This is a genomic window from Flavobacterium arabinosi, from assembly GCF_048158725.1.
In the GTDB taxonomy this organism is placed as follows: Bacteria; Bacteroidota; Bacteroidia; order Flavobacteriales; family Flavobacteriaceae; genus Flavobacterium; species Flavobacterium arabinosi.
This window is the reverse complement of the sequence record NZ_JBLNKX010000006.1, coordinates 1-115,343: the sequence shown is the minus strand read 5'-3', so window position 1 is coordinate 115,343 and position 115,343 is coordinate 1. Positions and strand designations below refer to the sequence as shown.

The 115,343-nt window shown below is 34.8% G+C and carries 98 protein-coding genes and 1 pseudogene (1 of these 99 running past the window's edge); 49 read left to right on the top strand and 50 right to left on the bottom strand.

The window, feature by feature from the left end; genetic code table 11:
* The 7 genes from ACM55K_RS13115 to ACM55K_RS13080 form a co-directional block, all read right to left on the bottom strand.
* Nucleotides 1–1,238: the 5' portion of an efflux MFS transporter permease gene (locus ACM55K_RS13115; RefSeq protein WP_416850727.1), read on the bottom strand. Its footprint begins 274 nt before the window's first position; only the first 1,238 of its 1,512 coding nucleotides appear in the window; the start codon lies at nt 1,236–1,238; its stop codon lies off the left edge, out of view.
* A 23-nt stretch (nt 1,239–1,261) separates the two neighbouring features.
* The gene (locus ACM55K_RS13110; RefSeq protein WP_416850726.1) at nt 1,262–2,329 is read right to left on the bottom strand and encodes an HlyD family secretion protein; all 1,068 of its coding nucleotides are present in this window, start codon (nt 2,327–2,329) and stop codon (nt 1,262–1,264) included.
* Between the two features lie 13 nt (nt 2,330–2,342).
* Nucleotides 2,343–3,659: a TolC family protein gene (locus ACM55K_RS13105; protein ID WP_416850725.1), complete on the bottom strand. Its 1,317-nt coding sequence runs from the start codon at nt 3,657–3,659 to the stop codon at nt 2,343–2,345.
* Between the two features lie 724 nt (nt 3,660–4,383).
* Nucleotides 4,384–4,812 carry a PaaI family thioesterase gene (locus tag ACM55K_RS13095; protein ID WP_416850723.1) on the bottom strand — a complete coding sequence of 143 codons (429 nt, stop codon included), beginning with the start codon at nt 4,810–4,812 and terminating at the stop codon, nt 4,384–4,386.
* Nucleotides 4,813–4,823: 11 nt separating this feature from the next.
* Nucleotides 4,824–5,561 (bottom strand): SDR family oxidoreductase, encoded by a 738-nt coding sequence (locus ACM55K_RS13090; RefSeq protein WP_416850722.1) that lies wholly within the window; start codon nt 5,559–5,561, stop codon nt 4,824–4,826.
* 32 nt (nt 5,562–5,593) lie between these two features.
* Entirely contained in the window at nt 5,594–6,766 is a 1,173-nt protein-coding gene (locus ACM55K_RS13085) for an acetyl-CoA C-acyltransferase (protein WP_416850721.1), read from the bottom strand.
* 43 nt (nt 6,767–6,809) lie between these two features.
* On the bottom strand, nt 6,810–7,409 hold the full coding sequence (locus tag ACM55K_RS13080) for a TetR/AcrR family transcriptional regulator (protein WP_416850720.1): 600 nt from the start codon (nt 7,407–7,409) through the stop codon (nt 6,810–6,812).
* A 679-nt stretch (nt 7,410–8,088) separates the two neighbouring features.
* Between ACM55K_RS13080 and ACM55K_RS13075 the strand changes: the two genes are divergently transcribed.
* From ACM55K_RS13075 to ppk1, 5 genes are all read left to right on the top strand, one after another.
* Nucleotides 8,089–10,335 carry a GAF domain-containing protein gene (locus ACM55K_RS13075; protein ID WP_416850719.1) on the top strand — a complete coding sequence of 749 codons (2,247 nt, stop codon included), beginning with the start codon at nt 8,089–8,091 and terminating at the stop codon, nt 10,333–10,335.
* A 44-nt stretch (nt 10,336–10,379) separates the two neighbouring features.
* Nucleotides 10,380–10,991: an HD domain-containing protein gene (locus tag ACM55K_RS13070; protein ID WP_416850718.1), complete on the top strand. Its 612-nt coding sequence runs from the start codon at nt 10,380–10,382 to the stop codon at nt 10,989–10,991.
* Between the two features lie 4 nt (nt 10,992–10,995).
* On the top strand, nt 10,996–11,622 hold the full coding sequence (locus ACM55K_RS13065) for a Pycsar system effector family protein (RefSeq protein WP_416850717.1): 627 nt from the start codon (nt 10,996–10,998) through the stop codon (nt 11,620–11,622).
* 12 nt (nt 11,623–11,634) lie between these two features.
* Nucleotides 11,635–15,303, top strand: a complete 3,669-nt coding sequence (locus ACM55K_RS13060; protein WP_416850716.1) for a bifunctional metallophosphoesterase/BamA family protein — start codon at nt 11,635–11,637, stop codon at nt 15,301–15,303.
* 112 nt (nt 15,304–15,415) lie between these two features.
* Nucleotides 15,416–17,437, top strand: coding sequence for a polyphosphate kinase 1 (gene ppk1, locus ACM55K_RS13055; protein WP_416850715.1), 2,022 nt, complete (start codon nt 15,416–15,418; stop codon nt 17,435–17,437).
* 267 nt (nt 17,438–17,704) lie between these two features.
* Here the strand turns inward: ppk1 and ACM55K_RS13050 are convergent, their stop codons facing one another.
* The 9 genes and pseudogenes from ACM55K_RS13050 to dinB all read right to left on the bottom strand — a co-directional run bounded on the left by ACM55K_RS13050 (nt 17,705) and on the right by dinB (nt 27,454).
* A complete protein-coding gene (locus ACM55K_RS13050) occupies nt 17,705–18,106 on the bottom strand; it encodes a hypothetical protein (protein WP_416850714.1) in 402 nt (133 codons plus the stop codon).
* A gap of 598 nt (nt 18,107–18,704) precedes the next feature.
* Nucleotides 18,705–19,766: pseudogene (locus tag ACM55K_RS13045) on the bottom strand (DUF932 domain-containing protein).
* A gap of 36 nt (nt 19,767–19,802) precedes the next feature.
* The gene (locus ACM55K_RS13040) at nt 19,803–20,201 is read right to left on the bottom strand and encodes a single-stranded DNA-binding protein (protein WP_416850713.1); all 399 of its coding nucleotides are present in this window, start codon (nt 20,199–20,201) and stop codon (nt 19,803–19,805) included.
* 393 nt (nt 20,202–20,594) lie between these two features.
* Nucleotides 20,595–21,029 carry a DUF1810 domain-containing protein gene (locus tag ACM55K_RS13035; RefSeq protein WP_416850712.1) on the bottom strand — a complete coding sequence of 145 codons (435 nt, stop codon included), beginning with the start codon at nt 21,027–21,029 and terminating at the stop codon, nt 20,595–20,597.
* A gap of 86 nt (nt 21,030–21,115) precedes the next feature.
* On the bottom strand, nt 21,116–21,412 hold the full coding sequence (locus tag ACM55K_RS13030) for an alpha-ketoglutarate-dependent dioxygenase AlkB family protein (protein ID WP_416850711.1): 297 nt from the start codon (nt 21,410–21,412) through the stop codon (nt 21,116–21,118).
* Nucleotides 21,406–21,738: an alpha-ketoglutarate-dependent dioxygenase AlkB family protein gene (locus tag ACM55K_RS13025; protein ID WP_416850710.1), complete on the bottom strand. Its 333-nt coding sequence runs from the start codon at nt 21,736–21,738 to the stop codon at nt 21,406–21,408. Before ACM55K_RS13025 ends, ACM55K_RS13030 begins: the two co-directional genes overlap by 7 nt.
* On the bottom strand, nt 21,735–23,114 hold the full coding sequence (locus ACM55K_RS13020) for an exonuclease domain-containing protein (protein WP_416850709.1): 1,380 nt from the start codon (nt 23,112–23,114) through the stop codon (nt 21,735–21,737). The genes ACM55K_RS13025 and ACM55K_RS13020 overlap by 4 nt, the downstream gene beginning before the upstream one ends.
* A gap of 76 nt (nt 23,115–23,190) precedes the next feature.
* Entirely contained in the window at nt 23,191–26,268 is a 3,078-nt protein-coding gene (locus ACM55K_RS13015) for a DNA polymerase III subunit alpha (protein ID WP_416850708.1), read from the bottom strand.
* Between the two features lie 4 nt (nt 26,269–26,272).
* Nucleotides 26,273–27,454 carry a DNA polymerase IV gene (gene dinB / locus ACM55K_RS13010; RefSeq protein ID WP_416850707.1) on the bottom strand — a complete coding sequence of 394 codons (1,182 nt, stop codon included), beginning with the start codon at nt 27,452–27,454 and terminating at the stop codon, nt 26,273–26,275.
* 89 nt (nt 27,455–27,543) lie between these two features.
* Between dinB and ACM55K_RS13005 the strand changes: the two genes are divergently transcribed.
* Complete coding sequence (locus ACM55K_RS13005; protein WP_416850706.1) at nt 27,544–28,308, top strand: XRE family transcriptional regulator; 765 nt, start codon at nt 27,544–27,546, stop codon at nt 28,306–28,308.
* A gap of 38 nt (nt 28,309–28,346) precedes the next feature.
* On the opposite strand, the gene ACM55K_RS13000 is transcribed toward ACM55K_RS13005, so the two are convergent.
* The 12 genes from ACM55K_RS13000 to ACM55K_RS12945 all read right to left on the bottom strand — a co-directional run bounded on the left by ACM55K_RS13000 (nt 28,347) and on the right by ACM55K_RS12945 (nt 46,399).
* Nucleotides 28,347–29,072, bottom strand: coding sequence for a hypothetical protein (locus ACM55K_RS13000; RefSeq protein WP_416850705.1), 726 nt, complete (start codon nt 29,070–29,072; stop codon nt 28,347–28,349).
* Between the two features lie 21 nt (nt 29,073–29,093).
* On the bottom strand, nt 29,094–30,341 hold the full coding sequence (locus ACM55K_RS12995; protein ID WP_416850704.1) for an McrC family protein: 1,248 nt from the start codon (nt 30,339–30,341) through the stop codon (nt 29,094–29,096).
* Nucleotides 30,328–32,736 (bottom strand): McrB family protein, encoded by a 2,409-nt coding sequence (locus tag ACM55K_RS12990; RefSeq protein WP_416850703.1) that lies wholly within the window; start codon nt 32,734–32,736, stop codon nt 30,328–30,330. The genes ACM55K_RS12995 and ACM55K_RS12990 overlap by 14 nt, the downstream gene beginning before the upstream one ends.
* Before the next feature lie 49 nt (nt 32,737–32,785).
* Nucleotides 32,786–34,783 carry a hypothetical protein gene (locus ACM55K_RS12985; RefSeq protein ID WP_416850702.1) on the bottom strand — a complete coding sequence of 666 codons (1,998 nt, stop codon included), beginning with the start codon at nt 34,781–34,783 and terminating at the stop codon, nt 32,786–32,788.
* Nucleotides 34,780–34,983: a hypothetical protein gene (locus tag ACM55K_RS12980; RefSeq protein ID WP_416850701.1), complete on the bottom strand. Its 204-nt coding sequence runs from the start codon at nt 34,981–34,983 to the stop codon at nt 34,780–34,782. Before ACM55K_RS12980 ends, ACM55K_RS12985 begins: the two co-directional genes overlap by 4 nt.
* A gap of 83 nt (nt 34,984–35,066) precedes the next feature.
* A complete protein-coding gene (locus tag ACM55K_RS12975; RefSeq protein WP_416850700.1) occupies nt 35,067–36,521 on the bottom strand; it encodes a restriction endonuclease subunit S in 1,455 nt (484 codons plus the stop codon).
* The gene (locus ACM55K_RS12970; RefSeq protein ID WP_416850699.1) at nt 36,521–37,981 is read right to left on the bottom strand and encodes a class I SAM-dependent DNA methyltransferase; all 1,461 of its coding nucleotides are present in this window, start codon (nt 37,979–37,981) and stop codon (nt 36,521–36,523) included. Before ACM55K_RS12970 ends, ACM55K_RS12975 begins: the two co-directional genes overlap by 1 nt.
* 46 nt (nt 37,982–38,027) lie before the next feature.
* Nucleotides 38,028–39,008 (bottom strand): RhuM family protein, encoded by a 981-nt coding sequence (gene rhuM / locus ACM55K_RS12965; protein ID WP_416850698.1) that lies wholly within the window; start codon nt 39,006–39,008, stop codon nt 38,028–38,030.
* 198 nt (nt 39,009–39,206) lie between these two features.
* Nucleotides 39,207–42,434, bottom strand: a complete 3,228-nt coding sequence (hsdR, locus tag ACM55K_RS12960) for a type I restriction-modification system endonuclease (RefSeq protein ID WP_416850697.1) — start codon at nt 42,432–42,434, stop codon at nt 39,207–39,209.
* Nucleotides 42,435–42,708: 274 nt separating this feature from the next.
* A complete protein-coding gene (mobC, locus tag ACM55K_RS12955) occupies nt 42,709–44,694 on the bottom strand; it encodes a conjugal transfer protein MobC (protein WP_416850696.1) in 1,986 nt (661 codons plus the stop codon).
* Nucleotides 44,695–44,711: 17 nt separating this feature from the next.
* On the bottom strand, nt 44,712–46,022 hold the full coding sequence (locus ACM55K_RS12950) for a relaxase/mobilization nuclease domain-containing protein (protein ID WP_416850695.1): 1,311 nt from the start codon (nt 46,020–46,022) through the stop codon (nt 44,712–44,714).
* Nucleotides 46,007–46,399 carry a plasmid mobilization protein gene (locus tag ACM55K_RS12945; protein ID WP_416850694.1) on the bottom strand — a complete coding sequence of 131 codons (393 nt, stop codon included), beginning with the start codon at nt 46,397–46,399 and terminating at the stop codon, nt 46,007–46,009. Before ACM55K_RS12945 ends, ACM55K_RS12950 begins: the two co-directional genes overlap by 16 nt.
* Before the next feature lie 667 nt (nt 46,400–47,066).
* Here ACM55K_RS12945 and ACM55K_RS12940 point away from each other — a divergent pair.
* Nucleotides 47,067–47,357 (top strand): hypothetical protein, encoded by a 291-nt coding sequence (locus tag ACM55K_RS12940; RefSeq protein WP_416850693.1) that lies wholly within the window; start codon nt 47,067–47,069, stop codon nt 47,355–47,357.
* 179 nt (nt 47,358–47,536) lie between these two features.
* On the opposite strand, the gene ACM55K_RS12935 is transcribed toward ACM55K_RS12940, so the two are convergent.
* On the bottom strand, nt 47,537–49,960 hold the full coding sequence (locus ACM55K_RS12935) for an aminotransferase class I/II-fold pyridoxal phosphate-dependent enzyme (protein ID WP_416850691.1): 2,424 nt from the start codon (nt 49,958–49,960) through the stop codon (nt 47,537–47,539).
* A gap of 165 nt (nt 49,961–50,125) precedes the next feature.
* Here ACM55K_RS12935 and ACM55K_RS12930 point away from each other — a divergent pair, with 165 nt between their 5' ends.
* From ACM55K_RS12930 to ACM55K_RS12915, 4 genes are all read left to right on the top strand, one after another.
* Complete coding sequence (locus ACM55K_RS12930; protein ID WP_416850689.1) at nt 50,126–50,590, top strand: DUF7793 family protein; 465 nt, start codon at nt 50,126–50,128, stop codon at nt 50,588–50,590.
* A 36-nt stretch (nt 50,591–50,626) separates the two neighbouring features.
* On the top strand, nt 50,627–51,544 hold the full coding sequence (locus tag ACM55K_RS12925; RefSeq protein ID WP_416850687.1) for a helix-turn-helix domain-containing protein: 918 nt from the start codon (nt 50,627–50,629) through the stop codon (nt 51,542–51,544).
* 161 nt (nt 51,545–51,705) lie between these two features.
* Entirely contained in the window at nt 51,706–53,217 is a 1,512-nt protein-coding gene (locus ACM55K_RS12920; RefSeq protein ID WP_416850686.1) for a MauE/DoxX family redox-associated membrane protein, read from the top strand.
* A gap of 100 nt (nt 53,218–53,317) precedes the next feature.
* Nucleotides 53,318–53,593 (top strand): DUF6520 family protein, encoded by a 276-nt coding sequence (locus tag ACM55K_RS12915; protein WP_416850684.1) that lies wholly within the window; start codon nt 53,318–53,320, stop codon nt 53,591–53,593.
* Between the two features lie 104 nt (nt 53,594–53,697).
* On the opposite strand, the gene ACM55K_RS12910 is transcribed toward ACM55K_RS12915, so the two are convergent.
* From ACM55K_RS12910 to ACM55K_RS12900, 3 genes are read right to left on the bottom strand one after another with little or no spacing between them, the layout of a single operon-like run.
* Nucleotides 53,698–56,331 (bottom strand): alpha/beta hydrolase family protein, encoded by a 2,634-nt coding sequence (locus ACM55K_RS12910; protein WP_416850683.1) that lies wholly within the window; start codon nt 56,329–56,331, stop codon nt 53,698–53,700.
* An 11-nt stretch (nt 56,332–56,342) separates the two neighbouring features.
* Entirely contained in the window at nt 56,343–57,770 is a 1,428-nt protein-coding gene (locus ACM55K_RS12905; protein WP_416850682.1) for a RagB/SusD family nutrient uptake outer membrane protein, read from the bottom strand.
* Between the two features lie 16 nt (nt 57,771–57,786).
* Nucleotides 57,787–60,819, bottom strand: a complete 3,033-nt coding sequence (locus ACM55K_RS12900) for a SusC/RagA family TonB-linked outer membrane protein (RefSeq protein ID WP_416850681.1) — start codon at nt 60,817–60,819, stop codon at nt 57,787–57,789.
* Between the two features lie 1,331 nt (nt 60,820–62,150).
* Between ACM55K_RS12900 and ACM55K_RS12895 the strand changes: the two genes are divergently transcribed.
* The 12 genes from ACM55K_RS12895 (at nt 62,151) to ACM55K_RS12840 (ending at nt 72,933) form a co-directional block, all read left to right on the top strand.
* Nucleotides 62,151–62,573: a helix-turn-helix domain-containing protein gene (locus ACM55K_RS12895; protein WP_416850679.1), complete on the top strand. Its 423-nt coding sequence runs from the start codon at nt 62,151–62,153 to the stop codon at nt 62,571–62,573.
* 531 nt (nt 62,574–63,104) lie between these two features.
* Nucleotides 63,105–63,533: a TIR domain-containing protein gene (locus ACM55K_RS12890; protein WP_416850678.1), complete on the top strand. Its 429-nt coding sequence runs from the start codon at nt 63,105–63,107 to the stop codon at nt 63,531–63,533.
* Between the two features lie 2 nt (nt 63,534–63,535).
* A complete protein-coding gene (locus ACM55K_RS12885; RefSeq protein ID WP_416850677.1) occupies nt 63,536–63,946 on the top strand; it encodes a TIR domain-containing protein in 411 nt (136 codons plus the stop codon).
* A 2-nt stretch (nt 63,947–63,948) separates the two neighbouring features.
* Complete coding sequence (locus ACM55K_RS12880; RefSeq protein WP_416850675.1) at nt 63,949–64,914, top strand: caspase family protein; 966 nt, start codon at nt 63,949–63,951, stop codon at nt 64,912–64,914.
* 12 nt (nt 64,915–64,926) lie between these two features.
* A complete protein-coding gene (locus ACM55K_RS12875) occupies nt 64,927–65,886 on the top strand; it encodes a DNA/RNA non-specific endonuclease (protein ID WP_416850674.1) in 960 nt (319 codons plus the stop codon).
* 6 nt (nt 65,887–65,892) lie between these two features.
* Complete coding sequence (locus ACM55K_RS12870) at nt 65,893–66,396, top strand: hypothetical protein (protein WP_416850672.1); 504 nt, start codon at nt 65,893–65,895, stop codon at nt 66,394–66,396.
* 144 nt (nt 66,397–66,540) lie between these two features.
* On the top strand, nt 66,541–66,798 hold the full coding sequence (locus tag ACM55K_RS12865) for a hypothetical protein (protein ID WP_416850670.1): 258 nt from the start codon (nt 66,541–66,543) through the stop codon (nt 66,796–66,798).
* A 232-nt stretch (nt 66,799–67,030) separates the two neighbouring features.
* On the top strand, nt 67,031–68,023 hold the full coding sequence (locus ACM55K_RS12860; RefSeq protein WP_416850669.1) for a kinase: 993 nt from the start codon (nt 67,031–67,033) through the stop codon (nt 68,021–68,023).
* 233 nt (nt 68,024–68,256) lie between these two features.
* Nucleotides 68,257–69,084, top strand: a complete 828-nt coding sequence (locus ACM55K_RS12855) for a hypothetical protein (protein ID WP_416850667.1) — start codon at nt 68,257–68,259, stop codon at nt 69,082–69,084.
* Nucleotides 69,085–69,237: 153 nt separating this feature from the next.
* Nucleotides 69,238–70,194, top strand: a complete 957-nt coding sequence (locus ACM55K_RS12850) for a DUF4238 domain-containing protein (RefSeq protein ID WP_416850666.1) — start codon at nt 69,238–69,240, stop codon at nt 70,192–70,194.
* Between the two features lie 324 nt (nt 70,195–70,518).
* Complete coding sequence (locus ACM55K_RS12845) at nt 70,519–70,947, top strand: hypothetical protein (RefSeq protein ID WP_416850665.1); 429 nt, start codon at nt 70,519–70,521, stop codon at nt 70,945–70,947.
* Nucleotides 70,948–72,078: 1,131 nt separating this feature from the next.
* Nucleotides 72,079–72,933, top strand: a complete 855-nt coding sequence (locus ACM55K_RS12840; protein ID WP_416850664.1) for a hypothetical protein — start codon at nt 72,079–72,081, stop codon at nt 72,931–72,933.
* A gap of 517 nt (nt 72,934–73,450) precedes the next feature.
* Here the strand turns inward: ACM55K_RS12840 and ACM55K_RS12835 are convergent.
* The 3 genes from ACM55K_RS12835 to ACM55K_RS12825 form a co-directional block, all read right to left on the bottom strand.
* Nucleotides 73,451–74,308 (bottom strand): hypothetical protein, encoded by an 858-nt coding sequence (locus tag ACM55K_RS12835; protein WP_416850663.1) that lies wholly within the window; start codon nt 74,306–74,308, stop codon nt 73,451–73,453.
* Complete coding sequence (locus tag ACM55K_RS12830) at nt 74,283–75,281, bottom strand: type IV toxin-antitoxin system AbiEi family antitoxin (protein ID WP_416850662.1); 999 nt, start codon at nt 75,279–75,281, stop codon at nt 74,283–74,285. The genes ACM55K_RS12835 and ACM55K_RS12830 overlap by 26 nt, the downstream gene beginning before the upstream one ends.
* 316 nt (nt 75,282–75,597) lie before the next feature.
* Nucleotides 75,598–77,271 carry an AraC family transcriptional regulator gene (locus tag ACM55K_RS12825; RefSeq protein WP_416850661.1) on the bottom strand — a complete coding sequence of 558 codons (1,674 nt, stop codon included), beginning with the start codon at nt 77,269–77,271 and terminating at the stop codon, nt 75,598–75,600.
* Between the two features lie 353 nt (nt 77,272–77,624).
* Here ACM55K_RS12825 and ACM55K_RS12820 point away from each other — a divergent pair, with 353 nt between their 5' ends.
* The 18 genes from ACM55K_RS12820 (at nt 77,625) to ACM55K_RS12735 (ending at nt 93,056) form a co-directional block, all read left to right on the top strand.
* Nucleotides 77,625–78,380 (top strand): hypothetical protein, encoded by a 756-nt coding sequence (locus tag ACM55K_RS12820; protein ID WP_416850660.1) that lies wholly within the window; start codon nt 77,625–77,627, stop codon nt 78,378–78,380.
* A 325-nt stretch (nt 78,381–78,705) separates the two neighbouring features.
* The gene (locus ACM55K_RS12815; RefSeq protein ID WP_416850659.1) at nt 78,706–79,566 is read left to right on the top strand and encodes a helix-turn-helix domain-containing protein; all 861 of its coding nucleotides are present in this window, start codon (nt 78,706–78,708) and stop codon (nt 79,564–79,566) included.
* Nucleotides 79,567–79,676: 110 nt separating this feature from the next.
* Nucleotides 79,677–80,882, top strand: coding sequence for a hypothetical protein (locus ACM55K_RS12810; RefSeq protein WP_416850658.1), 1,206 nt, complete (start codon nt 79,677–79,679; stop codon nt 80,880–80,882).
* A gap of 309 nt (nt 80,883–81,191) precedes the next feature.
* A complete protein-coding gene (locus tag ACM55K_RS12805; RefSeq protein ID WP_416850657.1) occupies nt 81,192–81,677 on the top strand; it encodes a hypothetical protein in 486 nt (161 codons plus the stop codon).
* Between the two features lie 131 nt (nt 81,678–81,808).
* Nucleotides 81,809–82,147, top strand: a complete 339-nt coding sequence (locus ACM55K_RS12800) for a DUF4134 domain-containing protein (RefSeq protein ID WP_465245427.1) — start codon at nt 81,809–81,811, stop codon at nt 82,145–82,147.
* A 32-nt stretch (nt 82,148–82,179) separates the two neighbouring features.
* Nucleotides 82,180–82,497, top strand: a complete 318-nt coding sequence (locus ACM55K_RS12795) for a DUF4133 domain-containing protein (RefSeq protein WP_416850655.1) — start codon at nt 82,180–82,182, stop codon at nt 82,495–82,497.
* A gap of 40 nt (nt 82,498–82,537) precedes the next feature.
* Entirely contained in the window at nt 82,538–85,006 is a 2,469-nt protein-coding gene (locus ACM55K_RS12790; protein ID WP_416850654.1) for a TraG family conjugative transposon ATPase, read from the top strand.
* Between the two features lie 51 nt (nt 85,007–85,057).
* Complete coding sequence (locus ACM55K_RS12785) at nt 85,058–85,750, top strand: conjugal transfer protein TraI (RefSeq protein WP_416850653.1); 693 nt, start codon at nt 85,058–85,060, stop codon at nt 85,748–85,750.
* A gap of 12 nt (nt 85,751–85,762) precedes the next feature.
* The gene (locus ACM55K_RS12780) at nt 85,763–86,392 is read left to right on the top strand and encodes a hypothetical protein (protein ID WP_416850652.1); all 630 of its coding nucleotides are present in this window, start codon (nt 85,763–85,765) and stop codon (nt 86,390–86,392) included.
* Complete coding sequence (locus ACM55K_RS12775; RefSeq protein WP_416850651.1) at nt 86,389–87,024, top strand: TerB family tellurite resistance protein; 636 nt, start codon at nt 86,389–86,391, stop codon at nt 87,022–87,024. The genes ACM55K_RS12780 and ACM55K_RS12775 overlap by 4 nt, the downstream gene beginning before the upstream one ends.
* Nucleotides 87,025–87,036: 12 nt before the next feature.
* Nucleotides 87,037–88,233, top strand: a complete 1,197-nt coding sequence (gene traJ / locus ACM55K_RS12770) for a conjugative transposon protein TraJ (RefSeq protein ID WP_416850650.1) — start codon at nt 87,037–87,039, stop codon at nt 88,231–88,233.
* A gap of 18 nt (nt 88,234–88,251) precedes the next feature.
* Nucleotides 88,252–88,872 (top strand): conjugative transposon protein TraK, encoded by a 621-nt coding sequence (gene traK / locus ACM55K_RS12765; RefSeq protein ID WP_416850649.1) that lies wholly within the window; start codon nt 88,252–88,254, stop codon nt 88,870–88,872.
* A 15-nt stretch (nt 88,873–88,887) separates the two neighbouring features.
* Nucleotides 88,888–89,382, top strand: coding sequence for a hypothetical protein (locus ACM55K_RS12760; protein WP_416850648.1), 495 nt, complete (start codon nt 88,888–88,890; stop codon nt 89,380–89,382).
* A gap of 4 nt (nt 89,383–89,386) precedes the next feature.
* On the top strand, nt 89,387–90,688 hold the full coding sequence (traM, locus tag ACM55K_RS12755; RefSeq protein ID WP_416850647.1) for a conjugative transposon protein TraM: 1,302 nt from the start codon (nt 89,387–89,389) through the stop codon (nt 90,686–90,688).
* A gap of 19 nt (nt 90,689–90,707) precedes the next feature.
* Nucleotides 90,708–91,553, top strand: a complete 846-nt coding sequence (gene traN / locus ACM55K_RS12750) for a conjugative transposon protein TraN (protein ID WP_416850646.1) — start codon at nt 90,708–90,710, stop codon at nt 91,551–91,553.
* A 26-nt stretch (nt 91,554–91,579) separates the two neighbouring features.
* Nucleotides 91,580–92,383 (top strand): hypothetical protein, encoded by an 804-nt coding sequence (locus tag ACM55K_RS12745; RefSeq protein WP_416850645.1) that lies wholly within the window; start codon nt 91,580–91,582, stop codon nt 92,381–92,383.
* A 6-nt stretch (nt 92,384–92,389) separates the two neighbouring features.
* Entirely contained in the window at nt 92,390–92,677 is a 288-nt protein-coding gene (locus ACM55K_RS12740; protein WP_416850644.1) for a hypothetical protein, read from the top strand.
* Nucleotides 92,678–92,717: 40 nt separating this feature from the next.
* A complete protein-coding gene (locus ACM55K_RS12735; RefSeq protein WP_416850642.1) occupies nt 92,718–93,056 on the top strand; it encodes a helix-turn-helix domain-containing protein in 339 nt (112 codons plus the stop codon).
* Between the two features lie 14 nt (nt 93,057–93,070).
* On the opposite strand, the gene ACM55K_RS12730 is transcribed toward ACM55K_RS12735, so the two are convergent.
* From ACM55K_RS12730 to mnmE, 3 genes are all read right to left on the bottom strand, one after another.
* Nucleotides 93,071–94,222, bottom strand: a complete 1,152-nt coding sequence (locus tag ACM55K_RS12730) for a tyrosine-type recombinase/integrase (RefSeq protein WP_416850641.1) — start codon at nt 94,220–94,222, stop codon at nt 93,071–93,073.
* Nucleotides 94,209–94,781 (bottom strand): helix-turn-helix domain-containing protein, encoded by a 573-nt coding sequence (locus ACM55K_RS12725; RefSeq protein ID WP_416850639.1) that lies wholly within the window; start codon nt 94,779–94,781, stop codon nt 94,209–94,211. The genes ACM55K_RS12730 and ACM55K_RS12725 overlap by 14 nt, the downstream gene beginning before the upstream one ends.
* Nucleotides 94,782–95,011: 230 nt before the next feature.
* Nucleotides 95,012–96,400 carry a tRNA uridine-5-carboxymethylaminomethyl(34) synthesis GTPase MnmE gene (gene mnmE / locus ACM55K_RS12720; protein ID WP_416850638.1) on the bottom strand — a complete coding sequence of 463 codons (1,389 nt, stop codon included), beginning with the start codon at nt 96,398–96,400 and terminating at the stop codon, nt 95,012–95,014.
* Nucleotides 96,401–96,579: 179 nt separating this feature from the next.
* Here mnmE and ACM55K_RS12715 point away from each other — a divergent pair, with 179 nt between their 5' ends.
* The 3 genes from ACM55K_RS12715 (at nt 96,580) to ACM55K_RS12705 (ending at nt 100,294) form a co-directional block, all read left to right on the top strand.
* Nucleotides 96,580–97,410 (top strand): universal stress protein, encoded by an 831-nt coding sequence (locus tag ACM55K_RS12715; RefSeq protein WP_416850636.1) that lies wholly within the window; start codon nt 96,580–96,582, stop codon nt 97,408–97,410.
* A 149-nt stretch (nt 97,411–97,559) separates the two neighbouring features.
* Nucleotides 97,560–98,393 carry a universal stress protein gene (locus ACM55K_RS12710; RefSeq protein WP_416850635.1) on the top strand — a complete coding sequence of 278 codons (834 nt, stop codon included), beginning with the start codon at nt 97,560–97,562 and terminating at the stop codon, nt 98,391–98,393.
* 128 nt (nt 98,394–98,521) lie between these two features.
* Nucleotides 98,522–100,294, top strand: a complete 1,773-nt coding sequence (locus tag ACM55K_RS12705) for a MutS-related protein (protein WP_416850634.1) — start codon at nt 98,522–98,524, stop codon at nt 100,292–100,294.
* Between the two features lie 169 nt (nt 100,295–100,463).
* On the opposite strand, the gene dnaN is transcribed toward ACM55K_RS12705, so the two are convergent.
* The 6 genes from dnaN to ACM55K_RS12675 all read right to left on the bottom strand — a co-directional run bounded on the left by dnaN (nt 100,464) and on the right by ACM55K_RS12675 (nt 105,861).
* Entirely contained in the window at nt 100,464–101,582 is a 1,119-nt protein-coding gene (dnaN, locus tag ACM55K_RS12700; RefSeq protein WP_416850633.1) for a DNA polymerase III subunit beta, read from the bottom strand.
* A gap of 103 nt (nt 101,583–101,685) precedes the next feature.
* On the bottom strand, nt 101,686–103,371 hold the full coding sequence (gene gldG / locus ACM55K_RS12695; RefSeq protein ID WP_416850632.1) for a gliding motility-associated ABC transporter substrate-binding protein GldG: 1,686 nt from the start codon (nt 103,369–103,371) through the stop codon (nt 101,686–101,688).
* On the bottom strand, nt 103,371–104,096 hold the full coding sequence (gene gldF / locus ACM55K_RS12690; RefSeq protein ID WP_416850631.1) for a gliding motility-associated ABC transporter permease subunit GldF: 726 nt from the start codon (nt 104,094–104,096) through the stop codon (nt 103,371–103,373). The genes gldG and gldF overlap by 1 nt, the downstream gene beginning before the upstream one ends.
* Nucleotides 104,097–104,163: 67 nt before the next feature.
* Nucleotides 104,164–104,460, bottom strand: a complete 297-nt coding sequence (locus ACM55K_RS12685; RefSeq protein WP_126459184.1) for a putative quinol monooxygenase — start codon at nt 104,458–104,460, stop codon at nt 104,164–104,166.
* A 29-nt stretch (nt 104,461–104,489) separates the two neighbouring features.
* Nucleotides 104,490–104,972 (bottom strand): hypothetical protein, encoded by a 483-nt coding sequence (locus ACM55K_RS12680; RefSeq protein WP_416850630.1) that lies wholly within the window; start codon nt 104,970–104,972, stop codon nt 104,490–104,492.
* A gap of 61 nt (nt 104,973–105,033) precedes the next feature.
* A complete protein-coding gene (locus ACM55K_RS12675) occupies nt 105,034–105,861 on the bottom strand; it encodes an SAM hydrolase/SAM-dependent halogenase family protein (RefSeq protein WP_416850629.1) in 828 nt (275 codons plus the stop codon).
* A gap of 183 nt (nt 105,862–106,044) precedes the next feature.
* Here ACM55K_RS12675 and ACM55K_RS12670 point away from each other — a divergent pair, with 183 nt between their 5' ends.
* Complete coding sequence (locus ACM55K_RS12670) at nt 106,045–106,995, top strand: PhoH family protein (RefSeq protein ID WP_416850628.1); 951 nt, start codon at nt 106,045–106,047, stop codon at nt 106,993–106,995.
* Between the two features lie 74 nt (nt 106,996–107,069).
* Here ACM55K_RS12670 and ACM55K_RS12665 read toward each other — a convergent pair whose 3' ends face one another.
* The gene (locus tag ACM55K_RS12665) at nt 107,070–107,489 is read right to left on the bottom strand and encodes an Rrf2 family transcriptional regulator (protein ID WP_416850627.1); all 420 of its coding nucleotides are present in this window, start codon (nt 107,487–107,489) and stop codon (nt 107,070–107,072) included.
* 11 nt (nt 107,490–107,500) lie between these two features.
* Entirely contained in the window at nt 107,501–108,703 is a 1,203-nt protein-coding gene (gene hmpA, locus ACM55K_RS12660; protein ID WP_416850625.1) for an NO-inducible flavohemoprotein, read from the bottom strand.
* Between the two features lie 194 nt (nt 108,704–108,897).
* Here hmpA and ACM55K_RS12655 point away from each other — a divergent pair, with 194 nt between their 5' ends.
* The gene (locus tag ACM55K_RS12655; RefSeq protein ID WP_416850624.1) at nt 108,898–109,728 is read left to right on the top strand and encodes a Cof-type HAD-IIB family hydrolase; all 831 of its coding nucleotides are present in this window, start codon (nt 108,898–108,900) and stop codon (nt 109,726–109,728) included.
* A gap of 153 nt (nt 109,729–109,881) precedes the next feature.
* Nucleotides 109,882–110,835: a phosphoribosylaminoimidazolesuccinocarboxamide synthase gene (locus ACM55K_RS12650; RefSeq protein WP_416850623.1), complete on the top strand. Its 954-nt coding sequence runs from the start codon at nt 109,882–109,884 to the stop codon at nt 110,833–110,835.
* 66 nt (nt 110,836–110,901) lie between these two features.
* On the opposite strand, the gene ACM55K_RS12645 is transcribed toward ACM55K_RS12650, so the two are convergent.
* Together ACM55K_RS12645 and ACM55K_RS12640 are read right to left on the bottom strand one after the other, a co-directional pair.
* Complete coding sequence (locus ACM55K_RS12645) at nt 110,902–111,441, bottom strand: SRPBCC family protein (RefSeq protein ID WP_416850622.1); 540 nt, start codon at nt 111,439–111,441, stop codon at nt 110,902–110,904.
* A gap of 24 nt (nt 111,442–111,465) precedes the next feature.
* Entirely contained in the window at nt 111,466–111,927 is a 462-nt protein-coding gene (locus ACM55K_RS12640) for a DUF1801 domain-containing protein (protein ID WP_416850621.1), read from the bottom strand.
* Between the two features lie 326 nt (nt 111,928–112,253).
* On the opposite strand from ACM55K_RS12640, the gene ACM55K_RS12635 reads away from it, so the two are divergent.
* Nucleotides 112,254–112,658, top strand: coding sequence for an ankyrin repeat domain-containing protein (locus ACM55K_RS12635; RefSeq protein WP_416850620.1), 405 nt, complete (start codon nt 112,254–112,256; stop codon nt 112,656–112,658).
* A 74-nt stretch (nt 112,659–112,732) separates the two neighbouring features.
* Here the strand turns inward: ACM55K_RS12635 and ACM55K_RS12630 are convergent, their stop codons facing one another.
* Nucleotides 112,733–113,821, bottom strand: coding sequence for a M42 family metallopeptidase (locus ACM55K_RS12630; protein WP_416850619.1), 1,089 nt, complete (start codon nt 113,819–113,821; stop codon nt 112,733–112,735).
* 83 nt (nt 113,822–113,904) lie between these two features.
* On the opposite strand from ACM55K_RS12630, the gene ACM55K_RS12625 reads away from it, so the two are divergent.
* Nucleotides 113,905–114,582, top strand: a complete 678-nt coding sequence (locus tag ACM55K_RS12625) for a DUF4294 domain-containing protein (RefSeq protein ID WP_416850618.1) — start codon at nt 113,905–113,907, stop codon at nt 114,580–114,582.
* Between the two features lie 547 nt (nt 114,583–115,129).
* On the opposite strand, the gene ACM55K_RS12620 is transcribed toward ACM55K_RS12625, so the two are convergent.
* A partial coding sequence (locus tag ACM55K_RS12620; protein ID WP_416850617.1) for a hypothetical protein occupies nt 115,130–115,343 on the bottom strand: 214 nt, incomplete at its 5' end.

The window sequence follows — 115,343 nt, the reverse complement described above, 5'->3', positions numbered from 1 at the left end:
CCTAAAAAGGATCGAATTAAAATCATCATACCACCGGCACTTAGTGTAACACCAATTCCTAACTTACTTGTTGCATACAAACCGATCGCTATATAAAGTGTTGCCATGGCAAATCCTTTAATAAATAAAGGAAGTATAAAATCCTTACTGTTAAAATCAACTGAAAAACTGTTATACAGTATGCCATGATAGATAACAAAGGCAAGAAAGCCTGTGAATATTAATAGTTCAGCATCGTATTTTTTCCAATACCAAAAATAACAGAGTACAGAACCTACTATAATTCCAGGTATCATATAAAGATTTAGTGCTGTATTTAGGATAATTTCATAATGAAGAATGCTAATAGAAAAGGCTGATTGGAAGGTGGAGGGAACGAATATTCCAAGCAATAAAAAATAAAATAGGCCATGACGAAAACTATTGATTTTAAAAAGGTTTAAATCAAAAAGCGGACGTTTTATTGACAATTCTAATTTGACAAAAAGTAAAAGTGTTATTGCTGTTGCAAACAAAGCGCCAATTATTTTTATGGAGTCAAACCAGTTTTCCACTTTTCCATATACTAAGGCATAATCATAAAGCATCAGGCTACTGGTGAGTAATAGCAATCCGATCCAGTCCACTTGATATAAAGGGATTTTCTTTTTTAATTTATGATTTTCTACTAACACCAGCGAGACCAATAAGCAAATCAAAATCAGAACTAAAATCCATATATAGGCATACCGCCAATTATAGTTATAAGCAAGTCTGGTTGTAAACCAAGTTATAAAAAACAAACCGCAAAGTGCTGTACAATAAACAAATGGATAAAATCGACTACTGTCCAGTTTTTTACTCCAGATATACAACCAAATTACATACACTTCTACTAGTGCCGCCATTTTTGAAAATCCAAGAAATAGGCAGGCAAAGACTGTCAAGGAAGGGTTGTCGGTTGTGGCACAAATAATATTCATCAGAAGCATCATGGACAGGCCATAAAGGAGTAACTCTTTATTAGAAAAGCGTTGTTTGAGTCTCATTTCAAACATTAGTCCCAATCCCATTCCAATGTAAAGTGCGTTGGATGCCTGTATATAGGGCTCCGGATACTCCCCTAGACTACTGAACATATCAGTGGTATTGCCTAAAAAAACGCCGTTGGCCACTAAAATGACAAAAAGCAATAAGAATAGCATCGGCAATCTTATATAGACCGGTACCCATTTATAAAATAAATCATTTAATTCCATATAAAAGAGTTTTTAGAATATTTTTAATGAGCAATCCGAACTTCAACATTCATTCCCGCTCTCAATTGTTCTACATCTATTTTAGTGTTTTTACTAGTTATAAATTCAATTTTAACGGGGATTCGTTGTTGCACTTTTATAAAATTGCCAGTTGAATTATCTATAGGAACTGCTGAATATTTTGCCCCGGTAGCTTGAGATATTGCAGTAATTTTGCCTAAAATTTCCTTTTGCTTCAAACCGTCTACTTTTAATTTCATTTTTTGTCCAATATATAATTTTGCTATTTGTGTTTCTTTGTAATTAGCGACGACCCATTTATTGTCGTTTCGTACAAAAGACAATAGGGTTTGTCCCCCTTGTACCAGTTGTCCTTCCTGAATAGTTCTTCTGCCGGTGACACCATCATAGGGAGCAGTAATGACGGTATAGGACTGGTTAAGTTTAGCCATTGAAAGAGCGGCATTTGCGCGCTTAATTTCTGCTTCATTGATATAAACTTTTTTAGAAGTTTCCTCGGTTGAAAGGATAGTGGTCTGTCTTTGTTGTATCAATGCTCTAGTCTGGGATGCTAAAGAATTGTATTCTGATTTAATTTGATCAAATTGCTGTTGTGTTGCCGCTCCCTCTTTTAGGAGGTTTTCATATCGATGGTAATTTTGTTTCGCATTCCACATTTTGGCCTCCGCAGCTTTAATAGTAGCATCGACAACACTTAAATTGCTTTTTACCGTATTTATTGCAGAAGCTGTTACATTTTTCGATGCTTTTGCCGATAGATAATTAGCTTCAGCCTGCTCTATTTGTATTTTGTATTCGGCGTCATCAATCAGGATAAGTGTATCATCTTTTTTGACATGTTGGTGTTCTTTGAACCGAACTTCTTTAATATAACCTGGAATTCGAGTATTGACTGGATTGATATATTCTTCTATCTGTGCATCGTTTGTGTAGAGATCATTGTCTAAATCAAAATAGGTAGAAATACCCCAGACAATTGCAGATACACCGCAAATAACAAGCAGAATATTAATTATAATAATACTTAATTTTTTGCTTAATTTCCTTTTTTCAGAATTGATGGTACCCATAATAGTTAGTGGTTTAAAAGAGTATACCTGCTGATTTTAACAACTGATAATAAGTGTATACTACATTTATTTCAGCATTTGCTACTTTTATTTCCGATTCTAATTTAATATTGGTTGCATCGGTCATGTCAGTTACTAAAGCCAGCTGGTTAAAATATTTTTTTTCGACAATGCGGTAATTTTCTTCAGCCGATTTTAAATCCTTTTTTAAAGTTGCCAATTCATCTTTGGCTTCCTCATACTTAATAAAATAGTTGTTTATTGAAAGTTCCATATTTTGCGTTGTTAGAATTTCTTTTTGTTTTGAAAGCTCCCACTGCATTTTTCCTGCTGCTATTTTTGTTGTAGATTGATAAATAGATGAAATATTGTAACGAATACTGATACCCGCCTGCCACACGTTTGTATAAATATCTATGGCAGGAACGGCACTTAAAAAAGGCCGCTGCAAGTAATTTTTTGCAAACAGGCTAATTTCGGGAAACCTATCCGTGCCAAGTAGCTTTATATTTGTTACAGCTATCGTATTCTCGACTGCGGCAATTTTTAGTTCATGATTTTCTTGATAGCTTTTTTCTCTGAAATAATCAATACCCTCGATTGATTTTATAGATTTTAATAAAGTACTATCGGGCATAAGTCGTTTTGAATCTGGAAATCCAATCACCATATTAAGCTGTTGATTCAGTATGATTATTGAGTTGTCTGTTTTCCTTGTGGCTAACTCTAAATCAGAAATAATAAGTTCAGTTCGGAGCACATCATTTTGGGTCAGCATACCTTGTTTTTGCATTGTTAGAATATTCTTCAGACGCTGTTGTGCGAGTTTAGTATTGTTGAGGTATACCTGTTTTAAATTTATAAGCCTGAAGATGTCAAGGTATTTTGCTGCAACGAGAAATTTTATATCCTGAACATTCTTTTCCTGACTTAAAATAGCGACCTGTTCTTCTAATTTTGTCTTCTGAATATTGGTATTTATTTCACCTCCTTTAAAAACCACTTCAGCAGCAGTTAGAGATAATTCTGTAAACTGGTGCGGTAATTCTCTTGTCACATGTTGAGAGAAAGAGGGATTCCAAACTTCAGAATTACTCAAATAACCATAATTTAATCCTGTTGAAATACTTGGTAGCTGGTATAATTTATTTATTTGGATTTTTTGATGTGCGAGTTCTGTATATTGTGAAGCAATTTTAAGTTGCACACTGTTTTTTACCGCGAGATCAAAAGCTTTTTGCAAGGTCAAAACTTCAGCAGAAGAATGATTCTGTGAATAAAGTGCTGAAGTGAAAAAAGCAATTAATACCGTTGTAAATAGATTTTTCATTTTATAAAGGCAAAAATATTGAACAATGAAAAAATGGTTAAGTCAGTTTTAAAACAATTATTGATTCGTAATTTTATCGATTGAAACTAAATTCATGCCTAATGTTTAATGTATTGATTTTCAGTTAATTATGTATTTTTTTGAATTTGTTAATAGCGATATGTCAAAATTTAACCCTAATTAAATAACGATATAAAGTAAATTTTAATGCTAAAATAGAGGTAAGTTGAAAATTGGAAGGGAGCGATTTTTTTGCGTCTGAGAACAGAGTGATAATAATAAAATCATTCTTTTTTCGAAGAAACCTCATTCACGAATATAAAGAAGTTAGCTCACTGTTTAAAAAATGCGGTGGAAAAGGATCTATGTTGCTGCAGCAGGTTTAGTTATTGCCACGGAAGAAAAGTATCATGCTTGTTAGTTATTTTTAAATAGATTAAATCCGCAAGGAGTTAATCTATTTAAAAATGATTGTAAAATAATAGACTGAAATGTTATACCCTTCGGGCTGGACGTTTTTTAATAAATTAGAAATATTTATCTAGCATTTTTTTAACTTGCGGAGCAATTAGTAATAAGAAAGGTATGGCAAGAGCATAAGACAATAGCCAGGCATTGAACCCCGAGTTCAGAAAAATAATGAGTATAAAACATAATACAAAGGCGCTTATAATAGCAATTATGACTGCAAAAAAAATTATTTTTTTCATATTTGATAACTTTACTATTCTTTTTTAAGTAAACTGGTATATCCTTTTGCTAAAAGTTTTGATTTATCAGCATTCCAGATTTCACATTGGGCATTTGTAATTAGATTCCCTTTCTTTATAATTGAAGTCTCTGCAATAATGCTATCATTTTCTTTTGCACTGCTTAAATAATCGATAGCCAAATTAAGAGTTATGTAAAAGAAGGGCTCTCCGAATGTAATTAAAGAGGCGCCAATTACATCATCGATAATGGCCGCGATTACTCCGCCATGAAGGGTGCCAAAAGGATTTGTCATTTCCTTGCGCACTTTGTATTGAAAGATTAATTTACCTTTCTCTGCTAAAAGTACAGTTGGCATTAACCAATCCATGAATGGGGACGGCGAATTTGTAACCACCTTATTTTTATGATGAATAAGAAAATTCAAGGTTTGAGAATCCATGTTTTTATTTATTACGAATTTAAAACGTCTAAAGCGTCGTTTGGTGAAGAAAGAAATAATTGGTAAAGATTAATAGTGTCGCCTACGTGTATTTCAAATTTATTATCATATAATCCATATAGCAGATCATTGGCTACTACTTCAGGAGGTATTCCTTTTTCCCCTCCAATTTCTTTTGAAAAAGCGGTATCTACTAATGGAGGCATAATTTCAAATACTTTTATTGTAGTATCTTTTAAATGATTTCTCAGTGAGAGCGTGTAGGAATGCAATGCGGCCTTACTTGCGGAATAAGTCGGCAATGTATAACTTGGTATATACGATACTACCGATGAAACATTAACGATTGCGGATTCAGGCTTGTTTTTTAAAACAGGTAATAATTTTTCAGTTAGTCTTATAACAGAAAGATAATTCGTCGCAATTTCTTCAGATGCTTTATCAAAAGCGTTATCATTTTCAGTTGTGAAATTGTGCACGATTGCTCTGCCGGCATTATTTACTAGTAAATTCAGATCCGGATATTCTTCTTTTATTTTTTCAACTAGTACGTTGGTATCGGATTCATTAGTGATGTCAGCAACTAGGTAAGAGGTGTTGTTCAACTCGGACACTGCTTGTTTCAGACGCTCTTCATTACGTCCTGTTATAATTACTTTGTTGTGATTTTTTGAAAATAATTTGGCCATTTCAAATCCAATTCCCGATCCTCCTCCGGTAATAAGTACTGTGTTTTTTGTTGTTTTCATTGGGTTTAATTTTTATTGTTATTTAAAATTATTTAGATATTTTCGATTACAACCGCTGAAGCACCGCCACCCCCGTTACAAATAGCTGCCACCCCATATTTTCCAACCTCTTGTTTCAAAACAGATATAAGTGTAGTTATTATTCGTGAACCAGATGAACCTATAGGATGTCCTAAAGCAACGGCACCACCATAAACGTTAATCTTATTTGGGTCTAATCCTAATAATTTCTGATTAGCAAGAATAACGGCTGAATAGGCTTCATTAATCTCAAAATAGTCAATTGCATCAAGTGTTAGTTTAGCGTGTTCTAAAGCTTTTGGAATAGCTATCGATGGGGAAGTGGTGAACCAATCTGGTGCTTGTGCAGCATCTGCATACCCAACTATTCGTGCTAAAGGATTTAGTTGGTATTTCTCAACTATTTCATCCGATACTAACAAAAGGGCACTGGCACCATCATTGAGATTACTGGCATTGGCAGCGGTAATAGTTCCGTTTTTATCAAAGGAAGGAGCTAGCTTTTCGATTTTTTCGGGTATTATTTTATAAATATCCTCATCATCGTTCAAAATAGTGGTCCCGTTTTTAGTCTTTATTTCTATAGGTATTATTTCATTCAAAAATTTACCGGATTGTGTTGCGTTCATTGCTTTTTTATACGAAGAAAGCGCAAAAGCATCTTGCTCTTCTCTGGAAATGTTATACTCTTTTACGCAAATTTCTGCAGCATTCCCCATGTGAAAACCATTGTAAACATCAGTCAAACCATCCTTTAAAAGACCATCTATTAGTGTGGCGTGACCTAATTTATTACCTTTTCGCTGTAGCGAATAATGAGGAACATTACTCATACTTTCCATTCCACCGGCAATAACTATTTGATCAATTCCCAACTGAATCTGTTGGGCACCTAACATTACGGCTTTCATTCCTGAAGCACAGACTTTGTTTACAGTTGTGGCATCGGTTTCATTTGAAATTCCTGCGAATAGGGCAGCTTGTCTCGCGGGTGATTGTCCAAGATTTGCAGATAGAACATTGCCCATATAAACAGCGTCTATTTCTGTTGGTCTAATTGGAGTGTTTTCCAAAATATTTTGAATGGCTATTTTGCCTAATTCAGTAGCACTTAAATGAGAAAGACTACCAAGAAAGCTTCCTGTGGGAGTTCTTTTTGCTAAAATGATATTTACATTTTTCATAAAATATTTTATACCAATCGGTATATTTTTAATTAAAAAAAAATTAGAATTCTTCTATTTGTAATTTTAAATTGGCCATCAATGTTTTTAGGTGATTAGTATTGCCGGTAAGTTTAGTCAGCATTACTGTTCCCTCAATCAATGCTATGATCATTAAAGCTTTTTCATCTGCCATTGTTGTTGCTTTAAATTCATTTTGTTCTTTTCCTTTATTGATCAGGTAAATTAAATTTTCGTTCCACGATAAAATAGCTTTTTTAGCAATTTCTTTTAACTGAGGATGGGTGTCATCAGCTTCAATAGCAGTATTCATAATGGGGCATCCACCAACTGGAAATTTTTCACCTAAAAAATTTAAATACAATTCGGGGAAGCATAGTAGTTTTTCTTTGAATGTTTTTTTTTGGGATTGTTCATTTGCAATTAATAACAGCAGTTTATTTAAATTGAACTTAAAAGCCGAAACAGCTACCTCGTCTTTATTCTTAAAATTTCCATATACGCTTCCTTTTGTTAATCCGGTTGCAGCCGTAATATCACTGAGGGATGTCCCTGCATATCCTTTGGTATTAAAAATAGGAGCAGTTTTCTCGATGATAAACTGTCGTGTGCGTTCTGATTTATTTAGGACTTTAGTTTTCATAACACAAAATTATACCAATCGGTATGATAATAATAATAAAAAGTGTTAAACTTTGTTAAATATTTTAGTGTTACTGATTTGGTCAACAGTGGTCAGAAAAATTAAATCGATCCTTTCAGAGATCAATTGGATCTTCCATTCTCAACGATTTTCATTTTTGATTTGTAATAATTTTAGGTTTTTTCCTTAAAGCTTAAATATTTGGGACATTTTTTATCTAACGAGATTAAAACAAGAAAAAGTAGGATTGAATATCAAATCATAAGAACAAAATGACAGTAGTCAAAGTTAATCAAACAATAAAAAAATAGTGTAGCAGCTCGCTTTAATCAGGATTGGTATCCTTTAAAATTACTATTTACTTTATATCGTTGGAATCATTGCCTAACCTTCGACATTTCGCTAATCCATAACAAATTAAAAAGTTTAAATCATTGATTTTAAGTAAGTTATGGTAAAGGCATAATCATTGGTTAAATATTTAAAGAAGATGTTGCCCGACTATGCGAACTATTAACCCTAAGGATGGACCGGTATTGCTTGTCGGACATTCTTATGGTATTGCTCTCATTACCGAAGCAGGCAATTCAGACAAATAGTCGAACTGATTTATATTGCAGCTTTTCTATTGACGAAGGAGAAAACACAGATAACAGAAACTAAAAAAAATCTAATTAGTGTGGTTAAGAATTATAAATATTTAAGTCCTTTTAAAGCCTTGATTTCTTTTCATAAATTAATTAGAGGACTGGAAGAAATAGCACTATCAGATATTGGCTATAGATCTAATTATGCCAAAGATTTATTAAATCAAATAAAATACAAACCCGAATTTATTGATGGTATTGATAATCTTGATATAATTGAGAATAATCAAGATTTAATCAAGAATTTATTGGCTGATTTATTTCCTTCGGCATTAACCTCTAATGAAATAAAAGCAGTAACGCTACCTTTTCACGATTTTACATTTAATTTTTCGGAGCGATTTAAAAAAATTTTAGAAGATGTAGGAATGTCATTTGATATCAGCAGTATAGATATGGATGAACATCAGTTTTACATAATGAATTGTACGCTCATATTAAATGGGTATTATAATCAAAATCTTGATTATGGAAAACCATTATTCTATGAAATTCCAGACAAAAATGGTATTCTTAAACATTATAGAATACTATATAATGCTGACTTTTTAGAAATATATCCGACAGAAAATACCAAATTTTTAACCCAAACTGCTATTGAAGAATTAATCGATAATTGTGACAATATAGATTTGTGGAAAAAAGCATTTCCTCAAAATTCTTGGTTTTTAAAAGGATTTGCGATACTATCATTAGTAGATGTAACTGTTGAAAGTGCCATTTCAAATCTGAAATCAAACTTATTAAAGCCTGATGTAGAAAAATCAAAACTTGCCAATAGCTATGAATCAATTTTTAGATCGGTATTTAAGATTCCTGATTTAAAAATAGGTTTAACTTTTTATGACGAAGAAGAAGAATTATTTGTAACGCCACCTTTTAATGAGGCAAAATTACAAAGTTTTATACTGTTAAATACAAAAGAAGCGGATTGTAAAAATGCACTTTGTGGATGCTCGTTTGAGAGTTTAGTCGAAAATAATAAACCGTTTATTATTTCTGATGTTTTAGAATTTGCTAAAACTAACGAAAATTACACATTTGGAGAACATTTATTGAGTCAAGACATTCAAAGTTTTTTGTTGGCACCCGTTATTAAAGACAATAAGTTTTTGGGATTAATTGAGTTGGCCTCTTCAACAATTAGGGCTTTAAATTCGCTCAATGCTAATAAGTTGGAGTTGGTTTTGCCTTATATAGCCGATACTATTGAAAAGACTAATATTGACATGATAAATCAATTGGAAGCAATTATTCAAAAGGAATACACTGCAATTCATCCCAGCGTGTATTGGAAATTCAAAAAAGAAGCCAAAAATTATTTTCATTCAAACCTTTCGATTAAAGACTATACTTTCAAAGAAATTGTATTTAAAGATGTCTATCCTTTATATGGACAAATAGACATTAAGGGATCATCGGAAAATAGAAATCGCGCTATTATAAATGATTTAAAAGAACAAATCAATCAAATTATTGCAATAATTGAAATCTTGAATTTTGACAAAAAAATTGAAATTATCCAGCAAAAAAAGTTTGAATTAGAAAGCTTTTTACTAGAGTTAGACCAACCATTTAAAAATAATTTTGAACAAATCATTCACCACTACATAGAAACCGAAATTCATTCCATTTTAAAAAATGCTGCATTCAATAAAAAAACAGAAAATATAATAAATGACTATTTCAATAAGCTAGACCTAAAAACGGGAATGTTTTATCAGACTCGAAGAGATTTTGACGATACCATAATGAGTATTAACAAAAGACTTTCTTTCATTTTAGATAATAAACAAGCTCAAGCTCAAGAAATTTTCCCTCACTACTATGAGCGTTTTAAAACGGATGGTGTGGAGCACAATTTATATATCGGGGCTTCAATTGAACCGAACAAAGTGTATAATTCAATGTATTTACACAACCTGCGGTTATGGCAATTGGAAACACTTTGCGAAATGGAATTAGAGCACCATAAATTAAAAACGACTTTACCCTACACGCTAGATGTTACTTCATTAATATTGGCGTTCAGTTCTCCTATTTCTATTCGTTTCAGAATGGATGAAAAACGGTTTGATGTTGATGGTTCGTATAATGCACGTTACGAGGTTGTTAAAAAAAGAATTGACAAAGCATTTGTAAAAAATTCTGATGAACGAATTACTCAAAAAGAAAAAATAACAATCGTGTATTCCAATTCAACCGAAGAAAAAGAATACATTAAATACATCAAATACCTGCAGCACAAAGATTTATTAGAAGCGGAGATAGAAAATTAGAAGTAGAAGACTTACAAGGTGTTTCGGGTTTGAAAGCACTACGAGTGAAAGTAAAACATAATGACAATAGTTTATTAATAGAAGTTGCAGCATTTATTGCAACACTTTTTAAAGAAAGATTGGATTCAAAATATTCATTTCATAATTTAGAACATACAAAAAGTGTTGTTATGGGTATTGAAACCATATGTATTGCTGAAAAAATAGATCAAGAAAAAACGGATATACTTCTTATAGTAGCTTGGTTTCATGATGCTGGTTATATAGGCGGATGCGAAAATCACGAAAAAAGAAGTGCTAAAATTGCTTTAGAATTTCTGCAGGATAGAAATATTTCAGCTAACATTCGGCAAAAAATAAGTGATTTAATTTTGGCAACCCGATTTAATTACATCCCTAAAAATCAATTAGAAAAAATAATAAAAGATGCCGATAATGCTCATTTAGCAAATGAAAATTATCTGGATTCATTAGAACAATTAAGGAAGGAATGGGGAAACTCGATAAACAAAAAATATAGCAATACCGATTGGTTCATTCTTAATATTGAGTTTCTTAAAAAACATCAATATTATACAAAATTTGCTCAAAAAGAATGGCAAAATTTAAAAGAAAAAAACATGGAATTAATTGAAAAAAAACTTCAAAACATATAGTATTATGGAAGATAATATCCCTAAAAACGAAAAATTAGAAAAATCATTTCTAACAGAGAACGATAAAAAAAAGAAAGAAAAGAAAGACTCGAAGTCCGGAAAACCAGACAAAGCTGTTGATACAATGCTTAAAATTACGCTTAACAACCACAGCAATTTAAGTGGAATGGTAGATAATAAAGCTAACATTTTATTATCTGTGAATGCCATAATCATTTCAGTTTCCCTTACTACTATTATTCCTAAACTGGATAATTTGGCCAATGCCCATTTAATTATACCAACATTAATTTTAATTGTATCTAGCGTAACGTCAATAATATGTGCTATTCTAGCAACTAGACCCAATGTTACAAAAGGTAGTTTTACGAGAAATGAAGTAGAGGATAAAAAGGTGAATCTTTTGTTTTTTGGCAATTTTTATAAAATGCCTTACGAAGATTATAATTGGGCAATGAATGAATTAATGAAAGACAAAGGCTATTTATACAACTCAATAATCAAAGATTTGTATAAGCTTGGTCTTGTTTTAGAAAAGAAATACAAATTATTAAGAATCACTTATACTATTTTTATGTTTGGAATTATTATATCAGTAATAGCTTTTCTAATCGCTTTTAAATTTAGATAACAAGAAATTATTATGAAAACACGCAACCTCCAATATCTTTTAATAGTAGCAGTTGTACTACAATCTTGCGCTACTTTCAAAGGACAATATAGTTCCGACTTTAAACAAGAAATCTATCCAAATAAGAAAGTAGTACATACTTTTTTTCTTCTTGGTGATGCTGGTAATGGAGTACTAATGGACAGTACAAACAATTCAAGTTCAGTGACAAATTCCCTAAATAAGGCCGATAAAAATAGTACATTACTTTTTTTAGGAGACAATATTTATCCTGCCGGAATGCCAAAGGCGGGTGACACTCAACAATCTTATGCCGAAAAAAAACTGCAAAGCCAAATAGCTGTTGCGAGTTCATTTAAAGGAAATACTATTTTTATTCCTGGCGATCACGATTGGTATAGTGATGGAGTTGAAGGACTAAAAAGAGAGCAGGAATTTGTAGAAAAACAGTTAGGCAACAAGTCTTTTTTGCCTAAAAATGGGTGTGCAATAGAAACAGTAAATATTAGTAATGATATTGTACTTATTATTGTTGACTCGCAATGGTACATAACCAATTGGGGTAATGAACCAACCATTAATGAGGGTTGTGACATAAAAACAAGAAGTGATTTTTTAGACGAATTTAGAAGTGAAATTAAGAAAGCCAGAGGCAAGACTACTCTTGTCGCCATGCATCATCCGATGTTTAGTAATGGCCAACACGGTGGGCAATATTCCTTTAAAAGTTATTTAAAACCGACACCTGTTTTAGGTAGTTTAAAAAACTTAATTCGAGAAACCAGTGGCATCTCGAATGCCGATATGCAAAATGAAAAATACAACGAATTAAAGAAAAATCTTGTTGCAGCAGCCCAACAAAACGATAAAGTAATTTTTATTTCAGGCCACGAACACAGTTTACAATATATTGTTGAAGGCAATTTACACCAAATAATTAGTGGATCGGCTTCAAAAACATCAGAAACCCGAAACACCAAAGGAGGCAAATTTTCTTATGGGATAACCGGCTATGCAATTGTCGCTGTTTTTGATGATGGATCTTCATTTGTTCGCTTTATAAATAGTAATGACAACCAAGTAGTGTACCAGTCAACTGTGTTGTTGCCAGATACTAAAAGACAAAATATTGATTTCAAGAATAATTTTCCTTCCGAAATAAAGAGTACTATTTATGATATAAAGGCAACTAGTAAATCCCATTATTATAATTTTTTATGGGGGAAAAGATATAGAGATACGTACAGTACTCCAGTAACGGTGAAGACCGTAAATCTGGACACCCTATATGGCGGATTAACTCCGGTTAGAAAAGGCGGTGGAAATCAATCAAAAGCATTGCGATTAAAAACCAAGGACGGAAAGCAATATGTTATAAGAGCAATGAAAAAAAATGCCAGCCAATACATCCAATCCGTCGTTTTTAAAGATCAGTATGTTGAAGGTAAGTTTAACAATACTGCTTCCGAAAGCCTTTTAATGGATGTCTTTACGGGTTCTTTTCCTTATGCTCCATTTGTAATACCTGCTCTTTCGGATGCCATAGGCGTTTATCATCTCAATCCAAAACTCTATTATATACCTAAACAAAAGGCATTAGGAGATTTTAATGATGAATTTGGAGACGAACTATATCTTTTTGAAGAACAGGCTTCAGAGGGTAATGTTGAACTTGCTAATCAAAATTTTACAGGTACTATAATCAGTACTGAAGATCTTATACAAGAATTACATTCAGACGAAAGTAAAACAGTAGATGAAGCAGCTTATATTAAAGCCAGATTATTTGATATGCTGATCAATGATTGGGACAGGCACCAAGACCAATGGCGATGGTTGGAGTTTAAAGAAAACGGAAAAACTGTTTTCAAACCATTGCCACGAGACAGAGACCAGGCTTTTTCTAAAATGTCTGATGGATTTATTCTAGGAGCTGCTGTAAAATTAATACCCCCTGCAAGATTATTACGAAAATATAGTGATGATCTGAAAGATGTTAAGGGTTTTAACATAGAACCTTATCCGCTTGATATGGCGTTTATAAAAACTGCAAACAAGGCAGTCTGGGATGAACAGGTACGTTTGATACAAACTAATTTGACAAATGAAGTAATCGAAAATGCGTTTCAAAATATCCCAAAAGAAGTAAATGATGAAACTGTTGCATCCATCAAAGAAACGCTTAACGCAAGAAAAAATAATTTACAACAAATTTCCGACAGCTATTTCAAATTAATCAATAAATATGCTGTTATAACGGCTACCAACAAGGACGATTTTATTAAAATTGAATGCAACGAAAACGGAAGTGTAGCAGTATCATTATTTAGAAAAAAGAAAAGCAATACCAATAAATTATTTATGCACAAAATATACGACCCAAAATTGACTAAAGAACTTTGGATTTATGGGCTCGATGACAAAGATAATTTTGAAGCTACAGGGATCAGTAAAAAAATAAAAATTCGTCTCATAGGAGGTCAAAACAATGACCAATACAAGGTTCAAAATGGTAAAAATATATACATCTACGATTATAAAACCAAGAAGAATACTATTGAAAACATCGATAATGCAACCGTAAAATTCAGGGATGATTACGATCTAAATACTTTTGATTACAAAAAATTAAAAACAAATACCAGCCAAATTATTCCAATTCTTGGAGCCAATCCGGATGATGGTTTAAAAATTGGAGTAAACACTATTTATACGTTGTATGGTTTTGAAAGAAACCCTTTTACAGCAAGGCACCAGTTAAAAGCAGCATATTTTTTTGCAACCAATGGCTATGAACTAAATTACACAGGAGAATTTGCCAACGTAATTGGAAAATTAAACCTGTTAGTGCAATCCAATTTTCAAAGCGCCAACTTCAGTCAAAACTTTTTCGGATATGGAAATGAGACTAAAAACAATGATGCCATTTTTGGATTAGACTACAACCGAGTAAAAGTAAGAGAATTTGGCTTTGCGCCATCGCTTGTTTGGAAAGGAAATGGTGGCGGTACTCTATCATTTGGACTATCCTATAAAGCAATAGAAGTCGAAGAAACCCCAGGTAGATTTGTTGAAAATAACAGCGAATTACCGCCAACTATTTTTGAGAGCAACCAATTTATGGGAGTACATGCAAAATATCAATTCGAGAACTATGACAATAAAGCCTATCCAACTATCGGAATGAAAACGGCTTTAGAAGTAGGATTTACAGCAAGTCTGGAAGATAATAAAAGGAATTTCGTCTACATGATTCCAGAAATTAGTTTCAATCACAAACTAGTTGCGTCGGGAAAATTGGTTTTGGCAACCCAAATAAAAAGCCATATTATTTTCAATAACAACTACGAGTTTTATCAGGCAGCATCAATTGGTGGGAATGATGGTTTAAGAGGATTTAGAAACCAACGTTTTACAGGGCAACAATCTTTATTTCAAAACACGGATATAAGATATACATTCAACAGTTTGAAAACCTTTATTATTCCTCTGAGATTAGGTGTTTACGGAGGTTTTGATTATGGAAGAATTTGGATTAACAATGATCATTCTAACAAATGGAACAACTCTTATGGGGGTGGTTTTTTTATTAACGGAGCTGAATTATTAACTGCAAATCTTGGATTATTCAATTCTATTGATGGTTTAAGACTTGCTTTTTCACTAGGATTTCAATTTTAAATACTATTCAAAATATGAAAAAAACAGTATTAAAATTCTTCTTTTTTGTCTAACTAATTAGCTGTAAAAAAATAAAATTATGATTTTAATTTCATCGCTAACATAATAAAATATGATGCAAAATATCACAATTCCTTCCGAGCTTTCTTGGCTTTCTTTCAACAGTTGCATTTTAGATGAAGCCAATGACAATACTAATCCATTATATGAACGGATTAAATTTTTAGCTATTCATTCTTCTAATTTAGATGAATTTTTTCGAGTAAAAATCAATAAATTATTAGTAAGAAATTCAGAAAAAAACACCGTTTTATTAAATCAAATTTTAGCTGAAGTACAACTCCAACAAAATAAGTTTGGAATAATTTGGAAAGATAATATTGTACCTGAATTAGCGGACAATAAGATTATATATTATGAAAATCAAGAAATTATAAAAGAACATGTGAACGAAATAGAATATTATTTCAAGAGTATTATACTTTCCTATATTCAGGTAGTTTACATTTCGGAAAACAATCCAAAATCCTATTTTTTGAATAATCGAGGATTATATTTACTAGTAAAACTAAAAGATGCCACAGGAATTTTTAGCTATGCTTACCTAAATATTCCTTCGGACAAACTGGATCGGTACAAACGATTACAAAGTCAAGAAGATACTAACTATATTATTTCTATTGACACCATTATCAAAAAATGTCTATCCTTTATATTTCCTTTAGATCAAGTCATTTCTTGCCATGCTATAAAATTAAATCGAGATGAAAACTATAAAATTGTTGATGAAACTTCGGGAGATTTAATAGCGAAGATAGAAGCTAAAATTGAGGAACGAAAATCGGGTTCATCAACACGTTTTTTGTATGATTTTAATATGGAATCTGAAACTGTTTTGGTTTGCAAAAAAGCATTTCGATTGCACGATAACGAAATGATTGAAGGCGGAAGTCATCATAATCTTTTTGATTTATTCAAGTTTCCAAATCCATTAAAACCAAAACTTCAAGGCCAAAATTATCCTGCACTAAAGCATTTACCTTTTGAAAATAACACCTCTATTTTTGAAATTATTGATAACCAAAATCAATTAATTCATTTTCCATACCAATCCTATCATTATGTTTTGCAATTTTTCAATCAGGCGGCAATTCATAAAAAGGTTACTGAAATAAAAATTACTTTATACCGTATCTCATCGCAATCACTCATCGCTAATGCTTTGATAAGTGCAGCAAAAAATGGAAAAAAAGTAACCGTTTTTGTAGAAGTCAAAGCTAGATTTGATGAGGACAATAATTTGTTTTGGTCCAAAGAAATGAAAAAAGCAGGTATCAAAATTATTTACAGTATGCCTAATTTAAAAGTTCACGCCAAAGTTGCTCTCGTTACGATGAAAAATGAAGCAGGCAAAAACAAATTTTATAGTTACTTATCTACGGGAAATTTTAACGAAAGTACCGCCAGCATTTATTCTGATTTTGGCTTTTTTACTTCAGAAAAAAAATATACAACCGATTTAAAAAAAGTATTTGCGTTTTTAAAAACTAAAGAGAGAACAGCAACCATAAAAAACCTTTTAGTTGCCGGTTTTAATATGAAGGACCAATTAATCGAATTGATAGACAAAGAAATAACGAACAAAAAAGCAGGGAAAGAAGCTGCTATTTTTCTAAAAGTAAATGGTGTTGATGAAAAAGAGATCATTAACAAACTTATTGAAGCAAGTCAAGTAGGTGTAGAGGTAACGCTTTTGGTTCGAGGAATTTGTACTTTACTACCAGGGATTAAAAATGTTACCGAAAATTTAAAAATCTATCGCATTGTAGATCTATTTTTAGAACACGCCAGAATTTATAAATTTTCAAATGATGGTAAAGAAAAAATCTACTTATCCTCTGCCGATATATTAAGTAGAAACTTAAACCGAAGAATTGAAGTTGCTTTCCCAATAAAAGATGAAAATCATATAGCTGAAATCAATACAATAATTCGATTACAATTGGAGGATAACACAAAAAAAAGAACTATAAATACTATAGGATTCAATAATCCAATTAATAAAAATACCAATAGTCCAAGACGCGCTCAAACAGAAATTTATAATTGGATTGCACAGAATAATAAAGTATAAATAGAATATGAAATATTAAAAAAAAAAATGATTAAAATAATTCAATTGACGGTATTACTAGATGTAAATAATATGATATATGATTATAATTTTAGATCATCAGGTACTCCTAATACTTATTTTGTTGCGGTTGATATTCAATGATTTTACCAAAGGTTTATGCTTCCTACTTATTTAGAGGATAATAATCAAATAATTGTAAGTTGTTAATAAAACAAAACACCAGCCAATTTGACTGGTGTTTTTCCAACTAACTAAAAAAAAACATTAATTTATAATGATAGTATGTGTTGTAAACTCAGTAGCTGTTTTCTTGAACTTCAGGTTGTAAGTTCCAACAGCTGTAGATTTAAACTTGTATACAGCAGTTTTACTTGCCGGAGTCGTTCCACAATTTGACCCTTCATACTTTGATTCCACTTCAATTGTTTTTGTGTTCGCAGCAGTAGTTTCAACAAATTGGTTGTAAGAACCACAATTGTTATCCACCGAAAAAGTAACGGTTACCGGAACTTCAACATTAATATGAGCGGTAGTAGCACCTTCTACTTTTGTCACCAATGAACTTTTTGTAACTACGTTTGGTGTGTTGTCATCAAGACTGCATGATGTGAAAGCTGTTGCAACTAACATTAAAACGATTGCAGCTTGTAATCTGTAATTTTTCATAATTATTAAATTGATTTTGTTGCTCTAAAGATGTTCTAAATGATAAAAGGTTGCGTTTTGGATTTTGCTAAAAAATGGTTTTGTCATTATTAAGGTGTTTATAAGACTTAAAATAAGGGAACTAAAGCTGTTATTTTTTTTGAATTATTTTTTATGTGCTTCACTATTTTGAATACTTTACGAGTTTTTCGGCTTCCAGTCTATAAACCTGAAAATAATAAAGGGCGGAAGATATGATACGGCTTCATACAGTAAAACGGAGCCTGCGAAGTGTAACGGAATGAAGCGGTATTGTAGATGCAGTAGCCCTGACGAACGCAGGGTAGAGAAAGTGTGGAAATGAGGAACGGAATAGTGTAAAAAAACAGTTGCTTATTTTTAAGCTGCTGTTTCTTTGAGCTGTATAGTGTCAATGAAACGGAGGGAGGAACGACCAACTAGAGCAGCCGAACGGAACAAAGAGAACGACAGGAGAGAGACCGCTTAGTACGCCCCGCAATTGTCCTGACGCAGAAAGTCCAATTGCGGGGCGGCGGGGGTATCAGCCCGCTGTTTAATAAAAAAGGGGACAGACATAGGAATAGCCTGTCCCGATTTATTAATTAAGAATTAGCGCATCCGCACCTTTGCCTGCAAAATCGGAACAAAGGTTAAAAGCGGATTGCGCGCGTAGCTGTCCTGTACCACCCATCAAAAGAGAGGTAAGTTTTGCTTCGTCGTCCTTGTATGAACGTACGTTTTGAAAATAGCCTGTTACCGCATTGTACGCACCGAATACCGTTCCTTTTGTAGTATCCATCAATTGTGTCGGGTCGCTCATTGCGTAGTCAAAAGCACTATCTACCATATTAGTAAAGCAGGTTGAGAGTTCACTCTCGTTACCCTCCTGTATGGTTTTTAATACCTCTTTGCTCGGAACGAGTGCAGACTGAATCAATTTTTTTAGTTCCCTGTCGGTAATACGTACTTTTGTCCAATCATTGAAAATGGATTCCATTTGTACCGATAGCCTATCGGATATTCCCATCACTTTGTGCGCTTGTTCCAAACGCTGTTTGGCGTTGGAGGTGTGGCGAATGCGGACGGTATTGGTTTTACTGTGCATTGCTGCATTTAGCGTATTGGCACAAACGATTCGGATAGGGGTAAAGGCGGCCGTTATGCTTCCGCTTCCATCGTGGGAGGTGGTTAGAAACAAGTACTTTTCGATTAGGTCATTTTTGCCTACCCGAATATAGTCAGGCAGTTTGGCGGTTATGAATATGCGTTCTCCTTTGCCGAGAGCCCCTGCGGTTTCGTATAGGATACCCTTACCACCAACAATGCTGTCGAAAAAAGAAAAGGCGTCCCTGTTTTGCACGATTTGGTAATCTTTACCTACAACACCTAATACAGTATCGTTGTCTGTGCGTATGGTACTGAAGTAATTAGGGACTTCAATTTTATTGTAAATAGTTTCTCCTTCAATGCTTATTTCGTCGGAACATGGAGTAAACAATTTTCGTTTTTCTACTTCATAATCGAGTCCTGCCTGTTTGATAGCTTCAGCGCTAGTTGGCTAATCTTGAATAATTTCTCCCAAATTGTGCCATGCTTTTTCTTTTACGCTGAAAAAACTGTGTTTCTCTGTCTGTATGTTGTAATTTATATCGTGTGCCATGATGTTGTGATTTAAAGGATTGTTATATTTTGCTATTTAAAAAGGCAGGTCGTCTGCTGCCTGTGGTTGTTCTCCTTGTTTTGCTGAGAGAGATGCTCCACTATTTTCTGTTTGTTCTGCTCTTTTAGCAAAAGCTAAAATTTTAAGACTATTAATGTGAAACGTAAGGCTACCCATAGCTTTGGCTTCGATGTTGCTGTATACATTTAAGCCGATGCGTCCAGACAATTGTACGATTGCACCTTTCTTAAGCCACTGTGCTGTTTTTGAATTGAGCCAATACGAACAATTGATGTAGGTTACAACTTCTATTGCTTCGGTACTTCCTTTAAGCTTATAGCTATCATTGATAGCGATGCTAAAATTTACTACTTCTTTGTCGCTGTTCACTTTGTGAACTACTGCGTCTGCTGTTACTCTTCCTGTGATTTCCATAACTTGATTTTTTATAATTACAATTATTTTCCTTGCTTTCTCTGAAACCGTCAACCTCACAAAATGTTTTCAAAAGGAAAAACGGAGAAAAAGAAAGCAAGAAATAAGTGGCTTAAGAATGTGGAGAGCTATAAGTCCCGAAGGGTGACCAGTGCAGCGCAGCCATTATGCGCTTGCAACATTCTTAAGTCACTATCTTAGCTGTCTTTTAATCCGTTTCGAGTGAAAACTTCATTAAAATCTCCTAATTTTTTAGACAAAAAAAATCTGATATTAAAAATATCAGATTGGGGTACATGTTTCTGGAATGTTGGAATGAGTAATCTATTATTGACCAGCTATCTAAAAGCGCTACCAGTAGAATATATTTTTCAGATTATACTATTGCTTGGATTATGATTTTATTCTGTTTAGTAATTCTAGTGTAAGCTGATCTGGTAATCCATTAAAATATTTCTCCAAAACCTTCTGAAATACCGGATCGGCATTTTTCACGTTCGCAAATAATGTCATGCAGGAGCGTAATTTCATATCGTCAGGTGTTCCGAATATCTCAGATGCGGTTTTTCCGTTAAGATTCGATACTTCCTCAGAAATTTCAATCAGATGTTTGCCCAGAATGGGATGTTGTAAATAGGCAGTGGCCTCATTCAAATCTTTGATTCCATAATACTGTGCCGTTTCACTGGAACCCAGTCCTTTAATTTGGGGAAAGATATACCACATCCAGTGGGTGTCCTTTTTGCCATTTTTTATTTCTGCAAGTGCTTTTAGGTACACTTGGTTTTGTGCGTCTAAAAATCGGAGTAATTCGTTGGTATCAGTCATTTGTTTATTTTGGTTGCCATCGGAAAACCTGATTACTAAATTAATAATTTATTTATAATTCATCCCAGATGTAGATTACTAATTTGTTATAACTGACGATGTATCTGTCTAAAAGTAAGATTGATGCGCGGCAGGATGTCTTTTGCTGTTTTTGGTACCTGATGCTGCCAAAAGCTTTGCGTTGTTCCTGCCATCAATAAGAGCGAACCGTGATGCAAGGGGATTTCCACCTGAGGAATGTCTTTGTTGAACTTATTGCGCAAGCGAAACATACGGGTTTCGCCGAAACTAACCGATGCAATAATTGCATCTTTACCAAAATTCTGTTCGCGGTCACTGTGCCATGATACACCATCCTTGCCGTTGCGGTAAAGGTTTAACAAAACGCAGTTAAATTTAACCTGTGTTTCTTTTTCCACTCTATGGATAGTAATTCGGGTGTCCAGTCCGGTTTGGTCAAATCGGCACCTGGATTGTTTCTGTCTTCGTACCACGAAATCATTCTTGGGACAGTAACTGTTTTATTATACATTTCCATAGCAGATTCCCGCCATGGCGTGTTGTTAAGTAGGGTAGTGTAATAGTGGTCGGATTCTTCTTTGGTGAAAAAATTGTCGTACAGCATGAGTTCCGTATCGGGAAGGTCAAAAACTTTTTTTCCGCCACTGCCTGAGGTAAATATTTCGGTGTCATTAAAGAGTGTCATCATTCTTTATGGTTTTGTTTAAAAAGAACCTTACCCGGATATTTCTCTGCATACGCAAGAATTAAATGCATACTATATTGATTGCTTCTGCAGGGAGTGACATACTCCTTTATCTCAGAGGGATCGGTAAAACCAATATCCGCTGCTATATACCCCATGCCATAAAAGTGACCCTTTTCAACCCAAATGCAACTGCGTTCTTCTGCAGACCTGCCTTTGTCTATAATGGCAAAGCTTGGTCTGTTTTTTACTAAAAAATCAATGGCGTTTTCGACTTGCTGATTGTGTTGTTCGACTTCAGGTAAATTGGTCCGGTCCGGTTTTGGGATAAATTCTCCGTGGTCGTCCATGCCGTAGTTACAAAATCGGTTATCAATACCAAATTGTTCGGCTAGACTACGCAATATGTTGATGCCTTTATACAAACTATTGAAAGACTCTATACACGCCTGAAATTTCCCTAACTTTCCTATTGCCAGATATCGGTATCCGCTACGGGCTTCATACTCATAAAGTCCATATTTAGGGTCAAAGCGTTTTAGTGCCCTGTTATAGGTTGGCCATAGCTTTTTGATTTCGGTACATTCCAATAAAAGCGCCATTAATTCTGTAGCACAAACTTCAAAGGAAATACCGTGTATGTCCCGCATGAAATTTTGCCTTTGTGGAGTGACATTATGACCACTGAAATGGGAAGCCACACGCTTTTTTAAATTGATTGCCTTTCCTATGTAAATTACTTTCCTTGTCTGATCATAAAAATAATATACTCCTGCTTTTTCAGGCAATTGCTCAAAGTCATTCGGCGGCAGATTGGGAGGTAAGCGCTGGTCTTGTGAAGTCTTTTTTATCATTTTTTCGATTTCCCCTTCGAGGTCCCATTGCAGCAAACGGGAAAACAATATGGCTGTGGCATCCGCATCACCGCCTGCACGGTGTTGGTTTATCAAAGGAATGTCTAGCGAATGGCAAAGTCTACCCAAACTATACGAACCCAATCCCGACTTAATCTTTCTTGTGGCACGAACGGTACACAGTTTTCTTGCTGTCCACTTAAATCCGCTTGCTTCGAGTTGGTGGCGAACAAACGAATAATCAAAGTTGACATTATGTGCAACGAAGATGCGGTCGGTAAGCATCTCTAAAACTTTTTCAGCAATATCGTCGAAAATAGGGGCATCACGTACCATTTCATTGTTAATGCCTGTAAGCGAAAAAATGGCTAACGGTATTTCCTTTTCTGGGTTCACAAGCGTTTCCCAACGGTCGATCACCATTGTTCCGTTATGGATAATAATGGCAATTTCTGTAATGCGACTGCCACCGGCATTACCGCCTGTTGTCTCAATATCTACTATTGCGTATTCCTGTTTTTTCATTTGGTATGTAACGTGAATTGTATTGATAATCTTGTGTAAGAGGTTATTAAAGCACTCCTGTCTCCTCCTAAAAGAGTCAAACTGACTCTTTTTTTGCGCCCAACTCCATTTTATGCCTTGGCAGGTTAATTTCGTGCCCCTGTGGATACGGTGCCCGATGGGTCATGCTGACGTCTTCCCGAATCTGTTCGTGTACTTTATATTGCCTGTCACTGGTGTTGGAATATCTTGGATCAGGAATGAACGGCATTTTCGCCATTTTGGTAACGGTAATTGTAGGAAAATGATAGTCCACTTCAACAGTTCCCAGAAGCAGGTAACAGCCACCGCCTTGGAACGGATATTTCTCCAGACTTTTTGTAAAATGTGCTGTATCAAAATACTCTCCCTCATGATCGATCCAGGTTCCAAAATACATGGCTCCCATTTTGGTGGGTACATGTTTTCTGGAAATAAGATACGCCAGCATCTTTACCGTTTTTTTATGGTAACTCAATAAATCTTTTGCCATTACGTGTCCCCTATATTTTGTCTGTAATAAATCGAATGGGGTGCAGGATACCGGAAAACTCAGCAGCTCGATTTCATCAAACGCATCTTCAAAAGGGGAGCGTTCGAGTATTGGTAACGTATATTCTTTGATTGGTTCCTGAAGCAGCATCAGATTTCTATTTTCGGGTTTGAAGTTGACCAGAATGAGTCTGGCAATCACCAGCAATTGGTTTTTTGTTTTTCCCGTAAAACGGAATGCTCCGATAAAAATCAAAATCTGTATGCCTTCAATACCTATTGGAATGCGGTTGATGAAATCCTCTAAAGATTTGAATTCCCCATTTTTCTCCCGCTCCTTGACTATACCCTGCGCTACTTTACTTTCCAACCCTTCCAGATGCATCAAACCGAGATACACGTCGATGCCGTATACCGTAGTCTCATAGTCGCTCTTGTTTAGGCAGGGATTCTGAATAGTTGCACCCGACATTTTGGCTTCATGAACGTAGACTTCGGTACGGTAAAAACCACCCTGATTATTGATGACCGCTACCATAAATTCAATAGGATAGTAGACCTTGAGGTACAGACTCTGGTAACTTTCCACAGCATAAGAAGCCGAGTGCGCCTTACAAAACGAATAGCCAGCGAAAGATTCGATTTGTCGGTATATTTCTTCACTCAACTTAAGCGGATGTCCTTTTTGGGCGCAGCAGGCAAAATAATTGTCTTTCACTTTTTGCAAAGCTGCTTTAGAACGGCCTTTACCACTCATCGCTCTACGCAGAATATCTCCATCGGCTGCGGGAAGCCCTGCATAATGTAACGCAATCTTAATTACATCTTCCTGATAGACCATCACCCCATAGGTTTCGCCGAGCTGTTCTTTGAATACCTCATGAAAATACTCGAACTTGTCGGGATGGTTGTGCCTGAAAATGTATTCTTTCATCATACCGGATTGGGCTACACCCGGACGTATTATCGAGGAAGCCGCAACCAGTGTTTTGTAGTTATCGCATTTGAGACGGCGCAATAATCCTCTCATGGCTGGGCTTTCAATATAAAAGCAGCCAATGGTTTTTCCGCGTTCTAAAAACGTATTGGCTTTGGCCTCATTTTTTGACAATGATGTATCTCGGATATCGACTTTAATCTCTCTATTTTTCTCGATTAGTTTTACACTGTCATCGATATGACCAATACCCCGCTGGCTCAGGATGTCAAACTTTTCAAAACCGATGTCTTCAGCAATGTGCATGTCGAACAAAACGATTGGAAACCCTTTCGGGGGCATTTCCAAAGGGGTATAATTGGTAATGGGTTCTTCTGAGATCAAAATGCCACAGGAATGCATGCTTCGTTGATTGGGGTATTTTTCGAGCAACATCCCGTATTCCTGTACTAAATTTACAATTTTATTGTTATCATGCAACTGCATTGGGTTTTTAGCCAATAGATCCAATTCCTCTTTTGGAAGCCCAAACACTTTACCTACTTCCCGGAATATCGAACGGTATTTAAATTCTACATTGGTTCCACAGAAAGCAACATGATCCGCGCCATAAGTATCAAAAATATATCGGAGAATGGTATCGCGTTCTTTCCAGGACCAGTCAATGTCAAAATCAGGGGGACTCTTGCGGTTTACATTCAGGAACCGTTCAAAATACAAATCGAGTTCAATAGGGCATATGTCCGTGATACCCAGACAATAACTCACGATGCTGTTGGCACCACTACCCCGACCGATGTGTAAAAAGCCCTGACTCATGCTATACTGAATGATGTCCCACGTGATTAGGAAATAGCCACTGAATTCCAATTGATCAATCACCTTTAATTCTTTTTCCACTCTTGCTTTCGCTTGTGAATTATCGATACCGTACTTTTTGAATAAACCTTCCTGAGCCAACTTAGTCAAAAGCCGCATATCACTTTCCTGACTCCCGGAATAGAATTTTTTGTTTTTGGGTGTTTTGAAGTCGAATTCAAAATGGCACTGATCCATCAGTTTTTGTGTGTTTGCAATGATTTGCGGATACTCCCCAAATTTCGAAAGTAGTTCCTCCAAAGGAATCATTACTTCAGACGTTTTGCAATAATCATCCACAGTCAGTTTGGACAAGATCACATTGGTATCAATAGCTCTCAGGATTTTATGCAGATTGAATTCTCTTTTGGTCCGAAAGGTGACGGATTGTAAAATCACCATTTTGTGAAGCAAAGTTTTCCATTGGGGAAGAAATAATTTTGGAAGTTGATCGGGAGTAATGCCTATATATTCATGATCTTTTAATTCCGGTGGCTTATTTTCGAAAGGATAAATAATGTATACATCAATAAATGAAGGTGCTGCCAATGGCAAAGGACTATTTTCGAAATTATGTTTGGTAAGAAAACGGTTCATTTCGGCGAGCCCAGCGGCATTTTTAGCCAAACCGATATAACGCAGTTGATGGTTGCAGCGAAATTCTATGCCCACTAATGGTTTTATCCCAAGCTCGTTACATGCTTTTATAAAATCATAAATACCGGTAACGGTATTAATATCGGTCAGCGCCATTGTTTTTACTCCGCAACTGACAGCCTGTTGTACAAGTTCCAACAACGGAATGGTGCCGTAACGCAGGGAATGAAAAGAATGACAGTTGATGTACATAAGATTATAATTTGCGTTTCAAAATTTCTGCTTTGTTGTTGGGCTTGAATGTTGCCCCGGCACATCGCATTACGGCATCAAAGCCATACCGGCTTTTCATTTTATCCATGGCTTGATACAAGGACAACATTTCTTCGGTGTCCTCAAATAAATTGATTTGATAGGTGCCTCTAACGAGTCCGCTAAAACGAATCCCTATTAAACGGAGTCGCATGCGACGCTGGTATACTTTATCAAATAAGTCGGTAACGGTTTTTGTCAATATATGATCTGCTGAGGTATATTGTACTTTGCATTGTTTGGTTTCGGTGTCGAAATTAGAATAGCGTATTTTGATGACTACCGTTGAAGTAAGCCATTCTTCTGAGCGTAGTTGGAAGGCTAGTTTTTCTACCATTCCGATAAGTATTGATTTCAATTTTGGAATGTCAATGGTATCCTGACTAAAAGTATGTTCCGTTGAAATGGATTTCCTTTCCGTATAGGGTTCCACCGGATTGTTATCAATTCCATTGGCTTTCTTCCATATTTCAATGCCGTTTTTACCGATCATCCGTTGCAATACTTCTGCAGGCATCTCTGAAAGGGTCTGAATCGTACGGATTCCAATTCGGGATAATAGTTGAAAAGTTACATCGCCCACCATGGGTATTTTTTGGATCGAAAGTGGATTTAAGAAAGACCGTACTTTATGCTCCGGTATTTCCAGATTTCCTTTTGGTTTGGCTTCGCCGGTACCAATTTTGGAAACGGTTTTATTTATCGATAGCGCAAAACTGATGGGCAATCCCGTTTCTTTGGTAACGGATTGTGCCAGCTCGTTGGTCCATTTGTAGCCTCCATAAAATTTATCCATACCGGTAATATCGAGGTAAAATTCATCGATGCTGGCCTTTTCTACAATTGGTGCTTTTTCTTGGATCACTTCGGTTACGTCATGCGATAATTTGGAGTACAGTTCCATATCGCCTTTCATCACTTTTGCCTGGGGGCAGAGGCGGAGTGCCATTTTAATAGGCATTGCCGAACGTACTCCGAAGGTTCGGGCCTCATAGGAACAAGAAGCCACGACGCCTCGATCCCCACCACCAATAATCAAAGGAATTCCCTCCAGTTTTGAATTCCCCAGTCTTTCACAAGACACAAAAAACGTATCCAAATCCATGTGTACAATTGCTCTTTCCATGTTCCTCTCCTTTTTTATACTTTACAAAATTAGTATAGATTGTAACAAATTTTGTTATATTTGTTGTTACAAATTATAACAAAATAGCTATGTCTTTATTTTCCGACAACATCAGGAACCTTAGGGTAAAACAGAAAATTTCGCAGGAAAAGCTGGCGGAGTCCTTAGCGATAACCAGAGGTAGGTACGTCAAATATGAAGACGGAACCTCAGAAGCTCCGTATGAAATACTAAAGAAAATAGCGCATTATTACCACATCAGTATTGACCTGTTGCTTTCTGTGGATGTGCGAAAAATCCCTATAGATGATCTGCTGAAACTGGAAAATAACAGACTTGTATTGCCGATCACTGTAGATAGGGAGGGTGATAATTTAATTGAAGTCGTTACACAAAAAGTAAAAGCAGGGTATTTGAATGGTTATGCCGATCCGGAATATATTGAAAGTCTTCAGCAAATTTCATTGCCGTTTTTGGGACCGGGAAAGCACAGAGGATTTCCAGTGGAAGGAGATTCCATGCCACCACATGAGGATGGTTCCATCATTGTGGGGCGTTATGTAGAAAGGCTAGGAGATGTGAAGGATGGCAGGACTTATATACTGATTACCAAAAGTGAGGGTATGGTTTATAAACGCTTGAATAAAAACAAAAAAAATATACTGTTTGTGGAATCAGACAATAGTTTTTATCCCGTTTATGAAGTTAAGGTTTCTGACATTCTTGAGATTTGGGAATTCGTGTGCAACATTGGACTCACAGATAAAAAGCAGGAATTGACTGAAACTGCAAGTATAAAAGACCTGTTTTTGGAGTTGAAAAGGGATATTAATGATTTGAAAATTAATTATTAATACTTCAGGGCTATAAAAAGTAGCTTTCTATTTAGGAATTAATCCGGTATATTTTCATTTACCATCATTTTTTTAAACATTGGCATTAGGAAATCATTAAATAGTTCGGCAATCTCTTCTTTGTCGATTTCAGTTCTGTTACTGTGTTTTACTATTTCGATCACTTCTTCATAGGTCTTATTATCTATTTTAAGTGCTGTTTGGTAAATAATGTCATCAAAACTATCTATGAACTTTTTTTCCATTTCAGGTATAATCACTTTAGTGAATTCCGGTGCTTCGTTATGTACATCTATTGCTCTAATACTATTGTTGATTTTTAACGATTTCTCATCAATATTGTAAAAATGATTTAAGTCTAAAGCAAACAACGGATTTGTTTCTGAAAGTTCGTTTATGAGAATGGCTGTATTTTCCTTTATCTTATTAAATTCTATATCATCTCTTTCCATAAGATTATCTTTTAATGCTTCAATTAGATTTTCTTGTTCTTGAACTGTAAATTGTTCGTATACTTGTTCCTGAGATAAACCAATATCATTTACTAAATACTCTTTCATTTTAGTCATGACTGAATTCATCGTCTCATAGAAACCATTGAGTTTATTCACTTCCTTTTTCAATAAGAGTAAATGAAACAATAACTTATTTAATTTTTTCTTATCATTTTGCTTGTTCTTGAATTCAATTGCTTTTTGACCAAACCAAAAAACTAAAGCACTAGAAAAAGTACTTATTAAAATCGTTTTAAAAATATCTCCCATTATTTATAATTATTGTGCTTATTAACTTGTAAACCAATTTATAATTTCATTCCCAATTTTGTCACTTAAGGTGATTCCATCTGATTTGAAAATTGAAATTTTGCCTAGGCCACATTCATGATGTGCTATTTCTGTTATTTTATTGAAACTAATAAAGTCAACATCATTAAAGAGTGTTGTGTTAGATGGATACAATAGCATGGCTTTAGTTGATTTCCAATAATCATTATACACATACATTTGACGCAAATCATCCGTAGAAGGTTTACTACCGTTTATATTTTTCCATTTTGTGTCTATAATGAAAGTTTCATTTCCTTTTTTAATTACAATATCAGGACGAATATTGATTCCATTCCAAAAAGGTTTTGATCTTTGTCCATGTACCTCAACATTGAATACTACATTTTCTGCTGCTTGTTTCAAACGGACTAAAACATATTCTTCCCACAACGAATTCATATCAAAAAGCAAGGCTAACATGTTTTCTTTACCAGTCGACACATTGGGTGCAAAATTTAAAATAATCAATCGTGCAATCTCTAAAGCTGTTTTATAAGGAGCTGTTTTTCTTGATTTTGGTATTTTGGAAAAAGTAGCTTCATTGGCCTTAATGGCTTTTACTTCAGGAAAATCAAGTTGAATACTTTTACATGTACTGTATAAATAATTCCCTTTCGAAAACTGTTCGACTATACCTAAAGCCTGAGCTAGAACCTGATGTACCAAATGGTCTTTGTCATACACTTGATGTGTGGTATAAAAACGCTCTTTATGCACTAAGTTTTTTTGGATATGACCTGCAAATTCCAGTTTGCCTTTCAATGCTTTTACATTGCCGGTTTCTTTATAGTATTGCTTGATTAATCCTTGATGGATTAGCAATTGTACTTCGCTAAGAAACCATTCAAAATAAATATCAAGTAAGTGAATGTTTTGTTTATTGACATGAGCATGCCCCACTTTTTGAACTTTCAGCCTTTTGGTCACTTTGAGCATTTCTATTAAAACACCCTGCCAAACATTTTCATCTTCATTACTGTTATCAATTTTAGGTAAAATCTCAATTGTTAAACCATCGACTTGAATAACACCAACAAATTGTTTGAATTTGATCCCATTATGGCGAATATCAAAATATTTGTCATTATGCAAAATATTTAATTTCGATAATGATACATAATGACGTTTTTCAAACTTCACGTCCTTATACACTTCATCAACATAAAGCGTCTGATGCTCGCAAACCTGTATACTATTGGATTTCAACTGCTGCTGCTTTTGACTCCGGTATTTTATTACCAAGTAAATTTTTCAATGCATATACAATATCGATCTTATCCAAATCAGCTAGATGGTATTGAATAGCATAGTCAGGTTTAGACTGGCCAAAGAACGAAGGAAATAATTCGTTTTGACTCCCTGTAGATTTTACGAAAAAACTTTCACCAAGTACCCAACCTATTTTTTCATAATCACCATAAAAATATTCCTGTAGCAAGGGAATAATGCAATTTTTAAAAACAGCATTAAGTTGCGAGGTAGTTTTGACTTGTAAAAAATAAGAATGACCAATAGTATGATCCCTGTCCAATAAAGCTTCAATTCTTTTATTTATTTTATCTAATACTTGGCCCAGATTAAAATCATCAAAAATAATTTTATTTAATAAGTCACTTTTTGGTGTCATTTCCTTAAAAGAAAATCGTCTTCTCAAAGCTGAGTCAAGTGCTTCAACACTTCTGTCCGCTGTGTTCATGGTGCCAATAATGTACAAATTAGGCGGTACCCCAAATTTCTCTTTACTATAAGGCAGGATAACTTCTAAAGCTTCGTCTTTTCCTAATCGTTTGTCTTCTTCGATTAAAGTGATTAATTCTCCGAAGATTTGAGAAACGTTACCACGATTAATTTCGTCAATGATTAGAACATAGTTTTCTAATTTGACATTACTAGTGTCAGTTTTATATGTTTTTAATTTTTCAACTAAAGGATAATAGTAAACAGCTAAACCACTTTCCATGACTCTATTACCAAGATAAATATCTTTCAGTGTTGAAATCACCAAATCATGTCCAGTGCCTCCACTTGATTTTCTAAAATCTATATTTTTTTCTCGAATATCTATAATGTCAAAATAGGATGATTTCATTGAAATTCTTAACTCACTACTGTCATTTTCTTGCCATTCTTTTTTCAAAAGTTCAAATAACTGCTCAAAATTATTATTTGAATTTTTAGATTGAAGCCAATTTACTCTAGCTTGATCTGCTATTTTTTTAAAAATACCATCTTCAATTTCATAAATTACATCTGTTCCTTTGGTTTTTGGTTTGATTCCTTCAATAAAGTCCTCATAACTCATACTTTGATGAAAAGTAGAAAAATGAATCCTGTCCTTTTTTAGAAGTTTATCAAATCGTTCTTTTATAACACTTCTTAATTCTTCTTTTAAAGTAGATTCATCAGTATTTTCAATTATTGATAATGCTTTTGTGATGGATGAAAATGTTTTGCCAGTTCCTGGAGGTCCATATAGAATTTGATTTTTAGGAAAATTAAAATCATTTGATGAATCATCATCTTTTCTTTCACTATTTTCAGGAGGTGTTTGACCATTTTCATACCATATAGATTGTATATGAGCTTTATTCGAAACCTCTTTTATAGTGTCCTTACGGTATGAACCAATAGGAACTTCAAATGGTACAAAATCTTCTTCCCATTCGATTTCGAGAGTATGTCCATCTTGAAGATTTTTTTGAACGATACCTCTAGCTTTAATCATCATTACTGATGTAGTTTTGGCTCTTACATAGGAAGCTTTTATAGCTATATGGCAACCTTCGGGTACTTTATTTACATCATCAACCAACTCTGTTTCAAAACCATTTTTCCATACACTTTCTTTAATAAAAGTACTAGACATATCTTCTGGATCATGTCCTTTCCAAAAAGCTCCAACTATATAGTATTTGTCATTCTCTTTATATTCACAAAAAAAAGTATCATAGAAACGTCTTAAGCCTATTTGATTATGAGTGAAAGTTGTGGGTAAGTCATTAATAGCATTAGAAAAGTATTCTAATACATTATCTTTCATTATAGCTCCTTTACCTTTTTTATCTAGGTTATCTACAAACTCTTTTTTTATTGAACTTTCAATGAAATTATTATCAACAAGTTGAAGTCTATTGTTCTCATAAATTAATTGAATGTCTTCCGATTTTTCAATTACATCTTCTTTTTTAGTAACTCTAATGGTTCTGTATAAATCAGCATTTTTATAGAATTGATTGTTAGATAAATCTATAAGAGGTATATTTTGTATCAATTCTAATTTAAAAAAAGCTTTATTTCTTGCAGACCTTGAAGTCAGCACTGCCAATGCTTTTGTTATATATAAAAATTTCAACGCAATTAATTGAGAAACTTTCATACCCAAATCAGCATTAAGAATATCAAAATACATACAATCTTTACCATTTTTAACTCCCCATTCTCTAGCTTGCCAAAACTGTATTTTGTCTCCACCAATCATATAGACATAATCACCTATTTGCAACTCTCCAAACCACGAAGACCCTCTTGGTGCTGAATAATAACCTTCTATTAATTGAACGGTATCAAACTTTTGGGATATTTTGCCGAAAAATATATTCATATTGTAATATTTGAATTGGGGGTTTTATTTTACTGGACTAAAAATCAATCTATTTACTTTCTACTGTCTCTTTTACTTTCTCAAATAATTGAGGCTCATTCTTGAATTTTTCGCTCAATTTTTCAATATCTTTTTTGTTGAAACGTTCTTTAGGCGAGATATTAGTTAATATTTTCAACTCATCTTTATAAGCCATAAAAGGTTCATACAATTTATGGAAGGCTCTCCCAACTGCTCCTTGAAACATTAATAGTTTTGGATTATGTTTTTCATCGATACCATTTTTCAGGATGTGCTTTGTAGCAATGCCAGGATATGGGTCAATAAAGAATATTTTCTTTATTCCCAATTGATATGCTTTTTTAGAACATAATTCACAAGGGCTAGCTGTTGTGAATAAATTTCCGCCTTTAAGGCCATTACCTCCATTTTTGGTAATTTGCATCATAGCATTTTCTTCTGCATGAAGTGACCTTGTATGAACTTGATTTTTTTCTTTTTCATAAGAGTTTTGAACAGTTTTGAAACAAAATGGGCAATTTTTGCCCTCAAGATTTGCTATCTCTGTATCTATATTCTTATAGTCTTCCGCCAATAATTCTTTGAAAGTATGCGTATTATCATTTATATCTTTAAATTCACCACCTGATTTTTCATATTCGCTGAATAATTTTGATGGAGTAGCAGAAAGTAAATCTTGAACACTTCTTAAGTTACATGGCATTTGATGTTGCGCTACATCATTCCAACCAATAGATTTCACAGCAAAATTTTTATCCGTAACTACTGCACCGACCTGCCTTGATATACAGCCCGAATTAAATTTTGCATTATAAGCTACTTGCATGCATCTTTCAACACCTGTTGGAGTTATAATACCTGGTTGGTGGATTAATGAAATTAACTTGACTAATTGCCTGTCTATACTTAAAAAGTTATAGTTGCTTTTTGAAGATGAGTCTTCAATTATTCCTTTCTCAACGTTAGAAAAATAAATATGATAATCACTTTTTTGAATACAGTTTTCTGTATCCGGCACAGAAAACTCTCCTTGGTTTACCGCGCCACCCTTATATTCGCTTCCGTCTAAAAATAAAATTTGATTTGTATGCTTTTGAATATCCTCTTCTTCTAAGTGTTTGTATTTATTTCGTATTTGATCTTCCACATAGTTTCTTCTTTCTATTTCACTTTTATTTGTAGCAATCATATAGAAAGCGGAATATTTCTCTTTAAAATACATTAATTCCAAAGAGTTTTTAAGTGCATCAATGACGATTTTTGTGTCATCACTATTTGCTTTCCAAACTTTAATTAATTTGTTGATTGTTTCTGCAACAGTATATATATTATCTAAAGTTTTATCTGCTTTTTTTACTACATTTTCAAGGTTTCTAACACAACCATATTCGCGCAAATTGTTTGCAAAATCATGAACTAATCTTGTTCTTTTAGTAATATCATACTTATTCAAAATTTCATAAAACTCTTTTGAGAATTTTTCAAAGAAATTAAAATAAAAATTAAAGAAATCTGGGTTTTCCCTTTTTTCCTTCAAACAGACATTTAATTCATCACATCCCAGTATACGTAATTTTTCATACCATTCCTTGTTACTGTTCAAAAAATTAACGATTTGATTTCTTAAATCATCATCGGTCATATAATCAAAACGATTTGTAAATCTTTTGAATTCTCCATTTTCACCATTTTGGAAAATGATTTCAATAATTTTTCCAATCGAATTTTCAATGCTGTTATTTCCTTCAACAATTCCCTGATGGAATAAATGCAATAGCAAAACATCTTTATAGTGAATTATTTGAAACGGTTTCCAGTTATTAGAATGACTTAAATAATCACAACAAATTTTAAATTTGATTTCTTCTGCTTCAATCGAATTCTTTTTGACTGATTTCAAAATATTGTTATCAAAATTTTCTGATGAAAGCCATTTAGCAATCTCTGAACACCCCGAACCAACTCTACCTGTCAGTCCAATTATTGTAAAGTCCTTTCTTAAAGAATATAGTTTTTTTAACTTCATATTATTTGATTTCTTAGTCGTATTGCTGCTAACATCAAGTCTTCGTTGTCTTCATGATGTGTAACGTTGTCTATTGTAATTGATAGTCTTGTAAATGTTCCATCTGGAACTGTAACTAAACTTGTTAAAACTGCTCCTAATTGAGTTAATTCAAACATGGCTATTCTGTAATCCTGAAATAATATTAAGTCTTTTTCCATAATTTTTGATTTTTATAATTTGTTATTTCTTCAATTATAATTACAATTTTAGGATAAGTCAATAGTATTCAGAAAAAATATTTTTATTTGTCTTCCGCAACCATAACCAAAACACCTTCGCTCTGCGGATAGTTTTTCATTTTCTTATTAAATTCTTTTAATTTCTCAAGTTTTGTGTTTTTAATTACTTTTCCAGTTGTCGTTTTTAATTTTTGTATTTTCTCCAGCAAATCCCTTGCATCTCCATCACTTTCTAACTGCGGCGCCAGCTGGCCCTTGAATGCTTTATTCAGCAATGCTTGCGGTAGAGTATCTATACTTGTTTTAAGAGCTTTGTATTGTTGTTCTATTACCTCCGCTTTTGCAAAGAGACTTTCTACTCGATGGACGATTTCTTGTTGTTCCTTTGGTGATGGAACTGGAATTGAAAAATTTCTACATTGAGAGAGAGAGATATTAACTTGTCCCACAACTCCCTTTGTTTCATTAATTAAACTATTCACAGAACTCCCTTCACAAAAGAAATAATATAAAAACTTATTCAATAAATATTCTTTAGTTCTAAATAATGTTATTGCCTGGTTTAAATTCCATTCTGGATAATCGTTAGGAATAATAGCAATTTTATTTAATGGTGGACCAACTATATTCATTACGACATCACTAGGAAAAGTAATTGACTTTTTTATTTGAGAATTTTGCATTGACTCAGATACATATTGAGGATTATACTCAAAATCAATTTTGTTATTTACAATATTATAAACTTTTAAAAATGGAATTCCTGAAGTATCAAAATTACTTCCTTTAGGTGTACCACCGCTTTGAACTTTTTCACAACAATCTTGGGCTAATTCATATCTCCATTCTTCCAACTCTTTCCCTTTCCTCCATTCCTCAGTCAATTTCCCAGTAACGGCTTTCGTAAGCACTTGCTGACGGAAATTCTTTAGCAATAAAGGAATGTTTGCCATACTGGTTTTTATGTTTTCAAGTTGGGCAAAAAGCGTGTCTAACTTTGTGACAATTCGGTTTTGTTCGAGTAATGGTGGTAGAGGAACAGGAAAGTTTTTAATGTCAATAATATTAAAACCAGGTTGTGCAGTTCTATGGCTATGACTCCACATTAGTTTAAAAAAATCAGGAGACAGAAAATAATACAATATCCATTTACTGGAAGTTAAATCTTTATTTATTGAAACTTTACCAACCGATGAAGTTGTATTTGCTTTCTTAATATGGTTTGGAACAATGCAACACTTTCCTATTGTTGCTCCGGTTTTAGCTATAAGAATGTCTCCCGGTAATAATTCACTTTTAAGATTTTTATTATGAACTTCTTCAGAAATATAAACTAATTTATCTTCTTTAAAAAATCCCCAATCTAAATCCCCAACTCTAATATATGGAATTCCTAAATTTCTATAGTCAGATGGCCTAATTTGCCCGTGATCACCATCTCCAATAGCATAATACTTATCTTCTCCAAGTTTTTCTAATGGAACAATAGTCCATTTTTTTGGCAATTGCTCTCCCATTAATTTAATTCTTTAATCATTGCATTCAACTGCTCGGTAATGCTTTGCAATTCTTTCAAAGCTTGTTTGGCTATGTCAATCGGTTCGCCTAAATCGTCGCTGTTGGTTAATGTACTATCCGCAATTAATCCCAAATCCAAACTGTCGTTCTTTTTGTTAATTTCTTCACGAGAAATACACGTCCATCGCTCGTCTTGTATCGTTTTTCGTTTTTCATCGCTTATCAAACCATTATAATCTGCTTCAACGGCATCAAAAGGAATTCCACCTGTGTAGGCCAAAACAAAATCTTCAAAGGCTTTTTCGGTAAATGGCGTACGCTTACCATAGTTGGGCGTGTTGGTACGCATGTCATAAAACCAAACGTTCTTGGTATTGTTGACTTCAGTTTTGCCACGGGTAAAAAACAGTACGTTGGTTTTTACACCTGCGGCATAGAAAATTCCTGTTGGTAAACGTAATACGGTGTGCAAGTTGCATTTGTCCATCAAGTCACGGCGTATTTTTTGTCCATCGCCATCTTCAAAGAGTACATTATCAGGTAGGACTACTGCTGCACGGGCTTTGCCATCTTTCTTTAAACTACGATAAATGTGTTGCAAAAAGTTTAATTGCTTGTTGGCTGTCGGGAACGTAAAATCATCCCGCGTGGGGCGTTCGCCACCTTGCTTGGTGCCAAATGGAGGATTGGCCAAAACGCCATCAAAATCTTTTAAGGTTTTACCAAATTCGGTCAAAGTATCATTCAGGTAAATACGGCTTTCCATGCCGTGTAAACGGGCATTCATCAACGCCAGTCTGTGCGCATCGCCTACAAGTTCTACCCCAGAAAAGGCTTCTTCTTCTTGGAACTTGCGATCTTTATCGTTTAGATTGTAATAATTATCATTTTTAGCACGCAAATAATGGTCTGCCGAAATCATGAACCCAAAAGTTCCTGCGGCAGGATCATTCCAGCGTTCACCAATTTTGGGAGCCACCAAATCGATCATGATGTTAATGAGTGGGCGAGGGGTAAAATATTGTCCAGCGCCACTTTTTTTCTCACCGGCATTTTTCTCCAGTAAACTCTCGTAAATATCACCCATGACATCGCGGTCGTTTTCTTCGTACCAATCGAGTTTGTCAATGGCTTGCACCAGTGTATTAAAGTTTACGGGTTTACGTAAACTCGTGGAAGCATCGGTGTATATTTCCTTTATACTGTCGCTGGTGGTCATTGAACTCACCTCAGCCAAGAATTTACGGTAACGCAAAAAGGCTTCGGCATTGTCGTGTTCTTTTACAAAACGTTGCCAACGGTATTCCTCAGGAATGTGCTCCTCGAACTCTTTTACTTCAGATAATTTTAGGAATAATATATAAGTTAACTCATTAAGGTATTGATGATAGGTAACTCCGTCATCACGTAATACGTTACAAAGGTTCCATAGTTTATTGGCAATTTCTTCTGCGCTCATTCTATTTTTTTTATTTAAAGTTTAAGGTTTAATATTGTTAAACCGTTTAGTTTTTGTTATTTATTAAATTAACCACCAATTTGATCATCATGTCTTTTTCGTCTGATTTACTTTCGGCAATCATGATCGTTATGGCTACTAAGGCATTATTGCCAATTCTTTTGTTTCCTAAATCATTTAGCAATCTGTTATTTAAGTCTAAAAAATAGATAAAAAGTCCTGCGGCAATTCGTTTATTTCCATCGGAAAAAGAATGGTTTTTTACAATAAAATATAGCAAATTGGCTGCTTTTTCCTCGATAGTTGGGTACAAATCTACACTATCGAAAGTTTGATAAATAGTTTCCAGCGAACTTTTAAACGATTGATCTTTTTCGTTGCCAAATAAATGACCCGCTTTTTGAAAATCTCTCCAGATTATTATTTCTTTTATTGCCTTTTCATAAGTGAGTTTTTGAATTTTCTCTTCCTCAAAAGGAATATCTATGGTAAGCTTTTGGTGATCGTATTTGTCTAAGGTTTCTAAAGCGTAAGCATATTGTTCTAAAACGCCCAGAATGCCTTTTGCCTCAACGGAGGATAGGGTTTCTATATTCCCTGCTTGTACAGCCAATTTTATAGCACGTTGCAAATCATCAAATTTGCCGGTTGCTTCTTGCAATCGTTTTTCGTTTAAGGCATATCCTTGAACCAAATAATCCTTTAATCGTTGGGTTGCCCATTGACGAAATTGCGTGCCTTGTTTGGAATTAACTCGGTAACCCACCGATATGATTACATCGAGGTTGAAATAGTCAACTTCGTATGTTTTTCCGTCAGTGGCAGTTGTTGCATTTTTTGCAACAACTGAAACTCTATTTAACTCTTTGCTTTCGAAAATGTTTTTTAAATGCCTGGAAATTACTGATTTATCTCTTCCGAAAAGAGTTGAAATCTGATTAAGTGACAACCAAACAGTTTCATTATCAAAAGTTACCTCGATTTGAGTTAGATTTTCTGCGGAATTATATATTATTATTTCACTCATTAAGAAGCAATATTAAAGTATACTAAAAATTTCATTGTTTTTCCCTTTTGGTTCATCATGAAGAGTGCAATGTGCAGATATTACATTTTATAAATTCTATTTTTTGAACTGTTGCAAATTTTCCACAAGTTGAACTGTATTTGAATTCTTCCATTAACCTTTTTTAACCTGTGTCTTTTAGTTGCACTCTAATTTGCTTTATGCTGTATATAAATTATCATTCAAGAACACTAAAATATTTTCCAACTCATTATCGAAAATCTTATTCAAACGGGTAAAACCGCCATCATCGCTAAAAGGTTTGGCATCCAAATCTTCTTTGGTCAAAACCGTTTCTTTTAGCAATTGCGCCTCAAAACGTTCGATCCATTTTTGTTGGATTTTATTCCAAGGTTTTAGCATTTTTACTTTGTTAATGGCATTTTCTATGCGCTGTTCGTGGCTTATCAAATCAGTATCCAAAGCCATTGTTCTTATATACGAAATAATGTCGGCTGCAATATCTTCGTTTTTGGTCGTTTTCCAAGCTGTGTGTAACGTCATGGCGTTGTATCCTTCTTGGTCTAACATCATTTTTAATTCTTTCAATGATTTCCTGTCCAATTCAGAAGGTTTGGTGCATACTACATTCAGTGCTATGATTTTATTACGGTTCTCTTCGATAAATTTTTTGAAGCCTTCTATATAATCTTCGGGTTTATTAGCTTTGCCATATCCACGATCAATACCAATAATTTCATCGTGATGCTCTGAAACCAATTGGATTTTGGGTTGGTATATTTTTTCGTCTAGAAATTGCCATAAACTGGAATATTCGGCCAGTACTGCTTTGGCATTCTCGCCATCAATAGTTTTCAATAATTCTATAAAATCCTCCGGATTATCGCCTTTGGCAATATACATGAACTGATCTAGTTGTTCATTTTTTATCGATTTCTTCTTGCGTTGCAATTTGGCGATAATCTGTTCCAATTGTTTTTTAGCACGTTCGGGAGTATCAATAAAATCTAATTCTTCGATCAATTTAGTAAAAGAAATAGAAGGATTGGAAACCGTTTTCATTTGCGTGTATGGCTCTAAAGCTTCATAAACCCGGACGGCATCGTAAATCCTAAAAAATTGTTTGTCAATTTCCGGACATAAACGAGTGGCACGACCAATCATTTGCTCGAATAAAATACGGGAACGTACCCTACGAATAAAAACCAAATTGGTAATTTGGGGCACGTCTATTCCGGTGGTCAATAAATCGACCGTAACCACAATGTTTGGAAACTTTTCATTTTTGAATCGTTTTACCAAACTATCTACGTCATGAGCCTTACCCGTAATTTTTTCTATAACACCTGGTGCTACATCCAGACCGATAGCAGCAAATTCTTCATATAACAATTCCACAATCAAATCGGCATGACTATCTCGAACGGCAAAAATTAATGTTTTTTCGTCACTTTCAGGATCTAATTCCTGGACCAATTGTTTAATAATGGTTCTATTAAAAGGCTCGGTAATCACCATTTTATTGAATTGCTCAATCTCAAGATGCAATTCGTCTTCGAGCTCGGCTAATTCTTCGATTGTATTGGTTTCGGCAATAAAGACTTTTGGTTTCTCCCCTTTTTTCCATAAAATACCTTCTTCACTCAACTTGGTTTTCAAAATAAACGGCGGTTCGTGATCGGTAAGAAAACCATCAACAACTGCTTCACGATACGAGTAATTATGAACCGCGTTTCCGAAAATTTGAGTTGTATGTAATGCTGGAGTAGCCGTTAATCCAATAATGTAAGCGTTGAAATATTCAATGACTCTTTTGTATTGCCCTACGTAATCATTTTCATCTTTGAAATACAAGTCTCCTTCGTCCATTTCTTTATCCAAATTATACCCTCGATGCGCTTCATCGATAATGATGCAATCATATGTATCAATGGGTAATATGTCATTTTCGGAATAAAAAAGACGTTTGACTAAACTTTGTACGGTTGCAAAATGCAAACGGGTCTCTGAATCAGGAACAATCGTTTTCAATTCTTCTATGTTGTAAACGTTCCCAAAAGTATTTAAATCATGAACTTTGTTATCCATAAAATTCCCTAATGCTTGGGTGGCGAGCAATCGTCTGTCGGTAAGAAACAATATTCTTTTGAAACGATCCGATTTTATAAAACGATAGGCTAGGCCTATAACCGTTCTGGTCTTTCCGGTTCCGGTAGCCATAACCAGCAAAGAACGTTTGTCTTGGGGTTGGTTTATTATCTTATCCTCAACCGCTTTTATGGCATCAATTTGATAATAGCGTAAACCCAATCCGCTTTGTTTCTGCAAATAGTCATAATCACTTTCCTGTAAACGGGTATTGGCAACTACTATATCTCTTTCATATAAATCGACCAATCCTTCTGGAGAGAACCAACCTCGCAATGCTTCAGCACGATTGTGTTCTTTGCGAATATCAAGAAACCAAATCCCGCTTTTAGTTTTAATTTGCTCTAAATAGTTCCGTCCATTTGTCGAAAATAGAAAAGGGATTTTATAGGAACTCTGATCCCAAAGCGTTGGGACTAAAAACTGAAAAGATTCCTGATGATGTACATGCTCAGCATACATTTTGGATTGATTTAAATTTGTTGAAATATCAGTAGCAAATTTTTTAGCTTCAACAATTCCATATAGTTTTGTGCCAATAAATAAAGCATAATCAGCCCATTTGCCGTTGCAAGCCCACTCTGCAATCGCTTTATTTTTTCCTTTTTCCGGTAATGATTTTTTTATTTTATAATTGATGATTTCCGTATCACATTCCCATCCTGCTTCCCGCAATTGTTCATCGATAATGGCGCGCGTTTCTGCCTCGGTTTTACCGATATTGTTGGCATTAGTTATAGCGCGTTGTTGTCGTTCAGTAACTAATTCAGGTGTAGCATTAATGGCAGCAATTTTTGCCTGATAATTGATTACTTGATTTGATAATCTTTCTAACTCTGCATTAAGTTTGTCTAAACTAACTTTTTGATCATCCTTTGGGAGTTGGTATTCGGTAGTTTCAATATATTCATTTTCGTAGGTTTCATAAAACCATTGAGCCAATTGAAAGCTTTTTTTCAAAATAAACAATGCTTCCGATTGAGAACCACTTCCATCATGACTAGCTTTATTTCCTGACTTTCTAATAGCATGAAAAATATCTTTAATCACATCAGGAATACAGTTTTTGTAGTATAATTGATTGATACGTTCTACTTGAACTCCATCAAAAGAGCCTAAATCCTCAAATTGCCATATTAAAACAGCCAATTTCTCCGAAAATAATCGGGATTTTGATACTGATGAACTGGGGTCAATATGTATTAATTTTTCAGATAACTCACTAATTGTGAATAATTCAGGATAATTTATTTGTAGAAATGAGAATTTTGAAATCATCTTTTTAATTTAAAAAATCAGAATCTAATTAAAGAGTTAATAGTTGCTAAGGTATTGAAAATAATTTCGTGCAGAATACGTAAAACAGTAAAGGGAGTATCTTTTTTTTAAATTAAATAAATTAGTAGACTTAACATTTTTGTTTTTCAATATTTATGAATTAGGAATATCAATATAGCTTTGCAAATCATGCGACTTTTTTTGATATGGATTGTTTTACTAATTGAATAGTATCAGTGATTGTTCTTGAATCATTATTTTTATATTTAAATTTTTATTTTTTATTTTTCTTTATTATCAAATAAGCTAGTTTGGGGTGGTCTATTAGTCGTTCCATTTCAGAATGAATTATATCCTGAATATCTTGTTTTATCTGCAAGTAATTGCGTTGTATCATTGTGTTGTCAAGTTTGCGTACAGGAGGTATTTCTTTATAATTATCGTCCTCCTTTTTAAGCGCTTCATGATCGTTTACAATTTCACAATGAAAGGTCTTCAATTCAATTTTGCAATCGGGATCATCAGCTACCATACCTACGAACTCACCTGAGCTCAAAGCCGAAATTTTAGAAGGTGGTACTGCGGACTCCAGCTGTTTTGAACGGGTAATTGAGGTATCACCACTATTGATCGAAAGGCTTTCGCGATCCTGCATAATCTTCCCAAAACGCTCCGATAATTGCTTGGATGTATCGCCGGTGACTTGTCCACTGATAATGTTTCCAGTGATATTCATAATCACATCAGCTTGTTCACGTCCATAGTCTTTACGTAGCTGACTAAAGTCTTGTATGCCCAGACAGGTGGCCACTTTATTGCTTCGTGCAGTTGCAATTAGACTGTCCATATTATTGAGGTATATTGTTGGGAATTCGTCAAAGATGAGACTGGATTTCATCTTGCCTTTTTTGTTGACAAGCTTTACAAGCCTGTTCACATATAGTGATAGAACGGCACCATAAATTTGTATTTTCTGCGGATTATTACCCATGCATATAATCTTAGGTTCATCAGGATTATTAATATCTAAAGTGAAGTCATTTCCCGATAATACATAATAGAGTTGGGGAGAGGAAAGTCTTGCCATTGCAACTTTTGCCGAAGCAATTTGCCCTTCCAATTGTTCCATCACATCGTTAAGATAGGCATTCACGAATGGGTTGATGAGTACCTCAATTTCTTTTTCAGTCCTAAGCAATGTAAACAAGCTATCGTAATCGACCTGCATTAATTCAATTACATGAGGTAGGGTACAAAATTCCCCATCTTTATACCGTTTCAAATACCATATAATAGCTGATAAAAAGTTGATAGGAGATTCTACAAAAAAATCTCCCTGACGCTTGATCCATTCCCGATTAAGCCCCATTAAAATGGTTCGTGCGGACTCGGAAGCATCTGTAATATCTTCCATGCTTTGGGGGTCTAGTGGGTTACAACGGTGCATGATTTTATCGAAATTTATAAAGTAGCACTTGGGAGTTATTTTATAAACGTGTTTGTATTTTTCAAAGGTATTATAGACAATTTTAGATAGGTCGTGATATTTAAAATCGTAAACAAACATGCTGAACCCTTTTTTAATATGTTGGGTAATCACATGCCGAATTACAAAGTACGATTTTCCGGAACCAGGAGTACCCAGAACCAACAATCCCCGAAAAGGATTAATGATGTTTATCCAACTGTCTCTTACTTTATCCTTTAAATGATATCTGGCTGGCAGGTTGATGGAATACTCATTTTCCAATAGTCTTTCTTCCTGTGGAAAAGTTTCATTTTCCGTATTAAAAATATCTTTGTCGTTAAGGCTGTTTTTTATAATACGCGATAGTAATGTACCACCCGAAAGCACAAGAAGACAACCAACAGAAGTAATAAACATATATATTATTGCTGCCTGTACTATTTCTATTTTCAGGAATAATGTAAGGTAGCTGATAAAGTAAATGAGGATGCCCGTAATAATATAAGCAAAGGCTGTTTTATGATTCAGTTTTTCGTCCTTACGACCTTTCGCACCAATTAAGGAAATTATTAAAAATCCCAATGCAAAGAGTTTGGATTTATGAAAATTGCTGAACAATCCAGTGTTTTGGATGTTGCCTAAAATCGTATCACTGAACTCGCTCACAAGATGCCATTGCTTAAAAGCAGCATAGCAATAATAATAAAAGTGAATCACTAAAATAATGATACTGATTAGCCTGGTCATGTCGAGTATTTTCCTCAATGCCTGTTCGTTTTCTCCGGTTTGCATAGTCATAATTTCAAGTTTTATTGATTATTGGACTGTCCTCTTCTTTTTTTCTTTTTCTTCTTCCCTTTAAGTTGGTTTGGAACGTAATTCGCTGCATATTCAGATTGCGATAGCATATCCGCTAGTTGTCCCATTATGGTATCGGATCCAACGTATTTATTATTCTGGAAATCATCACCAAACAGAGCTGCAATGATTTCCGAATTAGGTGTTTCATCTCTGATTCCCTGTAATTTTTCACTATTTAAACCTGTCATTTTTTGTTTTACTACACTACTAAATCCACATCGTTCCTGTATTGCTTTAGCACTGTATTGCTTACCCAGCGTACTACCGTTAAAAACACATTTTGTAGTATGATCTACGTAGGTAATCCCATAAAGCAGCCCTTCATTACCTTTTCTAAAAACAGTATTGATTCCGTCTTTTTCCAGTAGCTGCACCATTTCCGTAAGTGATAGTTGCGTTCCTAAAAATGCCATATCAATAGCGTTTTTTACCCTGCTTTTAGCGGAAGTCTGACCAGTAGGACAGGATACAAATTTTCCCTCTAAAAACTTCAGTGTTGGCTTGTTATAAAAGTCACTGGCTTTTATGGGCACACCAATCGGTTTGCCATTTTCATCCAGTATCCGATAGACCAATCCTTTTCCTTGAAATATTCTAGAGTTTTCATTGCCTCTGTCTGCCAAAACATTGTATTGCTGTAACACTGCATTGAGTTCTGCAAGGCTGGCATATTTATACGAAGAAAGTACCTCATTCAATACATTTGCAATTGCTTTTTTGGATTGAATTCGTCCATATCGAACCTTTCCTGCACTAATAGGCTGGAGTTCGATGTTCAGTTTATTTTTTCGTCCTTCGGCCACTACGAGCCCAAAGGATTTTTCGATTTCTTTTCTTGCCACTTCAGATTGGTTTCTACCGATATTTTGCATGTCGATTCTACTTCCGTCCGCCCTAATTTTTAAAGAAACCAAATGGATATGGGGATGCCCTGCGTCGTGATGCTGGTATACCAAATAAGGTTGTTCTCCAAAGCCTATTTTTTTCATATATGTATTAGCTATATCCATCAGCTTCTCTTTCGAATGATTTTCTGAAGGATCAAAATTCAATGAGATGTGCACGCTGTTTCGCTTTACATTGTCGTTCAAGGAAGCCTGTTTCAGAAACCTATTCAGTTTCATAGTACCGTTCATTTTATCCACATCAACAGGATAATTTCCTTCGCCGATGCATTCTGCGACACCTTGCTTTACCTTATTTTCATTATAGTTGAAAATGGTATGTATTGAATGTCCTGTCTTTATGATTGCAACCATTTTTCTGAAATTTTTTGGATGTATTTTTTGATTTCTTCAACCTTGTTTAAAAGGATTTTTTTCTCCAGTTCAGAGCTGATAATCCAGTCTTTAAATTCAGGAATTTGCTGAAGGGTATGTAGCTTTTTAACAGCTTGGTTGAAGTTGTTTCCTATGGCATTCAGTTCCCCTCGCAGCCGTATTATTTCCGACATAAATTCGTCGAGAGATTGGTTACGATAATTAGTTATTACCGGTTTGTCCAGAAGATTTTTACGGGCATATTCGCTCAGTTTTCGGCAGGTTGACTTACTAAATTTTTTGTATATTTTCTGATATTCATCAGGCTTCAAACGTAAATGTAGCCACTTGGTGCGGTTGTTGTTTTGCTCTTCCATCATCTGTCATTTTCATATTTACAACTCTTTTTCATTTTTCAGTGTCACTGCCCACGAGTCCCGAGTGATCAGGCAGACAGATTCGGTTGTGATACAACCGGACATCTGGCCGATTGCAGGAACGTGGCAATCTTCCTGATACTTTAATCGTCTATTAGACTTTTCAATAGTTCTAAAATGCATAAAAAGCAGATTTGTCATTTATAGTCTCTTTTTAAAATCGGATATAGTAAAAACGGTATTTCGAAGATTAATATAGACTACTGATTAATCATTAAAATTTTATAGTTTTTGCAAATCGTATTTTCATCTCTGTATTTAGTACTCAAGGAAAGTGCACGCTGAGCATAATTTTGTACTGGTGTATCCTAACAATCACATAACTGGTTTGGTTCACAATTTTCGATCAAATGGCGTGCTCTTTCAAAGCAGGAAATTGATTTTAAAGTAACAAAGTCCTGACTGTTTTCGGGAAGGTTTTTGGTTACTGTCTTTAAAGAAAAAAAGTATCTATAACGATGCGTTTTTAAATTCCTTACTTCAATCAGATGCGAAGTTAAGTAAGCAGTATGAATCTCACCTATCATAGGTATATTTTGCCCATGATAATTTAGAACATACCTCTTATCTTTGTTAGTAGTAAATTATTAATTAAAACGTGAAAATTATGCTTACAACAAATGATGTGGCCAAAGTGTTTGATACGATATTGAGCACGCCTGGGATGAATGAGATGGTGAAGATAGATTTGAAAATTTCACGAAAAAATGTACTGTTATTAAACCAGGTTATTGAACGTGGTTTGTCTGCTAAAGATGACGACAAATCGTTGTCACTATTGGGTAGTGTTACTGAAGAGAGTTTACAGGAATTAAAAGTGGTAGCAGACGAATGCCTGCAGAAAGCCGGGCTTATAGAATTGAAGGAAAAGCTTACTACACTGGGCGACGGGAAGTAGAGAAAAAGCCGCCAGTCAATTATTGAGCAGATATAAAATGTGTTACTCAGGATAATGATTGGCGATTTTTAATATAATATTTATAAATCGTAGTATTAAAAAATCCCGGTATTGCTTTAGCACTCCGCTAAAAGAATAGCAAGATAAATTGACTTTGTTTTTTCTAACCGGAATACATTCTATTTGGTCTGAAGTGTACCCATAAATTCCATAGAAAAATTATCTTTTGCCTGAATGTAAGCTACTTTTGGAATCACTTTGGCTCCCAGTTTTCTCTTTTCAAATGTTGCCGTAATTCCAAAATCAATTCTTTTATAACCCAGTTCCTTTGCCCGTTTAATCCCCTGAAATAAAAGTTGGCGGTATAAGCTGAGTTTTTTAGGAACAGTATAGTCCATACCAATTAAAGAGGGAACATAGGTTCGACCTGAGTTTTTGTAGCAGAAAAGAATTCCGACCAAAGGACTTTCATTTTGTGACTCTTGGTTATCTTTTAGATGCAGCAGTATGAATTCCCAATGAGGATTAGCGACCATTTTTTTAAAGACTTCTATTGAATACGTAAAAGTATTAACGGCGTAATTATTGTTTTTTACATTCTTGTATAGCTGATACCCTTGCGCAAGTTCATCGGCTGTCAATTGTTGTTTTATGACGATGTCGAATGCTTTTTCAAAAGGTAAAATCTCTTTGGTAAAGTGCTTTTTTGAACGGGCGGAGAGGGTAGAAGTAAACTCCTCCATGGTATTCCAACCGACATTTTGGATGATGCAGGTTTCGGGCATGTTTATTTTTACAAAGCCATGATTGTGGAAGATGCGATTCAGTGCTACATCTTCATCAAAATCCCGTAGCACCAGCATGTCTGCATTTAAATTCTGATGCAGCATTTCGATCTGTTCTAAAAGTAATGCGATTGCATTTTCAGACAAAGGATGTGCCTTGTTTAGGTAACAATGATTTCCTTCAGTGAAAAGCGAACCCATACCTAAAACTTTTGAAGTCAGGTAGAAAGGATCTCGGATTCTTTTTTCTTCAAGCTGCTGTGAAACAGACTCGGGGGCAAGCATATCGTCTTTCCATAACCCAAAGGTAAAGAAAGTGGCTAGTAGCGGAACGTTAGTTGCATCGCTGATTATGTAATAGTGAAAGCTCCAGTTATTTTCAGGATCTGTGGAATTTTTAAAAGCATCTTCCAAAAAATAAAGTCCATCCCAATCAAATGTACTTTGCCGACCCAGAAGTCTGTTCCAAGTCTGTTTATCAATTTGTTTTATTGACGTTTCATATTGAATAACAAGCGACGATTGCGGAATCAATTTTTCCTTTTTCTGCAAAATTTCAGCAATACCAAATGCTATAGAAACTTTATGCAGCGTGTTGGAAGTTTCTTCCAGTGCTTTTGGAAAATGGTATTCCAAAGCCTGAACAAGTCCCTTGATATCTTCTCTTTGATTATTACGGGAAACGGTAATACGGATGCCCGAATTTTTTACAGGGACAGCCGGATAAAGTCCCGGGTTAACAAAATAGCCTTCGTTGAAAAGGCGTTGCACCAATCGATAGGCAGTCAATGGCATTGCTGTTCCAAGGAAAAAAACAGGAGAATTATTTGGGGCTACCATTGGAAGCGACGTTGCTTTAATAAGCGAATTGAAATACCCAATCTTTTGCGATAGTTCTTCCTGCAAAAGAATGATTTCAGTAGAAAGATGTATATCGGCTGAAGCCGATGCTGCAGCCACTGATGCGGGTTCCAGTTGGGCTGAAAAAGTTAGCGGCCCTCCAAAATTCTTAATTCGTTCACGCAATTTAGTATCGGAGGTCATAAATACTGCTCCGCTGGCACCAAATGTCTTGCTTAGCGTGCCTACAATCAGGATGTTTTCCGGTAATTCTTTTAGAATGTCAAGGACATATCCTGTGCCATTTTTTCCCTTCCAGCTCATTCCATGGACATCATCAAAATAGAGATGCAACTGCGCGTATTTTTTGCATAGTTGCAGTAGCTCTGCTATGGGCGCATAATCGCCAAACATGGAATAAACACCATCGGCCATATACCATATCTTTTTGCATTTGGATGACAATTCTTTTATCTTGTCTTCTAGCATTTGCAGGTTGTTGTGCCGAATCATCTCAACAGGAATGCCTCTTAATTTTAAAAGCTGGCAGGCGTTCTGGACACTCCAGTGTACCTGATGATCTAATAGCACTGCATCTTCATCCCTTATCGCAGTTGGTATCACCGCGAAGTGTCCAAGGGTACTATTCTTGGTTACAATTCCAGGCACGCCATACATAGCTTCAATTTTAGTTTCCAGTTCCTGATATAACGGATGAGAAATATACGTTTTAGAAAGGGGGAATTGGGTACCGTATTTTGTAATAGCCGAAATTGCAGCATCTTTCAATCGATGGTCATACTCCAATCCAAGATAACTGGTAGTGGCAAAATGAGACATCTGTTTTCCATTAATTTGAATGGTACGCCCTCTTAGTATTTTGTCTTCCGCATAGAGATGGATAGTCCCTTCTTTTTTTGCTGTGGATAACATCTCATCTACAGTATCGATAAAATTATTGTGTTTGATTTTTGCCATAATTGCTCCATTTTAGTTACTAAATAGTATGATTTTTAAAATCTATATTAGAGATTTTAAAACTGTCAAAGTTCTGATTTTAAAAGAGTAGAAAGGAAGTTACCTAGTAGATAATCCTGATTTGATAAGTAATAATCCTGAATTGATAAGCTTAACAAAAAATGATTGATTACCATTATATTTTACCTTTTTTTGGTAACTAACGATAGAAAAGTAATTGCTAATTTGGCAGGTCATAATAAAAGATCAGAAACTATGGATGGGTATTTTGAAAATGAATTTGCCATATTCTGGATTAGTGAACAGATGCTTTTTTTTGAGTACAAGCCAGATGTTGTCATTGATTTAGCGGCAGCGCAGCTTGTTGTAGCAGACAGAATACAAATGCAAAAGGAAAAAGCCTATCCGGTTTTATGCGACATAAGAGGCATCGCAGATTCTGACAAAGCCGCCAGAGATTATTTGGCTCAACATGGTTCCCTTCTGACTAAAGCCGTCGGTGTAGTAGCACACCGAAGTATGTCAATTTTAATGATTTCATTTTATCTTAAAATCAGCAAGCCTCAGGTACCGACAAGGGTATTTACTGATAAGTCAGCTGCATTGGAATTTTTGAAAGCTTTCGTCTAGGAGTAAAAAATTTGTAACAATTTAATTCAATCGAATATGTATCAGGAAATAGATCAAAAGCGTATGAATACTGTCTACCAGATGATTCTGGAGATGGCAGAAGGGAATTTTGCCTACCGCATACCAAGGACTGGGAATGAGGACGAAGTAGAAGTAGTGAGCGTCCTGGTGAATTGGATGGCAGAAGAAATGAAGGAGTCTGCATTCCATGCAGGCTTTGTCAATCCTCACCATAGTTATCAGTACGTAGTTCAAAGCACCTTAATCGTGGATAATAAATGTATTATAAAAGACTTTAGTGGTAACGCTACTGGTCTTTTGGGATTTAATCCCAAAGAACTTCTGGAACTGGATTTTACAGCACTTCTTACAAATGAATCGATATCCTTATGGGAGACTGTGAGGAACGAAATATTACAGAATGAATCCTATCAGACAATTGTTTCGCTTGAATTTGTCACCGTTGAAAAATTAGTCGTTCCAGCAAGCTGTAGCATTTCAAAGCTCCGCCAAAGTACCGATCTTGTTATTGCTTTCTTTTCCGCGATCATAGAAACAATGAAAAAGTCGACGACAGCAAAGAAAAGTTTTACTGTTGAAGAACAGAAGATTAGCAACTATTTGGATGTAAGAACAACACAAGCAGTTTATGATTATATATTGGCCAATATGGACTCCCCTTTACCAACCTTAAAAGAACTTTCCCGTCTTTTTGGTACTAATGAGTATAAATTAAAAAATGGCTTTAGACATTTATTTAAAATGACCATACAGCAATTTTATAATAATGAAAGACTTAAGCGGTCACAACTTCTCATACAGCAAACCAAAATACCGTTAAAAACGATTGCTCTTATGGCTGGTTTTTCTACCTACCCGAATTTTTCAAGAGCTTTTAAAATTAAATTTGGTCATCCTCCAACAGACCTCAAAAGGCAAACGGCAGTACTATAAGCTTCCGCATTTATTTAGTGTTAGAGATATTCATAAAATAAATTTTGGACTTTATTGAAATAAAAAAATCCTGATTTGATAAGTCAATGTCCTGATTTGATAATACTTATATTATTCTGTTTTAAGAATTTTACATAACTAATATCAAATCACTTTACGACATGAAATCTACTCAACACATAAAAGGTATTAGTATAGAAACGATTTGTCTGCTGTATGTTTTATTGTTTATTTATGCAGCGGTAAGCAAATTTTTGGATTTTGAAAACTTTCAAGTGCAATTGGGACAATCGCCTTTATTGAGTGCTTTTGCTGGTATGGTTTCATGGGGTGTCCCAACTGCAGAAATTTTGATAGCCATTACTCTGCTATTTAAAAGATATCGGTTAGTTGGGCTGTTTGCAGCTTTCAGCCTAATGGTTATGTTTACGGCCTATATCGTTATTATCTTAAATTTTAGTTCCTTTATTCCTTGTTCCTGCGGTGGGATTCTTGAGAAATTGGGTTGGACAGAACATCTGGTGTTTAATAGTGTGTTTGTCTTACTAGCCCTTATTGGCATTCTGCTGCTGACCCCTACCAAAACAGCAAGCAATACAAGAAAACGCAACACTATTTTTATTACAGTTCCAGCCCTATTGGTTAGTAGTATTGCCGTTGTAGTTTTGCTTTTTGTACTATCGGAAGACATTATCCACCATCGTAACAATTTTATCAGACGCTTTCCTCATTATCCCGCAACTGAAATACGACAGCTGGATCTTAAATACAATTCTTACTATTTTGCAGGAAGCAATCCTGGAAAAATTTATCTCGGTAATTATACAACGCCTTTCCAAATTACGGTAGCGGACACTCTTTTAAAAGCAATTAAGAAACATAATATTCAGCTAGATAAAGTCGATTTTTCTTTTCGTAGTGCCGAAATGCGTGTTCTTGATTCCTCTTTCTACCTATTCGATGGAACCGTTCCCTGTATTTATAAAGGCAAAACAGCCAATTGGAAAGCTAAACTGCAAGCACCAATAGCAATTAGATATACGCTGGCAGAACCTGTAGATATTAATACAGTTGTTTTCCGTGCCTTTGCTCCTAAAACCGGAGAAAATATCTTAGGCCTATTTAAACTTGCTACAGAAAACACCACAGACTTTAAACCGAAACTTTTGGAAAAACAAATCGACGGGATATTTGATACAGACGGTATGCTTAAATATGACAAAGTAATGCATAGTGTCGTCTACCTCTACAAGTACCGGAACCAGTTTATAACTGCCGACCAAAACCTTTCAGCTGTTACTCGGGGTAAAACTATCGATACATTCAGCAAAGCAAAAATACAGGTAAAATACCTGCCTGGATCCAAAGAACGAAAAATGTCCGCCCCTCCTTTTGTGGTTAATAAAGCAATAGCTGTTCACAATAATCTGCTGTATGTGGCGTCAGCATTACCTGGAAAATATGAAGCAATATCATTATGGGAAACGGCAACTATAATTGATGTCTATGACCTTTTTAACAACAGTTACCTTTTTAGTTTTCCTATATACAATGTAAAGAAAGAAAAAATGAAAAGCTTTATCGTTCAAGGCAATCAACTGTTCGCAATCGTAGGCACACATCTGGTCATTTACAAGTTGAACAACCTCTTTAAAAGCAATCTCAAAAAATAAAGACAGGAGTTCCATCTGTCTAAAATTATACCGCGCAGTATCAGGGATACGATCGAAAACCTGTTTATAGAGTAGATCATCAATTTTTAATTTTATTATTATGAAAACAGAAATTTTGAAAATGATCCTGCCAATGGCAGTCATTGCAGTTGCCGTAACCGGCGCTTTCAGTTCAAATGCCATGAATAAAAATTCAAAAGCATTTGCTATTAAGCAAGGATACACACATACTAGTCCCTCATCGGCATGTAATATTTCTAATCAGTGTTCCGATGCAATTGGAGACATTTGTACAGTCGGTTTGGAAGAACAACAATTGTTTGGTAAAACCAATCCTAATGCTGCAACTTGTAATGTTATACTTTACAAGCAATAGCTAAAAGATAACAATCATAAGCTTTGGAAATACCCGATGGCAATGCGGTTTCTGTAAAATAGAAACCGCATTGTTTTTTTTAAGAAATTAACATCGGTTTATCTTCAATTAGGGGGCGACTTTAAATCGACCGGAACCTCTTTCTTTAAATAACGGTCAAACCATCTTTCAATCTGTTGCGTTAAATGCTGCTGATTCATCCGCTCCGCTAATGCATGCCCTTCATTTGGATAGAGTAACATCGTACATGGTTTTTCCAGTCTCCTTAAAGCCATAAAAAATTGTACAGTTTGTAAGTAATGCACCTGTGGATCGGCATCTCCTGACCAGGACAAAAGGGGCGTATTCACATTTGCAGCCTCAAGTACGGGTGAATTGTCCAAATAGCCCTGTTTGTTTTCAAATAACGATGTTGCCATTCGGAACTGCTGGAATTCAAAACGCCAGTAATTCGCTTTACCCGCTGCGCCGTTAAGCTGCAAATAAAAACTCGTTAGATCCGCTACGCCAGCCCCCGCTACAGCAGCTGCAAATCTATTGCTATGCGCGATGATGAAGTTCGTTTCATAACCCCCAAAGGAATGACCGATAAGACCTATACGGTCAGGTGAAATAGACGCTTTCAAAAGCGCCGCAGCTGTGGCTGCCAAAACGCAATCCACTGCTGATTGCCCGGGCTGACCTTCTTTATAAACGATATCGGGATATAGTACAAAATAGCCCTGCGTGGTTAGATTACGAACATTAAATCCTCTCGTATTATGCAGTGAAGGATACACATACCAGTGTAATTCTTGCGACTGTTTCTGATATATATGAACCACCATTGGGTATTTTTTTTGCGGATCATAACCCGTGGGGTAAAATAGTACACCCTGCAAAGGGGTACCGGAACTGTTGGTATAGGTAATACTTTGTGCGGTACTCCACAAATATTTTTGTTGTTGGCTATTGCTTTGACTAATAAGCTCTGGGACTGCCTGAGCATCTGATTTAAAAATCAGCGCAGGGGAGTGCTCAAAGGTTTCTTCCCGGTACACATAGCCGTTTCCCTTTTTGGAAGTAATCAAATAATTAATTTGCTTTTCTTCAAATACGAGGGACTGTAAACCTGCAGCACGCTGCCATGAATAGTAGCCGCTAGCGGTAAAATCGGCGCTATGAGCCCTCAAAATGAGGTTTTCGTTCAAATTGAAACAGGCACTGGTCATACCGCTGTAATTGGAAGCACTGCGTTGCGCTTGCTCTTGCAGCGCTATTCTATAAACAAGACTGTTTTGCTTTCCAGTAGTCAAACGACTGGCACTGCTGCCATCAGGAGTAATTTCCCAAAGATCAAACTGGTCGTAGAGCAAGAGTGACTTGTCTTCCAAACTCCAGCCTGCAAGACCAAAAGGCTCAGCATCTTCCTGCACAACAAAGGGTTGCTCTGAAAATACAGCCCTGTTTTGGGTAATATTAGTGTGCGTGGCTTTGGCAATATTGTATACCCACCAGTTTCCATCTTTGAAATAACTAAAATACCCACCGCCGGGGGAAGCAAGGATAGCACTATCCGTACCGGGATGTTTTTTCAGGAAAAGTTGCTTTTGACCTGTATTCAGATCCAGCAGCCAGGAAGTTACATCACTATTTTCTTTGAATTGGGGGTGGTAGGCTTCAAAATCAAATAAAAGGGCCACACTTTGGTTACCATTGAGCATCATTCCGGATAATACATCATCGGTAATTTGTAAATAGCGATTAGTTTTCGGCCACCATACCGAGTAAAAAACGGGATTTTCCATTTGCTTTCGCTCGGGATACAATTGACGATCGGTTGTATTCCAAACCATTGCAGTATCAGTTGCAGTAACAGCCACCTCATTTTTACAAATTTTCATAAACACTCTTTTTCCATCATCCGATAAAGCCACCGGAGCTCCATCATTGGACAAGTGCATTCCTTTGGGAAATTCAGCACGGCTGGAGTCAAAAACCCCTAACTTCTTTTGGGCGATCGTAAAGTGATAAAGTGTAGGATTTAGCGGATTGGCTAAAGAGGAGCCATAAAAGCTCAGTGCTTTGGCGTTTTTACTCCATGTTATTTTTTCAAAGTTTTCATCTTGGCTCTCCGCTATTTTTAATTGTCTGAAGTGCTCCTGCAAAAAGACTAATTCCGCAACAGTCCCTTTTTTGCTTTTAGTGATTATGCCCAGCATAGTTTGATCGGTACTCCATGTGAAAGAAAGGACGCTATCGATGCTTTTAAGGGAATGCCCATTGGTTTCACAGATCACGACCTTTTGCTGTTTTTCATCATGGACGGTAAGAATAAGATAGCGGTTGTCATCGGTGAAAAGGTAATCCGTCACATTGTGAAATACCGTTGCCTGATCCGTTTTTAAATCGACCAGTTCTAACGTATTTGCAGCAGAAAAATAGGCAAAAAAATCATCTTTACTAAATTTTCCATTTTTCCCCTTTGGAAAAACATGCGTTTTTAATGTTTGGCTATTACGGACAAATAAAGTGTCCTGATGCGATTCATACCTTACACTATAGCTCATCCATTGGCTATTATCCGAAAGCTGTTGTGGTCCAAGTTTCCCCCATAGCGGGTAATCAGCAGCAGTCAGCTGCTTCTTGTCATTTATCTGTCCTATGGCGAGATTGGAAACCAAAAATAACAATAGCCCAATCATTCGGAAGAAGTGGCGGTAAACGAACAGTAACGCATATCTATTTTCATTTTTCATAAGAAAGAGTATTAATAGCCTAGGTTTTGAGGGGCAAGATTTGGGTTCAGCAGTATCTCTGCTTCCGGAATGGGAAGCAATCTATCGTCGGGGTTCCAGCCGATTTTACCACCGAGAACTTCATCGAGTTTTTCGTATCGCTTTAAGTCAAAAAAACGATGCCCTTGTTCGGTAAATAACTCAACGCGTCGCTCTTGTAAAATAGCATCCAAAATCTGCTGTTGCGAAACGGCTGGGGTTGCAGTGAGGCCCGCCCGATTTCGGATAACATTCAAATCTTCTTTCGCCCCAATCAACTCACCAGCCCGTGCACGCGCTTCCCCACGGATGAGGTATTGCTCTTCAATGCGAAAAATAACAGAATACTCCCCGGAGAAAGCAGTACTATTGTTTTCCTTGTATTTATTAGCATGGTACCAAGTCGTGGTACCATCAGTTATGGCATTTGTCCAATTGTCCTTGCGCTTGTCCATTGGTTCAAAAGCAGCCATAAGCGCATCACTTAAAGCAGTAAAAGGAGGAGGACCTCCAGTAAATATAAAAAGACCGCCTTCTTCTGTGCTATTGCCAGAGTATGCAGGTGAAAATTGCCAGATTGTACTGCGGCTGCTATTCAAAAAAACGGCATTAGGATCGTCTTGCAAGGCATAAGCGTTGGTATTGTTAAGTACAGCCGAAGCAGCATTGGAAGCTTCTGACCATAATCCGGCATATAGGTACGTTCTTGCCAGTAAAGCCTGAGCCGCATATCTATCTGGCCGTACTCGTTCTCCGCTTGCGTCTTCTTCGCCAAGCATAGAGCTGGCAAGTTTCAAGTCAGCAATAATCGATTCATATACATTGGCAACTGACATGCGGTTGACCACTCTATTTTGCCTGTAATCCGTAGTGGTGATATACGGAATGCTTCCATATAAATTGACAAGATAAAAATGAACCAGAGCCCTTACAAATAGTGCTTCTCCTGTAAGCTGCTCTGCTGTGGCAGCCGGCAGGTCAGCCGAGACAGCAACGCCTTCGATTAGCGCATTAGTATTGTATATAACATGGTAACTGCTCTTCCACAATCCGGCAACTGCATCATCGGAAGCCAACAAACTATTGGTATAGAATCCAAAGGTCGAATTTTCTGTATCACCGTAAAAAGTAAGCTCATCCGCATAATGTCCCAACTGATTCGAAAGTCCAAGGGGGGAGCCTGTCAATAGCGTCGAACTACGCAACTGGGCATAAATAGCTACCATTGCGGCGTTAGCGGTCGTGGGACTTTCGAATACCCCGCTAGTGGCAAGTTGTGACGACGGTTGGTCAGTTTCCACAAAACTTTCACAACTTAAAAGCAGCAACAATAGCACAGCACTCAATCCGAATGCAAGAGAATGGATTCCTTTTTTTTGTAACCAAACAAGGGGGTTTCTTTTATCAAATATATTTTTCATATCAGAGGATTTAAGGTTAAAAGGTGAATTGGACACCCGTAGTAACTATTTTCAAAGGCGGTAGCACTCCTCTTGTTTTAAATTCGGGGTCTGCCCCTCTATAGGAGGTCAGGGTGAGTAGGTTTTGTGCCTGAATGTTGAGTTTACACACTACTCCTTTTAACCAGATAGAAGGGAGCTGATAACTCAAGGCGACATTTTTCAACCGAATGTAAGAAGCATCAGTAATCGTTGCATCACTTTCTTTGTATTTAGTAAAAGCATTGGCAACTGCCGAATTTACTCCAGTACTGTATTGCTGAAAAGGACCTGTATCACCTGGGTTCTGCCAGCGTGCCAGCACATCAGTGGTTTGATTATTCCTGCTTCCCGGCAAGCCAAGAGTCGAGGCTGAATTGTAATTCAGCTGCTTTACAAACTGAAACAGGAAATCGAGTTGTACCCCTTTATAGTGCAATTGGTTTTGCAGGCCGCCATAAAACTCAGGATTCAAATCCCGCAGGTATTGCTTATCGTCTTTAGCAGAAAGTAGCCCGTCTCCATTAAAATCTTCAAATTGATACACTCCTGTTATCGGGTCTAGTCCTGTAAAATGATATACTTTTACGATATTCAAAGGCGACCCAATTACATACTTGTTGGCATAAGTGGAGCTTTCTAAATCAGGAAATCGCAACAATTTGTTGTTCAAAACACTGATGTTGAAATTACTGCTCCATCCAAAATCCTTTCGTTGGAAATTAACGGTTCGCAGCGTCAATTCCATTCCATCATTCTGTACACTGGCATCTAGATTGGCCTGTATGCTGCTAAAGCCTGTTGTCCCGGGCAAAGGAATCCCTACTAACTGGCTTGATGATGTATTGCGAAACCATCCGGCAGTCAGGAAAATGCGGTCATTAAAAAAACCGAGTTCTGTTGCTACTTCAAATTTTTTATTGCTTTCCCATCCAAAATCAGGGTTAAAAAGCCGTGTCGGTTCCAGTCCAACGATTCCCTGATAGGGATTTCCAGAAGAGCTATACGTATCTAAATACTGATAATCCCCAATTTGGTCACTACCTGTTGTGCCATAACTGGCACGCAGTTTACCAAAACTTAAAACCGAAGTGGTTCCGTCGCTTATAAAGGATTTCGAAAAAAGCCAGGCAGCTCCAACAGCACCAAAGTTCGCAAACTTGTTACCCGGTCCAAAACGGCTCGAACCATCTCTTCTGCCGGTAACATTCACAAAATAGCGGTCCTGCCAACTGAAATTAGCGCGACCAAAAAAAGCATGGTATTTGTATTGGGTAGCACCGCTGCTCATTATACTAACAGTAGAGGCCGATGCCAAATCATAAATCAAGCTGTTGCTGGTAAATCCCTCACCTGCCAAAACAAGCTGTTGTCCACTGAGCTCGTTAAAAGTACTTCCCACCAGCACCGCAATGGTACCCTGACCAATGGTAGTATGCCAATTTATTTGTGGCTCCACAATCCATGATTGTCGGGAAGTCGTATTGGTAAAAAGGGACGAAAATTCACTGCCAAGCTCGTAGGCAGGATTATAAATAGTAGAAGGGAAAGTACTGCTCTCGGTATGCTTCAGGTCTGTAAAACCAAAACTGGATTTCAATTCCAGATGATAGGGCAATTGATAGGATAAAGTGGTATTTGCTACAAAATCATAGGTTTTGCTGAGCGATTTACCATTTAAATTGCTCAAAGGGTTTTCCCAAGTACTGTTCTCCCAGTTCAGGTTGCCTTCAGCATCATAAAGCGCTGGAGCATTCGGAGCCAGTTTTGTCGAAATAGTGGTAAGGTCGGTAGCGGGTTGATTATTATCCTGCACCGTATAGCCAGCCGAAAAAGTAATTCCAAACTTTTTATCTTCAGAGGTATGGTTTAAATTGATGCGGACATTCCCTTTTTGATATCCAAAATTACCGGGGAAAACAGTTGTTTCCTTTCCATAATTCCCATTGATGATAAACTGGGTCTGCTCATTGCCCCCCGAAAGGGAAGATTGTAAATTCGTAATAGTGGAGGTACCTCCGGTAAGCACCTTTTGCCAATCGGTATTACGGGTCTGATCCCAAGTACCATTGATCTCATAAGCAGAAGCGGGATATTTCGTATAGCCATCATTAGCGAAAGCTTCTTTGCGCATTTGCACATATTGATCCGTATTCATTAAATCCATAAAACGGGTTACCTTTCCAAAACCATGGGAGTAGTTGGCGGTATAAGTGGTTTTGCCTGCCTTGCCTTTTTTGGTTGTAATCAGTACTACGCCATTGGCTCCGCGCGAACCATATATGGCTGTAGCATCGGCATCTTTGAGTACCTCTATGCTTTCAATATCCCCCGGATTCAGGTTATTCAGCGGACTGGTTAGTGTTGGCATAACCGAAGCTGCTGCACTAAAACCCACAGGATCACTAGGATAAGGAACTCCATTTATAATGTAAAGTGGTCGGTTTGCATCGGGTCTAAGACTGTTCTGTCCCCGTATCTGTATCTCGAAACCACCGCCCGCCACTCCTGTAGTTTGGGTAATACTCACACCAGCCATTCGCCCTTGCATAGCTGCAAGCACATTGGTGACGGGTTGTTTTTCGATGTCCTTAGCTGTGATTTTGGAAATACTACCGGTGCGTTCACTTTCCTTTACGGAATAGTAACCCGCATTGATTTTGACTTCCCGCAGTGCGGTCGCATCTTCCTGCATCCGAATGTTAATGACAAGGCGACCTGCTACAGGAACGGTAACAGTTGCGAAGCCTATATAGGTAAAAACGAGAATGTCGTTGGGCGAGGCGTTTAGCGTATATTTCCCGTTGTAATCAGAGACTGCCGTTTTTGGCCTACCTTTTATGAAAATGGTTACGCCAGACAAAGGGCTTGTACCATCAGTAATAGTCCCGCTTATTTGGCTTTGTTGCGGTAAAGACTGCGTTTGCCTCAGTACGGTTTTTGCTGGAGCTGGGGTGTAGGATAGTGAGAACCCGAAAAGAATCAGGTACCAAAAAGCCGAACCACCCTTGTAAAATGAAAATTTATTCATAATATTGGTATAGTTAAATGAAACATTGGTTTTGTTAGCGATGGTCCTCTATTCTAGTTTTTCCGACGAGTTAGAGGGCCTTTTTTTATTTGTTATGCCATTGCGAGGAGTTGCGAGGTGCGAAGCAAAGCATCTCACTCTCAAGTACTTATTTTTTATACCATAGGCATCATTTTAATTAGATTTATCTATTGTTCGGGTTCTGTCTTCAACATTTAACATTCAATATTTATAATTTAACATTCAACATGTATCAACTTCCTGTGAAACTGTCGCAACCGTAAAGCCAAAGGCATATAAGTGCTATTAGTGCCACTATTAATGCAGCTTTTGCTTGTCTGTAATATTTCATGCTATCAATTTTTGTATTTATAAAACCAGTTGTATGCCCATTGAGATCTGCCGTAATAGTGGTATGAAAAAGGAAGATTGATTTCGAGGATCGGTTCCCAACGCTTTGTTTAATGAAATAATTGTCATAATATTGGTTTAGTTACATGAAATGTGAGTTTTGTTTTGCTATAGATCCTCTATGCAGTTCTTGCGACGGTTAGAGGGCCTTTTTTTATTTCCGGTGTCATTGCGAGGGACGAAGCACCCGAGAGAAGCGAACAGAGCGTTAGCTAATCTCACTCGCATCTAATTTTTATTTTATCATAGGCAAGAGTTTTAGGATTAAAAACAACCTGCACCTTATTATTAACAAAATTAAATTAACTAGGTGTTCAAAGGACCTTTCAGTGCAGGTGTTTATAGTTATGAATAACTTATAATCATAGGTATTTTTTATGTTTTTAATTCCAGTTTTTAAATACCGTTAGGCACAGGTATCCACAGCCGATTAAGAAAATTGCTATTTTCCTGACGGGAATTTTTGCGGTTTACCACCAGTAACGTTAAGCTTACGATGTTTTAGGAATGTAATTGTATTATACTCATAGGCATGATGATTTTAGCGGGTTAAACTGCTGCGAGACTATGAAAATGATAAAGCGGTGCTAAGAATTGAAGTGAGTTTTGCCTAATTAATGGCCATAAAAAATGGCATGGAACTCAGCCTAAACGCTATCGGGGTACTGGCGGTACCTTACCACGAATAAGTGAGCCCACGCCATGGGACGTGAGCATCGTACTTAATCATCTCGTGGTTATTTAAACGCCAGTTTTCGATAACGAGATTCAAAGCGAATGCTTCAAATATTTTTAAATGAAGAAACGCAAAATTACAATTCATTACTGAATTTTAAACAAATATATAAAATATTATCACATACCAATAGATATGTGATAATAAATTTTAAAATCCCTTCATTGCCAACTAATTTATAGTCATGATTGTAGAGATAGTAATATCAGAAATCGATTTTCGAATCAAGGAAAATATTAGATATGCAAGAATAAAAGCAGGTATTGATCAAGTTACACTTGCTCAAAGGATTGGTGTGTCAGAGGGTTATATTGGAGGTATTGAAAATCTAAAGAATCCTGCTAAAGCAAACATCAGGTTGCTTTCAAGAATTGCAGTAGCTCTTGGACTAGATTCTTACAGTGAAATAATGCCTAAAAAAGTCATTAAAAATGATATTGTTAGATTAAGACTTGATTTATTTAATATCAATACGAGAAGTCAAGTTGTAGATGCTAATGGAAATATCCCAGAAAGATTAAAAGAACTTTCTAAAGTTAAACTTTCAGACAAAGAATATCAACTTTTTAAAGATGAAAAGCAAGCGTATTGTACTATAATAGAATAATTATAGTAACCTTAATTGATAACACATAATGTTAAAAAGATGCATGGACATCTTTTTTTTGTTTTATAGCTAAACTGAAAACTTATCAATTCGGGATTATTACTTATCAAAAACGGATTACTTGATTTCAAGCTTTATTGCGGTTTGGTTTTTAGGTCTTTACCTGAGAGGGAAGATTTATGAGTTTAGGAGAGATTATTATAAAAAACGTAGCTGGAAGAGTAAGAGTAAGGAATAGAAAGATACTGAGAGGTGTCTTTTATTTTTTGATAATATGATATGAAATGTAACCTTCATAGAGTGTCCTGACTTTTTGCGTTTTTGCTTTTGATCCGCCAAGAGGATACAGTAAATAAAAAGTCCGTTTGATGATTTGTAATAAAAAAACTATATATTAGCTAAGTAATAAAAAAGCCATTTTATGGTACAAAGCCGATCTAATTTGTGCGGATTACAGCCATTGTATATCTGGTGTAAATAAGTTAGTGGTCATGCCAAGACCTACAAACCAAAAATGCCAAGACAAAATAAATGGGATTATTAGACTGGTTATTTGGAACAGATGAAAAGAAGAAAGAAACACGAAAAAGAGTGTTTATTAGTTTTGCTATTGAGGACGTTGAGTATCGTGATTACTTGGTTGACCAAGCAAGAAAAAAGCACTCACCGTTTGACTTTATTGATATGTCAGTAAAAAGAGAATGGAACCAAAACGAATGGAAAGGCAGATGCAGAACAAAAATAAAAAGATGTGATGGAGTGATTGCTTTATTAAGCAAAAACACTCACAAGGCTGGAGGAGCAAGATGGGAAATGAAATGTGCAAGAGAAGAAGGTGTAAAAATAATTGGAATGCACATTAAGAAGTATGATCAAGGTGCTATTCCAATTGAATTACTAGGTAAAAGAGTGATTCTGTGGAGTTGGGACAATTTAGAAAAATTTATTAAACAATTATAAATATGGCAAACCCTAGAGTATTTATCAGTTTCGATTTTGACCATAATAATGATAGCAAAATACTTTTTGCTGGTCAAGCTAAAAATTCAAAAACTCCTTTCAATATTGAGGACTGGAGTTCTAAAGCACATTTACCAGAAAAGGAATGGGAAGAATTAATTCACGCCAAAATAAATAAATGTAATATGCTGATTATTCTTGTGGGTAAAAGTATGTCATCAGCAACAGGAGTAGTAAAAGAAATTGCATTTGCAAGAGAACACAATGTTCCTGTATTTGGTATTTATGTAGATGGTGCGGATTCAACATCTAGCCTACCAACAGGTCTTCCTCGAGGAAGAGTTGTTTCTTGGGATTGGAGCATAATAGCCTCCGCTATCGATCAGATGATGACAGAAGGAAAGAATAAATAATTATGAAAAAAGCATTAGTAATTGGAATAAACAACTATCCAACCCATCCTCTTAAAGGAGCTATTAATGATGCTAAAATCATTTCACAGCTCCTACAAGTTAATGGAAATGATACAACTAATTTTGAAGTAATAACACTTTATGATGTTGGTACGAAATCGGAATTATTGTCTGAAATTGCTAAATTCTTTGATCATAACGCTGACATGGGGCTATTGTATTTTGCTGGGCATGGTTATGTAAATGAATTAGGTGGTTTTTTAGTAACTCCGGATCACAGGCGTTATGATGAAGGAATTGATATGAATCATATTTTAAATTTAGCCAATAATTCAAAAATTAGAAATAAGGTTATTATTCTTGATTGTTGTAAATCTGGAAGTTTTGCAACACCTGCTGAAAATGGAAGTGTAACACATATAAAAACAGGAATTTCAATACTTACATCGTCAAGAGAAGATGAACCAGCAAAAGAAATAAATGGTCATGGAGTTTTTACAAATCTTTTAATCGAAGGTTTAAAAGGAGGTGCAGCAGATGTTAGAGGACATATTTCTCCAGGGGGAGTATATGCATATATTGATCAGGCTTTAGGTGCACACGAGCAACGACCTGTTTTTAAAACAAATGTTACCGAATTTGTAGAGTTAAGAAGTGTCATTCCTCAAGTTTCACTTAGCACTCTTCGAAAGCTCACTGAATATTTTCATTCTCCTTCAGACAGTTTACAATTAGATCCTTCATTTGAAGACACCAATTCAAATGAAGTTCCGCATGATATAATAGAGCCTTTTGCAAATGAAAAAAATGTATTAATTTTTAAAAACCTTCAAAAATTAGAAGGTGTAGGATTAATAATTCCAGTTGGTGAAGATCATATGTATTATGCTGCAATGCGTTCTAAAACATGTAAACTTACATCGTTAGGACATCATTATTGGAGATTAGTTCGTGAAGGAAGAATTTAAATATAAAAAAACATGGAAGGATACAATGATTTTTTTTTGGGAAAAAACTTTGTAGTTGGAATGCCTAATTACAAAGAATATTATAATGATATTGCAATAAATAAAGAAACGACGAATTATGAATTAGATTACATTTATTATAGTGTAATCCAAAGTAAGAGTAGAAGAGTTCCTATTATCAGCGCAAGTAATATTTATAGAATAAAATTTGAAAAAGTTGACAGATCTGGTAGTTTTAAAAAAGATAATAGGATTAATGATGATGAGCAACTGACTTCGAAGGATTATAAACAATTTAATACAATAAAAGCAGCAACAATTGAAAAAGGTCATATGACCAAAAGAGAAGATGTTCAATGGGATTTGAATGGAATTGAAGATAATGCACAAAAAGCAGCAATAAGTACATTCTATTATCCTAATGCTGCTCCTCAACATGATTCTTTAAATAATGGACCTTGGAAATATTTAGAAAATTCTGTTATTATAAAAGGTAGAGTTCCTGAACCAGCAAAAGTTTCAGTCTTTACTGGTCCTGTATTGGATAATATAGATCCTGAATTCAAAGTGAAGCTCCATGATGGTTCAATATTTAAAATTCCTATTTTATTTTGGAAAGTAATCTATTATTTAAAGGAGGATGGTAATCTTTATAGAGCAGGCTTTTTGATGGGGCAAATTAATCCATTGAGAAAGGATGATTTGATTAATGAGATTGCTTTTCGTGATTTTGAATTAGTTGAGAAAAAATCTTCTCTCAAACCATTCCTTGAATTTAAAGAGGATGAAAATTATCAAGTTCCTGTTTTAATGATTGAAGAACTTACAAAATTAAAGTTTCAAAACGCTATAGATCGTCATGAGAATATCAAACCAACAATTTTAAAGTTAGAAGCGGTTCAGATTAGAAGTTTTGAAGATGCTCTAATTAATCAAGAACCCACCTTTGAAGTTAGTGGCTTATTAGTTTAAATTAACATGAAAAAAAATATAAACGTTTTTATATCTCATCCAACCCCTTACAACAAACATCAGGAAATTTTCCTTTCGCTTATTGAAAGTGAATTAAAAAAACACGGATTAAACCCAACAAATTTGGGGAAGAATAATTGGAGTTTTATAAGTCCTTTAAAACCAATAAAAGAAATAATGGATACTTGTGTTGCTGCAATAGTAATTGGATTAGAAAGACATCACAGTTTTATTGGTTATGAAAAGGAGTTTTCAAAAGGCTCTAAAGAATTAATTCATAAATATAGTTCATCCCCTTGGATTCAAATAGAATCGGGAATGGCTTATCAAGCTGGTTTACCCATATTAATATTAAAAGAAGACAAAGTCTATGGTGAAGGAATATTAGACCCACAGATAAGTGATTCCTTTGTATTTGAATTTGAATTAAAGAAATTACAAAAAAAAATATCTCCAGAACTAGAAGAAATTATTCGTAGTTGGGTAAAACATTTTAAAGGATTGAAATAATGGCAATATATACAAGTAGTTACCTGAAAAATCTTTCGCAAAGGAAAACGGTGCTTTTCAGTAGTCAAATTCTAAATGAAAGTAAAAAGACTCATACAAGTTTTGATATATTTCTTTCTCATAGTTTTCTTGATAACGACGAAGTTGAAGGTTTATATATTTGAATTAAGTAACCAAGGTTATTCTGTCTATGTTGACTGGATTATTGATCCTGAGTTAGACAGAAATAATATAACAAAGAAATCTGCAACCTTAATTAGAAGCAGGCTAATACCTATGTCAAAAAGTGATTATACTCCAAATTCATATGTTGAAGTTGAATATCTCTCACTTTATCCTTTTATTAAAAAAATTAAAACAAGAGGTTTAGGCGAAAAACTATTTGTAATTGAAGAAACTTAAAATATATAATTTTTGATGTTTGGTTAAAACTTGGCAACCAACCAAAAGCACAAGAAGCAAATATTTTTTAATAAAAATCAGGAATCAAGGTCAAACAATGAATCCCTTGTTAAACGGAACTGGAGGCAGTTTTAAAAAAGAAATAATTTGTAGTTTAAATCACATATATTTACTTTCTGACTAACAAAATAAAGCTCGTTTTTGATGTTAGGCACAAATTTAAAACAACACGATGAGCAATTTACTTTATTATCCTTATATAGATGTTCCTAGAACCGATTGGACACTTAGAACATTGCTGTACTATGACAACATAGGCTCAATAGTACCTCAGGAGTATTTTTACAACCCAGAAAGAAATTATGACGAATTTATGCTAGAACTAGTGCGCAGCGAATTAGTGACCCCAATAAATCCAATTGAAATATTAGATAATCCATGGGATGTTACAAGACCTTTTGTTGAGCTTATTGAAAATAATTCTGAAGAACTTATAAAGGCTCAAAACAGATTCAGAGAAGGATATCACGGAGGTATACATGGTGACAAATTTTCAAAAGAGAATATTCATGCAGACAAATTTGACGAAAATATATTTTATAATTTAGAGCAATTAGGCTTGGCTGAAAAAGCTGAGGGACGTTGGTACTCTGTTGAAAAAAAAACAGCGAATAACCTAATGAGCTTTTTAGCTACAATCATCAGCGCCAAAACTAATAGACTCCCTGTTACTGACTATGTTCGTTCTTTTTCGTATAAAAATTCCTTTTATCAAGAACAACAAAAAAGAGAAACAATCTTAGCAAAATTAATTCCTTTTCCGGAAGAAATAGATTTACGAGGACTTTTAAGATTCAAAGAACAACATTCGGTGCTTTTAAATTCTTTTAGAACGAGAGTTGAATTAATTGTTCTTGATCCAAATATCACGGAAGGTAGCGCACTTTTTCATAAGCATTTAGCTGAATTGCTTGAAAGGAAAGAAGAGCTATCAGTGAGAATGAACGAAAGTGGGTTTAAGGGTGTAATATTCGGAACTGTCTGCGGTTTAATTGGCGGTTATCAAGGACTTGCAGCAGCATCGACAACAGGAGCATTTATTGGTGCGTTACCTGGTTTTGCCAACGCTGTTTATTCAGCGCTCCAAATAGAAAGAGCAGAAAATATATTTGACCAAAGCGGCCTTAAATATTTAGCACTTGCTGATAAAAGAATAAGACGTTAAATAAAAACCAGTTGCTAACAGCTGAGGTTTCATTGCCTGCGCAGCAAGAACAATGAAATCTGTGTTGAACGGAAAAGGAGGTAGTGTTAAAAAATAATAAATGTAGTTAAATAGCATATATTTACTTTTTAATTAATAAAAATAAAGTTCATTTGAAGGTTATTAGACATACTGACGTTATGCCTAATGTTACGTAAAAACCGGAAAATTCAAAATTCTACTATATTTAAAACATGAAAAATTCATTCGAAAATATTGAGAAATTTATTAAACCATTTCGAGAAATGCAAGAAAGGTTAAAACCTGTCATAGAAATGCAGAAAAGAATGGAGCATGTAAACAAAATACAGAAGACGTTTGAAAATATGAATACAATTTATGCTTCTGTTCCAAAATTTAATAATGTTTTTTTAGAGCAATTAAAATCTTTTCAAGAGATTGGAAATCGCTTAAAAGAATATGAAGCAAAAACACCAAACTATTTATTACTAATAGCCCAAAACGGCTGGTATATGGAATTAGATTGTGAAATGAAATTCCCTTCCGAAATTGCTAAAGATTTTACCGAAGATAGATTTGATTTTGCAAATGAAAAACTGACAAATTATTATACTGAAAATCTTGATAGAATTTTCACGGAAATTTCATCAAGACATGCTAACAGAAAAGAAATTTTTGAACAAATTTTATCAGCTTTTCAAAGAAGTGAATATTATACAATTATACCTTGCATATTATCACAGGTTGATGGTGTTTGTTTTGACTTTACTAAAAAGAAATTTTTCATAAAAGAAAAAGACAATAAATATTTACCTCAAATATCATCTGAATTAGAAAAATCTGTTGGAAGCTTTTTGAACATTTATTTATCACCATTACAAAATCAAACGCCCATAATGGTTCAAGAAAAACAAATATCAGAATTCCCTTGTAAATTGAATCGCCATGAAATATTACATGGAATAAATGTTGATTATGGAACTAAAGAAAATAGTTTAAAAGTAATTTCTCTTCTAAAGTATATTTCAGACTTGTTAATGGAGATTGACAATAAACACTAGGCATAACATTTGCTACAATTGATTTGGGCAATTGGCTTTATGGGAAATGGTTTTGTATTTGGGATGTTTAGGCAAATCCGAAAATAAGGCTTTATTAAACTCCAAAACCACTTGTAGCAAGGGAATGTTAATGGTAAGCTAAAAAAAACGATAATGAAAGAACCATTCGTTAAGGGAAAATATTCCAAAAGACATCATTATATTCCTGTATTTTTTCTCAAAGGTTTTGCGGATGATGAGGGACTAATTTATATTTATGATAAAGTTAAAGATTCTATTTTATTGAAACAAAAACCAGAAAGTAAATTCTATGAAAAAGACTTAAATAATTATAAGACAAGAGACGGAATTTTATTAACAATTGAAGAGCCTTATTATACACCATTAGATACAAGATTATCACCAATTTTTTCAAAAATACAATCAGGAGATATAAATCAAACTTTAACTGCTCTTGAAAAATTTGAAGTTTTATATTTCATAAATCACTTATTTTGGAGGTCTCCACAATCAAATAAACTTTTTATTGAACTTGTAAACAAAGAAGGTCTATCAAACAAATATTTTGGATTTAAAAACGAAAACGGTGAGAAAGTCGATGATAATCAAATTCCTGAAATAAAGACGCAAGTATTGCAAGATGTTGAAATCCAAAAAATGTTTAAACAGATGATAGCTTTATCAGATGGAAGTTTTGAAGAAAGTAAACGTTTATTTGATAAGTGGTATGTTATTACTTTGACTAATGAAGAATCAAGTTTTTTAGTTGGGGATTATCCATTTTTAATAAATAATTCTAACATATCAATGAATAATGTATTTGACGAAATGATTTTCCCATTATCAAAAAATAAACTATTGATATTATCTGATAAATCACCTAACTTTCTTGATGGAATACTTTTTACAAACATTAACTCATGTGTTATTGCCCAATCGAAAAGATTTGTAGCTTCGAGTAACGAAAAGCAATTAAAAAATGCAATTGAACACTATAAAGCTTCAATAGAATCGAATACAGAACAGAAAATTATTGAAGATACATTTAAGTTTATGTATCATCTATCAGAATATAAAGATCATGATGAATATATAAAGGCAGTTTTTTAAACTGTGCCCATAACAGTGCGCAAATTAGGATTGATTTTTTTAGACTTCAATCTGCACCGGATTTTTAATCTGATTGACCCAAATCTACTAAAACAATATCTACGAAGTATGGCTTTATATTTTTGTGCTCTAAGAACATTTTTTAACGCTTTTTACAACTCTGTTTTTTGAAAAGCTAAATCAAACTTCTTTTTCAAAGAGAAAAATAATTGTAGTTTAAATCATATATATTTACATTAAAAATTAATAAAAAAACGCAGTTTGAAGGTCATTAGACATACTGACGTCAACGATGATTATAATAAACGTATCTAAATCCAAACTATGAAAGAAGAACATAAAACATTGATTGAGAAAATAATAACCGAACTCAAAAATGTTGAAGGATTTATGCACATTAATCGATTTGTACTTTTTTTCGATCAGGATCATAAGTTAAGAATTGCTATTACAAAAATAATGGGAGATTTAAAGTTGATTGAGAGTGTTAGTTCAAATTATAGGTTAACAAAAGATGGTTGGGAGTTTACTTCGTTTGGCGATTTAGAGCAAAAAGAGACTCAACAGAAAGAACTTGGAAAATTAGAGCTTGAACTTGCCAAGTCAAATATTGAAGCAAATCAACTAAACAAAGAAGTTGCCGTAAGAAATCAAAAAAACGAAAAATCTAACAATATAGCTACTTGGATAAATGTCGGCATTGGAGTGCTAAATATTGGATTGTTAGCTTGGCAATTATTGCATAGTAAATAGAAAAAAATAACAGCTAACATTTGCTACAACGGATTTGGGTCATAGGCTTAATGGAAAGTTGGTTTTGCGCTTGGAAAGATGGGCAAATTCAAAGAATGGGCTTAAATTAGTGTCAAATTCCCTGTAATAACGGAACGTTAGTTAGAATTATTACAAACAGACGTATAAAATGAACATAAGCAATATAGAATTTACTAAGGAAGATGTTCTCTATTCAAAAATCGGATCGGCACTTATTTCTGCTCAAAGAGTTGAGTCTATTGCCGGAAAATTACTAGAATTGTTTATTCAACTCCTGAAAAAAATAAATTTTTCTCAATTCCTGTTTCTATTATTCGCAATCGGGCAAAATTGCCACCACCTTTACCCGACCGCGCTGATATACCACAATCGCTAGCGCAGTTTTTTAAACTGTGCCCACAACAGTGAGCAAATAATGATTGATTTTATCCGCTTACAATCTGCGTCGGTTTTTTAATTTGATTGACCCAAATCTATGAAAAAGGAGTTGTATAGTAAGTTTAGGATTAAGGATTATATTTGTAGAGCTATAATAGAATTTATTTAATAATCTGTATAGTTATTTCAGGACGGGGCATGGATTTTACATCCTATTTTTTGTAATTTTATTTAAGTTTATGTAAATAGCATAGTGTGTAATTCGCGAATTACACACTATACTATTTGTTGCTAGCTCAATAAAATTTTAAGTTTGAGGTGTTGTCAAATCTATAATCACAATGCAGTGGTATGAAATCCTAATAGTAATACCAGTTATAATAGTCAGTACATACATACTTGGTAAAATTTGCGAACAGATAAAGAACTGGTTTAAAAACAATATTTGGAAAAGTAGGAAAAAATGAAATAGGCACCGAGATGTTAGGTGTTTTTTGTTCGAGTTAGCTATTTAGGAGTCATCGCTCTTTGAAGTCTCTAAGTTCGCACTATAGCGTCTTCCATACTAGAAATACACATATGGTAGCAGAAAATTCCTGAGATATATTGCATTCCTAAAAATGCGAAAATTCCTGTTTTGGCACAACTTTTTTGTTATATTTGATACAACTAAAACGGATGTTTTTCACAAACTGACTTTAGCTGTAATTCTAAATCCAATTTTTCACCAAATTGAAATACAATCTAAAAAACACAACATATGTTGAATTTTTCAATAAACTAAATACATTTTTGGAAGTTATTGAAAATGAAAACAAAAGCCTTATTGAAATAAAAAAAGAAATAGATTTATTTTTAGATGAATACATCTATCCTAGTTCTGTTGTTTTTTTAGATATTTTTGATAAAAATAATTATTCAATTTTCAACAGATTTAAATCAAATCCAAAGACGGAACACTTAGAATATGAACGAATTAACCTTTATAATAAACTCACAATATTAATTGATTATCTATCGGTGATTGAGTATTTCGACAATCCCAAAGAATATCTAATTCTAAATAGCATAACTGAAAAATCAGACTTTTTATTAAATAAACTCAACAAATTGTTTAATGATAATTTTTACTTAATTAGTCTTGTTTTTGAATTAAATGATATTGAGTTTAGAGACGGAGAACCTAGAGAAATAGCTGAAAATTTATTCAAAAGAGGATATCTTATATTACAAGAAGAATATGGTAAATCTGATAATTCAAAAATATCTATAAAGGGCGCTAACTATATTGAAAGAAAAAACAAATCAAAACTCAAAGAAAATAACACAAAGAAAAAGAATACAGACTTAGATAGAAAATTAGATCAAATAACAGAGTATTTAATTAAATTAGGTTATGGACAGGAAATAATTTTTGAAGAAATTGAAGAATTGAGAGAGTTGCAATCAAAAATTTCGAAAAAATCTTGGAAACAACTTTTGAAAGGAAAATTATTTGATTTGGTAGTTGACGAAATTTTAAGTAAAGAAACTGTAAATCAAGTATTTGAATTCATAACAAATTCTTCAATAAAACTAATAAAATAAGCCCCTGCTGGCGCGAGCGTCTCGCTTGTGCCTACAATCAAAATCAATTAATAGCTATTTCTAAAACAGTTTGATCATTATTCCAGATGGCGCGGAATTACATTCCCCACTGGAGCTCGTTTGTCCACGTTCTCTGGTGCTTGATTGCATCGAGTGCCTACTTAAATAGTAGCGTTTGCAATGCGGTTAACGACAAGAAATTTTATTTTATACTTGGGCAGCTAATGGTGTTCTGCTCTTGCCCATAACTAAGCGAAACCGCCCACAGCTAATCGAAAGCTACCCGACCGCGCTGATATGCCACAATCGTTAGCGTATTTTTTAAACTGTGCCTACAACAGTGAGCAAATAATGATTGATTTTTTCAGCCTACAATCTGCGCTAGATTTTTAATATGATTTCTATAAAACTTAAATTTCAGAAAAAAAACCAACCTCGGTTAAGTTTTTTTAAGCGAGGTTGGTTTTTGGGATTTGTGATTGAATTTTGTTCTGTTTGATTTTAATTTCATCAGCCATCAGTTTTCTAAATACCCAATTTTCACCTGTTCCAGCAGCTTTACATTCTCTTCGATTGTATTTTGAAAAAACTCTGCCATAATTTTGGCTATATCACTGGAATGAATATCAACCGTATTTTTCTTTAATAATTTTCTTATTCTGAGAAAAAGGTCTTCATTTAATCGGGCAATTTTCCCCATGTCTCTTCCTAAGACTCTTGCAGCAATCCAATTTAGGTTGATATCTTTATCTCCAAAAAGGTCGTTATGGTTTTCATATATCTCATCGGCATACATGTCAAAAAAATGCTTCAGGATTTTACTGATGTCTTTGATGTCGTCGCGTCTTATTTCAGGACGTTCTTGAAAGGCAAGCAATTTGAGCAGTACAATTCCTGGTAAAGTGCAAAATTTAAAGCGGTGTTTTTCTTCTAGTTCAGCTTCCGGAAGCCCGGAATCATAAATCTCTTTGAAACCAGGCATATTGAGACTGGTAAGTCCAGTGCCTTCAATTGTTACATTAGATGGTTTAGCTTCGATTTCTCCAAAAGGCATTAAATCGATTTGTATGATGTTTTTCCATTTAAGAACAAAACCATTGCCTTTGTAAGGGATGAATCCTTCAATATTGATGAGATATTCTCTGAGGTCCGCATAGGTGTTTTTGTCATTTATAAAAACGGCAAAATCGATATCTCCGGTTACTCTGCTGGGAGGAATGTCATTTATGGCCGTCATCCAAACGTCACGTGCCACGGCGCCTACCAAATAGAAGTCTATATTATATTTATTCAGACCGTTTTCTAATGCGGTAAGCATTTCAGAAATATGAGGCTGCTGTTGTAATTGTTTAAAACTGATCTTGTAAATACTCATCGTAAATTTTTTGTGCGGTTTCTGTACATCTGCGGTCTCCTTTATTCATTAAATCGGCATAGGCTAGGAGCGGATGTACGGTGTTTGTGTTTTCTTGTTCGTCTGTCCAAAACTGTTTAAATACTGTAATATTGCCTTCTAAGTCCGGAACGAGGCGGTAATTTTTCATTAAATCGCTTCTTTCTTCGTTGGTGTATAGGGTAAGTTCCTCCGGACGCAAATAATTGGTGAGCAGATCACCTGCCGGTTCGCCACCCCAGATTGTTTTCCCTTTTTTAAGGGGAATATCTTTCCAGTTATAAAAATCTTCTTTATTGAGAAAACGAAATGTTCCTATCACTAACGTTGGCTTTAGGCGCTTTTCATATTCTAGTACCCATCTATCTAACAATTTTTTCTTGTGCTCCATCTGGAGTTCATTCTTGGTTAGCTGTATTAAAAAACCTTCCTCTTTTAAGCCATTGAATATGGTGTTTAAAGTGCCAATTCCGGTATCCGTTAATTCAGCAATTTCACGGTAGGTATTGTTGATACAATCCTTAATTAAAAATTGATAAATCACTTTTAAACCTGTTTTAGTAAAAGCTCTATTGGTTGTTTTATTTTTTAATTCAATAGGAGTATTGCCATCAATGTAGAGATAGATGTCATCTTTATTCAGGAATATATTACCATTAGCTTCTAGATAGGCAATATTTCTTTTGCGCAACTCTTCCTTTATCTTCGGAAATATACGTTGCGCGACAATAATAAAAGGATTTTTTGTAATAGCCAATTCTTCTATTTTAGCAAGATGTATGTTTCTAAGTTCTTTTTTAATTTCGGCATATAGTCCTATATTATGTTTATTCAAGTGCAGGAGTAGTTTTCCGTCAATAGCATTGTCATTGTTGAGCTCTTTCCACTCCGCATTAATAGTACCAGCCTTTTGGATGTTATTTATAGCGTACTGTATGATTTCTTTTTCATTCATCTGTTCGTTTATTTATATTGTTCACGTAAACGTGAACAACGATAATTAATGAACAAATATACGATTATTATCTTTACAAACAATAGCTAATGTACTAGGCTACAGTAACGAGATTACTATTCCAAAAAAAAAAATATTTGGATTAAAATATTTTTGAATTCGATAAAACGACAAGGGAATCAATAAAATGCAACTGTAAAATCGGTTATAGAATATCAGCACCTTTCTGATTTCCACGAATCTGACAATTGTTTCATTATTAAGGTTTTAGGTTGTTTTATCCATGGAGTTTTATCAAAATTTTGTAAATCAACAATCAGGAATCTACTTTTATTAGTTCTTCAATAAAATAGGAGGTAGGCATTCCCGTTTTGGAATAAAAAGCAGTAGCAAACCGTTGGGTACTGCTGAAACCAGCTTCTTCAGCTAATGCTTTATTAGTATAGTTTCTCAACATTTTATCCGTTTTCAATAATGAAATAATATAATCAATTTTTAGATCATTGATGTACTTTGTAAATTTTTTCCCTCTGTAATGATAAATTATTTTTGAAAGATATTTTGCATTTGAATCGAAAGCTACTGTAAGCTTGGCTGCTGTCAAATCTTTTTCGAGAAATTTTTTACCCTTTTCAAACTTTTCCAGTTGTTTCAACAGAGATGCAACAGTATCTTTATTAATCTCTTCTATTCCAGTAGATATATTTCTGGCTTCAACTTTAGTGGTAGCCTCACTTTTCTTCATTAGTTCCTCAAACTTTTGTTTGTATATATTCTTGTTCCTGATATGTCTGTAGGCAATAAATAGTAGAGATAAAAATAAAAAAGTTATTACGCCCGTAAAAATGAAGTCGTTGTACTTTCTCCTGTCTAATAAGTTTTCAATTTTTTTCTTCTGTTTCACCAATTCTTTAGTGTCATACTCTTTGTGAATTCTACTTGATAGATATTTAAAATTAGTATGTAAGATACTGTCCGCTTTAAGTAATCTCTCAATGTAATGAAGCTCGCTTTTCGGGTTATTTTTCGATTTATAATAGTTGATCAATAATTCGTAATTCTCGCGAAGATCGGGACGAATGTAACCTTTAGCTACAAAAATCTGATCTACTTTTATGAAATAGGGCAGTGCCATTTGGGGTTTCTTAAGATCCCAATAGCTTTTTCCGATATAGAAATATCCAACAGCTTCATTTGCAAAATCTTTGTTCTTCAATAGAGCAGGTAGTGAATAGGTTATTTTTTTAATAGCTGAAACATAATTATTTTTAGAATATTGATTAATCCCTTCCGAGTGAATAAAGTAGTGCTTCATTTCATCATTAGCCAATCTTTTTCCTTCTAGAATACCTTTCGCATTTGTCTCCGTGCAAAAACCGTAATCGCCAATTCTGTTATGGCAAAGCCCCAGCGAATGAAGTGAATTTAAATACGCTCTGGTATTTTCTTCTTTGAAATAAGCGATGCATTCTATGAATAATGATACTGCGTCATCATAAAATCCAAGATAGTATTTTATATGGGCAATACTATATTTCACTTTATAGGTTAAATACTTGTCATTAGTTTTAGAAATAAAATTATTTGCTACAAGATAGTTATCTAATGCGTAATTATGTTTTTTCTGAGCATAGAACATAATGCCCTTTGTAAGATATGCGGAACCGATTAAAGCATTATCCATCGATTTTTTTGCAGTATAAATCATACTGTCTGCATAGACCAGTTTTAAATTTTCGGGCGAATGATGAACATAATTTTTATATCCGTTTATGATCTTCTCTGGATTTTTTTCTGATTTAGCTTTATGTAAAAAAGATTGAAGATACAGTGATTGTGTTACACTGTCCTCTTCTAATGCTTTTATGTGTTCAAACAGATAATTATAATCCTTACTTAGAAGTGTATCAGGGATTTTAAATCCATTTTGCTGTGCACAAACTGGGTTCCCCAAGTAAAGAGATAGTATAAATAGATATTTTTTAATCATAGGTTAAAATAAGAAATGGGAACTATTTGCTCTACAAAATCCTTTTTGGGCACAGGGCAATGCTTTACAAAAAGGGCTTGGGGGTATTTTGCAAGAAATCTCCTCAAATGTAATCTAAACAATTGATAGTGATGTGCTTTTATCAAAAAAAGAGGTACGAATTTTTAGAAAATCCATACAATAATTCTTGAAAAACTATACATAATGTGTTGTAAGGTCTAAATTCGACCTCTAGCTTTGCATTGAATTCAAAAGCAAAAATATTTGGCATCGTGCCAGATTAAAGTTCTGCTTACCCGGGTGAAATGGACTGACGAATAAAAGTACTCAGTAACATTTAACACATTTTAATCATGAAAAATATTTCATTATGCCTACTGATTTTATCATTACTAATTATTTCCTGTACCAGTGACACTATTGATACTGCAGACAGTAATGCAGACAATGGTACTGATAGTAAGGTTAATAGCAAGGAATCAGAAAAATCAGCACGTCTAGTAGAAAACTTGACCCCTGAAAACCCGGCAAACGTTTATGATCTTGCCGGTAAGTTGCACAATGACCTACTGGAGACTTATTTGGCAGGGAACTATCAGTACAGTACCATTGCGCAAATTAGCGAACAGGTTGAAGCTATTGCGGCTGCGAATAGCGATGTGGCGCATTTAAATTTAGAACGGAACCTGCCTGCTAATGTTGAAGAGATACAAGAGATTATAAATAATCCGGAAGCCAAACTGGACGAGGCCATTGCAAACTCGTCCATGACAACTGCGGCAAAAAGTTGTCTTTCCGGTTTCATGAACGCTGCTCTTTTATGGGAAAACGAAGCGTATGGAGTGATCTATCAATCCATAATTTCGTATGAATCTTCTGTGATGACCAATAGTAATTTTAGCGATGAAGATAAGAGAATAATCCTCACTACAAGCTCTATCGTTAGATACTCACTCTACTATGATACGAAGCCGCCTTATGATGAGGATTGGGAATCAAATGTTGGTAACCGCGTTGGAGGAGTTAGTGGTGCTATCGATAATTCATATACTGCGATTAGCAGATCACTTATAACAGGGATCATGATCAATAATCTTGCAGCGGACTGATGATGCATCGAATCCTACGGATTGAAAAGGAAATAATATACGTGTTTACCGTGTTTTTGATCCTCTTCAATCTAGTTAGCCTTTATTTCATCGTAGACTTATTGAGCTACAATGAAATAGTTGGTTATCTCACAAATGGCGAGATAAAAAGTGCTAGCCCACGGAATTTAGCATTGCTGTTTTTCGGAGCCACAGCTTCAAATTTATTATTTATTTCAGTTACATGGATGGCTAGATTCTATTCTAAGGATGCTATCAAGACCTTCGAACCGAAATAAGGAAAAATTCATCCATTCCGTTTGTAATTCTTAAAAAAGAGAGCGCTTTGATAAACAAAAATTCAAAATACAGTCCTTTAGGTTTGGAAGCCCACATCGATGAAATGCTGAGCTCTAAAATTTCATTCCATGAACTAGTTAGGGGAGACTGCTTTTCGATATTGATCGTAAACTCAGGTTCTTTACATATTGAAATAAAAGATGCAAAGATTTATCTGTCTGTAAATGAACTTATAGTGATTCCTACAAGGACTTCTTTTGAAATTTTGCACCTGAGCGATCAATTGCGAATTTCCGTAGTATCATTTCCCTCAGATTTTATGTTTAAAAATAGTATAAGGAGACCGCCCATCGGATATTTTGAATTTTTTATTACAAAAAAGCCCGCCAAGGTTTCTCTTAAAAATAAAGATGCAGTACTACTGATAGATTTGTTTAAATTGATAGATAGTAAAAGGAGAAGTTCAGAACAGCATGCTTTTAAAAATGAAGTATTACTTTTTAGTTTTAATCTGCTACTCTATGAGTTGGCAGGGCTATATAGCAGCTACTCTTGGCCCATTAAAATTAGGCACAGCAGAAAAGAAAAATTGGTCATACAGTTTTTTAGAATTTTAGAAATGAATTGCAAGACGCAACATAGCGTAAAGTTTTATGCGGATGCTTTATTAATTACGACAGGTCATCTTACTAAAACGGTTAAAGAAGTAACTGAAAAAACAACGAAGCAATTTATTGAAGAGGCCATTGTTCTTGAAGCAAAGATCTTACTTCAAGACAACGACTTGACCATTTTGGATATTATTGAAGCATTGCAATTTTGTAGTGCTTCATTTTTTAGCAATTTTTTTAAAAAATATACTTCCATGTCCCCATCGGAATATCGTTTAAGATTAAATAGTTATTGAAAAGTGTAAAATAGGTTTTGATAGGGTTAGCAATATTCTGGAGGTCTTGAAGAGGAGGGTGCGGTCGACAATCAGTCAATCGTACTATTTACTAAATAAAAGTAAGAAGCATGAATCAGACCTATCTTTTAGAATGGCTAGATTTACTGGTAACTTTCACCCTGAATCCTAGCAAAACGGATGTTACTAAAATAACAGCAGTCCAGTCAAAGACAATTATTGAAAAGACAAAAGAGCAAACACTATTTATTCAATCCCAATTCAAGATCAAGGTTTTTTCTCTTAGCAAGGAAAAGCAAATTAAGATTATCGTTGGGAACTATCATTCCTCCTTAATAATTTTCTTAGATAATGCTATCGAGAGAAGTCACACAGTTGAATTTGAGCGGTTTGATTTGAAGCAAGTTATAAATACGTTAATCACGTGTTTTGATGAGTTGTTATCTTTTATAGAAACTCGATTTTCAAATTATTTAAGTTTAGATATGCGGGTACCAGCGACCTATCTTCTTATATCGAAAAAAAAACTTAAACAGAGAATTGACAAGTTGAAAAACAGCTCCACTTCTGCTATAAATGGTCAAATGGCTACAGGGATACTTTTCGATAATTTGTATTCTTTTGTAAACTCCAAAAAAGATAGAAAGGTCACATTCCGACACGTGCTGTATAGGGAGCAATTAATCAAAGAATTACAATTACTAAAAATTCTGCAGAATGAAGACCAGACGAATTCCGCATTAGACGAGATTTTAATTTACATGAACTTTAATAGCAGAGCCTTTATAAACTATTTCACGCAGCGTGTTGCAGACAAAATAAATTGCTGTGAAAGTACCGCTGGAAAGATAGAAAGCCTTTTGTTTCATTTTAAAGAATTCAGTCAGATTCATTGTAAAGATGGGGTAATCCTAAACCCGCATCATCAAGATTTAAAAACAGTGCTAAACGAATGGTTTAAGCATGAAATGACCTATCTCGAGAAGCAGCAGCATTTTTCAGTTGTTCCTTTGCACAGTATGGATAAAAAACAGCATCAAACTATCACAACTGATAAGACCAACGAAAAAGTTTTATGTAAACTCTCAACAGACCAGACTGCGTTAATATTACGGGCCTCTGATGAATTAAAAATTCTTATTGCTAAATCAATGAACCATGTCTTTAAAACAATAGTCCCATTCTTATCGACCCCTAACAAAGCCGACCTTTCTTACGATTCCATGCGTAGTAAATCTTACGTTGCAGAAGAGAGAGATAAAGAATTGGCCATTAATGCGCTGGAGTGTATTATAAAGAAAATAAAATCGTATTAGTAAGGCTTACATTGGACATTAATTTATTCAATAATTCGCTCTCTATAAAATCAAAATGAGTGGTAATTATTGATCATCCAATTTATTCTAAAGTCTGTTTTCAAGATATCTTAAATTTTTTTTTCTCTTTTTTCTATTGATTTTACTAGGGGTCCAATGGGTACAATAAGCCTGTAATAAATAGTTGGACTTGTAGGGATTTGTAAGCTATCGTTTCTTTACCCTGTGATGATAAACATCCGGATTTGGGATACGTTTCAATTGTCCGTGATGAAAGAACTAATGTAGAACGATAAAAATGAAGCGCGTATGTTTACAAACATTTCATGGGGCAATTATACAGTTGTAGTTGTCCTGCTATTGGCAAGTTGGTATTTATTTGTTGGATTGCGATTTTACTTTGCAGAGATTAAAGGCATCGTAACCGGAAAACGGAAACTTCAATTCCGTGGGGCTAGAGGGGAATTCGATGCAGCATCAGATCCTGATTTAAGGTATCTGGATTTTGAAATTAATACAGAGGAATCGGAATCTGCTGCATCGGATACTATCTTCCAAGAAGTAGATGGGCTGGTGAAACAATTAAAAAATGTGATTAGCGATGCAATCCAAAGAAAGCTGATTAAACAGGAATTCGAAGATGATATGCGATTAGCTCTCGCAGCATATCCATTGTTAAGGGACTCTCCTTACCGCTCCTCGGTAGATGAATTGATTGTTACTGAATGCGAAAGACAGGGAGCTGTACTGTTGACTCAACAGGAAGTAAGAGCCTTATGGAATGAAAAAATCTAATACAACATTGCGGAGGAAATGCCCCTGTCCGTCTCATGCGGTATGGTTCTATGTGACAGGAAAGAGAATTGAGACAGTGGCGAAACCTTCGCTTTTTTTATCTAATTATTTGAATTTTAAAATAAGGTGTTATGAAAAAGTGTCCCTTGAATATTAGAAAATTTACCCAACAAAAAATCGGTGTTGCCATTACCGCTCTGGTAGTGCTGAGCGTTAGTTACCAGGTCTATGCCCAAGACGGCGTTGCAGGAATTAATGAGGCCAATCAACTGGTGCGAAGCTACTTTGATGCAGGGACCGAACTAATGTATGCTGTTGGTGCCATATTGGGATTGATAGGTGCGGTCAAGGTATATCAAAAATGGAATGCGGGTGATCCTGATACCGGAAAAGTGGCTGCCGCCTGGTTTGGAAGCTGCGTTTTTCTGGTTGTTGTGGCAACTGTAATTCAATCCTTCTTCGGGATTTAGCTTTAGAACAAAGAATTCTTAAAAATATTCTAATGAACAACAGCGTCTATCAAATCAATAAAGGCATTAATCAAAGTATTCAGTTCAAGGGTCTCAAGGCGCAGTATATTTGGTATTTAGGTGGTGGAATTGTACTGCTTATGATTCTTTTTTCTGCTATGTACATTGTTGGTCTGCCATCACTGGTCTGCGTCGGTATCATCGGTGGTTCAGGAACGCTATTGGTTCTTAAAATTTATAAAATGAGTCATAAATACGGCGAGCATGGTATGATGAAAGCATTAGCCAAAAGACAGGTGCCTACGGCTGTCAGGACGCAAAGCAGGAAAATTTTCAAAATGGAAAAATAGCATTGGTTCAAAAATTAGAAACAGGTAAATAGAGTGAAAGATGGAAAAGAGAATGGATGATATTTTACCGATTATGGATGTGGAACATGACTGTATCTTGTCCAAACAGGGCGATGTGACCGTGGTATTCAAGGCAGAGTTACCAGAGATTTTTACCTTGTCAGACCAGGAGTATGAAGCATTCCACCAGACGTGGCTTAAGGCAATAAAGTTACTGCCAAAGTTTAGCGTGTTCCATAAACAAGACTGGTTTATTGATAGCAAGTTTCAGGCTGATTTCACCAATGAGGACACCAGTTTCCTTACACGCAGTAGTGAGCGTTTTTTTAACGAGCGTCCTTTTCTGGATCATTTGTGCTATATTTTACTGACCAAAAAACCGGCAGGCAGGAAAACATCCAGTTCCTTGTTTTCTAATTTACTCCGGAGTTCAATAGTTCCCGAAGAAACATTAAAGGCACAGCTGCGTCAGGAATTTATAGATAGTACGGGGCAGTTCAGGCGAATATTGGAAGACAGTGGTTTTGTGAAATTAACGAGGCTTGGTGATGACGAGCTCAGAAGCCATAGCAGAAAGATTGGGATTATAGAACGGTATTGTTTTCTTTCTGAAAAAGAAGACTCTTTTATTTTTAAAGATATCACTTTCAACGACGGTTTGCAGGTAGGAGATAAACATTGTCAAATTTATACCCTGGGTGATGCAGCCGATCTGCCTGCGCTTTGCGGTTCCAGGATCAACTATGACCGGTACTCCACCGACAAGACCAAATTTAGCATAGGCTTTGCATCCACACTAGGACAACTGCTTTCCTGCAGTCATATTTATAACCAGTATATTTTCGTAGAGGATGCTCAAAAAACGTTGCAAAAGCTAGAAAGTAAAAGATTACGATTGCAATCCTTATCGGCCTATAGCAGAGAGAATCTAATTGCGCGTGATGCTACCAATGACTTTCTGAACGAAGCGATTAGCCAGCAACGCTTACCAGTAAAGGCCCATTTTAATGTATTGGCGTGGACAGAAGATAAGGAAGAACTAAAAGATATAAAAAATAGGGTTTCTTCGGCACTGGCACAAATGGATGCCGCTGCCGAGCAGGAAACCGTTGGAGCTGCCCAAATTTTTTGGGCTGGTATTCCCGGTAATGCCGCCGACTTCCCGATGAATGACACCTTTGACACGTTTGCCGAACAAGCGGTCTGTTTCCTGAATATGGAAACGGGCTACCGTTCATCGCTAAGCCCCGTTGGGATACGTTTGGGGGACCGTTTGACGGGTAAACCCGTGCATGTGGATATCAGTGATGAGCCGATACAAATGGGAATATGTACCAATCGAAATAAGTTTATACTCGGACCCTCCGGAAGTGGTAAATCCTTTTTTACCAACCACATGGTGAGAAGCTATTATGAACAAGGAACTCATATTGTACTCGTGGATGTGGGACATAGTTACAAAGGACTGTGTGATATGGTGGGTGGGTATTATTTTACTTATGATGAAAAAAATCCCATCCGTTTCAATCCCTTCTATATCAGCGAAGGGGATAGCCTGGATACGGAAAAAAAGGAAAGTATAAAAACCTTACTGTTGGCGCTGTGGAAAAAAGATACTGAAACCTTTAACCGAAGTGAGTATGTCGCATTGTCAAATGCACTACAGCTCTACTATGAAAAACTCGAAGCAAACAAAGAGCTGTTCCCTTGTTTTGACAGTTTTTATGATTTCCTAAAAGGGGATTTTGTCAAGGTGTTAGAAGGGGATAAGGTAAAGGAAAAGGATTTTGATATCAATAATTTTATGTATGTATTGCGCCCCTATTATAAAGGAGGCGAATTTGACTACCTGCTTAATGCCACGGAAAATCTTGAATTATTAAGTGAACGATTTATTGTGTTTGAGTTGGATAATATCAAAGATCATCCGATACTTTTTCCGGTGGTGACGATCATCATTATGGAGGTCTTCATCAGTAAAATGCGTAAGCTCAAAGGAGTCCGTAAAATGATATTAATAGAGGAAGCTTGGAAGGCTATTGCTAAGGAAGGTATGGCGGAATATATAAAGTACTTGTTTAAGACAGTAAGAAAATTTTTTGGGGAGGCAATAGTGGTCACACAAGAGGTAGAGGATATTATTTCATCTCCTGTGGTGAAGCAAGCCATCATCAATAATAGCGATTGTAAAATATTGCTGGACCAGAGCAAATACCAAAATAAATTCGACCAGATTCAGGAATTGCTGGGACTTACGGAAAAGGAAAAAGCTTTGGTGCTTTCGGTGAATAAAGCCAATGACCCTGATAAAAAATACAAGGAAGTATTTATCTCCTTGGGAGGAATGCTATCTAAAGTGTATCGTACCGAAGTATCCCTCGAAGAATATTTGGCCTATACTACAGAAGAAACAGAAAAAGTAAAAGTGCAGGCCTATGCTAAGAAATTTGACGGTGACATCAAAAAAGGGATAGCGGCACTGGCTAATGATTTGCGCGCGCAAACTTGAGGATGAAAACACTGCAGCATAAATAAAAAATGGAAACTAAACTAACGAATTATGAAAGCAAAGAAAAAAATCATAGTCAGCTTACTGTGCTTGTTGCTCCTAAGCACTCCTGCAAGACCGGCAGCAGCCGTTGCTGCTTTTCCAATAATTGGATTGATTAAAGAGGCAGTAAAAAGAGTGATACTAGCTATTGATCTGCGGATCCAAAGGCTGCAAAACAAAACGATATGGTTGCAGAATGCCCAGAAGAAATTAGAAAATACGCTCTCCAAATTAAAACTGGATGAGATCTCCAATTGGACACAGAAACAAAAAGATTTGTATAAAAATTATTATGATGAACTGATGAAGGTCAAATCCATCATTACCTATTACCAGCGTATCAGGGACATCACTCAAAAGCAGGTGCGGCTTGTGAAAGATTATGAAAGGGCCTGGAAGCTGTTTCAGCAGGACGATCATTTTAATGCGACCGAATTAGACTATATGCAAAAAGTATACTCCGGTATATTAAATGAAAGCATGAAAAATATCGACCAGATCTTTTTAGTTCTGGATTCTTTTACCATACAGATGAGCGATGCCAAAAGGCTTGAAATCATCGATGCCGCAGCGGACAAGATTGATGCCAACTATGATGACCTTTCACTGTTCAACAGGCAGAACATCCTATTAAGCCTTCAAAGAGCGAAAACGAAAAACGATGTGAATGCAGTAAAGCAATTTTACGGAATTCCCAATTAAAAAACTAACGTCATGAAAAAAATAGTGCTATTGCTGCTATTTGCAGGATTTTTAAATGGAAACAGTTACGCACAGGCAAAACAAAGAGAAGTACTCCTGAAACAAATTGCAGCGTTTAAAGTGTATATCGATTACGCGCAAAAAGGATATTCCGTCGCTCAGAAAGGACTGAGTGCAATAGGTTATTTTAAACGGGGGGAATTTAATCTTCATGCGGATTATTTTAATTCACTAAAAAAGATTAATCCGAAAATAAAAAGCTATACCAGAGTGGCTGAAATTGTATCACTTCAAGTAAAGGTTTTGAAAAATTACAGCCGCACCATAAAGCAAATCCGTCAAAATGATTTGTTTCACGGCGACGAAATAGCTTATATCAAAAGAGTATTGGGACGGCTGATTGAAAATTGTGATCGCACTTTAGAGGAGTTAATTTTAATAGTAACAGAAGGAAAGCTTGAAATGAAAGATGACGAGCGAATAAAGAGAATTGATACGTTGTATCAAAATATGCTGGAGAGTTATACTTTTTTCGAGGATTTCAGCAATCAAGCCAGACTGATGTCCATGTCAAGAGGCAAGGAGGCTACGGATGTTAAAACCAGCCGTGCGTTGCAGGGCTTTAATAATAATTTACCATGAAGAGGCTACTGATTTTAGGAATCATTCTTATGGCGATGTTATTCCCATCCAGAGTTTCTGGGCAATCACAGGAAATACAGCAGTTGCTATTGAATATCGAAAAGCTGGCGCAGTTCAAGCAGATTCTGAAAGATATGAAAAAGGGGTATGAAATTCTTAATGGAGGATACAACACCGTTAAAAAACTATCCCAAGGAAATTTTAATATTCATGAAACATTCCTGGACGCGCTGATGCAGGTAAGCCCGACGGTTCGAAATTACAGAAGGGTTGGTGATATTATCCAGTATCAGCTGCTTTTGGTAAAGGAATACAAGACCGCATTTAACCGCTTTAGGAAGAGTGGCAATTTCAATGCGGACGAAATTGGCTATCTCGAAAAGGTGTATGCCAAACTGTTTAAGCAGAGCTTAAGGAATCTGGACGAGTTAACCACCGTGGTTTCTGCCAATAAATTGCGAATGTCTGATGAAGAAAGACTGGCAGCCATTGACAAGGTCTATGCTGATATGCAAGATAAGCTCTTGTTTCTACGAAGTTTTAATAACAATACGTCAGTATTGGCAATTCAGCGAACAAAAGAACGCAATGATGTACAGGGAATGCGTAGCAGCTACAAAGTAAATAACTAAATACGTAATGACATGATAAAAAGAAGCAAGGCTGCATTATTTGCAGCCGCGGGGATGGTATTGCCTATTGCGAGCCATGCACAGGGCTTGGCGAATGATATGAACAGTCTGCATGGTGTGCTGGACCAATTATATGACGAGATGATGCCTTTATGCAATAATCTCTTGGGAGTTGGACAAGGAATCGCAGGATTTGGAGCTATCTGGTATATTGCCTCCAGGGTTTGGAGACATATTGCTAACGCTGAACCGATCGATTTTTATCCGCTTTTCCGTCCCTTTGTGATTGGATTCTGCATTATGATTTTCCCTTCGGTGTTGGATATGATCAATGGCGTTATGAAGCCTACTGTTACAGCAACCGCTTCGATGGTTGAAGGTTCCAACAAAGCTATTGCACTACTGCTTCAAAAAAAGGAAGAAGCAATCAAAACAACGGATGCGTGGCAGATGTATGTTGGTGAAGATGGAAGCGGAGATCGGGACAGATGGTACAAGTACACGCATGATGATGCCAACCCTTCTGATGAGGGCACCTTTGAAGGAATAGGCAATGATGTAAAGTTTGCGATGTCCAAGGCTTCATTCAATTTTCGCAATTCCGTTAAGGAATGGATGAGTGAAGTAGTAATGGTTCTTTTTGAAGCGGCCGCACTTTGTATCGATACACTTAGAACCTTTCAGCTTGTAGTGCTGTCTATTTTGGGACCACTGGTTTTCGGCATATCAGTTTTCGATGGTTTCCAACATACATTGACAGTGTGGCTGGCCCGCTATATTAATATCTATCTATGGCTTCCGGTGGCCAATATTTTTGGCAGTATCATCGGAAAGATCCAGGAAAAGATGCTACAATTGGATATCGGACAGGTCAATGATTATGGGGATACTTTTTTTAGCAGAACCGATATGGCTTATCTCGTGTTTATGATTATTGGAATCGTGGGTTATTTCACTGTGCCCTCAGTCGCTAATTATATCGTGCATGCAGGTGGTGGTGGGGCTTTAGGTCAAAAAGTGACCAGTATTTTCAGTAACACTACAACTTCAGCTGTTAATACAACGATCGCTGGTGCGGGGATGGTAGGGGACGCTATGGGTAATGCTGCTGGACGTATGTCACAAACCATGTCTGGATCAGGTAGTTCCGCTCCTTACTTCAAAGACAAGGAGAGTTATATGGGAGATAAATTAAAAGGGAATTCTTAACGGCTAAAAAAACGCATTATGTTTAGCAAAATGAAAAATATTGACACGGCCTTTCGGCACGTTCGCGGCTTTACGATGTTGGTGGTAGGGGGAAGTATTGTCATGAGCTGTTTTGCCCTTTACAAAAGTTTCAGTCTGGTATCACAAATGCAGGCTAAGGTCTATATACTGGCTAATGGTAAAGCATTAGAAGCGTATGCTTCGGACAGAAAAGACAATATACCGGTCGAGGCAAGGGATCATGTGATGACCTTTCACAAGTTATTCTTTACCCTCGATCCGGATGATAAAGTGATAAAGACTAATGTAACCAAGGCACTTTATCTGGCTGACGAGCGTGCCAAACGAATTTATGATGATTTGAAAGAGAACGGGTATTATGCCGCTATAATTTCAGGAAACATCAGCCAGACCATACAAGTGGATAGCGTTACAGTTGATATCAATACCTATCCGTATCCTTTTCGATGTTATGCCACTCAAAATATTATCAGAACGACCAGTATGACGCACCGCAGTTTGATAACAGAAGGAAATCTTCGCAATGTTTCCCGCAGTGACAATAATCCGCATGGCTTTTTAGTCGAGCGATGGAATACTATCGAGAATCGGGATTTAAGTACCGAAAACCGAAAATAATTAACGCTGCTGATTATGCTATTTACATGTAAAAGAAACAATAAAAAAGATTCCGTTACTGATCGCTTTAAGGGGAATCTGCTACAGGAATTTGATGACGCCAGTCTTCGGCTGCAATATAAGTGCGCGCACTGGCTGGAACGCAAAACAGCGCATTTGTCAGGTAAAAGTTGGATCGTGATTCTAATCAGTTTCACCCTGTTTACGAGTAGTTACTGTATTTACAGGATTGTTGCCGGTTTTTCGCAAGCCACAACAAGTAGTATAACTATTACACCAATTACGAAACCAACAAATATTCTGCAAATGAGAAAACAAATGATCGACAGTAACCTTTCTATTAGTAAAATCGAATTGGAGAGCATTGTTCACTTTCGCCAGTACATCGATAGTTTGGGTCGCAGCCCGACAGGGAAAAAGTTATACGACAGTATCATGCAATGCCGTCCTGGATTGCTGGACAGTCTTTCAATAGTAGAAAATCAGTATCACTCACAATTTAAAAATTAAGATCATGGAAAAAAAAATGAAATCACCAAAAATGCTAAAACAACGCAAGCTATTTTTAGTAATGCCGCTATTGGTACTGCCATTTGTCACTATTCTGTTTTGGGGATTGGGCGGTGGGAAAATGGAAGCTGCGAATGGGTCGTTAGTTGATAAAGAAGGATTTAATATAAAGCTTCCTGATGCAAAGCTAAAGGAAGATGTTGATTTGGATAAAATGAGTTACTATGAACAGGCAGCACTTGACTCTACAAAGCTAGAGGAACTCATCAGGAAGGACCCAAACTATCTTGGTCCTGCTTTTCCGGGAGATTCAATAGAAGCTATTAATGGCACTTCTTACAATCGCAGCAGTTCAAGAAAAGGGAGTACTGGCTTAAATACGGCTATGTATCGTGATCCAAACGAAGAAAAGATTCATGAAAAGCTGGAGGCACTACAAAGAGCCATAAATTCCCCTGTCACTCCAACGCAAAGCCCCGATTTTAATAACGATGCAAAAGGAAGTACAAGCGCAATGCATTCCGAGGATGTTGACAAATTAGAAGAAATGATGGAGTCTATGAACGGTCAGAACAATGAGCAGGATCCTGAATTGAAACAGCTTAGCGGGATGCTTGAAAGCATATTGGATATTCAACATCCTGATAGGGTACAGGAAAAATTGAAAAAGGTTTCCCAGGCGCAGCGAGGGCAGGTATTTGCCATCACGACTCAAACAAAGGAAGATAATATTTCTTTGTTGCAAATTACGCCAACAAATCCTGTTGACAGGCAATCCAAAGGCAATGGCTTTTATTCATTAGAGGATCCTGTAAGTGCAAACGATGATCAAAATGCAGTAGCTGCAGTGATTCATGAAACACAGACGATTGTAAATGGTTCGACAGTGAAACTAAGGCTTACCAATGCTGTTTTTATTAATGGGATTGAAATTCCAAAGAATAATTTCTTATTTGGAATCGCTTCCTTAAAAGGGGAAAGACTAATCATCAAGATAAATAGCCTGCGATATGACAATTCCTTATTCCCAGTTGATCTATCGGTTTATGATATGGACGGACTCAGCGGAATCTATATTCCTGGAGCAATTAACCGGGATGTTGCCAAGGAATCTGGAGACCGCTCCATGCAGACGCTGGGCGTTGCAACTCTTGATGATTCTTGGGGATCACAGGTAGCTGGAGTAGGACTTGAGGCAGCTAAGACGCTGCTCAGTAAAAAAGTGAAGCTTGTTAAAGTGGTGGTGAAGGCAGGCTATCAGGTATTGCTTCGCGATGAAAAGCAAAAACAAAAGGATTCTAATTAAAAACTAAATATTACTAGCTATGAAAAACTTCAATGTATTGGTTATGGTGTATTCAATACTCTTTACCATCGGTGCATTTGCACAGGGAACAAGTAAAAACCGCCTAACGAAAATTGAATCGGATTCTTTGGAGATTGGGTATTCAAAAACAACAACTATTGTATTTCCATATGCCATTAAAAGTGTAGATAAGGGCAGTCAGGATATACTCGTCCAGAAAGCCAAAGGACTTGAAAATATATTACAACTTAAGGCAGCACAGCAAGGGTTTGTTCAAACCAATCTTACGGTGGTTACTGCTGATGGCAAACTGTATTCCTTTGTTCTTAATTATGATGAGCAATCACCCCAATTGAATCTCTCCCTGAATGAGACAAAGCAGGAAGGACAGGAAATTTATTTTTCATCCGAAAGCAGGAACGAGCAGGAGCTAGAGGAATATTCCAAATTAGCGTTTTATGACAAGGGAAAGATACGCGGAGAAAAGGAAAATAAGTACGGTATCAAATTTCAGTTAAATGGAATTTTTATCCAAAATGATGTGATGTATTACAGGATATTGGTTGCAAACAACTCTACAATAAAGTATGATGTTGACCAGCTCCGCTTTTTTATTCGCGACAATAAAAAAGTAAAACGCACCGCTTCACAGGAAATTGAAATTATACCGGTACATATTCTCAATAATGTAACGAAAATTGATGAAGAATCAGAAAACACCTTTGTGTTCGCCCTTCCAAAATTCACGATTCCTGAGCAGAAATACCTTGCCATACAGCTCATGGAAAAGAATGGTGGTAGACATATGGAATTACAGATGCAGGACAAAAAGCTTTCAATGGTTACTGTTTTGCCCAAACTATAATTATTAATCATTTAAATTAAATAGTCATGAACGAGAAAAATTTTGAATACCTGCGCGATCAGGTAAAGTACACCGGTTTCGGTGAAGGATTAGAAAGTGAATTAAAGGATAAAATGCAACAGCAGACTCCAGGATTCACATTGAATCATGAGGCCTACTATGGGGAAGATGTTGCAAGGGTTTCCTTGAATTTTAAGAAGTCGGGGGAAAGTGATATGTATTTTTTTAATTCCTATAAAGTGGAATTGCAAAAAGACAATTCTAAGGAATCATTGGATCAGACATTTTATATCAATAAAGGAAGCAATATTACCATGAAGGAAGCCTATAATCTAATGGAAGGGAGATCTGTAAACAAAGACCTTACCAATAAAGAAGGAGAAGTCTACAATGCCTGGGTGCAGATGGATTTTAAACAAGCCGATACTAACGGAAACTTTAAACTAAACCAGTACCATCAAAATTATGGTTATGATCTGGAAGCGGCGCTTTCCAAACATCCAATCAAGGAATTGGAAAATGCTAAATTTAAAGATGATTTGATGGATTCCTTGAAAAAAGGAAACCTGCAGTCTGCTACTTTCTTAAAAGATGGCAATGAAATGAAGCAGTCTATTGAGGCTAATCCACAATTCAAAACAATCAATGTGTACGATAGCAATATGAAACGTATTGACAACCGCCAGTCTAAAGAGGAGAAGCAGTCTGAGGGAGAAACTAAGTCAATTAAACAGGACAGTAAAAGACAAAGTCCGAGTGCTGATGAAGATGGACCTGCAGTCCCGCAAGAAGAAAAAAAGAGAAAAAAAAAGCAATCTAATTCAATTTAGTTTGTGATGGAAACGTTAAAACCCTTATCCGATTTCTTTAAAGCAATTGAGAATGATTACCGAATTAGCATTACGCATATTGGTATTTATGTAGCGCTATTGCAGTTTAGAGTGGATAAGGGTTTTATTAATCCAATACAAGCGTACCGATATGAAATTATGGATATTGCCAAAATTTCTTCACCTAAAACATATTATAAATGTATGGGAGATTTAAACGAGTATGGTTATATTAAGTATGAGTCGACTCGTAAGCGAAACCAGGGGAGCACCATTTATTTCGTCGATCAGTAAATTATAACTGATCTTCCTATTCTTTCTAAATAGTAGCATTATGAAACAGTTTACTTTTGATGACTTGCCGAATATTATTGGGAAATTGTTTGTTAAGCTCGACAAGATTGAAAAGCTTCTCAAAGCAAGAAAAATCAGTGATGCAGATAAAAATGAAGAGCTGATGACAATTGAAGGCGCCGCTGAACTTTTAAAATTATCAGTGGCCACTATTTATACCAAAGTTTGTAAAAATGAAATACCAGTCAACAAGCAAGGCAAGCGGCTTTATTTTTACAGGACAGAATTACTGGATTGGATCAAATCGGGACGTATTAAAACTATCACAGAAATACAACAAGAAGTGGAACTGAAATTCAGCTCCACTAAATATAAGTAGCAAGGGTAAGACTACTATAGTCTTTGTTTTAAACTTATTCTACTAGTTGTTTCTCTCTTTTTCGAATCTATAATTTTAGTATATATCTGCGTTGTCTTTACGCTTTTATGCCCCAGCATTTTTGATATGGTAAAAATATCCGTTCCCGAGGATATCTGTAAGGTTGCATAAGTATGTCTGAAACAATGAAACGTAATGTGCTTAGTAATACCTGATCCTGCAATCCAAACCGGAAGTATCCGATCTACATCCCATTTCTTTAGACCTGCAAAAACTTTATCATTTTCATTTACTTTTGGTTCAAGGAGCTCAAAAGCCTCGTCAGGTATTGGCATTGTTTCCATACCTTCCGTTTTCTTTTGTTTAAACCTGATATAATAACCATCATTTTCAATGTATTCTATTTCCGACCACAAAAGTTTTGCAATATCAGAATATCGCAGTCCGGTTAAAATTGAAAACATAGAAATCTGATATACTATTTTATTAGAGCAAGGAGTTTCAAATAGTTTTTTTGCCTCTTCAAGGGTAAGGAAGTTACGCTGCGATTCTTGTTCTTTAATAGAATCTATACCAACATTAATATCGGTTCTTAATTTACCTTCTTTATACGCTTTTTTCAAAGTAGTTCTAAGCTTATTTTGATAGGACAAGCCTGTGTTTCTAGACAATGTTTTTCCATTACCTCTTAATTTTTTAGCTGTTGACAGGTACTCTTTATAATCTTCCATTAATGGAATAGTAATATCCTTAAAACAAAGATCGTGTCCTTCAAGGAATGCCTCAAAATGCTTAATTGCACAATTCCAAATACTGAGATTATTGCCGATTTTTTTTTGCCCTAACTTCTTAAAATATTTCATAAAAGATTCACGACCAATGGCTTGTATTTGTAATTGCTCTTTTTCAAATTGAGTGTATATCCTTTTTTTACTAATTTCATTTTGTCGTCTTGTCTGAATCAGCTCTGCTATATGGCGGTTTTCTACATTTGAAATTTTTTGAATTTGATTTTTTGGCTTTTTGAAAAGATATATTTTTAAAAATTCACGCCTGGTATACTTATTACTTGCAGTATCCAAAATAGGAGGATAAAAATCCAAATAAAGAGATATCCTTTCCTTTGAAATATCTTTTTGCCTCAACGTCACATTACTCTTTTCCATGGCCTTTCATATTAAATATTAAATCGATATCATTCTTCGCAACATAATTAAACTTGCCTACTGCATACTTTGATATGCCTTGTCTCTGAATTAGCATATACAATGCTCCAGGAGATATTCCGAACTTTTGCTGTATCTGTGTTATAGAATAGCAATTCTCCAATCCTGGAAATTCTTGAATTGGGCGGAGCATAGATTGATCCAGTGGAAGGGAAAAAAAAGTATCCATATCACATCGCCTTATAACTGTTCTTGTACCGAATTTTGCAACATCAAGTTCTCCTCTTGAAATGATTCTGTAAATTGTTCTTCGGCTTATGCCAAATAAAAGGCTTGCCTGGCTTACGCTTAGGAAATCTTTTACTTTTACTACTTCTAGGACAGGATTCTTGGCAATCTCAGTCTGCTTATCGCTTTGGGTGATCTTCGACTGCCTTGCGAGCGATTTGTAACCTTTGCTATTACAGCCCAATGAGCAATAGCGTGTTTTTGTTGTGCGTGCAGTAAATTCATTTTTACAGAATTCACAGATGCGCGTAATCTTAATGTTTGTACTCATAGAAATGTGACTTTAGGTGTCCCACTGTGACTATGTGTGTCTCTACGTGCCATAAATTGGCCAAAAAAAAATATTTTTTGTACCTCAAATTTTGAGGTACAAATGAGGTACAAATTTAATCAAAATAACGCATAACATCCAAAAGAAAGTATAAATAAAAACGAGTTAAAATATTGTTTATCAATACTTTAGCTCGTTTGTTTGTTGTTGTTTTGTGATGTTTTGTTCTGCTACTTTCCGATGCAGAAATTCGCAAATATATTTCCTAACAATTCATCATTAGTAACCTGTCCAGTAATCATTCCAAATTGATACAATGCTTCTTTAATATCTAACGCCATCAAGTCGCTGGAAAGATTCGTTTCAAGCCCGTATTTTACTTTCTGTATCTCGTCTAAAGCTTTTAGTAATGAATCGTAATGTCTTGTATTAGTTACGATTGTTTCATTATTTCGTAATGCACCGGTATTCACAAACGAGAGCAATTGATTTTTTAAATCCTCAACGCCAAGTTTTTCTTTTGCAGAAATAAGTAAGATTTCGGGAATTTCAGATTTTAGATTTTGAATTTCATTTTCTTCTAATTTATCGGCTTTGTTTCCAATAATAACAAGTGGTTTCAATGGAAATTGATTTTTAATTTTCTCCAATTCCACTTTCAACTTTAAACCGGATACTTTAAACTCGGAACTGTCAAAAAGAAAAACGACAACTTGCGCTTGTTCAATTTTTTCGAATGTTTTCCGGATTCCAATGCTTTCCACTACATCTTCGGTTTCCCGAATTCCAGCTGTATCGATGAATCGAAATCCGATGCCACCAATCACTAATTCATCTTCAATAGTATCACGCGTTGTTCCGGCAATTTCCGAAACGATGGCACGTTCTTCATTCAATAAAGCGTTCAAAAGGGTTGATTTCCCCACATTGGGTTCACCTACAATTGCCACTGGAATTCCGTTTTTAATGACATTTCCTACTGCAAACGAATCGATTAAACGTTTGAGGACAAATTCAATTCTATTCAATAATTCGTGAAATTGGGTTCTGTCGGCAAATTCAACATCTTCTTCGGCAAAGTCGAGTTCAAGTTCAATTAGTGAAGCAAAATTCAACAGTTCTTCACGTAGTTTGGCAATTTCATTAGAGAATCCACCACGCATTTGCTGCATCGCAATTTGATGGGATGCTTCATTATCACTTGAAATCAAATCGGCAACAGCTTCTGCTTGAGATAAATCCAGTTTTCCATTTAGGAATGCTCGTAATGTAAATTCTCCCGCATTTGCCATACGGCAACCTTTTCGAAGCAGTAACTGAATAATTTGCTGTTGGATATAAGTAGAGCCGTGACAGGAAATTTCGATAGTGTTTTCGCCTGTATAGGAGTTTGGACCTTTAAAAATGGAGACTAAGACTTCATCCAATGTTTTGGTATCATCAATGATATGGCCTAAATGTAACGTATGGGTTTTTTGCTGTAATAAACTTTTGTTTTTAATGGATCGAAAAACAGAATTACCAATAACTATGGCATCTTCGCCAGAAATTCGAATTACGGCTATCGCTCCGGCTCCCGAAGGAGTTGCCAGTGCCACTATAGAATCGTGAGGTATCATATTTTTATTTCAATTTTATGCAAAAGTAAGTAAAACATGTAAAGCAACAAGATTCCATTATAAAACCATTAACTTTATTTCTAGTTAAAAATAAGACTATACAATAATTACCCTAATTAATTTATTTTTTTGTTGTAATTTTATGTAGATAATTGGCTAACAATTAATTAATAGGTATCATGAAGAAAATTCTATTTCCAACCGATTTTTCGGATGTTTCTAAAAACGCATTCATTTATGCATTAAAATTAGCAGATTCCATAAATGCGGAAATTATTACGTTGCATGTTTATCAGTTGCCACAAGCCAATTATATTAATATTTCGAAATATTTGCATGAAGTTTATGATGTTGCTGAATTGAGTAATTTTGAAAATTACAAAGATGAAGTTCCCGTTTTAAGAAGCATTGCCGAAAAAAATAATTTGGAGCATGTAAAAATAAGCCATGTTTTGATTTTGGGAAATTTAATTCATGAAATCCAAAAAATGACTAAGGAAGATACTATTGATTTTGTGGTTATGGGAACTAAAGGCGCCACTGGATTAAAAGAAACTTTTTTGGGTACGGTTGCAACCAAAGTTATGAATGATGTAAAAACTACTGTCTTGGCCATACCGGAACATTGCCAATATCAACCCATAAAAAAAATACTTTTTGTCACTCAATTTAGAACCGAAGATATTGAATCCTTGAAAAGGATAATCATATTGTCCAAATTTTTTCAGGCACACATTGATTGTTTGCGCGTACAAACTTCCAATCATGGAAACAAAAATGACGCCATGGAAGACTGGAGTCAAATTATTGAAAACCAGAACATTTTGTTACATTCTATAATTGGTAATGATGTGGAAGGAATTATTTTGAATTTTATTGAATTGCATAAAATCAATATGATTGCAATGCATGTCTATCATAAAAATTTCTTTGAAAAACTATTTAAAATTAGTCTTTCCAAAAAATTAGCTTTTCATGTCAATGTACCTATTCTTGCTATTCATGAATGAAATTAATTTAGATTCCATTAGAATATAAAGTTTTTATTTACGTTTATATTAGCAGTTTTATTGTAAGTATAGTCTTGTTTTTTAATATAAATACCGGATAATTATTATAATTAGCTTTGATAAATAAATCATTTTAATACTTATAGATAATGAAAAGAATTCTATTCCCAACAGATTTTTCTGAAGTGGCCAATAATGCCTTTGTGCATGCTTTAGAATTTGCAAAAATAGTTCAGGGTGAACTCATTTTACTGCACACGTTTGAATTACCTGTATTTGATAATCAGTTTTTTCCTGAAAATTATGCAGTCATCTATGATTCATTGGAGTTATCCCAATTTGATATGTTTAAAGAGGAGATTCCAAAACTTCGCGCTATAGCTGAAGAACGGAATCTCGATAAAATTAAGATGAGTCATAGGCTTATGGATGGTGATTTGCTTTTTAATATTAAAAGAGCAATTAAAGAAGATAAAATAGATTTTGTTGTGATGGGTACTTCCGGGGTTACCGGATGGGAAGCTTTTTTTGTGGGAAGTAATGCCGGTTCTGCCATAATAGGGATTGATGTTCCTATGTTGTGTGTTCCATTGGAGGCTAAATTCAAAAAAATTGAAACTATTGGATTTACCACCCGTTTTAGAAATAAGGATAAAAAAGCACTTAAAACCATATTGGATATCGCAGAAAAGACAAACGCTAAAGTGAAATGTCTTTATGTAAGAACTAGTGATTCAGATGTTTCAAAAGATACAATAGAAGAATGGGAAACAGAGTTTATGGAAAAACGAATTGAATTTTTTGTAGTTACTAGTGATGAAATAAAGGAAACTATTTTAGATTTTGTTTTATATAAAGACATAGATGTGTTAACAATGCTTACCTACAAAAGAGGTTTTTTTGAAGGGTTATTTAAACCAAGTTTTACTAAAAAAGTAGCAACTAATTTTGATATACCAATTTTGGCAATCCATATTGATTAAAGAAGTCTTAAATTTAATCGTTGTATAAAAATAGTATATTTGTCGAATATTTATAGTTGAGTATTCTAATGTTTCCGCAGATTATTTGTTTCAGGAAGCACTATATTTGTAGTTCATCAATTTGAATTATGGAAGTATACAAAGCAAAAAAGTTAAGCTTTTCGGCAGAATTAAATACAATCAATAAAAAATACAATAGTATCAGCATCTTTAGGCTTTTTACTATTGTATTTTTTTTGGTATCAATGTATTATTATATTAAAACGAGCGAAGTTATTTTTGTAGTTTTTGCAGTTTTCCTTTTTGGATTATTTATAGTTTTGATGCGTTTTCATTCCAACTTAGTTTTTCAAAAACAAATCAAACAGGCGTTATTGGATATTAATGAAAATGAAATATCCTTTTTGGAAAGAAAAAATATTCCATTTGAAAATGGACAGGAATTCAACGATTTTCATCATCCTTATGCCTATGATTTGGACATTTTTGGGGACCATTCTTTGTTCCAAAATCTGAATAGAACGGCCACATTTATTGGTAAAAAAACATTGGCAAAACAATTTTTAACGCTTTTGCCAAATAATGAGATTATTAGAAATAATAAAGCCACAAAAGAATTATCAGAAAAATTAGATTGGCGTCAGGAATTTTTGGCTTTAGCCAAAGTAAGCAACGATAATAAATCTAGTTATGAAGGTTTATTGCGATGGAATAAATTTGAAAGTACTCCGTTGTCAAAAATAAGTATATTGGTTTCTTTTATTGTACCAGTTCTCTTTCTTGGGGCTTTTGTGGGTTATTTAATTACATCAAATTCATCATTTTTATCGCTATTGTCAATTCTATTTGTTTTTAATTTGGGTTTTTTAGGCAATTTTTTAAAACGAATTCAAATCGAAATAGCGAATGCATCCAACATTGATAAAATCATCAATCAGTATAGTTTGTTGTTGCAAAAAATCGAGAATGAATCTTTTCAATCCGAGAAACTAATCTATTTGCAACAAAAACTAACCTTTAAAAAAGAAAATGCCAGCGTTCATTTGAAGCAATTGGCTTCATTATTTTCTAATATGGATACCATTGGAAATTTTGTGACGGGATTATTATTCAATGGAACTTTTTTATTTAATTTTCATGTTTTAAAAGGATTGATTCAATGGAAAAAAGATCATGCCGAAGTACTGGAAGATTGGCTAGAAGTAATTGGCGAATTTGAAATGTTGAACAGTTTAGCAAATCTTTCCTATAACAATCCAGAGTTTGTATATCCAACATTGAACACCAATTTTGAAATTGATTTCTCCAATTTAAGCCATCCGTTATTAAATGAAAAAACTAGGGTAGGGAATGCCGTGAGTTTTCATCCCGAATCCTTCATGATTTTGACCGGTTCTAATATGTCGGGTAAAAGTACGTTTCTAAGAAGTTTAGGAATTAATATGGTTTTGTCAGGAATGGGTTCGCCGGTTTGTGCCACTCAGGCTAATGTTCATCCATTACCCGTTTTAGTTTCCATGCGATTATCGGATTCGTTATCTGACAGTGAATCGTATTTCTTTGCGGAGATTAAACGCTTAAAGCAAATTATGGACGAACTGGAAAACAGACCAGCATTTGTTTTACTCGATGAAATATTACGAGGTACCAATTCAGATGATAAACGAAACGGAACCATAGAGGTAGTCAAAAAAGTAATTGGTAAAAAAGCTATTGGAGCAATTGCCACGCATGATATTGAAGTTTGTCTGACTACAAATGAGTATCCAAATGTTCTCACCAACAAATGTTTTGAAGTGGAGATTATCAATGATGATCTGCATTTTGATTACAAACTACGAGACGGTATTTGTAAAAATAGAAGTGCTACGTTCTTAATGAAAAAAATGGGTGTTATATAGAATAAATAGGAGCATTAGAAATCATTATAAAACAAAAAACCGCAATTTCTTTAGAAATTGCGGTTTTTTAAATATAAAAATGGTTTGGTTAATAGCGTATTTTTTATACAATGGTAAGTATTATATTTGAATTTTGAAAATCTAAATACAACAAAATCAAAATATAATGTTAACTGTTTAGCATTACCGGCATCACAAGCATGGTTACAGTTTCACCTTCTTCTAATCCATCAACAGGAGTAAGGATTCCTGCTCTGTTTGGCAATGACATTTCAAGCATAATCATATCTGATTGTAGGTTAGTCAACATTTCAGTTAAGAAACGAGAATTATAACCTATTTGCATATCATCACCTTGATAATCGCAAGTCAATCTTTCTTCAGCTTTGTTTGAGTAATCAATATCTTCGGCAGAAACATTCAACTCTGCACCAGCGATTTTCAAACGAATCTGGTGTGTAGTTTTATTCGAAAAAATGGCAACACGACGAACAGAACTCAAAAATAGAGAACGGTCAATCATTAACTTATTTGGATTTTCTTTTGGAATTACCGCTTCGTAGTTTGGATATTTTCCATCAATTAAACGACACATTAAAACATAATTATCGAAAGAAAAAGTAGCATTCGAATCGTTGTATTCAATTTTAACTTCAGCATCCGAAGTACCAAGAATATTTTTTAAGATGTTCAAAGGTTTCTTTGGCATGATAAAATCAGCCACTTGTGAAGCCGTTACATCGGTACGCGCATATTTTACTAATTTGTGTGCATCAGTGGCAACAAAAGTCAATCCTTGTGGAGAAAACTGAAAAAATACTCCAGACATTACCGGACGTAAATCATCGTTTCCGGCAGCAAATATTGTTTTGCTTATCGCTGTTGCCAAAACATCAGCAGGAACAAGCGTTACAGATGGATCGTCTAAGTTAACCGATTTAGGAAATTCATCACCAGGAGCATAAGCCAAAGCATATTTTCCAGAATTAGAACTGATTTCTATCGTACTATTTTCTTCAACTGTAAAAGTTAAGGGTTGTTCCGGGAATGTTTTAAGGATTTCCAAAAGTAATTTTGCAGGAACAGCAACGCTTCCTTTGCTTTCCGAATCAATTCCTAAAGTAGCAGACATTGTGGTCTCTAAATCGGATGCGGAAACAGTTAATACATTGTGGTCTAAATCAAATAGAAAGTTATCTAAAATAGGCAAAGTATTACTACTGTTGATAACGTTACCTAAAACTTGTAATTGTTTCAATAAGTACGAACTCGATACTATAAATTTCATCTGTTTTATTTTATTTTTTAACGTATTTCTCTATATTTAAAATACGATAGATTTTACAAATATATCGTAAACAATTCTAGTTTGGAAACTTTTTTATTAACATCTACTTGCTGTATTTTCTTTTTCGAAGGAATGTAAACACCACACCAAAAAGCAACAAAATTAGAATTGGAAGCCCGATAGTTATGAATTGCGTGGCGGTATAGTTTTCATAAACTTTTTCTTTATCCAATAATGGCAAATCAAGATCCTTGCTTCGAATGTTAATAAGTCCATTGTCATCCAATAGATAATTGACACAATTTATTAGAAAATCTTTATTATCATACAAATTTCCAGATCTTTGATCGTAACCTAATTCTACCGGTTGCAAGTTTTTATCCAGTTGATTTTTAATCAAATCTCCATCAGAAATTACAATCATTTTATTGTCTTTTCCTTTGGTTTCAAATGTTTTTTGGTCAAATGGTAAAACTCGATTTTCAAACATCGAATGAAACGAACCTTCCAATAAAACCGAAAGTGGAACATTTCCTTTATTCAGGTAATCAGTAGGCGAAGTTTCCTCGGTTACACTATTCAAATTTATTTCTGTCGGCGTGCCTATTTTTCTCGAATATTGGGAAGATTGCAAAAGTATCGTTTTCTTAATTCCGTTTTTCAACGTGTCGATAGGATTGGCAAAATCAAATTTGATTCCGCCTAAATTTTTTACAATCGGATGCGTACTGTTAGGATAAACTTGAGGTGCAAATTTCCAGTTAAACTCTTGAAATTGAGTGGCACTTCCTTGTTCTCCGGTAGCTAGTTTTATGGGGCTTCCACGTTCGTCTTTTACTAAATCTGGGTTGATTCGAATGCCGTATTTGAAGAACATATCATTCAAATTCAAATCTCTAGGATATGCTAGAGTGGCACCAGCGGAATTGTACAAACTGTCCATTTCAACAGCAACTTGATCTACAAGCCATAACGTTTTACCGCCGTTCATAATGTATTGGTCTAAAACTTGTTTTTCCGCATCCGAAAAAGTTTCTGTTGGTTTAGCGATAACAGCCAAATCATATTTTTCTAAAGCTTGTAAAGTCCCTATAGGATTTTTTGCAACCGAATCTAATGTAAATGGACCAATATGATAACTTTCTCTTACTTGCATCAGAAACTTAGCCATTAATACATCCTGAAGCTCGCCGTTCCCTTTTAGTACCGCGATTGTCTTTTGCTTTTCTTTGGTAATTTTATTCAAGGCATCTGCAATTGAATATTCCAGATGTTGCACAGAACCAATTACTTTTTGAGTTGTGGAAGCCCCCATTCTGTTTTTCAACAAAGGAATATTGACTTCTTTATTGTTGTAAACAGCAATTGCCCAAGGAAAAACCATTGCTTGGGATTGTTTTCCTTTATCGTCAACTGTTATGTTTATTGGAGTCAATCCTTTGCGATACAACTCTTTTATGTTGTCCATACTTTCGTCTTTGTTTTCCAATGGATCCACAAATTCGAAAATGATATTCTTGTTGTAGGCTTGAAATTCTTCGAGTAATTGTCTGGTTTCTTGCTGTAATCGTTTGAATTCAGCAGGTAAATCGCCTTGCATATATACTTTTATAGACAACGGATTTTTTACTTGTTTAATAATATTCAACGAAGTGGCTGAAAGTGTATATCTTTTATCTTTGGTTAAATCAAAACGATGGAAAAATGAATTTCCAATACCATTTACAATTAGTAAAATAGGAATGATAAACAATACGTTTTTTAGGTTTTTGTTTTTAATAAATAGCATTACGATTTCAGAGATTTTAGATTATAAACAGTAAACGAAAGAAATGCGACTGTAATGCTTACAAAATAGATAATATCTCTAGTGTCTATTACACCTCGGCTCATACTTTTGTAATGATCTTGCATTCCTAAAGCCGAAATAAAGTTTGAAATTGTTGGTGTAACTGTAGCTAAACCTTCAAATCCAAAGTACAGAAAAAAGCATAAAAAAACTGCAACAATAAACGCTACAATTTGATTGTCGGAAAGGGTAGAAGTAAAGATTCCTATGGAAGTATAGCCTGCAATCAGGAATAATAATCCAAAATAAGAGCCAATCGTGCTTCCCATATCGATATTTCCTTCCGGCATTCCTAAACTGGAAATTACTTTTACGTAAATAAATGTTGGGATAATTGCCATTACAATTAAAAGCAAAGCTCCAAGAAATTTTCCGTTTACAATTTCCCAGATACTCAAAGGTTTCGTCAGCAATAATTCTAATGTTCCTTGCTTTTTCTCATCCGAAAAACTACGCATCGTTACCGCAGGAATAAGGAAAATTAAAATCCAGGGTGCTAATGTAAAAAAAGGAGTTAAATCAGCAAAACCGGTATTCAAAATATTATAATCCCCTTCGAAAACCCAAAGAAACAATCCGTTGATAATTAGAAAAATGGCAATAACCAAATAGCCAATGGGTGAACCAAAAAAGGATTTTATTTCTCGTAATACTATTGATTTCATTTATTTTTTTGTTTAAAAAGTTTAAGGCTTAAGGTTCAAAGTTGCTCAACTTTAAACTAAAAAAACTTTAAACCAAAGTAACTAATTTATCCACACTCCAAGCTTCTGGTTTGTCGTTGAATAATTTCTTGGTGAATGTCCAAACATCATAAAAAAGTTCAGAATTTCTATAATTTTCTAAATCGGCTTCGGTTTCCCAATAACTGTAGGTAAAAAAAATGCTTTTGTTGTTTTTATCCTGATACAATTCTAAGAAACGATTTCCCGGAGCATTTCGTATTTTATCTTTCATTAACTCAAAGTTTTCTAAAAAAGCGGGAATATTTTCCTCATGAAAACTCAATTTTACTATTCGTACAAACATTTGGGATTTATGATTTTAAATTGAGGATTTTAGATTTTTGATAAAACAAATTGAACGTTTTCTCTCAATTGAAATTTACCATGAATTTTACTTGTGATTAAATCTCCCATTGTTAAATCTGTCTTTTTAGACTGATTATTTTCTATAAAGAAATTAAAATCATTTATTATTTTTGAATGTTTTTTTGAGAATGGTTTGAATATTAAGGATAGAATAAGTTTAAAAATGTAAAAAGGAATTAACAACATTCTTAATAATACTGAACCAGAACCAAAAAGCTCGCCTTCACTTGCAAAATGTTCGTCATAATTAAAATTAGAAAAATTAATATTATATTTTGTGACAAATTCTTCTAACATATAATAGTTGTCATCCCCAAAAAGACTTAAATTACTTGCTATTTTTGATTTAATAGAAATATTTTTCTCACCAGATTCGTCTTCAAGAAATTTCTGCACTTCTAAATAATTCTGTTTTAAATTTTTAAAACTTATTTTTATAATTGTTTTCATATTAAGTTGCTTTACATCTGAAATCATAAATCGTTAATCTGCAATCTAAAATCATTAAGCTTTAAATAAATTTTATATTTATAATATCCCTATAATTCAACCCAAGTAAACTATTCGCAGAACCTACTTTAGAAGGATTGCTTCTGAAAATGGCAATTTCGAGAAAACCGGCTTCATTGAAAATGGCTAATTTTTCCCCTTCATAATATTTAATCGGATATTTATCAGAACTCGCAATCGCAGAATAATTTGGTAAAATGGTTTTGATATTTTTGGTTTTCATGACAATTTCATAAGGTCGTCCTTTAGCAACTTCAATAAAATATTTTTTAGTAATGTTGGTCACCACATTTCCAAAATGGTCAATATAAATAACATGTCCTTTCAAAGAATTGCCATCAATAGCCATTAGAGATTGTAAATCAGTGACTTGCTTAATGCTGTTTATTTCTTTACCAATAACGTTCATTAAACCACCTTTGGCAATATGACAGGCTACTTTTACAAAAACATCAAGATCAGTAGCTTCATTATGCAAACGGTCATGAATATTTATTGCCACCATTTTTTGCGGGACAATCTTTTGCGAAAGCATACTCAAAATTCCATTATCGGCAGCAATAAAATAATGATCATTCCATTGCATGACGATATGTTGATTGTCTTTATTGAATTCCATATCGACTCCAATAAGGTGAACAGTACCTTTTGGAAAACTTGCATAGGATGCGCCAATAATGTAACTTGTTTCTACCGTGTTGAATGGATCTATGTCGTGTGAAATATCAATAATGGATGCCTCGGAATACTCAGATAAAATCTTCCCTTTCAACGCACCTACAAAATGGTCTTTCAATCCGTAATCAGTAGTAAGGGTAATTATTGACATAAATTTATTTATAACTATTGGTGTTATGTAAACCTTATTTTATTAAATTTGAGAAGTGCAAAGCTAATAATAGTAAACTCAAAAAAACGAAAAACAAAAAACAAATTCTATTTAAAAACTAGAAATATACCCGACAGCCAATTGATTTATAAAAAAATTAATTCTAATTTAAAACTACCTCATTTGAACGAAAGAATAATCGAGCTCATAGACATCGCTCCAAAAGACTTTTGGGGCGCTCAAGACACTCATCTTGAAACAATTAAAAAATATTATCCCAAATTGAAGATTGTTGCTCGGGGAACAACCTTAAAAGCTTTTGGAGAAAAAGAGGTTTTAGACGAGTTTGAAAAACGATTTCAACGGTTAATGGTGCACTTTTCACGATACAATAATATTGATAATAATGTAATTGAACGTGTTATCCTTGGGGATGGTCAGGAAGAGAGAAAATTCCAGGGACAAGATAAAATATTAGTGCATGGTGTAGGAGGGAAAATCATTAAGGCAATGACTGCCAATCAACAATTGCTGGTGGATACCATGAATAAAAATGATATGGTTTTTGCTGTTGGGCCTGCAGGAACCGGAAAAACCTATACTGGTGTTGCGATGGCCATAAAAGCACTTAAAGAAAAAGAAGTCAAACGTATTATACTTACGCGTCCAGCAGTAGAAGCAGGGGAGAACCTTGGTTTTCTTCCTGGTGATATGAAGGAAAAACTGGATCCCTATATGCAGCCTTTGTATGATGCGTTACGTGATATGTTACCCAACGAAAAATTGGAGGATTATATTCTAAAGGGAATTATCCAAATTGCACCTCTGGCATTCATGCGCGGAAGGACATTGGATAATGCTTTTGTAATATTGGATGAGGCTCAAAATACAACGCATTCCCAAATGAAAATGTTCCTGACTCGTATGGGAAAAAGTGCTAAATTCATGATTACCGGTGATCCAGGTCAAGTCGATTTACCACGGAGAACTATTTCCGGACTTAAAGAAGCTTTGTTGGTTTTAAAGGATGTTGATGGAATTGGGATTATTTATCTTGATGATAAAGACATTGTAAGACACAGATTGGTCAAAAAAGTAATTGATGCGTATAAGATGATTGAGAACAACGATTAAAACAAAAAAGGCTTTTTAAAAAAGCCTTTTTTTATGGATTTTTTCTATTAATTCAGTTGTTATTTTTGATATTATTAAAACATGGCATTCCAATTTTTGAATTCTATATCCGAAAGTTTATATTGATTTAAACTTTCGATAAAAGCAAGATAGGCGGTATTGAATAACGATTTTAGTTTACAATTGTGTGGTTGAAAGATGCAAGGTTTTGAATCACAATTAATGATAGGTGTGTCGTCTTGTTCTAATAGATGAATTAAATCACCTAATCGAATTTCTCTTGCTTTTTCAGAAATCATTATTCCGCCATTCTTTCCTCGTTTGGTGAGAATTAATTGATTTGCCGATAAGAATTGAACCACTTTAATGAGATGGTTTCGCGAAATTTTAAAAGTATTAGCTAAATCATCCAAAGAACTTTGTGGAGTGTCTTTTTTTTGATTCAGATACATCAAAACGCGCATACTAAAATCAGTAAAGTGATTCAATTTCATATTAAAATGTGCTAATTAAGGCTTAATAATTGAGGCCCAAATTCTTCGTAAAGTATATTTTCTCTATTTATGCCAAGTGCAACTAAAGATTGATATTGAACTTTTATAAAAATTGCCGGTCCGCAAATATAATATTTTGCATCTGCAATAAGAATTTCTTCTTTAATTTGATGCAAATCGATTCTTCCTTCGATCGCGTTAGTTTCTGATTCGGGTAAAGTTTCATAAAAAACGAAAGAAGTTAACCACGCATTTTCGTTATTTAATTCCTCGATAGTATCTTTAAACGCATGGACATTTTCATTGCGACAACTGTGAATCCAAACCGTTTGATTTTTTTGAAGGGAATTTTTATTTGTTTCTACCATACTCATCATAGGAGTAAGTCCAACACCGCCACTAACCAATACTAAAGGATTTGTTGCTTTTGGATCAGCAAAAAACACACCTGCTGGCGCACTAACTTCAATGATATCACCTTCCTTTTTGTTATGCAATGCATTGGAAACAATACCATCAGGAGTTGTATTTTGACTGATTTCTTTTTTAACCGAAATTCTGTAATAGTCATTATTAGAATAAGAAGACAGGCTGTATTGTCTAGGCTGTTTATGCCCTAATTCAGGAATAAACGTGCTCACTGATATGTATTGACCTGGATAGAAATCGGCAATTTCTTTGTTGTCTTCCGGTTTAAGGTAAAATGAATTAATTTCGTCGCTTTCCTTTACAATTTTAGATATTATAAAGGTTCTCCAGCCTTTCCAGCCTCCTTTTTTATCATTTGTTTTTTGATACATTTCGGCTTCAATACCAATCATTATTTGAGCCAATTCATTGTAAGCACAAGTCCAGGCTTCAATTAATTCAACAGTTGCTAAATCGCCTAATACTTCTTTTATCGATCCGATTAAATGGTTTCCAACGATGTCATATTGTTCCGCTTGGATATTTAAACTTACATGTTTATTTCCAATTGATTTTAACGTATTGATCAAAACAGCAGGATTTTCAATGTTTTCAGCATAAGCAAGAACTGCACCACTCAAAGCGTTTTGTTGTTTTCCGTTGGCTTGATTCGCCATATTAAAAATGTTTTTCAACTCGGGATTATTTGACAACATTCTCTGGTAAAAGTACGCGATCAAATCATTTCCATTTGTTCTTAAAATTGGCACAGTTGCTTTTATTAATTCTTTTTGATTTGCATTCATGATTATTACAATTTAATTTTTTACAAATATAGCAATCATTTTGTATTGTTGTATTTTAAATACAACAAATATTTTAAATCTATTTTTCAAAATATCGTCGAGAAAGATTAACCTAAACTTTTTATAAATTTTTGTGTTTCTCTCTAAAATTGAATAAATTTGGATTTATTAAAAATGACAGTGAAAAACGAAAGATGCTACAAGAAAAAATAAAAGTCGTAATAAGCGATTTAGACGGAACCTTATTAAATTCAGACCACAAAATTTCAGAATATACCAAAACCGTTTTTCAAGAACTCCACAATCAAAATTATTTAATAATTGTCGCAACAGGTCGCCATCATCTAGACGCGATGCCTATTGTGGAATGTTTAGGGATTCCCCTTTATTTAGTTACTTCTAATGGAGCAAGGATTCATTCCCCGGCAAAAGAACTTCTTTTCTCGGTTAATATGGAAAGTGATGCTGTTAAGTCTGTTTTATCCTTAGAGATTGATCCTGAGATTACAACCGTTTTGTTTAGAGAAAATGTTTGGCAAACCAATAAACACAATGAAAAACTAAATAGTTTTCAAACGGAATTGAATTATCATCCGGAACTGGTAGATTTCAGTACAGTTGAAGATTTAAGTGCTATAAAAGTCTTTTTTACTCATGAAACCCATTCAAAATTATTGGAACTGAGAGACCAAATCTTAGAAAATCATTCCTCGCTTTTTAGTCATGCTTTTAGTCTTCCGCTTTGTTTGGAATTTATGGACAAATCAGTAGACAAAAGTGTTGCCATTGCAAAAATTTTAGAAAAAGAAAATCTGCTTTTCCATGAAGCAATAGCTTTTGGCGATGGATTCAATGATGAAAATATGCTTAAATCAACCGGTAAAGGATTAATCATGGGAAATGCTCCTGAAAGTTTGAAAGATAAACTTTCTCATTTAGAAGTGATTTCAACAAATGATAATGAAGGAGTTGCTAAATACCTATCCCAAAAATTATTAAAAACACATACTTCAGAAGTGGAGTAGGTGTGAGCAGTAAATTCACTTCATTTTGAATTTTTAAGATTCATTTTTGAAAGACTATTTATTTATACTTTTAGAATAATGGATTCTTTGCTTTTCTTTCCAAAATAATCATAAATTTGCAGCTACATAAAAAACAACACAACACTAATAATAATGAGTAACACCATCACAACTACTAATTTTAATTTTCCAAATCAGAAATCTGTTTACAGAGGTAAAGTAAGAGAAGTTTATAATATAAATGATGATCTTTTAGTAATGGTTGCCACGGATAGGCTTTCGGCTTTTGATGTAGTTTTACCAAAAGGAATTCCATATAAAGGTCAGATTCTAAATCAAATTGCTACTAAATTTATGGAATTGACCCAAGATATAGTACCTAATTGGTTAATCGCAACTCCTGATCCTAATGTAGCTGTTGGGCATTTATGTGACCCTTTCAAAGTTGAAATGGTAATTCGTGGTTATGTTTCAGGTCATGCTGCGCGTGAATATGCTCTTGGCAAAAGAGAAATTTGTGGCGTTAAAATGGTGGAAGGTTTAAAAGAAAACGATAAGTTTCCAGAACCAATTATTACACCAACTACAAAAGCTGATAACGGAGAACATGACGCTGATATTTCAAGAGCCGATATTCTTTCTAAAGAAATTGTTTCTGAGGAAGATTACTTGGTTTTAGAAAAATATACCAGAGCATTATTTCAAAGAGGAACTGAAATTGCTGCCAGTCGCGGATTGATTTTGGTTGATACCAAATATGAATTTGGTAAAACCAAAGATGGCGTAATTGTTTTGATTGATGAAATTCATACACCGGATTCTTCTCGTTATTTTTATGCTGAAGGATATCAGGAAAGACAAGACAAAAATGAAGAACAAAAACAATTATCGAAAGAGTTTGTTCGTCGTTGGTTAATTGAAAATGGTTTTCAAGGACTGGAAGGACAGCAAATTCCTGAGATGACAGACGAATATATTGAAACGGTTTCTGAAAGATATATTGAATTGTATGAGAATATTCTAGGCGAAAAATTCGTTAAAGCTGATATTTCAAATATTGATGAAAGAATTGAGAAAAATGTTTTGGCCTATTTAGCGAATAGATAAAAGACTTTTTATAAAGAAAACCGCAATTCTGAATTAAATTGCGGTTTTTCTCTATAAGAAATAGTACTATTTTTCAAGAACTACTTTTAGATTATTCAATCCATCTTGTAAATCTTTTCCAAGCATTTCTTCCATATTCATTACAGCTAGCATTAGATTCATTGGATATGGCATTTTTCCATTAAATCCCCATTTCACTTTAGTTTGATTTGGCGAAATGGCTTCAGTTATAATGTAAGCATTATCGGTTGATTCAAAAGGAACTTTAAAACGCAATTCAAAATCAATCCGTTCTCCTTCAATGATTTTCTTGATTTCCTGTTCTCCAACACCTACATTTTTGTCTTGGCTATTCCATGAATATACAAATCCAACCGTGCCGTCAGTTCCTGAAAAGGTTTTAATCATTTTTGGATCTTTTCTATTCCAAACACTAAAATCATCCTGATTTTTAACATATTTAATATAATTGTAAACACTATCCTTGGGTTGGTTGATAGCGATTTCTCGTTCTACAGCATAGTTTTTCGGCAGGAATAAAGCAACAATCAATGCTAGAGCAACAATTGCTAATAGTCCTAAAATAATTTTTTTTATAATGTTCATAGCTCCATAATTTAAGGTTAATAATTATTTTGATTTTTTAATTTGTGACTCGTAACAATTGATCCAGTCAGTGACAGACATTTTTTGCATGAGTTCTGCAATTAAATCAAAAGGGATATGGTCAAACTTTTTAAATCGAATGCAACTTTTTCCCATGTCTAATTTTTGATTGCTGTATTTTGGATATTCAGAGATAAACCATTGCAATAATTCCGGATTGGCATAAATTCCCATATGATAAACCGCAATAAAATTCTTTTGGGAGGCAATGTTTACAAAAGGCAACGGTAGTTTAGAATCACAATGATATCCATTAGGATAAATAGAATGTGGTACAATGTAACCAATCGTTCCATAAGACATTTGTTCAACAAATCCTTTAGGAATAGTAGCAACTATAGTTTCTCTAAGTTTAAGAAATGCTTGTTTTCTTTCGTCGGGAATTTCTTTTAAATACTCCTTAACATTTATTGCTTTTGATTGCATTTTAAGAATTGTTTAAGTAAAAATACTAAAAAAGGAATAATTATAATTTGAATTCTATACTTTTTGTTAAAGCATGAAGAGGTTGTTTGTTTAATTATTTAATATGTAGATTTTTTTAAACGCAAATACTGTTAAATTTTGCTGACTAAATCGTTTGTATATAAGTACGTTATGATTTAAATAGTAATTCATAAAAGTTAATATTTTGTTAAAATTAAGTACCTTGTAAAACAAGATACCTTTCTTTAGACGTATATTTGCATAGAACATTAGTTCAAAATTTAAATCATCAAAAAATCAATCAATTAACAAAAAAATCAATCATCATGAAAAAATCAATCGTTTACCTAGGAATTGCTTTAGTTACCTTCTCAACTGTTTCACATGCATCAAATCACAATTATTTTACTCAAAAAGAAATCAACCATTACATTTATGAAGGTGTAACTCCTTTGTGTGTGGCAATCTATAAAGGAGAAATTGATTTTGTAAAAAAATTAATCGTATACGGTATTGATGTAAACGAAAAATCAAATGGGTTAACTCCATTGATGATAGCTGCAAGGTATAATAAAGTTGAAATCATCAAATTATTATTAGCAAATGGAGCACAACTAAAAGAAAAAAATGAGATTGGTGTTAATGCATTAAAATATGCCGAAATATCTAATGCAAAAGAAGCTGTAGCGTTATTGAAATTATCGGAATCAAAACCTGTTGCTAGTCTTTAGTATTTAATTTAAATTAAAAAAGCATCATCGTAATTTACAATGATGCTTTTTGTATTTGCAAAATAAAACTAAGACTATTTAAAATAAGAAAATGTTTCTTCGTTTTCTAACTTCAACAATGTTTCATATATCAATTTAATCACATTTTCAACATCATCACGATGAACCATTTCAACGGTTGTATGCATATAACGCAACGGTAATGATATCAAAGCTGAGGCAACGCCGCCATTACTATAAGCAAAAGCATCAGTGTCAGTTCCAGTTACGCGAGAAGAAGCCAATCGCTGGAACGGAATTTCTTTAGCCATAGCAGTTTCCAAAATCAATTCTCTCAAATTATTCTGAACAGCAGGAGCATAAGTTACCACTGGACCTTTACCAATTTTTGTTTCTCCCTCAATTTTCTTTTCTATCATTGGAGTAGTAGAGTCGTGGCAAACATCGGTAACAATCGCTACATTAGGTTTGATGGTTTTGGTAATCATTTCTGCACCGCGAAGACCTACTTCTTCCTGAACAGAATTCGTGATATATAATCCAAAAGGAAGTTTTATTTTATTTTCGTGCAACAAACGAGCCACTTCGGCAATCATGAAACCACCCATACGGTTGTCAATAGCGCGACAAACAAATTTGTTTTCGTTCAAAATCATGAATTCATCAGGATATGTAATTACACAACCTACGTGAACGCCCATTTTATCTACTTGATCTTTAGTTTCGCAACCAATGTCAATAAATAGATTATCAACTTTAGCTACTTCTTCCTTACTTCTGTTTCGAGTATGGATCGCTGGCCAGCCAAAAACACCTTTTACAATTCCGTTTTTAGTATGAATATTGACACGTTTTGAAGGTGCAATTTGGTGATCAGAACCACCATTTCTAATCACGTAGATTAATCCGTCATCAGTAATGTAATTCACATACCATGAAATTTCGTCAGCATGACCTTCAATTACTACCTTATAAGGAGCATCTGGATTTATAATTCCCACGGCAGAACCGTACGTGTCTGTTATAAAAGTATCAACATAAGGTTTCAAATAATCCATCCATAATTTTTGCCCATCGCTTTCGTAACCTGTAGGTGATGCGTTGTTAAGATATTTTTCTAAAAACTCAAGTGACGACTTCTTTAATATTGATTTAGTGCTCATGAAATTATTTTTTTGCTAAATTATAAATTTGGCATCACAGTTGTGTATATAATGTATAATTTTGCAATTAAATTTTTCGATCCATGAAGATTATTCAGCTTTTCTTTTTTTTACTTTTTACAACTATATATGTCAATGCACAAGTAACTACAAAGGATACAACCAAGATGGGTTATGTATTTACCGAAAATGATTCTATACTTAACGACACTATACAATTAGAAGAAATAGTAATTCACAAAGAAAAACTTGATCCCGAAGCAAGAAAGCAATTTTTGATTCTTCAAAACCGAGTTTACAAGACCTATCCGTATGCAAAATTGGCTGCTGAAAGGCTAACAGTGCTGAATAGAGGCATGGCAAATCTTAAAACAAACAAAGAGAAGAAAAGATACTTTAAGATTGTAGAAGGGTATCTTAGTAATGAATTTGAAGCAAAATTAAAAAAACTATCGCGCAAGCAAGGTCAAATACTCGTTAAGTTAATCCATCGTCAAACTGGAATCACAACCTATGAGCTAGTCAGAGATCTCAAAAGCGGTTGGAAAGCCTTTTGGTCGAATACTGCAGCCAGCATGTTTGACATTAATCTAAAAACAAAGTACGCACCTTACGATGTCAATGAAGATTTTTTAATAGAAACCATATTAGTAAGAGCATTCGATTCCGGAAGATTACAAAATCAAAAACCTGCAACACCTGTTGATTATGACAGTCTCACCGATACTTGGGAAACCAGAGCTGCTAACTTAAAACAGTAATTGTTACTTGGGGCGTTCCCCATTATGAAAAAAGAGGCAATTATCTTTATGGATAGTTGCCTCTTTTGTTATAATGGGTCGGGCTATACGCTACAAGTCCTCGAAAAATTCCATTTCATTCCATTTTCTGTGGGCTTTTCGCTGCTATCCCTAACGCGGGCAACGTTTGAATCGAGTTTGTCCTTTCGCCGAAATAGAAAGAACATAAAAAATATGCATATTGTTTCCTTAATATATAGGAGCAAAGTATATACCTATATATAATGTCATTCATTGTTATTTATCCATAAAGTACCTTTTCCTTTGGATATTCCCGAAGCTTGTGAAAGAAGAGAAAAAAACTTTGGTTCCAAGAGACATGTTTCCAGCGAGTTAAAGTTTAGGTTAAGAGAACATCAAAAAAAAGGTTCAAAAAAGCTTGTTAAAGCGAATAAAGGGTGTAGTTTTGCACCCGCAATGACGCAGACGTTCTTTAACAAACTGGCAAGTAGTATGAATCTAAGTAGAGAATTTATTTTCTAAAAAAGATTGCGAAAAGCTTGTGAGATTAGAAAACGGATGTTACATTTGCACCCCGCAAAACAAGCAAAGTTCCTTGATAGACTGATAAGAAAAAGAGAAGTAAATGGAAGTAAAAATTTCCAAAAAAAAACTTCAAAAATTTCTTGCCAGTTAAGAAAAGAAGTTGCACTTTTGCACCCGCTTTGAGAAACACTTTAACAAGTGCAAACAAACGGAGAGAGACTGAAATAAATTCAGTT

Excerpts from the sequence above, each read along its gene's own strand:
- ACM55K_RS13110 (WP_416850726.1), bottom strand. The coding sequence starts at position 2,329 with ATGGGTACCATCAATTCTGAAAAAAGGAAATTAAGCAAAAAATTAAGT.
- ACM55K_RS13105 (WP_416850725.1), bottom strand. The coding sequence starts at position 3,659 with ATGAAAAATCTATTTACAACGGTATTAATTGCTTTTTTCACTTCAGCA.
- ACM55K_RS13095 (WP_416850723.1), bottom strand. The coding sequence starts at position 4,812 with ATGGATTCTCAAACCTTGAATTTTCTTATTCATCATAAAAATAAGGTG.
- ACM55K_RS13090 (WP_416850722.1), bottom strand. The coding sequence starts at position 5,561 with ATGAAAACAACAAAAAACACAGTACTTATTACCGGAGGAGGATCGGGA.
- ACM55K_RS13085 (WP_416850721.1), bottom strand. The coding sequence starts at position 6,766 with ATGAAAAATGTAAATATCATTTTAGCAAAAAGAACTCCCACAGGAAGC.
- ACM55K_RS13080 (WP_416850720.1), bottom strand. The coding sequence starts at position 7,409 with ATGAAAACTAAAGTCCTAAATAAATCAGAACGCACACGACAGTTTATC.
- ACM55K_RS13065 (WP_416850717.1), top strand. The coding sequence starts at position 10,996 with ATGGAAGATAATATCCCTAAAAACGAAAAATTAGAAAAATCATTTCTA.
- ACM55K_RS13060 (WP_416850716.1), top strand. The coding sequence starts at position 11,635 with ATGAAAACACGCAACCTCCAATATCTTTTAATAGTAGCAGTTGTACTA.
- ppk1 (WP_416850715.1), top strand. The coding sequence starts at position 15,416 with ATGATGCAAAATATCACAATTCCTTCCGAGCTTTCTTGGCTTTCTTTC.
- ACM55K_RS13050 (WP_416850714.1), bottom strand. The coding sequence starts at position 18,106 with ATGAAAAATTACAGATTACAAGCTGCAATCGTTTTAATGTTAGTTGCA.
- ACM55K_RS13040 (WP_416850713.1), bottom strand. The coding sequence starts at position 20,201 with ATGGAAATCACAGGAAGAGTAACAGCAGACGCAGTAGTTCACAAAGTG.
- ACM55K_RS13035 (WP_416850712.1), bottom strand. The coding sequence starts at position 21,029 with ATGACTGATACCAACGAATTACTCCGATTTTTAGACGCACAAAACCAA.
- ACM55K_RS13025 (WP_416850710.1), bottom strand. The coding sequence starts at position 21,738 with ATGATGACACTCTTTAATGACACCGAAATATTTACCTCAGGCAGTGGC.
- ACM55K_RS13020 (WP_416850709.1), bottom strand. The coding sequence starts at position 23,114 with ATGAAAAAACAGGAATACGCAATAGTAGATATTGAGACAACAGGCGGT.
- ACM55K_RS13015 (WP_416850708.1), bottom strand. The coding sequence starts at position 26,268 with ATGTACATCAACTGTCATTCTTTTCATTCCCTGCGTTACGGCACCATT.
- dinB (WP_416850707.1), bottom strand. The coding sequence starts at position 27,454 with ATGGAAAGAGCAATTGTACACATGGATTTGGATACGTTTTTTGTGTCT.
- ACM55K_RS13005 (WP_416850706.1), top strand. The coding sequence starts at position 27,544 with ATGTCTTTATTTTCCGACAACATCAGGAACCTTAGGGTAAAACAGAAA.
- ACM55K_RS13000 (WP_416850705.1), bottom strand. The coding sequence starts at position 29,072 with ATGGGAGATATTTTTAAAACGATTTTAATAAGTACTTTTTCTAGTGCT.
- ACM55K_RS12990 (WP_416850703.1), bottom strand. The coding sequence starts at position 32,736 with ATGAATATATTTTTCGGCAAAATATCCCAAAAGTTTGATACCGTTCAA.
- ACM55K_RS12985 (WP_416850702.1), bottom strand. The coding sequence starts at position 34,783 with ATGAAGTTAAAAAAACTATATTCTTTAAGAAAGGACTTTACAATAATT.
- ACM55K_RS12980 (WP_416850701.1), bottom strand. The coding sequence starts at position 34,983 with ATGGAAAAAGACTTAATATTATTTCAGGATTACAGAATAGCCATGTTT.
- ACM55K_RS12975 (WP_416850700.1), bottom strand. The coding sequence starts at position 36,521 with ATGGGAGAGCAATTGCCAAAAAAATGGACTATTGTTCCATTAGAAAAA.
- ACM55K_RS12970 (WP_416850699.1), bottom strand. The coding sequence starts at position 37,981 with ATGAGCGCAGAAGAAATTGCCAATAAACTATGGAACCTTTGTAACGTA.
- rhuM (WP_416850698.1), bottom strand. The coding sequence starts at position 39,008 with ATGAGTGAAATAATAATATATAATTCCGCAGAAAATCTAACTCAAATC.
- hsdR (WP_416850697.1), bottom strand. The coding sequence starts at position 42,434 with ATGATTTCAAAATTCTCATTTCTACAAATAAATTATCCTGAATTATTC.
- mobC (WP_416850696.1), bottom strand. The coding sequence starts at position 44,694 with ATGCAAACCGGAGAAAACGAACAGGCATTGAGGAAAATACTCGACATG.
- ACM55K_RS12950 (WP_416850695.1), bottom strand. The coding sequence starts at position 46,022 with ATGGTTGCAATCATAAAGACAGGACATTCAATACATACCATTTTCAAC.
- ACM55K_RS12945 (WP_416850694.1), bottom strand. The coding sequence starts at position 46,399 with ATGGAAGAGCAAAACAACAACCGCACCAAGTGGCTACATTTACGTTTG.
- ACM55K_RS12940 (WP_416850693.1), top strand. The coding sequence starts at position 47,067 with ATGCTTACAACAAATGATGTGGCCAAAGTGTTTGATACGATATTGAGC.
- ACM55K_RS12935 (WP_416850691.1), bottom strand. The coding sequence starts at position 49,960 with ATGGCAAAAATCAAACACAATAATTTTATCGATACTGTAGATGAGATG.
- ACM55K_RS12925 (WP_416850687.1), top strand. The coding sequence starts at position 50,627 with ATGTATCAGGAAATAGATCAAAAGCGTATGAATACTGTCTACCAGATG.
- ACM55K_RS12920 (WP_416850686.1), top strand. The coding sequence starts at position 51,706 with ATGAAATCTACTCAACACATAAAAGGTATTAGTATAGAAACGATTTGT.
- ACM55K_RS12915 (WP_416850684.1), top strand. The coding sequence starts at position 53,318 with ATGAAAACAGAAATTTTGAAAATGATCCTGCCAATGGCAGTCATTGCA.
- ACM55K_RS12910 (WP_416850683.1), bottom strand. The coding sequence starts at position 56,331 with ATGAAAAATGAAAATAGATATGCGTTACTGTTCGTTTACCGCCACTTC.
- ACM55K_RS12905 (WP_416850682.1), bottom strand. The coding sequence starts at position 57,770 with ATGAAAAATATATTTGATAAAAGAAACCCCCTTGTTTGGTTACAAAAA.
- ACM55K_RS12900 (WP_416850681.1), bottom strand. The coding sequence starts at position 60,819 with ATGAATAAATTTTCATTTTACAAGGGTGGTTCGGCTTTTTGGTACCTG.
- ACM55K_RS12895 (WP_416850679.1), top strand. The coding sequence starts at position 62,151 with ATGATTGTAGAGATAGTAATATCAGAAATCGATTTTCGAATCAAGGAA.
- ACM55K_RS12890 (WP_416850678.1), top strand. The coding sequence starts at position 63,105 with ATGGGATTATTAGACTGGTTATTTGGAACAGATGAAAAGAAGAAAGAA.
- ACM55K_RS12885 (WP_416850677.1), top strand. The coding sequence starts at position 63,536 with ATGGCAAACCCTAGAGTATTTATCAGTTTCGATTTTGACCATAATAAT.
- ACM55K_RS12880 (WP_416850675.1), top strand. The coding sequence starts at position 63,949 with ATGAAAAAAGCATTAGTAATTGGAATAAACAACTATCCAACCCATCCT.
- ACM55K_RS12875 (WP_416850674.1), top strand. The coding sequence starts at position 64,927 with ATGGAAGGATACAATGATTTTTTTTTGGGAAAAAACTTTGTAGTTGGA.
- ACM55K_RS12870 (WP_416850672.1), top strand. The coding sequence starts at position 65,893 with ATGAAAAAAAATATAAACGTTTTTATATCTCATCCAACCCCTTACAAC.
- ACM55K_RS12860 (WP_416850669.1), top strand. The coding sequence starts at position 67,031 with ATGAGCAATTTACTTTATTATCCTTATATAGATGTTCCTAGAACCGAT.
- ACM55K_RS12855 (WP_416850667.1), top strand. The coding sequence starts at position 68,257 with ATGAAAAATTCATTCGAAAATATTGAGAAATTTATTAAACCATTTCGA.
- ACM55K_RS12850 (WP_416850666.1), top strand. The coding sequence starts at position 69,238 with ATGAAAGAACCATTCGTTAAGGGAAAATATTCCAAAAGACATCATTAT.
- ACM55K_RS12845 (WP_416850665.1), top strand. The coding sequence starts at position 70,519 with ATGAAAGAAGAACATAAAACATTGATTGAGAAAATAATAACCGAACTC.
- ACM55K_RS12835 (WP_416850663.1), bottom strand. The coding sequence starts at position 74,308 with ATGAGTATTTACAAGATCAGTTTTAAACAATTACAACAGCAGCCTCAT.
- ACM55K_RS12830 (WP_416850662.1), bottom strand. The coding sequence starts at position 75,281 with ATGAATGAAAAAGAAATCATACAGTACGCTATAAATAACATCCAAAAG.
- ACM55K_RS12825 (WP_416850661.1), bottom strand. The coding sequence starts at position 77,271 with ATGATTAAAAAATATCTATTTATACTATCTCTTTACTTGGGGAACCCA.
- ACM55K_RS12820 (WP_416850660.1), top strand. The coding sequence starts at position 77,625 with ATGAAAAATATTTCATTATGCCTACTGATTTTATCATTACTAATTATT.
- ACM55K_RS12810 (WP_416850658.1), top strand. The coding sequence starts at position 79,677 with ATGAATCAGACCTATCTTTTAGAATGGCTAGATTTACTGGTAACTTTC.
- ACM55K_RS12805 (WP_416850657.1), top strand. The coding sequence starts at position 81,192 with ATGTTTACAAACATTTCATGGGGCAATTATACAGTTGTAGTTGTCCTG.
- ACM55K_RS12800 (WP_465245427.1), top strand. The coding sequence starts at position 81,809 with ATGAAAAAGTGTCCCTTGAATATTAGAAAATTTACCCAACAAAAAATC.
- ACM55K_RS12795 (WP_416850655.1), top strand. The coding sequence starts at position 82,180 with ATGAACAACAGCGTCTATCAAATCAATAAAGGCATTAATCAAAGTATT.
- ACM55K_RS12790 (WP_416850654.1), top strand. The coding sequence starts at position 82,538 with ATGGAAAAGAGAATGGATGATATTTTACCGATTATGGATGTGGAACAT.
- ACM55K_RS12785 (WP_416850653.1), top strand. The coding sequence starts at position 85,058 with ATGAAAGCAAAGAAAAAAATCATAGTCAGCTTACTGTGCTTGTTGCTC.
- ACM55K_RS12780 (WP_416850652.1), top strand. The coding sequence starts at position 85,763 with ATGAAAAAAATAGTGCTATTGCTGCTATTTGCAGGATTTTTAAATGGA.
- ACM55K_RS12775 (WP_416850651.1), top strand. The coding sequence starts at position 86,389 with ATGAAGAGGCTACTGATTTTAGGAATCATTCTTATGGCGATGTTATTC.
- traJ (WP_416850650.1), top strand. The coding sequence starts at position 87,037 with ATGATAAAAAGAAGCAAGGCTGCATTATTTGCAGCCGCGGGGATGGTA.
- traK (WP_416850649.1), top strand. The coding sequence starts at position 88,252 with ATGTTTAGCAAAATGAAAAATATTGACACGGCCTTTCGGCACGTTCGC.
- ACM55K_RS12760 (WP_416850648.1), top strand. The coding sequence starts at position 88,888 with ATGCTATTTACATGTAAAAGAAACAATAAAAAAGATTCCGTTACTGAT.
- traM (WP_416850647.1), top strand. The coding sequence starts at position 89,387 with ATGGAAAAAAAAATGAAATCACCAAAAATGCTAAAACAACGCAAGCTA.
- traN (WP_416850646.1), top strand. The coding sequence starts at position 90,708 with ATGAAAAACTTCAATGTATTGGTTATGGTGTATTCAATACTCTTTACC.
- ACM55K_RS12745 (WP_416850645.1), top strand. The coding sequence starts at position 91,580 with ATGAACGAGAAAAATTTTGAATACCTGCGCGATCAGGTAAAGTACACC.
- ACM55K_RS12740 (WP_416850644.1), top strand. The coding sequence starts at position 92,390 with ATGGAAACGTTAAAACCCTTATCCGATTTCTTTAAAGCAATTGAGAAT.
- ACM55K_RS12735 (WP_416850642.1), top strand. The coding sequence starts at position 92,718 with ATGAAACAGTTTACTTTTGATGACTTGCCGAATATTATTGGGAAATTG.
- ACM55K_RS12730 (WP_416850641.1), bottom strand. The coding sequence starts at position 94,222 with ATGGAAAAGAGTAATGTGACGTTGAGGCAAAAAGATATTTCAAAGGAA.
- ACM55K_RS12725 (WP_416850639.1), bottom strand. The coding sequence starts at position 94,781 with ATGAGTACAAACATTAAGATTACGCGCATCTGTGAATTCTGTAAAAAT.
- mnmE (WP_416850638.1), bottom strand. The coding sequence starts at position 96,400 with ATGATACCTCACGATTCTATAGTGGCACTGGCAACTCCTTCGGGAGCC.
- ACM55K_RS12715 (WP_416850636.1), top strand. The coding sequence starts at position 96,580 with ATGAAGAAAATTCTATTTCCAACCGATTTTTCGGATGTTTCTAAAAAC.
- ACM55K_RS12710 (WP_416850635.1), top strand. The coding sequence starts at position 97,560 with ATGAAAAGAATTCTATTCCCAACAGATTTTTCTGAAGTGGCCAATAAT.
- ACM55K_RS12705 (WP_416850634.1), top strand. The coding sequence starts at position 98,522 with ATGGAAGTATACAAAGCAAAAAAGTTAAGCTTTTCGGCAGAATTAAAT.
- dnaN (WP_416850633.1), bottom strand. The coding sequence starts at position 101,582 with ATGAAATTTATAGTATCGAGTTCGTACTTATTGAAACAATTACAAGTT.
- gldG (WP_416850632.1), bottom strand. The coding sequence starts at position 103,371 with ATGCTATTTATTAAAAACAAAAACCTAAAAAACGTATTGTTTATCATT.
- gldF (WP_416850631.1), bottom strand. The coding sequence starts at position 104,096 with ATGAAATCAATAGTATTACGAGAAATAAAATCCTTTTTTGGTTCACCC.
- ACM55K_RS12685 (WP_126459184.1), bottom strand. The coding sequence starts at position 104,460 with ATGTTTGTACGAATAGTAAAATTGAGTTTTCATGAGGAAAATATTCCC.
- ACM55K_RS12680 (WP_416850630.1), bottom strand. The coding sequence starts at position 104,972 with ATGAAAACAATTATAAAAATAAGTTTTAAAAATTTAAAACAGAATTAT.
- ACM55K_RS12675 (WP_416850629.1), bottom strand. The coding sequence starts at position 105,861 with ATGTCAATAATTACCCTTACTACTGATTACGGATTGAAAGACCATTTT.
- ACM55K_RS12665 (WP_416850627.1), bottom strand. The coding sequence starts at position 107,489 with ATGAAATTGAATCACTTTACTGATTTTAGTATGCGCGTTTTGATGTAT.
- hmpA (WP_416850625.1), bottom strand. The coding sequence starts at position 108,703 with ATGAATGCAAATCAAAAAGAATTAATAAAAGCAACTGTGCCAATTTTA.
- ACM55K_RS12655 (WP_416850624.1), top strand. The coding sequence starts at position 108,898 with ATGCTACAAGAAAAAATAAAAGTCGTAATAAGCGATTTAGACGGAACC.
- ACM55K_RS12650 (WP_416850623.1), top strand. The coding sequence starts at position 109,882 with ATGAGTAACACCATCACAACTACTAATTTTAATTTTCCAAATCAGAAA.
- ACM55K_RS12645 (WP_416850622.1), bottom strand. The coding sequence starts at position 111,441 with ATGAACATTATAAAAAAAATTATTTTAGGACTATTAGCAATTGTTGCT.
- ACM55K_RS12640 (WP_416850621.1), bottom strand. The coding sequence starts at position 111,927 with ATGCAATCAAAAGCAATAAATGTTAAGGAGTATTTAAAAGAAATTCCC.
- ACM55K_RS12635 (WP_416850620.1), top strand. The coding sequence starts at position 112,254 with ATGAAAAAATCAATCGTTTACCTAGGAATTGCTTTAGTTACCTTCTCA.
- ACM55K_RS12630 (WP_416850619.1), bottom strand. The coding sequence starts at position 113,821 with ATGAGCACTAAATCAATATTAAAGAAGTCGTCACTTGAGTTTTTAGAA.
- ACM55K_RS12625 (WP_416850618.1), top strand. The coding sequence starts at position 113,905 with ATGAAGATTATTCAGCTTTTCTTTTTTTTACTTTTTACAACTATATAT.